This window comes from Streptomyces solitudinis (genome assembly GCF_036323765.1).
Taxonomy (GTDB): Bacteria; Actinomycetota; Actinomycetes; order Streptomycetales; family Streptomycetaceae; genus Streptomyces.
This window is the reverse complement of record NZ_JAZDCW010000006.1, coordinates 167,818-281,618: the sequence shown is the minus strand read 5'-3', so window position 1 is coordinate 281,618 and position 113,801 is coordinate 167,818. Positions and strand designations below refer to the sequence as shown.

Below are 113,801 nucleotides of genomic sequence, written 5' to 3'. Positions count from 1 at the left end.
GACCGGCTCGCCCACCGCATCGTCGCGGAGGGCCTGTCAGTGCGGGCGGTCGAGGAGATCGTGACGCTCATGGGCGACAAGCCCGGGCGTTCGGCCAAGAGCAACGGACCGCGTGCGGGGAAGAGGGTGTCGCCTGCCCTGGACCACCTGGCGAGCCGCCTGTCCGACCGCTTCGAGACGCGGGTGAAGGTCGACCTCGGACAGAAGAAGGGGAAGATCGTCGTCGAGTTCGCTTCGATAGAGGATCTGGAGCGCATCCTCACCCAGTTCGCTCCCGGTGAGGGGCGGGTCCTCGAACAGCGGCTCTCCGAGGAGACCCCCGAGGACGGCCAGCAGGACGCGTAAGGCAGCTCAGCCGCTTGACCGGCACGTCGCTGACGCCCCATGGTTACGATGGCTCCATGGGGCGTCAGCTTGTTCCGCTCACCTTGGACAACTTGCCCGACCTGCCCATGCCGTGCCGCCGCTGCGTGTTCTGGGAGCTGGATCCGGTCAGCGCGGACCGGGCGGAGAAGGACGGGCATGCCGAGCGGGAGAAGGAAGCCTGGATCTCCGCCGTCCTCCTCGAATGGGGGTCCTGCGGACGTGTGGTGTACGTCGATGAGGTGCCGGTGGGCTTCGTGCTCTTCGCCCCGCCGGCCTACGTCCCCGGCTCGCTCACCTTTCCCACCAGCCCGGTGTCCTCCGACGCCGTGCAGCTGATGACGGCCGCTCTGGTGCCCGGGTACCAGGGCCAGGGGCTGGGGCGGGTGATGGTGCAGACGGTCGCCAAGGACGTCCTGCGCCGGGGGTTCAAGGCCGTGGAGGTGTTCGCCGATGCCCGCTGGAAGGAGCCCGGCTGCCTCCTCCCCGCTGAGCATCTGCTCGCCGTCGGCTTCAAGACGGTAAGGCCGCACCATCGCTTTCCCCGGTTGCGGCTGGAGCTGCGGACGACGCTCTCCTGGAAGGCGGACGTCGAGCGGGCGCTGGACCAGTTGCTCGGTGCGGTGCAGAAGGACCCGGTACTCCGGCCGCTGTGAGCGGCCCACCCTCCCGCCTTGGGAGTCGGCTCCTCACCTGCCGGCCTGCCGCCCGGCAGGACAGCGTGCGGAAGACGAGCCTGCGGGAGACAACGAAAACGGTCCGCTCCGTTTCCGGAGCGGACCGTTTCACGTGAAACGAAGGAGCGGTACCTTCAGCCGCCGATGAACTCGGCCAGGTCACGCTCGATGGCCGCCTTCGGCTTGGCACCCACGATGGTCTTCACGACCTCGCCGCCCTTGTAGACGTTCATGGTCGGGATCGACATGATGCCGTACTTGGCCGCAGTCGCGGGGTTCTCGTCGATGTTCAGCTTCACGATGGTGAGCTTGTCGGCCTGCTCCTCCGAGATGGCCTCCAGCGACGGAGCGACCTGGCGGCAGGGGCCGCACCAGGCCGCCCAGAAGTCGACCAGCACGGGCTTGTCGCTCTGGAGCACGACCTTCTCGAAGTCGGCGTCGGTGGCGGTCACGGTGGCCATGGATTCTCCTTGCGGTGTGTGGGAGGGATGGGCGTGCGGAGGCTCAGATGGCCGCGGCGGCTTCCTCGGCCTCTTCGGCCATCTCGGGCTCGGCGGGCTCGGCGTCGCTGAGAGCAGCGAGGTACCGCTCGGCGTCGAGCGCAGCGGTGCAGCCGGTGCCGGCGGCGGTGATGGCCTGGCGGTAGGTGTGGTCGACGACGTCACCAGCGGCGAAGACGCCGAAGACGTTGGTGCGGGTCGAGGGCGCGTCCACGGTGAGGTAGCCCTCCTCGTCCAGATCCAGGACGCCGCGGAACAGCTCGTTGCGCGGGTCGTGGCCGATCGCGACGAACAGGCCCGTCACCGGCAACTCGCTGGTCTCACCGTTCTTCGTCGAGCGCAGCGTCAGCGACGCCAGCTTGCCGTCCTTGCCGTGGATCTCGGAGACCTCGCTGTCCCAGGCGAACCGGATCTTCGGGTCCGCGAAGGCACGCTCCTGCATGGCCTTGGACGCCCGGAGGGTGTCGCGGCGGTGCACGATGGTGACGGACTTGGCGAAGCGGGAGAGGAAGGTGGCCTCCTCCATGGCGGTGTCGCCACCGCCGACCACGGCGATGTCCTGGTCCCGGAAGAAGAAGCCGTCGCAGGTGGCGCAGTAGGACACCCCGCGCCCGGACAGCTCGTCCTCACCGGACAGGCCCAGCTTGCGGTGCTGGGAGCCGGTCGCCACGATCACCGCCTTGGCGCGGTGGACGGTGCCCGCGGAGTCGGTGACCGTCTTGACCTGCCCCGTGAGGTCGACCGCGGCGACGTCGTCCGGGATCAGCTCGGCGCCGAAGCGCTCGGCCTGGGCCCGCATCTGGTCCATCAGCTCCGGCCCCATGATCCCGTCCCGGAAACCGGGGAAGTTCTCCACCTCGGTGGTGTTCATCAGCGCACCACCCGCGGTGACCGAGCCCTCGAACACCAGGGGTCGCAGGGACGCGCGCGCGGTGTAGAGAGCGGCGGTGTAGCCCGCGGGCCCCGAGCCGATGATGATCACGTTGCGGACGTCACTCACGGGTGTCTTCCTTGTCTGCCGATGGCGTACCGGATCTGCTCTGGTGAGGTTCTCACTCCACCCAACGGATACTACGGCGCGGGCATTCCCGCCCGGTGGGCCCACGCCCGGCGGGCGACGTGGGCCCGGCTCCCGGCGCGGCCGGGCCCACGCGCGGCCGATGGCGTCAGCGGCGGTCGAGGGTGCGGACGGCGAGCCGCTCCCCGGGTGCGCCGGAGGGAGAGGTGACGCACGCGGCGTCGACCACGTAGGCATCGACCCGGCTGGAGTCGCCGGGGTGCGGCAGGACCACGAGGTAGGCGGCTGTGCCCTGGTGTTCGTACGCACCGGAGGCCAGCGGAGCCTCCGCCCGGCCGACGGCCTGTCGCACACATCCGGGCACCGCCGGATCACCCTCCCCGGAGAACGGCACGTTCGGCCGGCCCTGGGCGTCCGGCCCGAGTTGCTCCGGCTGCTGTCCCTGGGCGTCCTTGGGAGGGCTGGCGGGCGCTGCGGCGAGGAGCGCGTGGACCCGGTCCGCCAGAGGACCGGAACCGGCGGCTTCTTCCTCCCCCTCCTGCGACGGTCCGGCCTGGACCGTGCTCGGAACGTCCCCGGCATCCGTGGAGAGCACGTCCGGCAGGACGAGGACCGCCAGGGCGAGGGCAGCCAGGGCGCCGACCCCTCCGAGCAGAACCCTGCGCCGGCGGCGGCCACCCGGCCGGCTCCCGGAACCGTCCCGGCCGTCACGTCCGGGACCGCCGCCCAGCGGTGCGCCCGGCGGCCGTCGTGTTTCACGTGAAACAGGGCGGGCCGCACGTGGGGCGGAGGGAGCCGCAGAACCCGGCTTCCCGGCCGGGGCCGCTCCGGCGGCGACCGCGCGGTGGGGCGTCACGTCCGGTTCCGCCTCCCCGCCACCGGACGTGTTCCGGCCCGGCGTGGTGGCGTGCAGCAGGACCTCGGCCGACAGCGCGGCGTCGATGCGTTCGGCGACGTCGTCCGGCATGCGACTGGCCCCGGGCAGTGTGCCCAGCACACTGCGGATCTCCATCAGGGAGGTGCGGACGTCCGCGCAGAGCGGGCAGCCGTCCAGGTGCGTGCGCACCTGCGTGGACCGCGCCGGCGGGAGCAGCCCTTCGGTCAGGGCCGAGATCTCAGTGACCTCCGGATGGCTTTCAGCACCGGACGTCGCAGAAGACGCGGTCATGCGGGTCCACCTCCGCCCTTCACAGCTCCGGTTCCCTCGTTTCCTCGCGCCGGTGGGACGGATGTCCCCTGCGTCCGGTTCCTTCCCCTTGTCTCCGGTGAACTACCCTCCGGCCGCACATGGGTCAGCAGGGGCAGCAGCCGGGCCCGGCCGCGGGCGCAGCGGCTCTTCACCGTGCCCGCCGGCACGCCCAGGAGCCGGGCGGCCTCCGCGACGGGGAAGCCCTGCATGTCGACGAGGACGAGCGCCGCGCGCTGGTCGACGGGAAGGTGGGCCAGCGCGGCGATCAGCTCCCGGTGCAGTTCCGCCCGCTCGGCGGGTGCCGCGGCGGACTCGTGCGGTTCCAGCAGCCGCTCGAACCGCTCGTCGTCGTCGGTCAGGGAGGTGCGCCGGGAGGCCACCTTGCGGGCGCGGTCCAGGCAGGCGTTGACGGTGATGCGGTGCAGCCACGTCGTGACGGCCGACTGGCCCCGGAAGGTGGCCGCCCGCCGGTACGCGGAGACGAGGGCGTCCTGGACGGCGTCGGCGGCCTCCTCGCGGTCGCCCAGGGTGCGCAGCGCCACCGCCCAGAGCCGGTCGCGGTGCCGTCGCACCAGTTCACCGAACGCGTCCGGCTCCCCCCGGACGTGCCGGGCCAGAAGCTCGTGATCGCTGGGCGAGGAGGCGTCGGCGGCGCCCGGGGAGTGCCCTGTGACGTCGTCGCCCACCGTCAAGGCCCTCCCTCACCCGCCGTACGGATCAGCTGGTGACGCTGATCTCCGTGATCCGGCCACGGTATTCTTGCTGCTCGGTCAGCGGAAGCTCGGTGAGCCAGACCAGTACGTACTGAGTCCTGATCGGTTTCTTGGCGGTGAGGACGACCTCGGTCCCGTTGCCGCTGCTGACCTTGCTGAAGTCGCCGAGGGAGTCGGGCCGACCGCTGATCGTCGCCGGGCTGGCGAGGAAATCCACGCCGGTCGGGCCGAGGAAGCTGACCTTGAGCGTGCTCACCTGCTGCGCCTCACCGAGATCCAGGATCAGTCCGACGCCCGGCTTGAGGTTGCCGAACTTGGCGCTGGCGTAGTGCAGGGTGTGCCAGTAGGTGCCGGGGTTGCCGTCGAAGGCCAGCTCCGCGTCGTCGGCGTCCTCCCTCCCGGCGCCCTGCGGGTCGAGGATGCGGGCCGAGGTGATGTTCACCGGCTTGCCGGAGACGGGGTTCCCGACGGCCGAGGGCTCCTCGTTCTCCCGCTCGGACTGCACCTGCCCCCGGGGAGCGGGCTCGCCGCCCTTGTCGCCCTTCAGCAGCGCGTCCGCGATCTGCCAGCTCCCCAGCCCGAGCGCCGCGATGAGCAGGGCCGACACGCCCCACTTGAGCAGCTTGCCGGTGCGCCCCGGCAGCGTCGGCGGCACCGCGGTCAGCGGGGCGGCGGCGCCAGCCGGGACGGAGACGGCGGGGACGGGCTCCGCGACGAAGGCGCCCTGCTGGTAGGTCGTCCGCTCGTACGGTGCCGGCTGCACGAACGCGGGCTCCGGCGGCCGGATGCGGGGCAGCTCCGCGACGGCCCGCACCAGTTCCTCGGGTGTGGTGCAGGGCGGGTTCTCGCTGGAGGCGGTGGCGCCGTCGTTGACGAGTGCGCGCATGGCGAGTTCCGACAGGCCGCGGTGGACGTTGGCCCGCACCTGGTCGGGTGGCATCAGCGTGCCGCCGGAGAGACGCGCGACGCCGGTCAGCCCGTAGGCGTCCTGTTCGTAGGGCCAGCGCTGGGTGAGGGCGGCGTACAGCAGCGCTCCGATCGCCTCGGTGTCGCTGCGCTGCGGGGTGGCCGAGGAGATGCCGCGCAGGGCCGCGTTCACGGCGAGGCCGCGGATGCGGTACTGCCCCGTGCCCGTGCGCAGGACCGCACCGGGCGTGAGCCTAAGGTGGGCCAGTCCCTCCCGGTGGGCCGCGGCCATGGCCTCCGCGAGCTGGCTCACCAGCTCGTAGGCTTCGTGCGGCGGCAGCGGACCGGCGGCGAGCAGCGGTCCGAGCGGGACGGCGTCCGGCAGCCACTCGTGGACGACGTAGACCAGCTCGCCGTCCTCGACGGCGTCCAGCACCTGCACGAACCGCGGATCGCCCAGCAGGGCGGCGGAACGGGCGGCCGCCAGCACGGGGCGGACCTGGCGGTGGTCGGCCGGCAGGATGTGGATGCCCACGGCCCGGCGCAGCTTCTCGTCCACGGCACGCCAGCTGCTGAAGCCGTCCAACCGGGTGACGCACTCCTCCAGGCGGTACCGCTTGGCGAGCTTGTGACCGCTGTGCAGATCGGGCGCGCCGCCTTCCCGGTTCTCCCGGCCGGACCGCTCCGGGCGCTTGCCCCCACCGCTGCCCTGGCCGTCCTGGCCGTCGTTCTGGGGCGCTGTACCGTCGGCCGCGGCGTCGTCCGAGCGGGAAGGCTGCGGCGTGTCCTCGCCACCGCTGTCGCCGCCCGAGTGCGCCACGTCGACGGCAGCTGTGCTCCGTTCCGCCACCGTCGCTCCTGCCTCCCCATCCGTTGCGTCCCGTGAGCCGGGCCAGCCGGCCACTCCGCACGGCCGTCCGGTCCGGCCACAGACAATTGTGCCCGCAGACCGCCGATGTGCACGACACACGAAGGCGGTCCGGGGTTGTATCAGCGGCCGAGCTTGGCGCGAACCATACCGAGCATGGCGGTCAGCTCCTGGACGCGCAGCCGCCGGGCCAGCAGGACGAAGACGGCCCCCATGACCACCGATCCGGCCGCGAACGCCACCGCTCCACCCGTGAAGCCGTTGCCCAGGTACCGGACAGCAGCGTATGCGGCCACGCCGCCCAGCAGCGCGGCGGGGATGCTGGCCAGGCTCAGGCGCGCGTAGGTGCGGGCGATGCGGGGGCCGTCCAGGTCCCCGTCCAGCTTCCGGCTCAGCCGCTTCCAGGCGACGCTGACGCCGATGACGTAGGCGACGCCGTACGTCGCCGCCATGCCCGCGACGGCCCAGCGGCTCGGCAGCACCAGGAAGCAGAGCCCGGCCCCGACGGCGTTGCCCGCCGCGACGATCACGGTGTTGTAGAAGGGCGTGCGGGTGTCCTCGTAGGCGTAGAAGGCGCGCAGCACCACGTACTGCACGGAGTACGGGATCAGCCCGAGTCCGAAGGCCATGAGGATGAAGCCCATGGAAGAGGCGGCGTCCGTGCCGGCGGAGGCGTAGAGCATGAGGCACATCGGTACGCCGAGCGCCAGGAAGGCGAAGGAGATCGGCACGATGGCGACGGCTGAGGTGCGCAGACCGTGCGAGAGGTCGTCGCGTACGGCGCTGGCGTCACCGTCGTGCGCGGAGCGGGACAGCCGGGGCAGCAGCGCCGCCATGACGGAGACGGTGATGATGGCCTGCGGCATCTGCCAGATGAGCAGCGCGTTCTGGTAGCCGAGGATGCCCGCCCCGTCGTTGCCCGCGGCGGCGGACTCGGCGCCGGCGGCGGTGGCGAGCTGGGTGACGACGATGAGCCCGGCCTGGTTCGCCAGCACGAAGAGGAACGTCCACTTCGCCAGCCGGATGGCCTTGCCGAGGCCCTGGCCCCTCCAGTCGAACCTCGGCCGGAAGTGGAAGCCGGCGGCCTTGAGGTAGGGCAGCATCGCCAGCGCCTGCACCACCAGGCCGAGCAGGGTGCCGACGCCGAGCAGCCGGACGCCCTCGGGGGAGATCGTCGTGACGCCGAGGCCGGAGCTGCGGGAGGTGCCGTAGACCCAGATGAACGCGCCGAAGGTGAAGATGATGACGACGTTGTTGAGGACGGGCGTCCACATCATCGCGCCGAACCGGCCCCGGGCGTTGAGGATCTGGCCCATGACGACGTGTACGCCCATGAAGAAGATCGTCGGCAGGCAGTAGCGGGCGAAGGTGACGGCGACGCCGTTCGCCGCCGGGTCGGACGCCGTCTCGACGGACACCATCCGCACGAGCAGGGGGGCGCCGAACACGGCCAGGGCCGTGAGCCCGCCGAGCACGACCATGACGAGGGTCAGCAGCCGGTTCGCGTACGCCTCACCGCCATCGGCGTCGTTCTTCATCGCCCGCACGAGCTGCGGCACGAAGACGGAGTTGAGCCCGCCGCCGATGGACAGCATGTAGATCATCGTCGGCAGGGTGTACGCGACGGTGTAGGTGTCGCCGAGCACGGCGGCGCCGAGGGCGGCGGTGATGACGAGCGTGCGGATGAACCCGGTGATGCGGGAGACGAGCGTACCGGCCGCCATGATCGCGCTGGACTTCAGCAGCCCGCCGCCGCGGCCCGACGGTTTGGCGGCTGCGGGCGGCGCGTCCTGCGGCGGCGGGGTGGGCCCGGTCGGCGCCCCTCCGGCCGGTGGCGGTGGCACGGCCTGCTCCGGCGGCCGGTTCTGCGCACCCGCGTCGTGGTGCTGCGCGGGGCCGTGGTGCTGCGCGGGGCCGTGGTCCGGTGCGGGGCCGTGGTGGGGAGGCGGGCCGGGCCGGTGTCCCGGGTGGGGGGCCTGCTGCCCGGCGTGCCGGACACCGCCCGGGTAGGGCTGGGCGGGTGCCGGGGGTGGCGCTGCGGAGTGCGGAGCGGGCTGGGGAGGCTGTTGGGGGAAGCGCTGCTGGTCGCGGAAGAGGTGCTCGAAGGCGTCCCCCGGCCGGTCGCCGTGGAGCGGGCCCCCCGGCGGCTGCGCGTGACCGTGCAGGGGTTCACCAAGCGGGTCCCGGGCGCTCAGGTCACGGCCCTGGAGCGGTTCGCCCGGGTGGCCGCCCTGCGCGTACGGCTGCTGGCCGTAGGGCTGTTCGACGCGGTACGGCTGCTGCCCGTGCGGCGGGTGGGCCGGATACGGCTGCTGTCCGTAGGCCCCGTGTGCGTACGGCGGCTGCCCGTGGCCGTCCTGGGGGTGCGGTTCCGGGACGTGGCCGTCGTCGGGGCCGTGGTGCCCCTGGTGGGCGCTGCCGGGCCCGGGGGCGTTCGGGCCCGGGGGGCGCCCACCTTCGCCGCGCTCGCGGTCGTACGGCACATTCACTGGGTACCCCACCTCGTCGTCCCGGCCGGTGTCCGGCCCGGCGCCTCGCTCAACGGTCCACTTTCTCACCTGGTCCCGGACGCTCCCGGCTTTCGGCCGGGGTGTCACGGTCACCGTCACCCCGCGCGCTCCTCCGGTCCGCCGCGGACGTCCCGGCCCGGTCGTCCGGACCGGGCCGGGGCTCGGCGTCGGCGGCCTCGTCCGGGGTCAGGGGCGCGTCCGGATCGGCCTGCGGGCCGCGCCGCTTGCGCTGGGTGTACATGCGCACGCCCGCCAGGACGACGAGCAGGACCCCGCCCGCGATCACCAGCAGCACGGTGGAGGTGATCTCGGTGACGTCGACCTGGAAGGTCATCGGATCACCGTAGGGCTTGCCGTCCGACGTGTAGAGCTGCGCGGTGATGAAGGTGCGGCCGTTGGCCTTCGCCGTCGTCTCGAAGGTGATCGACTGGCTGTGGCCGCCGTCCACGGCGACCGGCTTGGTCTCGTCGTCGATGTCCAGGCCGATGCGGCGCCCGGACGTCAGCCGCAGCTCCAGCCCCTCGACCTGCTGCACCAGGTTGTTCTGCACGGTGACCGGGATGGTCGCGCTGCGCCCCGACAGCGTCATCCGCGACTTCTCCACGAGCCGGACGCCCTCGGTCAGACCCACGAGGTAGTCGTGGACGTCGGCCCGGTAGGCGGCGGCCTCGGCGGGCCGGCCGCGCCAGCCCGTGGACATCTCGCGGCGGATGGCGTTGCCGAAGGGCGTCACCACCCGTTCCTCGTCGCTGAGGATGACGGTGAAGTCCTTGAGGGTGCTCTGCGTCTGGCGGATCGTCTCGAACGCCTCGGTGGGCAGTTCCTCCTGGCGCAGCTCCTGCGGGTACGCCTTCTCCCCGGGAACCTGGCGGTTGGCCTCCGGTTCGGGCTCGGCCTCGGCCGCCTCGGTGAGCGGTACGACGTCGGCCCACCCCGCCGCCGTGAGCGCGCGGACGGCGTCGGCCATCGTCCCGGCCTGGCTGGCCGTCGGCATGCGCTGGGGCGCCACCACGATGCTGCGCTGCTTCGCCGGGTTCTGCTCGGTGATCGACTGCGTCTGGGCGAGGAACTGCTGGACGGCAGCGGTGGCGGTGTCCGCCCGCGTCATGTCGCCCTCGAAGAGCGTGGAGAGCTGTGCGTCGGCCGACACGGCCGTGATGCCGCCACCGACCGGCCGTGCCGCCGTCGGCGTGTAGGGCAGTCCCCGCTTCTCCCGCAGGCTGTCACTGCGGGTGATCACCTTGCGGGCACCGGCCGAGGTGGCCACGGCGACGACCGTCGGATCGACCGCCCCGTCCACCGGCCAGGCGAAGTCGGTGCTGGGCGTGGTGTTGAGGATGGTCTTGACCGTGGTGCCAGCCACGTCGGTGGCCGGTTTGAGGTGGCTGAGCGCCCCGGAGACGTTGCGGCCGCGGTGGGCGAGCGACGCGATGTCCGGATCGCCGGAGGGCAGCGCCACGATCTCGTCGCCCCGCGTCGCCTCCTCCAGGTCGGCGAGCCACTTCTTGGCCAGCTCCTGCGCGTGACCGGGCAACGGGCCGTCCGGGGTCTGCACCTGGTACGCCCCGGCCATGGCGGCGACGGAGGCCAGCAGGTCCGGATCGACGACCCAGCTCACCGGCAGGTCACCCCCCCGTGCGACGAGCTGCTGGAGACGGCCGCCCGGGGCGATCTCGTCGGCCAGGTCGTCGTTGCGGAAGATCGGGGACTGCTGTTCGTCGGACTGGGTACGGGCCGTGAGGTGAGGAGTGGAGATCAGCGGCCACAGGACGGTGACCTGGGTCCTGGTGCCGGCGGCGGACGGCTGCCAGGACAGGGGCGTACGGGCGACGCCCAGCGCGGGGCCGGGGTCCGTCCCGTGGATCTCCCCGGTGAGGACGACGCCGAGCTGGTGCACGCCGCTGTCGCCGAGGTCCAGGCTCTCGACCGGGACGCGCATCGTGAAGGAGCGCGTGGCCCCCGGCGCGATGTCGTCCAGGGCCACGGTGGCCGTCCTGGCGTCGACCTGTCCGCCGTCCGACGAGGGGGCGGAGGGGTCGGCGATCCGGGCGATGGAGCTGCGCGTCGTCAGGCGCGGTCCGGAGCGCAGCTCCACGGCCGCGCCGGTGATCGCCGCCCCGGAGCGGTTGGTGACGCTGCCGCTCACCGTGACCGTGCCGTCCTCCTCCGGAACGGCGGGGGTCACCTCGGTGAGGCGGACCTCGGCCGGCGTCGGCCCGGTGTCCCCGGTGGCGGCGGGAGCGGCGGCGCGGGCCGTGTGGGCACCCGCAGCGGCCGCGGCCGGAGCGGCGGCCAGCGCGCCGACGAGCAGCGGCGGCACGGTCAGGGCGGCCGCCGCGCGGTGCAGCCACCGTCTGGCCACAGGCGCGGTACGGGTGCCGTGTTTCTTCGCCGCTTCGGCCACGCTCGTCCGTCCTGTCATCGCTCGCCTGATGAGGTCCTGCCGCTTCCCTGATGCTAACGATTTCTGCAGGCCCCAGGTGCCGCGGTCCCCGTCACGTGGCAGCTCCCGCGCTCGCGTCCCCGGTGCGCGGAACCGCGGAGCGGACGCGCGCGGGCCGGGGCGCGGCACGTACCCTCTTCTGTTGTGCCGAACGCCAAGACTGACAGCCATGCCCAGCCTCCGACCCACGAGCTCAGCACGGCACAGCGCCGCGCGGTGCACGAGTTGCTGCGGGTGTCCCCCGTAGCCGACGACCTCGCCCACCGCTTCCGGGAGGCGGGGTTCTCCCTGGCCCTGGTCGGCGGCTCGGTGCGGGACGCGCTGCTGGGGCGGCTCGGGAACGACCTGGACTTCACCACCGACGCCCGCCCCCAGGACGCCCTGAAGATCGTCCGACCGTGGGCGGACGCGGTGTGGGAGGTGGGCATCGCCTTCGGCACGGTGGGGTGCCGCAAGACCGCGGCTGCCGGGAAGGGCGCCGAAGCCGGGGACGAGGCGGCTGAGGCGCTGGACTACCAGATCGAGATCACCACCTACCGCTCCGAGGTCTACGACCGCACCTCCCGGAAGCCGGAGGTCTCCTACGGGGACTCCATCGAGGAGGACCTCGTCCGCCGTGACTTCTCGGTGAACGCGATGGCCGTCGCCTTGCCGGAGAAGGAGTTCATCGACCCGCACAACGGGCTGGAGGACCTCGCTCTCCGCGTCCTGCGCACTCCGGGGGCGCCCCAGGACTCGTTCACCGACGATCCGCTGCGCATGATGCGGGCGGCCCGGTTCGCCGCCCAGCTCGACTTCGCGGTCGACGGGCCGGTGCTGGAAGCCATGCGGGAGATGGCCGAGCGGATCGACATCGTCTCGGCCGAACGTGTGCGGGACGAGCTGAACAAGCTCCTGCTGTCCCCGCACCCGCGCAAGGGTCTGGAGATCCTGGTGGACACCGGGCTGGCCGAGCAGGTGGTGCCCGAGATCCCGGCCCTCCGGCTGGAGCGGGACGAGCACCACCGGCACAAGGACGTCTACGAGCACTCGCTGACGGTCCTGGAGCAGGCCATGGACCTGGAGGAGGACGGCCCGGACCTCACCCTCCGCCTCGCGGCGCTGCTGCACGACATCGGCAAGCCGCGCACGCGCCGCTTCGAGAAGGACGGCCGGGTCTCGTTCCACCACCACGAAGTGGTCGGTGCCAAGATGACCCGCAAGCGGATGGCCGCGCTGAAGTACTCCAACGAGCTGGTCAAGGACGTCTCCCGGCTGGTGGAGCTGCACCTGCGCTTCCACGGGTACGGACTCGGCGAGTGGACGGACTCGGCGGTGCGCCGCTACGTGCGCGACGCCGGACCGCTGCTGGACCGCCTGCACAAGCTGACCCGCTCGGACTGCACGACGCGGAACAAGCGGAAGGCGAACGCGCTGTCGCGGGCGTACGACGGCTTGGAGGACCGCATCGCACGGTTGCAGGAGCAGGAGGAGCTGGAAGCGATCCGTCCCGAGCTGAACGGCAACGACATCATGCAGATCCTCGGGCTGGCACCGGGCCCGGAGATCGGCCGGGCGTACCGGTACCTGCTGGACCAGCGCCTGGAGCACGGGCCCATGGGCCGGGAAGCCACCGAGGCGACGCTGCGGGAGTGGTGGGCCGGGCAGCAGGGCTGAGGCCGCCGGGACGCGGCCGTGCACGAGGGGAGGGGGCGGGTGTTTCACGTGAAACACCCGCCCCCTCCCCTCGTGCACGGAGCTACGCGGGGTCGCCCAGGCAGAGCACGAGGGACATGACCGCGTCCTCGCTCTCCCGCCACACGAGCACGTCCGCGGCCCCCTCGACGTCCTGGCAGGCCATGCCAGGACTCATCGAGTTCTGCTTCTTGCCGAGGACCTTGTGGGTGGCCTCAGCGGCGCCGCAGTCGACCCTGTGGACGTCGGGCTCGGTGGCGGAGCCCTTGTTCTGCAAGCAGTCGCCCACCTCCAGCTTGGTGGTGTCGTCACTCGACAAGTTGCCGAGGACCACGTTGACGGCGATGCCGAACAGGACGAGCACCGGAACGACGATGGCGATGATCTTCTTCGCTGGATTCTTGGGCGGGGCCGGGAAGGCCCCGGAGTACGGACCGTGGGGCGGCTGCCCCGGGGCCGGATGGCCCGGTGCCGACGGCGCCTGAGCCGACTGCGCCTGGGCTGGGTGGCCCGGTGCCGGGTGGCCGTACGGAGATGCGCCCGGCTGCTGGCCCTGCGGTATGCCGGGCTGAGACGGGTTGGTCATGCGGGGTCCCCCTGGGGTGAGCGGTGAGTCGGTGATGCTTGGAACAACCCCTGTAAGTTAGCGATGAGGGGAGGCGTCCCGGCATCCGGGAGTGCTCATCCGCCCCGACTGTGGCACGCCTGTGACGCCCCCCGCCCGTGACGTCCTGCTTGGCCCGGACGTCCGTGTCCGGTGTCAGTCCCCACCGGTACGCCCACGAGCGTGCATCCGGAACACCCCCACCGCCGTCGCTCCGTAGAGCGCGGTGACGGTCGCCACCAGCACGGCGGAACGGCCGTCCGGTGGGAGCATCAGCGCGGCGGCGGCCGCCGCGCCGACGAAGGCCACGTTGTACTGCATGTCGTAGAGCGCGAAGACCCGGCCCCGGTAGCCGTCGTCCACCGTCGCCTGCACCACCGTGTCCGTGGCGATCTTGGCGCCCTGGGTCACCGCGCCCAGGAGGAAGGCGGCCATGAGCACCGGCACCGGGCGGAAGGTGAGGCCCAGGACGGGTACGAGCAAGGCCGCGCCGGTGGCGCACCAGCCCATCCAGCCGAGCCGTCCGAACCGGCGGGCCGCCCACGGCGTCAGCACGGCTGCGACGAAGAAGCCGAGTCCGGAGGCACCCACCGCGAGGCCCAGCATCGCCAGGCCGTCCGACGTGACGTCGCTCCAGGCGTACCGGCACAGCATGAGCACCATGACGGTGAGGGCGCCGTAGCAGAAGCGCAGGACGCCCATGGCGATCAGCGCCTGGCCTGCGGTACGCCGTTCCACGAGATGGCGGAGTCCGGCGATGAGACCGCGGGCGGTGCCGGCCACGGCGGTCAGGAGGCGGGGCTGTACCAGGGACGGGTCCGGGCCGAGAAGTCCGCGGCCCATCCGCAGGGCTGCCAGGCCGCCGGACAGGTAGAGCCCGGCGGCGAGCAGGACGACCCAGGCGTCCGCGTCCGTGCCCTCCGGGGTGATCACCTGGAGCGCGAGCGCGAGTCCGCCGCCCAGGGTGGCGACGAGGGTGCCGGCCGTCGGGGAGAGCGAGTTGGCCAGCACGAGCCGCTCCTCGTCCACGACGCGCGGCAACGCGGCGGAGAGGCCGGCGAGGACGAAACGGTTCACGGCCGTGACCGAGAGGGCGGAGAGGTAGAACAGCCAGGTCGGGACCGGAGCCAGGACGAGCACCGCCGTCCCCAGGGCGAGTCCGGCGCGCAGGAGGTTGCCGAACAGCAGGACCTGGCGTCGTCGCCAGCGGTCCAGCAGCACTCCGGCAAACGGGCCGAGCAGGGAGTAGGGAAGCAGGAGCACGGCCATGGCGGCGGCGATGGCTCCGGCGGAGGTCTCCTTCTCCGGGGAGAAGACGACATACGTCGCCAGCGCGACCTGATAGACCCCGTCGGCCAGCTGGGAGAGCAGCCGCACGGCCAGCAGCCGGCGGAAGTCCCGGAAACGCAGCAGCACACGCCCGTCGGCCACCAGGCCGGTGCGTGCGGCGGCCCCCGGGTGGCCCCCGGCTTCGAGTCGTACGGAAGGTTTCACGTGAAACGGCCTTCTTCTCAGCCCGGGGTGGGCCGTCCCCAGCGGACGGACGTATGCGCGTGCTCTGCGGGCACCCCCGCGGGTTCCGCAGCCGGGTGCAGCACGAACGCGTCCGGGGCGCCGTCCAGGACACCTCCCGACGGATCGTCCGACCCGTCCTGACGCACCCGGTCCCGGTCCGGACGCAGGGCGTCCCACACCACCAGGGCGCAGAGGTACAGGGTGCCGAGCAGGTGCGCGGCGATGGCGATCTGGTAGCCCTCGGGCGGCAGTCCGTGCTTGTCGTCGCCCGTGGTGTAGGAGAGGTAGAGCCAGATCCCGAGGAAGTAGACGACCTCGCACGCCTGCCAGATCAGGAAGTCCCGCCAGCGCGGGCGGGCCAGGACGGCGAGCGGGATCAGCCACAGCACGTACTGCGGGGAGTAGACCTTGTTGGTGACGATGAACAGCGCCACGATGAGGAAGGCGACCTGGGCGAAGCGGGGGCGGCGCGGCGCGTAGAGGACGAGTGCGGCGATCGCCGCGCAGCCCAGGAGCACGAGGGCGATGGCGTAGGTGTTGGCACCGTCCAGCGCGACGTCCGAGCGCTGGGAGATGATCAGCCAGATCGAACCGAAGTCCACCGGGCGTTCCTGCGAGAACGTGTAGAACTTGGCCCAGCCCTCGGGGGCGGCGAGCATCACCGGAACGTTGACGACGAGCCAGGCACCGGCTGCCCCGGCCAGCGCGGCACCGTAGGCACGCCACCTCCCCGCGCGCCAGCACAGCACCAGCAGGGGACCGAGGAGCAGGGCCGGGTAGAGCTTTGCCGCCGTCGCCAGTCCCAGCAGCACCCCGAAGGCGAGCGGCCGGCTGCGGGACCACATCAGCATGGCCGCCGCGGTCAGCGCGACGGCCAGCAGGTCCCAGTTGATCGTGGCGGTCAGCGCGAAGGCGGGCGCGAGCGCCACCAGGAGGCCGTCCCACGGACGGCGCTGGTGGGTACGGGCCACACAGACCACGATCACCGCGGCGCAGACCATCAGCATTCCGGCGTTGACCAGCCAGTACGCCTGCTGCTCGTGCATGGTCTCGGCGAACCCGGGGGTGAGCCAGGCGGCGACCTGCATGAACAGCCCGGTGAGCACGGGGTACTCCAGGTACTCCATGCCGCCGGACACCTCGGTGATCCGGTCGGCGTACGGGGTGAAGCCGTCGGCGAAACCGCGTCCGGTGTACAGGTGCGGGATGTCGGAGTAGCACGCGTGCACGTACTGGGTGCTCTGCCCGAAGAACCAGCCACCGTCGTAGCAGGGGAACTTCTGCACCATGCCGAGCGCGAAGAGGCCGAGCGCGCACAGCACGACGATGCGCACCGGCGTCCACCAACTGCCGCCGACAGCCGCCCGCTTGCCCACCGGCCCGCCGATCAGCTCGCTGCCCGCTGCCGCGACCTCGTCCTCGACGGTGGGCCGCACGACACGGCCGTCACGCACGCTCGTCATGCCCTCATCCTGCCTTACCCCCGGCACGGGGCCGCCGGGCGCCGCTCGGCGGCCCGGCCACCGATCGGCGGGCGGAGTCCGACAGGAACGGCCACAGGTGGGCCCGCGATGCCCCGGCCCTCCCCGTACAGCGCCGTGCGGGAACCGCGACCTGTGACGTTCCGTGTCGGCCGGTCGTACCGGTGCGGCCACCGCTGTACCCAGAGGCAGGAGAACCGCCGAAGTCGCCAACAGCGTCCACCGGAGACCGCCGTTCTCCATGGTGCTGCGATGCGGAAGCCCCGAACCCGCCCTCGCCGCCTGGATCTGCACGTGGTGATGTGCTGTGCGATGTGCACTGTTACCTGTACGCGGTGCTGAGCTGCACTGTTAAGGGGGGAGTCGAACCCCGCGTTGCTCTTCACGCGCCAGGAGTGGGCTGGAAACCGCCAGCCCTCGGTGTGTGCACGCCTCCGAAGCAGCTACCTACTCCACATCGTCCCCGCCTGCTGGACTCCTTCAGTCCAGCAGGTCGACCTCCCAGTTCGTACGCTGGATCCGCACATCGACCTCGCGGATCTCCCGGGCGATGGCGTCCGCCTGACCGCGCAGTTCCGCGACCGGAAGTGCGGAAAGCATCATCAGCTCGGACCGGAGCTGCCGACCGTAGCCCCGCTCGCCCTTACCCGCCGCCGCGTCCGCCGCCGCAGTGACCACAGCGTGACGCAACCGCAGGACGTCCCGGCGTGCGAGGGCATCGGTGAGCGACCCGTCCGGACCCGTCTCCACGGTGGCGTTGGTCCGGTTGATCCGCCGGATCAGTGTTTCCAGAGCATCCAGCACCTCACCGGCCTCAGCCAATAGCTGAGCTGCGTCCTCGGCGGGTGCCTCCCCCTCCTGGTACCGCGCACTGCTGACGACGCGCGCTCGCAGCTGTTCCACACGCCGCGCCGCCTCCGCACGTTCTGCCAGTGCCTCAGCAAGCTTCACCTTCTCCACCTCCCCCTCCACGAGCTCGGACGAGTATACGAGTGAGAAGCAGCTCATACACACCTGCACGTGATCCACTGGAGCCCTGACCAGCGATGGAGCCAGAGCGGACGCCACGAAGGAGACCGGCTGGGAATCCGACAGCCTCAGCGCATCAGGGCAGCACGAGTCCCTTCCCCTGTCCGATCGGCGACGCGGTGGACGTCGCCCATGGGAAGGACCCGGGATGGGAAAACCCACAACCGGGCGGTCAGGTCTGGGCCATGTCCACGAAGCGGGAGTAGTGGCCCTGGAAGGCGACCGTGATGGTGGCGGTCGGGCCGTTGCGGTGCTTGGCCACGATGAGGTCGGCCTCGCCCGCGCGCGGCGACTCCTTCTCGTACGCGTCCTCGCGGTGCAGCAGGATCACCATGTCGGCGTCCTGTTCGATGGAGCCCGACTCACGCAGGTCCGACACCATCGGCTTCTTGTCGGTGCGCTGCTCGGGGCCACGGTTGAGCTGGGAGAGCGCGATGACGGGGACTTCGAGCTCCTTGGCGAGGAGCTTGAGGTTCCGGGACATCTCCGAGACCTCCTGCTGGCGGGACTCCGGGCGCCGGGAGCCGCCGGACTGCATGAGCTGGAGGTAGTCGATGACGACGAGCTGGAGGTCGTTGCGCTGCTTGAGCCGGCGGCACTTGGCGCGGATCTCCATCATGGTCAGGTTCGGGGAGTCGTCGATGTACAGCGGGGCTTCCGTGACCTGCGGCATCTGCCGGGCGATCTTGTTCCAGTCGTCGTCCGTCATGCTGCCGGAGCGCATGTGGTGCAGCGCGACGCGGGCCTCGGCGGACAGCAGACGCATGGCGATCTCGTTGCGGCCCATCTCCAGGGAGAAGATCACGCTCGGCAACTGGTTCTTGATGGAGCAGGCCCGCGCGAAGTCCAGCGCGAGGGTGCTCTTGCCCATGGCGGGGCGTGCGGCGATGACGATCATCTGGCCGGGGTGGAGGCCGTTGGTGAGCGAATCCAGATCGGTGAAGCCGGTGGGCACGCCGGACATCTGGCCGTCACGGCTGCTGATGGCCTCGATCTCGTCGAGGGCCCCCTCCATGATCCCGCTCAGCGGCAGGTAGTCCTCGGAGGTGCGCTGCTCGGTGACGGCGTAGATCTCGGCCTGCGCGGAGTTGACGATCTCGTCCACGTCCCCGTCGGCCGCGTATCCCATCTGGGTGATGCGGGTCCCCGCCTCCACGAGACGGCGCAGGACGGCGCGCTCGTGGACGATCTCCGCGTAGTACTCGGCGTTGGCGGCGGTGGGCACCGTCTGCACGAGGGAGTGGAGGTAGCCGTTGCCGCCGACCTTGGCCAGCTCCCCGCGCCGCGTCAGCTCGGCGGCGACGGTGATCGGGTCGGCGGGCTCGCCCTTGGCGTAGAGGTCGAGGACGGCCTGGTAGATCGTCTCGTGCGCCGGACGGTAGAAGTCCTGCCCCTGGAGGACCTCCACGACGTCGGCGATGGCGTCCTTGGAGAGCAGCATGCCGCCGAGCACGGACTGCTCGGCGTCCAGGTCCTGCGGGGGGACGCGTTCGAAGGCGTTGCCGGTGACGGCGTCGGGGCCGCGGTCGTGCTGCTCCGGCTCGCCGGCCCGGCGGGGGCGGGACACCGGCAGCCGGTCGCCCGGCCGTGCGACCTCCACCGCCCACGGGTCTTCCAGATGCTCGGGCTGAGCCACCGCGCCACCTCCTCCCGTGCCGGACCGCAGGCACCTTTTCTACGGCACAGCTCTGACAACTGAGGCACCCGACCCCGGTTACGGCACGTCGGGCACACGGCGACGAGGAGGGAAACGGGAGGCAGGCGCCGGACCACGGTAAGACGCGGGCGGGCCTGCGCCAATCCAGTTATCCACAGGGCCCTGTGGGTGACGCGCCACTTCCTGTGGAGAACCCCGCAGAACCTGTGCACGAGGCGGGGGACAGCGCTGTGGAGAAGACCGGAGCCTCCCCGCAGTACCCGCGATGACCTGCGTCTTCTCCGTCCACTGGCTGTGCAGGGAAAAAACATCGCCCCCAACCGCTCCCCCGTCGCCCACCGACCGGCCCCGATGGCCGTATGGGCGCCGATGTAAGAGGCACAACCCACTTGCGATGATTACCTGTGGATGTTTGGATCGAGAGCATGCCAGCGCCCCCCTCCTCCTCCGGCCGCCGCCCGGCCGGCAGACTGTCCGCCGCACCGGAACCCGGCCCGGCACCCGCCCCGAAGCCCGGCCGCGGGCCCTCCGGAGTCCGCCGCCACGACCGCGAGATCATCGCGCTGGCCCTGCCCGCCTTCGGCGCCCTGGTCGCCGAACCGCTCTTCCTCATGGCCGACAGCGCCATCGTCGGCCACCTCGGCACCCCGCAGCTCGCGGGCCTCGGCGTGGCGGCCGCCCTCCTCACCACCGGTGTCAACGTCTTCGTCTTCCTGGCCTACGCCACCACGGCGGCCGTCGCCCGCCGCGTCGGCGCCGGCGACCTGCCCGCCGCCATCCGGCAGGGCATGGACGGCATCTGGCTGGCGCTGCTGCTCGGCGTCCTCGTCGTCGCGGCGGCGTACCCGGCCGCCCCCGCGCTCATCGACGCCTTCGGCGCCTCGCAGACGGCGGCACCCCACGCCGTCACGTACCTGCGCGTCAGCCTCCTGGGCATTCCGGCCATGCTCATCGTGCTGGCCGCCACCGGAGTGCTCCGTGGCCTCCAGGACACGAGGACACCGCTCTACGTGGCGGTCGGCGGCTTCACGGCGAACGCCGGGCTCAACGCGGTCCTGGTCTACGGCGCGGGGCTGGGCATCGCCGGTTCGGCGCTCGGCACCGTGGCCGCCCAGTGTGCGATGGCGGCCGTCTACCTGACCGTCGTCGTGCGCGGGGCCCGCCGCCACGGAGCCTCCCTGCGCCCGGACGCGGCCGGCATCAGGGCCTGTGCACAGGCCGGCGTGCCGCTGCTGGTGCGGACGCTGTCGCTGCGGGCCGTGCTGCTGATCGCCACCGCGGTGGCGGCCCGGCTCGGTGACGTCCCGGTGGCCGCGCACCAGATCACGCTGGCCCTGTGGTCCCTGCTGGCCTTCGCCCTGGACGCCATCGCCATCGCCGGGCAGGCCATCATCGGGCGTTACCTCGGCGCCGGGGACGCGGCCGGCGCGCGGGCCGCGTGCCGCCGCATGGTGCAGTGGGGCATCGCCTCGGGCGTGGTGCTGGGCGTCCTGGTGCTCCTGGCCCGGCCGCTCCTGCTGCCCCTGTTCACCTCCGACACCGCCGTGCACGACGCACTGATGCCCGCCCTCCTGGTGGTGGCGGTCACCCAGCCGGTCGCGGGGGTCGTCTTCGTGCTGGACGGCGTCCTGATGGGGGCGGGGGACGGCCCCTACCTGGCCGGTGCGATGCTCGTCGTGCTGGCCCTCTTCGCCCCGGCGGCCCTGGCGGTGCCCGCGCTGGGTGGCGGGCTGACGGCGCTGTGGTGGACGGTCGCCGGGCTGATGATGACGACCCGCATGGCGACCCTGTGGTGGCGGGCCCGCTCCGGGCGGTGGCTGGTCACCGGCGCGGTGCGGGCCTGACGTGCGGCTGCCGCCCGGGAACGGCGAAGCGGGCCGCACCCTCAAGGGGTGCGGCCCGCTTCCCGTCGTGTCCGTCCCGGTTACGCGGGCTGGACCTCGACGCCGACCTTGGCGACGACCTCGGAGTGCAGCCGGACCGAGACCTCGTGCGCACCGAGGGTCTTGATCGGGGTGCGCAGCTCGATGCGGCGCTTGTCCACGTCCGGACCGCCGGCCGACTTCACCGCGGTGGCGATGTCACCGGGGGTGACGGAGCCGAAGAGGCGGCCGCCGTCGCCGGCCCGGACCTTCAGGCGCACCTTGGTGCCTTCGAGCTGGGCCTTGACGTCGTTGGCCTGCTCGATCGTGCTGATCTCACGGATCTTGCGGGCGCGGCGGATCTGCTCGACGTCCTTCTCGCCACCACGGGTCCAGCGGATCGCGAAACCGCGGGGGAGCAGGTAGTTGCGGGCGTACCCGTCACGGACCTCGACGACGTCCCCGGCGATGCCGAGGCCGGAGACCTCGTTGGTAAGGATGATCTTCATGATGCGGTCACCCTTCCTTATCGAGCGGTCGAGGTGTAGGGCAGCAGCGCCATCTCACGGCTGTTCTTCACGGCCGTGGCGACGTCACGCTGGTGCTGGGTGCAGTTGCCGGTGACCCGGCGGGCACGGATCTTGCCACGGTCGGAAATGAACTTCCGCAGCAGGTTCGTGTCCTTGTAGTCGACGTAGGAGATCTTCTCCTTGCAGAACACGCAAACCTTCTTCTTCGGCTTGCGAGCAGGCGGCTTCGCCATTGTCTCTCTCCAGTAAGTTCAAGAAGTTGCTGGTGAGCCCTGGCCCTAGAAGGGGGGCTCGTCCGAGTAGCCGCCGCCGGAGCCGCCGCCGGAGCCGCCGCCCCAGCCGCCGCCCTGCTGGCCGCCGCCGGCCGGGGCACCGGTCGCCCACGGGTCGCCACCCGCGGCCGGTGCGCCGCCCTGCTGCTGGCCGCCGCCGGGGCCGCCGCCCCAGCCGCCGCCTCCGCCGCCCTGCTGGCCGCCGCGCCCGCTGGTCTTGGTGACCTTGGCGGTCGCGTTGCGCAGGCTGGCGCCGACCTCGTCGACGTCCAGCTCGTAGACCGTGCGCTTGATCCCCTCACGGTCCTCGTACGACCGCTGCTTGAGGCGGCCCTGGACGATGACCCGGGTGCCCCGGGTGAGGGACTCGGCGACGTTCTCCGCCGCCTGCCGCCAGACCGAGCAGGTGAGGAACAGGCTCTCGCCGTCCTTCCACTCGTTGGTCTGCCGGTCGAAGGTGCGGGGGGTGGACGCGACACGGAACTTCGCGACCGCCGCACCGGAGGGGGTGAAGCGCAGCTCGGGGTCGTCGACGAGATTGCCGACGACCGTGATGACGGTCTCGCCTGCCATGGGGTACCTCTCGGCGTGCTGCTGGCTGCTTGGGCTGCGTAGCGCTGCTACTCGGGTCCTTCGATCGCCGGGCCGGGGCTCAGCGGATGGAAGGGCGGAGGACCTTGGTCCTGAGGACCGACTCGTTCAGGTTCATCTGGCGGTCGAGTTCCTTGACGACCGCAGGCTCGGCCTGCAGGTCGATGACCGAGTAGATCCCCTCGGGCTTCTTGCTGATCTCGTAGGAGAGACGACGACGGCCCCAGGTGTCGACCTTCTCGACCTTCCCCTTGCCCTCACGGACAACGGAAAGGAAGTTCTCGATCAGCGGGGAGACAGCGCGCTCCTCGAGATCGGGGTCGAGGATCACCATCACCTCGTAGTGACGCATGTGGAACCCACCTCCTCTGGACTCAGCGGCCACGGTCGTTCCGTGGCAGGAGGGTCATATGCGTGACGCCACGGTCCCTGTCCTGCGGTACAGGTGTACCGGCTGCCTCCGACAGTCACACCGCGTCGTCGGGGACGCCGGTGAGTGCGGGGGAGGCAGGACAGGAGCCGGTGCAGACGGTACAGCGTACCCGCCGTGGTCCTTCCGGTTGAAATCGGGCCCGGATACCCCGCAATCTGGACACATCGGGTGTGAGCGGCGCCACCCGCGCCGCCGTCCCCAGGAGGTGGCTTCATGGCACAGCCCGTACGGCATCAGCAGCGGCACGTCCTGCCCGTCCTCGACAGCGACGGCCGGGCCCACCCGGTCGAGAACGGTTTCGCCGCGGCGACGGTGCTGCTCGGAGCGGTCGCCCTCGTCTCGGCCCTCGTCTTCCCCGGGCTGCACCTCCTGGCGTCCTGGGCCGGGCTGGTGGGCCTCGGCGCGGGGCTGTGGGGGCAGATGATCTCGGCGACCACCGCGGAGCGCTTCCTCCTCGTGGCCGGGCTGGGCGCCTCGGCGCTGGGCTTCTACCTGGGTATGGCCGAAGGAGGCCTCTTCGGCGGCCTCGTCGGCTGACGGGCCGGACAGTCAGGCCATACGGGGAGCACTCCGGGCGCAGTAGGCTTCGCGCCAGACCCTGCGAAGTACGCCGGAGGAGCGCCCCCGAATGAGCCTGACCCTGAGGACCATCAGCCGCGAACAGCACCTGGCGTACATCCGGAGCCTGCCGTCGGCGAGCCACTGCCAGGTCCCGGCGTGGGCGGACGTGAAGACCGAGTGGCGCGCGGAGAACCTGGGCTGGTTCGACGACCGCACCGGTGAGCTGGTCGGGGCGGGTCTCGTCCTGTACCGGCAGCTTCCGAAGGTGAAACGCTATCTGGCGTACCTGCCCGAGGGCCCGGTCATCAACTGGTTCTCACCGCACCTGGAGGACTGGCTCAAGCCGATGCTGGCGCACCTGAAGGGGCAGGGCGCCTTCTCGGTGAAGATGGGCCCGCCGGTCGTCATCCGCCGCTGGGACGCTCCCGCCATCAAGAAGGGCATCCAGGACCCGGACGTGAAGCGGCTGCGGGACGTGGAGGCGACGTTCATCGAGCCGCGGGCCTTCGAGGTGTCCGACAAGCTGCGCCGCATGGGCTGGCAGCAGGGCGAGGACGGCGGGGCCGGTTTCGGTGACGTCCAGCCGCGCTACGTCTTCCAGGTGCCACTGGAGAACCGCAGCCTGGACGAGGTCCACAAGGGCTTCAACCAACTGTGGCGGCGCAACATCAAGAAGGCCGAGAAGGCGGGCGTGGAGGTCCTCCAGGGCGGCTTCGAGGACCTGCCCGAGTGGCAGCGGCTGTACGAGGTGACGGCGGAGCGCGACCACTTCCGGCCCCGCCCGCTCGGCTACTTCCAGCAGATGTGGAAGGCGCTCAACAGCGAGGACCCGAACCGGATGCGCCTCTACTTCGCCCAGCACGAGGGGGAGAACGTCGCCGCCGCGACGATGCTCGTCGTCGGCGGCCACGTCTGGTACTCCTACGGCGCCTCGGCCAACCACAAGCGTGAGGTGCGGCCGTCCAACGCGATGCAGTGGCGCATGCTCCAGGACGCCTACGCGCTGGGCGCCAGCGTCTACGACCTGCGCGGCATCTCGGACTCGCTGGACGAGAACGACCACCTGTTCGGCCTGATCCAGTTCAAGGTGGGCACCGGTGGGGAGGCGGCCGAGTACATCGGCGAATGGGACTTCCCCCTGAACAAGCTGCTGCACAAGGCCCTCGACATGTATATGTCCCGCCGCTGACCGCCCCACCGCGCAGGCCGTCCGACAGCCCCCTCCCGCCGCCCCCGCACTCCAGGCCCCGCGTCCACGAGAAAGGTCCCACACCGGCATGGCGCTCTCCCTGTACGTCAAGACACCCCGCTGGCGAGCGCACCAGCAGTCCGTGCTCCAGCAGTTCCCGGGCATCGTGCCGGTCTGCAAGGGCAACGGTTACGGCTTCGGGCACCAGCGGCTGGCCGAGGAGGTCACCCGGTTCGGCTCTGACATCGTCGCCGTGGGCACCACCTACGAGGCCGCGCGGATGAAGGACTGGTTCAGCGGCGACCTGCTGGTGCTGACCCCGTTCCGCCGCGGCGAGGAGCCGGTGCCGCTGCCGGACCGGGCGATCCGCTCGGTCTCCTCGGTGGACGGCGTCGAGGCGCTCGTCGGAGCCCGCGTCGTGATCGAGGTCATGAGTTCCATGAAGCGGCACGGGGTCTGCGAGGAGGACCTCGGAAAGCTGCGCGCCGCCGTCGAGGACGTGCGGCTGGAAGGCTTCGCCATCCACCTCCCGCTGGACCGTGCCGACGGCTCGGACGCGGTGGAGGAGGTCATCGGCTGGATGGACCGCCTGCGGGCGGCCCGGCTGCCGCTGGACACCATGTTCGTCAGTCACCTGGGGGCCGAGGAGTTCGCCCGCCTCCAGCAGCAGTTCCCGCAGACCCGGTTCCGGGCGCGGATCGGCACCAATCTCTGGCTCGGGGACCACACGGCCACGGAGTACCGCGGCGCGGTCCTGGACGTGACCCGTGTCGTGCGGGGTGACCGCTTCGGCTACCGCCAGCAGAAGGCGCCGGGCGACGGCTGGCTGGCCGTGGTCGCGGGCGGCACCTCGCACGGCGTGGGCCTGGAGGCGCCGAAGGCGCTGCACGGGATGACGTCACGGGCCAAGGGCGTGGCGCGGGCCGGGCTGGCGACGGTGAACCGCAACCTGTCCCCCTTCGTCTGGGGCGGCAAGCAGCGCTGGTTCGCGGAGCCGCCGCACATGCAGGTGTCGATCCTGTTCGTTCCGGCGGACGCGCCGGAGCCGCACGTCGGGGACGAACTGGTGGCGCACCTGCGGCACACGACGACGCAGTTCGACCGGCTCGTCGAGCACTGAGCGCCGCCCGCGCGGGCGGCGGCGAGCCTCCGGCGGGCAGACGGAAAGGGTCCGTGTTTCACGTGAAACACGGACCCTTTTCCATGGGCTAAGCGGCTCGCCCTCAGCAGGGGGCGCCGAACACTCAGCCGTCCACCTCGCCCCGGATGAACTTCTCGACGTTCTCCCGGGCCACGTCGTCGAAGTACTGCACGGGCGGGGACTTCATGAAGTAGGAGGAGGCGGAGAGCACCGGACCGCCGTGCCCCCGGTCCTTGGCGATCTTCGCGGCGCGCAGGGCGTCGATGATCACGCCGGCGGAGTTCGGGGAGTCCCAGACCTCCAGCTTGTACTCCAGGTTCAGCGGAACGTCACCGAACGCGCGGCCCTCCAGCCGGACGTAGGCCCACTTGCGGTCGTCCAGCCAGGCCACGTAGTCGGACGGGCCGATGTGCACGTTGTGCTCGCCCAGGTCGCGGTCGGGGATCTGCGAGGTGACGGCCTGGGTCTTGGAGATTTTCTTGGACTCCAGCCGGTCGCGCTCCAGCATGTTCTTGAAGTCCATGTTGCCGCCGACGTTGAGCTGCATCGTGCGGTCCAGGATGACGCCGCGGTCCTCGAACAGCTTGGCCATCACCCGGTGGGTGATGGTCGCGCCGACCTGGGACTTGATGTCGTCGCCCACGATCGGCACGCCGGCCTCCGTGAACTTGTCCGCCCACTCCTTGGTGCCCGCGATGAAGACGGGCAGCGCGTTGACGAAGGCGACCTTGGCGTCGATGGCGGCCTGGGCGTAGAACTCGACCGCCGTCTGGGAGCCCACCGGCAGGTAGCAGACCAGGACGTCGACCTGGGCGTCCTTGAGGGCCTGGACCATGTCGACCGGCTCGTCGGCCGACTCCTCGATGGTCTCCCGGTAGTACTTGCCCAGACCGTCGTAGGTGTGGCCACGCTGCACCGGCACGCCGGTGCGCGGCACGTCGCAGATCTTGATGGTGTTGTTCTCGCTGGCGCCGATGGCGTCGGCCAGGTCGAGCCCGACCTTCTTGGCGTCCACGTCGAAGGCGGCCACGAACTCGATGTCCGAGACGTGGTACTCGCCGAACTGGACGTGCATCAGACCCGGGACGCGGCTGTCCGGGTCGGCGTCCTTGTAGTACTCGACGCCCTGCACCAGCGAGGCGGCGCAGTTACCCACACCGACGATGGCTACGCGAACCGAACCCATTCCGGTTGCTCCCTGTGTACTCGATGAGACCCCGCACAGTGCGGAACCTCAGGTGGTGTCATCGGACGAATCCGGTCGGGTGCCACCCCGATGCCGGGGCAGATCGCCCGTATCTCCTGACTGGCGGTGCTGTTCGCGGCTGTCGCGAGCAGCGCGGCCCTCCCGCTCGCTCTCGATCAGCTCGTTGAGCCAGCGGACTTCGCGCTCCACGGACTCCATACCGTGACGCTGTAGTTCGAGGGTGTAGTCGTCCAGCCGCTCACGGGTGCGGACCAGCGAGGCACGCATCTTGTCGAGGCGCTCCTCCAGACGGCTGCGGCGGCCTTCCAGCACCCGCATCCGGACGTCCCGCGACGTCTGGCCGAAGAAGGCGAAGCGCACACCGAAGTGCTCGTCCTCCCAGGACTCGGGGCCGGTCTGTGCCAGCAGCTCCTCGAAGTGCTCCTTGCCGTCCGCGGTGAGCCGGTAGACGATCTTCGCCCGGCGGCCGGCGAGCGGCGCCGCGCGAGGATCCTCGGCCGCACCGCCCTCCTCCTCGACGATCCATCCCTGCTGGACGAGCGTCTTGAGGCAGGGGTAGAGCGTTCCGTAGCTGAAGGCACGGAAGACCCCGAGCGAGGTATTGAGCCGCTTGCGCAGCTCGTACCCGTGCATGGGGGCCTCGCGCAGCAGACCGAGGACGGCGAACTCCAGGATGCCGGAACGCCTGCTCATGGGCCGCCGTCACCCTTCCTGCCGGTCGTGGACCGGCCGCTGATTCCGCTGTCTTCCGTCCGTCGTGCACCTTGCCGCCTGCTGTACCGCGCCGATGTATCGACTCGATACATCCAGACGATAGAACGGCCCGAGACGTGCGGCAAGACCGGGGTGCGTGTCCGGGCTCACATCTGGTGTTCACCGCCCGTTGACCGGCCACTTCGAGAGGAATGCCGGACAAGGGGGGGTTTGGCGCTGCGTAGGCTGGCTCCGTGCAGATGACCACTGGGAACCGTGGGGCGCCGGTGTGCGTCCTCGTCCTGGATGCAGTGCGCCCAACCGCAGGAACGGGCTGCACAACGGGGGACCGGAAGTACACTGCCGCCTTCAGGCGCGGGTGCCTGACCGAGGAGTAGCTGTTCCCATGAGCGAGCACCGCCGCAAGCCACCGCAGCCACGCGGTCGGCGCGCCGCGCCGTCGTCCGGGCGCCGCGCTGCCGATCCGCCGAGCGGGCCCACCACCAGTTCCTACGGCGCGCCCGCCGGACCGCCCCCCGCCGGGCGTCCGGCAGGGGGGCGGGCCGAGGCACGACGTGCGGCCCAGCGCTCCGGTGGCCGGCGTCGCGGCCAGGACACCGGGGCGGCGCTGGCGGCCGGCGCGGGAACGGCCGCGGGCCGCTCCGGACGGCGTCCGGAGCCGGTGGCGAGGAAGCGGTTCATCGACTACCCGCGCTCGGGCCGGAACGGTGTCCGCCGCTGGGTGCCGTCCTTCAAGCAGATCGCCGGCGCGTGCATCGGCTTCCTGGCGCTCATCCTGGGCCTGGCGGGCGTCGGCTACGCCATGGTGGAGGTGCCGGACGAGAAGCGCGACGCCGAGGCGCAGAACAACATCTACTACTGGGCCGACGGAACGGTGATGGCCCGCGACGGTAAGACGAACCGTCAGATCATCGACATCTCGAACATCTCCACCTCGATGCAGGGCGCCGTCATCGCGGCTGAGAACGCGACCTTCTACCAGGACCAGGGCATCGATCCGAAGGGCATCGCCCGCGCCGTCGTCAACATGGCGAGCGGGGGTGACACACAGGGCGGTTCCACGATCACGCAGCAGTTCGTGAAGAACACCTACCTCACGCAGGAGCAGACCGTGACCCGCAAGGTCAAGGAACTGTTCATGTCCATCAAGGTGAACTCCGAGATGAAGAAGCCGCAGATTCTCCAGGGTTACCTGAACACCGCCTACTACGGGCGGGGGGCCTACGGCATCCAGGCCGCAGCCCAGGCGTACTACGGCGTCAACGCCGACGAGCTGACCCCCACGCAGAGCGCCCTGCTCGCCACGGTGCTCAAGGGCCCGGCCCTGTACGACCCGCACGCCACCGACGGCGGCGACCCGGTGAAGAACCACGAGCGGGCCGTGAAGCGCTGGCGGTGGGTGCTGGACCGCATGGTCGAGACCGGTGAGCTGTCGCAGGCCGAGCGGGAGAAGTACCAGGAGTTCCCCGAGCCCCTTCGCAGCCGGGACCAGGCCGACAAGACCGGGCAGACCGGTTACCTGATCGCCATCGCCAGCGCCGAGGCCATAAACAAGAGCGGGATCGAGAAGAAGGTCTTCGACAAGGGCGGCTTCCAGATCTACACGACCTTCGAGAAGGACAAGGTCGAGGCGCTGGAGAAGACCGTCACCAAGGTCCGCGAGGACAACCTGGACCCGGAGGAGCGCGAGGTCGACAACTTCGTGCAGTTCGGTGCCGCCTCCGTCGTCCCGGACGACGGCCGCATCGTCGCCCTCTACGGTGGCGAGGGCTTCGACAAGGGCCACTTCCTCAACAACGCCAACACCCTCGGCGTGCCCGTCGGCTCCACCTGGAAGCCGTTCGTCCTCGCCGCCGCGATGGAACACGGCACGTACAAGACCGACGGGCAGGGCATCTCGCCGGACAGTTACTACAACGGCGACAACAAGCTCGCCATCAGGAACCCGGACGGCAGCTACTACCTCGACGGCGACAACAGGCCCTTCCGGCAGGTGAACCTCGCCGACAAGGACTGGGGCGACATCACCCTCCGCCGGGCCATGGAGGTGTCCGCCAACTCGCCGTTCGTCCAGCTCGGCATGGACGTCGGCATGGACAAGGTCCGCGACATGGCGCTGGCGGCGGGCCTGAAGGAAGAGAGCATCAACCCCGACCTCAACCCGTCCTTCGCGCTGGGCACCTCGACGCCGAGCGCGATCCGCATGGCGGACGCCTACGCCACCTTCGCCGCCTCCGGCACGCAGACCGAGCCCTACTCCGTCACCCGGGTCGTGCAGGGCGGCTCGGACCAGCCCGGGTTCGAGAAGCCGAAGCGCGAGCAGGCCATCGACGCGGACGTGGCCGACAACGTGACCGAGGTGCTGCGCCAGGTCGTGGAAGGTCCCGACGGCTCCGGCCGGAAGGCCGCGGAGCTGAACCGGCCGGTGGCGGGCAAGACGGGTACGACGGACAACAACGAGTCGGCCTGGTGGGTCGGTTACACCCCGCAGCTCTCCACGGCGGTGACCATGTTCCGCGCCGACCCGGACAAGCAGGAGCCGCTGTCCATGTACGGCGTGGGCGGCAACGACGCCATCAACGGCGGCGCCCTGCCCACCGAGGTGTGGACGGAGTACATGCGGCTCGCGCTGGACGGCGAGCCCGTCGAGCAGTTCCCGGAGGCGCAGCCCATCGGCGAAGAGATCTACGGGGGCGGCGCCGAGTCCCCGGAACCGTCGCCGACGGAGACCGAGGAGGAGCCGGAGGAGACGCCGGAGCCCGATCCGACGCCGAGCGAGGAGGAGTCGCCGGAGCTGCCGGAGCCGACCCCGTCGACTCCGTCGCCGTCCGACGAGGAGACCTGCAACTTCTGGGAGCCTGACTGCGACGACGGCTCGAACGGGGACAGCGGGCACACCGACGGGGGCCCCGACGGCCAGGACAACGGCGGTGCCGAGGGCGGCGGCCAGGACCCCGAGGGCCAGGACCCCGGCGGCCAGAACGGCAGCCCCGGCGGCGAGAGCGGGGAGACGGAGAGCGGCGGCTACATCGTCCGCGGCCCGCGCGGCGACGGGCAGTGACCACTGGCGTCCGGTGGGCCGGGGCGGTGCACGCCCCGGCCCACCGGACGCCTTCGCGCTGCCCGGCCCGCTGCCCCCGCCGGGCGTGACGGCGCCCGGCTCCTTGCTGACCGACCAGTCACCCTTCCGGCGTCCCGGCCCGTTCCTTCCCCGGGCCCGCCTCTTCCCCGGGCCCGCCTCTTCCCGGGCCTGCTTCTTCCCGGGCCCGTTCCTTCCCCGGGCCCGCCTCTTCCCGGCCCCGCACCCTCCCGGCCCTTGCCCCCGCCGGGACGCCGCCGGTGTTCCCGTGGCCGCCGCGTACGGCGCGCGGGTTACGGACAGTAATTCCCGTCATCCGGGGGCGGAATCGCGGAATTGGTCCGTACCCTGCGGGACTTGTGTATTCATGAGGTAACGGTATGGTCGAGTCCGCATCGCGCCGCAATGCTCGGCCGGACGTCGCCCCTGCCCAGAGAATGTGCGGTGTGCATGACCGCACAAGAAGAGGGAAAGAAGACGCTTCACATTTCGTTCACCGGAAGTGCGCACCGACCGGAAGACATAAAGGACGAGGCACACCATGACCACCATGTCGGCCAACGGGATACCCGGCTCCGACCCCGGCAGCGATGGTGACTGGGGGTGGTTCTCGCCCCGCAGGGCCGCCGGGTCCGGACCGTCCGCCGTGCCGCACGGCACACCGCCCGCCACACCGTCCGCCGCCGCTCCGGCCGCGGCCACACCGCCCGCCGCGGCCCCGGGCCGCGCACCGGCACCGCACGCCGCCGGGGCCGCGCCGCCCACCGCCGACGCCGCGCTCATCCGCCGCACCATGGCGGAGATCGAGCCCGCCGCCGACGCGGTCACCTCCTACTTCTACGCCCTGCTCTTCGTGCGCCACCCCGAGCTGCGCGACCTCTTCCCCACCGCGATGGACGCCCAGCGGGACCGGCTGTTCAAGGCGCTGCTCACCGCGTCCCAGCACGTCGAGGACGTCGACGTGCTGACCGACTACCTCTCCGCGCTCGGCCGCGGCCACCGCAAGTACGGCACCCGGCCCGAGCACTACCCGGCCGTGGGCGAGTGCCTGATCGGCACCCTCAGCCGGTACGCGACCGCGAGCTGGTCCCCGCAGACGGAGGCCGCCTGGGTGCGTGCCTACACCGTGATCTCGCAGATCATGATCGATGCCGCCGCCGAGGACGAGGAGCACGCGCCGGCCTGGTGGGACGCCGAGATCGTCGCGCACGAGGCGCGCACCGACGACATCGCGGTGATCACCGTGCGGCCCGACCAGCCCTACCCCTTCCTGGCGGGCCAGTACACGACCCTGGAGACGCCCTGGTGGCCGCGGGTGTGGCGGCACTACTCCTTCGCCTCGGCGCCGCGCTCGGACGGGCTGCTGTCCTTCCACGTGAAAGCGGTCCCGGCCGGCTGGGTCTCCGGCGCCCTGGTGCGCCGCGCCCGGCCCGGCGACGTGCTGCGGCTCGGGCCGCCCGCCGGGTCGATGACCGTCGACCACCGCACGGACAACGGGCTGCTGTGCCTGGGCGGCGGCACCGGCATCGCACCGATCAAGGCACTGGTCGAGGACGTCGCCGAGCACGGCCGGGCCCGGCCGGTGGAGGTCTTCTACGGGGCCCGCAGCGACCACGACCTCTACGACCTGGAGACCATGCTGCGCCTGGAGTCCCGGCTCCCCTGGCTCTCGGTGCGCCCGGTCGTGGCCGACGGCTGCCCGGTGCGGGCCGCGGGGCTCGCCGGGCGCCTGCCCGACGCGGTGCGCGGCGCGGGGCGGTGGAGCGCGTACGACGGGTTCGTGTCCGGTCCGCCCGGCATGATCCGCAGCGGCGTGGACGCCCTGGTGGGCGTCGGGATACCGACGCACCGCATACGGCACGATTCTCTGCACGAACTGGTGGCACAGGCAGCGGGAGACTGACCCTTGGAAACAGGAGACGTGGGGCGGCGGGACGGTACCCGGCCGGGCGGCCCCGGTGAGCACGCGATCCAGGAGAGGCTCGGCTCCACCGCGCGCGCCGACCGGTTCTACGACGAGCAGATGCTGGACCGGCTGAACGACCGGATGCGCGACTTCGTGGCGCAGCAGGAGATGTTCTTCCTGGCGACCTCGGACGGCTCGGGGGAATGCGACAGCACCTTCCGGGCCGGGCCCCGGGGATTCCTGCGGGTACTCGACGAGCGGACGCTGGCTTTTCCCGAGTACCGGGGCAATGGTGTGCACGCCAGCCTCGGGAATATCCGGGAGAATCCCCACCTGGGCATTCTGCTGGTCGATTTCGTACGGGCGAGGATCGGACTGCACGTCAACGGCTCCGCCGAGATCCTGGAGGACGCGGAGATCCGCGCCGAGCACCCGGACCTGCCCGAGGACGCCGTGCCGGGTCGGCGTCCCGAGCTGTGGGTGCGGGTGACGGTGGAGGAGGCGTACATCCACTGCGCCAAGCACATACCGCATCTCCAGTACGCCCCGAAGCGCACGGCGCGGGAGTGGGGGACGGACGACCACAAGCGCAAGGGCGGTGACTTCTTCGGCGCCGCCAGGGACCGCACCGGACGCGGTGCCGCGCCCGCTCCCCTCCCGAAGCCCGCGAGCCCGGAACCGGCACGTCCGGAACCGGCACGTCTAGAACCGGCACGTCTGGAACCGGCACGTCCGGAACCGGTGCGTCCGGAGCCTGTGAGCCCGGAGCCCGCGTCTCCCGAGCCCGTGAGCCCGGAGCCGGTCGGGACGGCCGAGCCGGGCGTGGCGGCCGAGCCGGCCGCGGAGCGGCCCGGGAGGCCCGGACGGGTGCCGGTGCCCGTGGCGCGGCACGAGCTGCTGCCGGCCCGGGTGCCCTCGGCGACGGCGTGGCGCGAGGAGGCCGAGCGGGTGCTCGCCGAGGCGCAGGCCCGGAGCCGGGACACCGAGTCGGAGTTCCAGGGCTGGTTCGGCTGACGCCCGCCTGCCGCCGCCCGTCAGCCGAAGTCGGGCTCCAGCAGCGCCCGTACGCCCTCGATGTTGCGGCTCAGGTACGTCCGCAGCGTCTCCGGGACAACCTCGACCGAGGCGAGCCCGGCCCGGGTGAAGGGCAGGCGGACGACGTCGTACTCGCCGCAGGGCTCGTCCACCTCGGGGCCGTGGCGCAGGCTGAGGTCCATCGAGGCGAGCCGGCAGGCGAAGAAGTGCTGCACCTTGACCCCCTCCCCCGCGCCGCCGCCACCGTCCGCGCCCTCCGCGGCGTCCTCGGGGACGGTGTCGACGAAGGCGGGTACCACGTCGGTGACCTTCGCGCCCAGCTCCTCGTCCAGCTCGCGGTGGAGCGCGGCGACGACGCTCCCGTCCTCCGGTTCCACACCGCCGCCTGGCGTGATCCAGTAGGGGGCCCGGCCGGGCTTGGTGCGCTTGATGACGATCAGCGCGTCACCGTCGAGCAGGATCGCCCGCGCGGTGCGCTTGACCACGGGGCGTTCCGGGCGGCCGGGGCGGTCGGGAGCCATGCCAGTGGTCTGCCGCGCACCGCCCCGGGCCAAACCTCGCCCTGCCGGGGCGCGCCCTAACCGCGTCCCGCCGCGTCGAGGGCACGGAGCAGGTCGGCCACCAGGTCGTCGGTGTCCTCCACGCCCACCGACAGGCGTACGAAGCCCTCGGGCACCGCGTCGCCGCCCCAGCGCCCGCGCCGCTCGGCGGTGCTCCGCACGCCGCCGAAGCTCGTCGCGTCGTGGACCAGGTCCAGAGCGGCCAGGAACCGTTCGGCGAACGCCCGGTCCGGCAGCGTGAACGACACCACGCAGCCGAAGCGGCGCATCTGGCGGGCGGCCAGGTCGTGCGCCGGGTCCCCGGGCAGCCCGGGGTGGCGCACCCCGCTCACCTCCGGGCGCTCCCGCAGGGCCCCGGCGACCGCGAGCGCGGTGGCCGCCTGCCGGTCGACGCGGAGCTGGAGCGTGGCGAGGCTGCGGTGCGCGAGCCACGCCTCCATCGGGCCGGGAACGGCACCGACGAGCTTGCGCCAGTCGCGCACGGCGTCGGCCACGGCCGCGTCCCGGGTGGTGACGTAGCCGAGCAGCAGGTCGCCGTGGCCGGTGAGCGCCTTGGTGCCGCTGGCCACCGACACGTCGGCGCCCAGCTCCAGCGGCCGCTGCCCGAGCGGGGTGGCGAGGGTGTTGTCGACGGCGACGAGCGCGCCCTCGCGGTGCGCGGCGTCGGCCAGGGCGCGGATGTCGCACACGTCGAGCCCCGGGTTGGACGGTGTCTCCAGCCAGAGCAGCGCCGCGCCCTTCAGCGCGTCGGTCTGCTCGCGGCCCCCGGTGGGGACGGTGCGCACCCGGGCGCCCTGCGTCTCCAGCCGCCCGTGCAGGCGGTTCAGGAGGTTGTAGCCGTCGCCGGGCAGGACGACGACGTCGCCGGGGCGCGTCCGGGACAGCAGGACGGCGGAGATGGCGGCCATGCCGGAGGCGAAGGCGACGGTGCGGGCGTCGCCGTGCGGGTCCTCCAGTTCGGACACGGCCCGCTCCAGCGCCGTCCAGGTCGGGTTGGCGTCCCGGCCGTAGGCGTAGGGCGCGTCGGTCACCTCACCGGGCAGGTGGTAGTGGGCGGCGAAGACGGGGCCCGGCAGCGGTGGCGTGTAGGGCTCCTCGGGCGGCAGTCCGGCCCGTACGGCGCGTGTTCCGTCCCCGGTCACCGGCTCACCGGCTCCTTTCCGGCGTGGGTGAGCGGCCTGGGCGGGCACCCGCGGTACGGGACGGACGGGGACGGGGGCTCGTGCGGTGTGGGCATGCCCCCATCATCGGTGATGGTCCCGGCTCAGTCGCGGTCGGGCAGCACCATCTCGACGGCCCACGAGACGACGGCGATGATGAGTCCGCCGAGCAGGGCCGTGCCGAAGCCCTCCACGTGGAAGGGGATGTCGAGGCCGTCGGCGAGCCAGGAGGTGATCAGCAGCATCAGCGCGTTGATCACCAGCATGAACAGGCCGAGCGTCAGGATCAGCACGGGGAAGGACAGCAGCTTCGCGACCGGCTTGACCACGAGGTTCACCAGGCCGAAGATCAGGGCGACCACGATCAGCGTGATCGTCTTGCTGCCGGTGCTGTCACCGGTCAGGGTGATGTCGCCGAGGAGCCACACGGTGACGGCGAGGGCGACCGCGTTGGCCACGGTTTTGATCAGGATTGACGTCATGCTGGGGATGGTCTCCCAGAAACATCCGGCGAAACGGCGAGGGGTCAGCTCAGATGAAGGCGTTCCGGCTGGAGGACCTGGAAGCGGAGCGTGTCGCCAACGACGGCGCGTACTTGCAGTTCCTGCGCGAGCGGCACATGTCGGTCGGCCTGTACGCGCTCGACCGGGGCGGTCAGGACCCGCAGCAGCCGCACCGCCAGGACGAGGTCTACTTCGTCGTCAGCGGACGCGCGGCCCTCACGGTGGGCGAGGAGACGACACAGGTGGCGCGCGGCAGCGTCGTCTACGTGCCGGCGGGCGTGCCGCACAAGTTCCACCACATCAGCGAGGACCTGCGGGTCATGGTGGTATTCGCGCCGCCGGAGGGCTGACCGCGGGCCGCCCGCCGGGGCCGTCACCGCGCCCCTAGGGGTGCGGTCAGGGACATCCGGGGGCGGCTGGGCTGCCGGTGCCCCGGGCACAGTGCCTAGCATCGGGTGTGACGAGTGCGCCGAGTGACCAGCCGGGTGGCCAAGCCGCGCGGTGCGGCGCCGGGACGAGACGGGAAGCAGGGACGGGCATGAGTACGAAGGAAACCCTCGCGGGACTGCCGACATGGGTGAAGTGGGCCGGGATCATCGTGGTGGCGCTGATCCTGTTCAGGGTGGTCGTCTGGGTGCTGACGGCGGTGGTGAGCGTGCTGTTCAACGTGCTGCTGTTCGCCGCGATCGTCGCGGTGCTCGTCTTCCTCGCCCGGAAGTTCCTGTCCTCCTCGGGCTCCTCCGGCGGCGGTTGGTGATCCCGCCCCCGGGCCCCCGGCCCGGCTCCCCCGGCCCGGTGGAGTGAGCGTTTTCACCAACTCCGTTGTCAATCGGGTGACTTTGAACCGGTCGCGTTGTGGAACATCTCGATCTTGGTGAACGATGCCCCCGGGGACAGGTGTCCCCGCAGTCCACAGCGAGGTTCACCGCAGCCGGCCGACGCCGGACACGAGACGCCGGGGGCACTAGATGAGCGGCAGGGTTCAGGCGCAGGTCATGATGAGCTTCCTGGCCTCGGAGGAGCTGTCCTTCCGGATTCCGGTGGAGCTGGTGTACGAGGCGTCGGACCCCTACGCGGTCCGCTGCGCCTTCGCGCTGCCCGGGGACGAGCCGGTGCACTGGGTCTTCGGCCGCGAACTGCTGGTGGACGGGGTGAGCCGCCCCGCCGGAGAGGGCGACGTGCGGATCACCCCCGTCTCCGCCGAGTCGCTCTCCGACCTGCTCATCCGGCTCCAGGTCGGTGACGCGGGTGCCCTCCTGCGGGTCAGCGCGCCGCCGCTGGTGGCCTTCCTGGACCGCACCGACCGCATCGTCCCGCTCGGTCAGGAACCGGCCTGCGCGGACTTCGACGCCGAACTGGACCGCCTCCTCGCCGGGCGCCTGTGACGCGCGTGCGTGCCCGTGCCGCGCGACGGCGTGACGCCGGGGAGCCCGGCCGTCCGGTGACGCGCGACGGCCGTGACGCCGCGGCCCCGGACGCGCCGTGGCACCACGGGCACCCGGGCCGCCCGCGCGGACGTCAGCGTGCCCGGCGCCTGCGGCCCCGCCCGGTGGGCTCGTCCCGGCCCAGCCCCGCCGAGGCGACGAGCGCCGCCAGCCCCGTCGTCACCGGGACCGACGCCACCAGCCCGATCGAGCCGACCAGCGTGCGCACGATCTCCTCGGCCACCAGATCGCTGGTGGCCACCGTGCCCACGCTCGCCTCGGCGACCGAGAACAGCAGCAGCAGCGGCAGCGCCGCGCCCGCGTACGCCAGCACCAGCGTGTTGACCACCGAGGCGATGTGGTCGCGCCCGATGCGCATCGCCGCCCCGTAGACGCGGCGCCGGCTCGCGGTCGGATCGGCCTGCTTCAGCTCCCAGACGGCGGACGTCTGGGTGACCGTGACGTCGTCGAGCACGCCGAGCGAACCGATCAGCACCCCGGCCAGCAGCAGGCCGCGCACCTCGATGCCCGGGTAGAGGCTGTGCACCAGCGACGTCTGGTCGTCGGTGTTGCCGGACAGGTCGGCCCAGTCGATGAACAGCGAACCCAGCAGCCCGATCAGCATGAGCGACACCAGCGTGCCGAGCACCGCGACCGACGTCCTGGCGGTGAACCCGTGGCACAGGTAGAGCGTCACCAGCATGACGGCGCTTCCGCCGATCACCGCCACGAGCAGGGGGTTGGAGCCCTGGAGTATCGCGGGCAGGATGAACAGCGTCAGCACCCCGAACGTCACCACGAGTCCCACCAGCGCCAGCAGCCCGCGCATCCGGCCCACGGCCACCACCACCAGGGCGAAGAACGCGGCGAGCAGCAGCATGGGCACGTCGCGGTCGATGTCCACGATGCTGTACTGCAGCTCCTCGGGGGCCTGCGGGGCGTAGGCCACCACGACGTCCTGTCCCGCGTCGGGCCGCCGGGTGGCGTCGGGGGTCAGCACCTCGGTGAACCTGCGCCCGCTGTGCGGCCCCGAGGACACCTCGACGGTCAGCAGCCGGCACGCGGTGCCCGCGGCGGCTGCGTCCCCCGGCGGGGTCCCGGTGGCCGGGTCGCCGCCCGACGGGTCGCCGTTCTGCTGGGGCGGCTGCTGTGCCGCGCCGACCTGTTCGCAGTCCACCTCCTCCGACGACACCACCCGGGCCGACTCCATCTGGCGGTCGAAGCCGACCCCGCTCCGGCCGTCCTCGTGCTCGGGCGCGCCGCCGGGCCACAGGAGGACGAGCCCCGCGACCACGGCGGTGGCGAACGGGATCAGCACCGCGGCGATGACCCTGCGCAGGTGACGGGAGACCGGCGCGGCGGGCCCGTGGTGATGGCCGTGGTGTCCGGGGTGCCCGGCGTGGTCGTCGTGACGGGGCTGGGGGCTGGTGGAATCGGTCACGAACCGATCATCGCAAGGGCCCCTGGCGCGGCGGAGCGGCGAACCGCTAGCGTGAGCGTGCTTTTGCACATCGCGGGAGCTCCGAGCACGGGGCTGAGAGGGCGCTGACGTCCGTATCAGGACATACGGGAAAGCTGCGTCGACCGCCGAACCTGTTACCGGGTAATGCCGGCGTAGGGAGTGGGTCTCATGGCCACGCAGGATGCACGCACGCGCGCCGACGAGTCGGACGAAGCGGGTGGGACGGACACGTCCGCCCCGGAGCGCGTCGGCTGGCACAAGGGGTACGTCAGCGGTTCACGCCCGGACGTCCGGGTGGGAGTGCGGCGGGTACACCTCACCAACGGCAAGGACGTGACGCTGTACGACACCTCGGGTCCGTACACCGATCCCGCCATCGACACCGACGTCCGCCGCGGCCTGGCGCCGCTGCGGGAGAACTGGATCATCAGCCGGGGGGACACCGCGGAGTACGCGGGCCGCGCACCGCGCCCCGAGGACGACGGCCTCAAGCACACCGCGCCGCGCGGCGGGCTGCGCAACCTGGACGCCGTCTTCCCCGGACGGCCGCGCCAGCCCCGGCGCGCCCGCGAGGGGGTGGCCGTCACCCAGCTCGCGTACGCGCGGCGCGGCGAGATCACCCCGGAGATGGAGTACGTCGCCGTCCGGGAGAACCGCGCCCCCGCGTTCGTGCGCGACGAGATCGCGGCGGGCCGGGCGGTCCTCCCGGCCAACGTCAACCACCCGGAGACCGAGCCGATGATCATCGGCAAGAACTTCCTGGTGAAGGTCAACGCCAACATCGGCAACTCCGCCGTCACCTCCTCCATCGAGGAGGAGGTGGAGAAGATGACGTGGGCGACCCGCTGGGGCGCCGACACCGTCATGGACCTCTCCACCGGGCGCAACATCCACACCACCCGCGAGTGGGTGCTGCGCAACTCGCCCGTCCCGATCGGCACCGTCCCCCTCTACCAGGCCCTGGAGAAGGTGGACGGCCAGGCCGAGGAGCTGAGCTGGGAGGTCTACCGGGACACCGTCATCGAGCAGGCCGAGCAGGGCGTGGACTACATGACCGTCCACGCCGGAGTGCTGCTGCGCTACGTGCCGCTGACCGCCCGCCGCAAGACCGGCATCGTCTCGCGCGGCGGCTCCATCATGGCCGCGTGGTGCCTGGCCCACCACCGGGAGAGCTTCCTCTACACGCACTTCGAGGAGCTGTGCGAGATCCTGCGGGCCTACGACATCACCTTCTCGCTCGGTGACGGGCTGCGCCCCGGTTCCGTCGCCGACGCCAACGACGAGGCCCAGTTCGCGGAGCTGCGCACGCTCGGCGAGCTGAACGCGCTGGCCAAGTCGCACGACGTGCAGACGATGATCGAAGGCCCTGGCCACGTTCCGATGCACAAGATCAAGGAGAACATCGACCTCCAGCAGGAGATCTGCGAGGAGGCGCCGTTCTACACCCTCGGCCCGCTCACCACGGACGTCGCCCCGGGGTACGACCACATCACCTCCGGCATCGGCGCCGCGATGATCGGCTGGTGGGGCACGGCGATGCTCTGCTACGTCACGCCGAAGGAGCACCTCGGCCTGCCCAACCGGGACGACGTCAAGACGGGCGTGATCACGTACAAGATCGCCGCGCACGCCGCCGACCTGGCGAAGGGCCACCCCGGGGTGCAGGAGTGGGACGACGCGCTGTCCGACGCGCGGTTCGAGTTCCGCTGGGAGGACCAGTTCAACCTGGCGCTCGACCCGGACACGGCCCGCGCGTTCCACGACGAGACGCTGCCGGCCGAACCCGCGAAGACGGCGCACTTCTGCTCGATGTGCGGGCCGAAGTTCTGTTCGATGAAGATCAGCCGGACGATCATGGAGGACTTCGGCGACTCCATGGACTCCGCCAGTGACGAGGAGCGCGCCGCCGTCGCGGGGATGGCGGAGAAGTCCAAGGAGTTCGCCGCCTCCGGCAACCGCGTGTACCTGCCGCTGGCCGACTGACCGGCGGCCGCCGCCGCTGCCCGGCCCGCCGCTGTCGGTGGCGAGCCGGGCCGGACCGGGCCCGGAGCCGCGACGCACCTCGTGGCTCCGGGCCCGGTCGTCCGACGGCGCCGACGGCCGGACACCGTGCGCGGGAACGCCGTGCGCGGGAACGCCGTGCGCGGGAACGCCGCCGCACCCTCCGGTGTGGCCGTCCGTCACTCCGGCGCGTGGCCGGGGCCCGTGAAGTCCGGACTGGAGTAGCGGGGCGGGGTACGGGCCTCTTCGGGCGTGGCGGCCGGGCTGGTGAACCCCGGATGGGAGTAGCCCAGGCGCGGGGTGGGGGAGGCCCGCCCCGGGCGGGGGCCGCCCTGGCCGGCGAGGGCTTCGCGGAGGAAGGGCAGGAAGCCCCGCTCCAGGAGGGCCCGGCGCCAGGCGGCGCGGGCGCGGGCCAGCTCCTCGCCGAGGGCCGCCGTGCCGGGCGGGGTGCCCGGGCGCGGCGGCACCGCCGAGTTGCGCAGCGCGGTGAGCACGAGGCTGACGCTCGCCGCGAGCAGCCCGGCGGCGGCCAGTCCGGCGAAGGCCCAGCCCACGTTGCGCATCGGCCGGCCGATCGCGAGATCGGGGGACAGACCGGTCAGGAGGTAGCCGACGGCCAGGAAGATGACGGCGGCGGCCCCGGCGAGGACCGGGGTGAGGACGGACAGCGTGGCGAGGAGCCCGGCTCCCTTGGACGTGCCCGGGGCCCCGCTGCTCCCGGGCTGCCCAGGGCCGGGGGATTCCCCGCCGTCCGCTTCCCCCGCGGGGCCTGCGGAGGCGGAGGCGCGGCGCAGTTCCTCGCGCACGGCCGTGAGGTGCCGGTACTCGGCGGCGGCGCAGGCCGCGATCGCCGCGGCGGCGGCGAGCGCCATGGCCCGCAGTTCCTCGGCGCTCAGGCGCTGTCCGAGGCCGTCGAAGCCGGGCCTGCCGGGTGCGGTGCGCAGTGCGTCGTCGAGGACCCGCTCGAACTCCGGACGGTCTTCGGGCCGCAGGTGCGGAGCGCTGTTCATGTGCATCCCCCGATGCTCCGAAGGGCCGTGGGCGGCCGACTGCCGGGCGGATGGAAGGGCCTTGATGGTAGAGCGCAACCGGCACGGGCTGACAGGGGGTTTCCGAAAATCGCCCACGGTCCGCTGTGCGTACCGTGCCCGCGCAGGGCCCGGTCAAGCGGGCGGACCCGGAAGCCGTGGTCAGCCGGCCAGTGGAAGGCGGCTCACCAGGAGCTTTCCGGCCATGGTCACGCCGCCGTCCATGGCGATGGCGAGCCGGTCCGCGTAGACGTGCGGACCGGTCACCTGCGGACCGGCGTCGGCGCCGCCCCCGTCCTCCGCCGGGGCGGACTCCCCGAGGAGGTACGGGATCGGGCTGTGGCCGTGGACGACGCGGCTGCCGCCGTAGGTGTCCAGCAGGTCGCGGGCCGTCTGCGGCCCGCCCTCGTCGCGGAAGGCGAAGCGCTTGGTGAACTTGCGGAACAGGTCCCACGTCTCGTCCGCGTCGCGCCGTTCCAGCGCCTGCCGGACCGCGTCGTTGACGGCGGGGATGGTGTCGCCGTAGTCCAGGTACGCGGTGGTGTCGGAGTGCAGCAGCAGGTGGTCGTCGGCCAGGGTCATGGCGTCCAGGCGGGACATCCACTGGAGGTGGTGCTCCTGGAGCCGCTCCATGTCGCCGCGCTGCCCGCCGTTGAGCAGCCAGGCGGCCTGGAAGGAGGCCGTGCCTGCGCCGGAGTCGACGGGGGTGTCCCCGAACCGCCTGGCGCCGATGATCAGCAGCTCGTGGTTGCCCATGAGCGCCTTGCAGTAACCGCCGGCGGCGGCGGCCTCGGCGGAGAGCTGCATGACGAGGTCGATGACGCCGACGCCGTCGGGCCCCCGGTCGGTGAAGTCGCCGAGGAACCACAGGCGGGCGTTCCCGGCCGCCCAGTGGCCCTCGGCGTCCGTCAGACCGGCGGAGTGCAGGGCGCTGCGCAGCTCGTCGAGGTAGCCGTGCACGTCACCGACGACGTACAGCGGTCCGAAGGGCCCCTCGGCCTCGGCACCCGGGGCCGGGATGTCGAGGAGGGTGGGGGTGGGCGTGGCGGCGCCCGCACCGATGACGGGGAGGTCCCGCTGGGTGGGGGTGTAGCCGTCGTCGGGGACGCCCTCGTCGGCGGGCGTCTGCGGTGCCTGCGGCGGCTGCGCGAGGCGGGGAGCGCCCGGCAGGCTCATGCCGGGCGGGCTCGCCGCGCTCGTCGGCTGCCACATGTCGGGTCCCTGACCGGCCCCCTGAGTCATCGACCCCTCCACCGTTGCGCGCAGCTGTGCACCTGCCGGACCGTGGTTCACGGGCTTTCCTGGTCGGAGGCCGGCCCGGTGCCGTGCGCCCCATCATAGGAACGCGGATGGGGGCACGCGACGCACCTGGGGGGTGGCAATCGCCGCCGGATCGCCCGCGCGTGGGCTTACCTCCTGAAATGCCCGCCGTGCGGCACCTCGCCGACCACCTGAAAGAAGGCGGAGGCGGGTGCCGGGAACGGCTGCGGGGGTGGCGCCGGGGCCGCGGCGGGGCTGCGGTCAGCCCGCGGAGCCGCGGCGCGGCGGGTGGACGGTGCCGCGCGGGGTGCGGCGCTGGGAGGAGACGCGCACGATCAGCTCGGTGGGCATCACCTGCTGCACGGGCCGGTCGTGGCCGACGCCCTCGATGGCGTCGATGAGGAGCTGGATGACGGCCGTCCCGATGCGGCCGGGTTTCAGGGAGAGCGTCGTGATGGGCGGCTCGGTGCTGGCGTACACGGTGGACTCGCTGCAGCACACCAGCAGCAGGTCCTCGGGCACCCGCAGCCCGTAGCGGCGGGCGGCGGCGAGCAGGTCGGTGCCGTTGGGGTCGAAGAGGCCGTAGACGGCGTCGGGCCGGTCGGGCCGGGCGAGGAGCCGGTCGGCGGCGACGGCGCCCGCACAGGGGTCGTGGGCCGGGTACGCCTCGTAGACGGGCGTCTGGCCGACGCGCTCGCACCACTGGAGGTAGGCCCTGGTGGAGAGCCGGGTGTACGTGTCGGTGCTGGTGCCGGTGAGGAGGCCGATGCGCCGGGCGCCGGACTCGGCGAGGTGGTCGAGCAGGCCCGTCACGGCGGCCTCGTGGTCGTTGTCGACCCACGCGGTGACGGGCAGGGCGGCGCCGGGCCGCCCGTCGGAGACGACGGGGATGCCCTGCCGGACGAGTTCGTCGACGACCGGGTCGTGGTCGGAGGGATCGATGACGACGGTGCCGTCCAGGGCCACGCTGGACCAGACGTCGTAGGCGTTGTGCCGGGCCGGCGCGGGCAGGATGACGAGGGCGTAGCCGCGCGCCAGCGCGGCGGAGGTGGCGGCGCGGACCATGTCCGCGAAGTAGGCGAACTCGGTGAAGGTGAACGGTTCTTCGCCGTAGGTCGTGACGGTGAGCCCGATGAGCCCGGATTTCCCGGTGCGCAGGGTGCGGGCGGCGGCGGAGGGGCGGTAGCCGAGCCGGTCGGCCACCTCGCGGACGTGGCGTCGGGTGGCGTCGGGCAGACGGCCCTTGCCGTTGAGTGCGTCGGAGACGGTCGTGATGGACACTCCGGCCGCGGCGGCGACGTCCCGGATACCCGCCCGCCCCAGCCGGCGGCCGTTGGTGCGGCTCACCTGGTGCTTCCCTGCTGCTGTCATGGCGAGCCGATAGTAGGGCTGAGAGGGGTCACCCGCGTGGGCGTACCCGGGTGGTGCAGGCGATACGTTTCTGCATGATCCTTTAGCCTCAACTACCTTGGAATGGCCGCTAGTTGAGTGAATGGACGCCCTTTGATGGCCCGAACTGACCTCCCGGGCCCACGGTTCTGCGGAGGTTGCGAAGAGGTCTCAACTCATTCTCACGAGGGACGCGCGCCACGGCGTCCGCCACGGGCGCATGAGGACGGGCCCGCGCCCCTGCCGCCGTACCGCCGCCGCCGGGCGCATCCCGCGGACGCGGTCCGCACGGCCGCTGTGCCCGTCACCCATTCCTCTTATGGTGTGCAGCAATGGCGGGCCGACCGGACCCGGGAGCCCCGCCGAGGCTGTCGAGGAGGACTGCGATGACTGACAAGACGCCCAGGCTGCGCGCGGCACTGGACGGCATCCCGACGTACCGGCCGGGCAGGCCCGGAGCCGCGTCCGCCGCCGGCGCGGTGTCCTACAAGCTGTCCTCCAACGAGAACCCCTACCCGCCGCTGCCCGGCGTGCTGGAGTCGGCCGTCGCCGCGGCCGGTGGGTTCAACCGCTACCCCGACATGGCGTGCGCCGGGCTGACGGCGGCGCTCGCCGAGCGGTTCGGCGTGCCGGTGGCGCACGTGGCGACGGGCACCGGCTCGGTGGGCGTCGCCCAGCAACTGCTCCAGGCGACGGCGGGACCGGGCGACGAGGTCGTGTACGCCTGGCGCTCCTTCGAGGCGTATCCGATCATCACGCAGGTGTCCGGCGCCACCTCGGTGCGGGTGCCCCTGACCGACGCGGAGGAGCACGACCTCGACGCGATGGCCGCGGCGGTCACCGAGCGGACCCGGCTCGTCTTCGTCTGCAACCCGAACAACCCGACCGGCGCCGCGATCCGCCGCGCGGAGCTGGAGCGCTTCCTCGACCGGGTGCCCGCGGACGTCCTGGTGGTGCTGGACGAGGCGTACCGGGAGTTCGTCCGTGACGAGGAGGTCCCGGACGGCATCGAGCTGTACCGCGACCGTCCGAACGTCTGCGTGCTGCGGACGTTCTCCAAGGCGTACGGCCTGGCCGGACTGCGGGTCGGGTTCGCCGTGGCGCACGAGCCGGTGGCGGCGGCGCTGCGCAAGACGGCCGTGCCGTTCGGGGTGAGCCAGATCGCCCAGGACGCGGCGGTGGCGTCGCTGGGCAACGAGCCGGCGCTGCTGGAGCGGGTGGCGGCGCTGGTCGCCGAGCGCGGCCGCGTCGCCGGGGAGCTGGCGGCGCAGGGCTGGACGCTGCCCGACTCGCAGGCCAACTTCGTGTGGCTGCGCCTGGGCGAGCGGACGGCGGACTTCGCGGAGGCGGCCGAGGAGGCTGGCGTGGTGGTGCGGCCCTTCGCCGGTGAGGGTGCGCGGGTCACGATCGGTGAGGTGGAGGCCAACGACCGCTTCCTGCGGGTGGCGGCGGAGTTCCGCAAGGGCAGGTGAGCCGACGGCGCCCGGCCGGCCGCCCCGGGCCGGGCGCCCGCCGTCCAGGGCCGCCGTTCAGGGCGGCTGGCCGTGCCCGCTGCCCCGGGCGGGCGTCCGCCGTGCCCGCTGTGCCGGCGGGCGAGCCGTGCCCGCCGTGCCCGGCGGGAAGGGGCACCCCCCCCGTAATGCACCCGAACCGGTACGACATAATGCTTGTGATTGTGAACGCATTCACGAGCGCGTCCGCTTGGTATGCCTTCGTGCGCTCACGATCCCTCCGAGTAGTACACCCCGCCATGTCCAGGAGAGGCCGGAAAGGGAGATCCGGACGCGACGGGCAGCAGCCGCGCGGACCACCAGGCCCGCGGCGACCCGAAGGAGACAGCGACGTGCACGTGGACCTCGCTCTGGCGCCGGAGACCCTGGCGCGCTGGCAGTTCGGCATCACGACCGTCTACCACTTCCTCTTCGTCCCCCTGACGATCTCGCTGGCCTCGCTCGTCGCGGGCCTCCAGACCGCCTGGGTCAGGACCGCCAAGGACAAGTACCTCAGGGCCACCAAGTTCTGGGGCAAGCTGTTCCTGATCAATATCGCTCTGGGCGTCGTCACGGGCATCCTCCAGGAGTTCCAGTTCGGCATGAACTGGTCGGACTACTCCCGCTTCGTCGGTGACGTCTTCGGCGCCCCGCTCGCCTTCGAAGCGCTCATCGCCTTCTTCTTCGAGTCCACCTTCGTCGGGCTGTGGATCTTCGGCTGGGACAAGCTGCCGAAACGCGTCCACCTGGCCTGCATCTGGATGGTGGCCGCCGGAACGATCCTGTCCGCGTACTTCATCCTGGCCGCCAACTCCTGGATGCAGCACCCCGTCGGCTACCACGTGGACGAGGAGTCGGGACGCGCGCAGCTCACCGACTTCCTGCACGTCCTCACCCAGAACACCGCCGTCGCCCAGTTCTTCCACACCATCACGGCGGCGTTCCTCACCGGCGCCGCGTTCATGGTCGGCATCGCCGCGTACCACCTGGTCCGCCGCCGCCACGTCACGGTCATGCGTACCTCCCTGCGCCTGGGCCTGGTGACGATGGTGGTCTCCGGGCTCCTCGTCGCCGTCAGCGGCGACCGGCTCGCCAAGATCATGTACGAGCAGCAGCCGATGAAGATGGCCGCGGCGGAGGCGCTGTGGGACACCGAGGCCCCGGCCCCCTTCTCCGTCTTCGCCTACGGGGACGTGGACGAGGGCCACAACGTCGTCGCCGTCGAGGTCCCCGGCCTCCTGTCCTTCCTCGCCCACGACGACTTCACCTCACCCGTCCCCGGCATCAACGACACCAACGAGGCCCTGAAGCGGCAGTTCGACGCGGAACTCGGGCTCGGGGACTACCGGCCCAACATCCCCGTCGCCTACTGGGGCTTCCGCTGGATGATCGGCTTCGGCATGACGTCCTTCGCCCTCGGCGCGCTCGGGCTGTACCTGACCCGGCGCAGGCTCTGGCTGGCACCCGCCCTGCGCACCGGCGAGGACGAGGTGCCCCGGCTCGCGCTCACCCCGGACCGGCCACTCGGCCCGGCGGCGACCCGCTGGTACTGGCGGGCGGCCCTGTGGACGATGGCCTTCCCCCTCGTGGCCAACTGCTGGGGCTGGATCTTCACCGAGATGGGGCGGCAGCCCTGGGCCGTCTACGGGGTCCTGCCCACCGCGTCCGCCGTCTCCCCCAGCGTCTCCCAGGGCGAGGTCATCGCGTCCATGACCGTCTTCACCCTGCTGTACGCGGCGCTCGCCGTGATCGAGTTCCGCCTGCTGGCCAAGTACGCCAAGGCCGGGCCGCCCGAACTGACCGACGCCGACCGCCACCCGCCCACCCGGATCGGCGGGCCCCCGGGCGGAGCGGACGGCCGTCGGTCCGCCACCGGGCGCGACGCCGACGACCGGCCCATGGCCTTCTCGTACTGACGCGGGCGCCGACAAGGAGCGTGTCGTGGAACTTCCCACCGTCTGGTTCGTCCTCATCGCCGTCCTGTGGACCGGCTACTTCTTCCTGGAGGGCTTCGACTTCGGCGTCGGCGTCCTCACCAGGGCGCTCGCCCGCGACCGGCGCGAACGCCGGGTGCTCATCAACACCATCGGGCCCGTCTGGGACGGCAACGAGGTGTGGCTGCTGGCCGCCGGCGGCGCCACCTTCGCCGCCTTCCCCGACTGGTACGCGACCCTCTTCTCCGGGTTCTACCTGCCGCTGCTGGCCATCCTGCTCAGCCTGATCGTCCGGGGCGTCGCCTTCGAGTACCGCGCCAAGCGGCCCGAGGAGCGGTGGCAGCGCAACTGGGAGCACGCGATCTTCTGGTGCTCGCTGCTGCCCGCCTTCCTGTGGGGCGTCGCCTTCGCCAACATCGTGCGCGGCGTCCCGATCGGCCCGGACAAGGAGTACGCGGGCACCGTCCTCGACCTGCTCACCCCGTACGCGCTGCTCGGCGGCGCCGTCACGCTCACCCTGTTCACCTTCCACGGGGCCGTGTTCACCGCGCTGAAGACCGTCGGCGACATCCGGACCCGGGCCCGGCGGCTCGCCGCCGCGCTGGGCACGGGGACGGCGGCGCTCGCCGTCGTCTTCCTCGGCTGGACGCAGGCGGACGGCGGCGGCACCGCGTCGCTGGCCGCCCTGGCCCTGGCCGTGGCCGGGCTGCTCGCCGCGCTGGCGGCGAACGGGCGCGGGCGCGAGGGCTGGGCCTTCGCCTTCTCCGGCGTCACCGTCGTCGCCACCGTGGTGATGCTGTTCCTCGTCCTCTTCCCCGACGTCATGCCCTCCTCGCTCGATCCGGCGTGGAGCCTGACCGTCGCGGGTTCCGCCTCCAGCCCCTACACACTGACGATCATGACGTGGTGCGCGGCCGTCGCCACGCCCCTGGTGCTGCTCTACCAGGGCTGGACGTACTGGGTGTTCCGCAAGCGCATCGGGACCCAGCACATCGCCCCGGACCCGCACGCCGCCGGGGCCGGCGCACCGAATGCCGCGTCCGGCGCACCGGACACCGGGTCCGGCGGCGGCGCGGGACCGGACCCGCACGCCGCCGGGGCCGCCGCTCAGGGCTCCGGAGGGTGAGGGCGGCGTGCGACCCGTAGACCCGCGGCTGCTCCGGCACGCCGGCGCCACCCGGCTGTTCCTCGCGGCCACCGTCGCCCTCGGCCTGGCCGGTGCCGGACTCGTCGTCGGACAGGCCGTGCTCATCGCCGAGATCGTCGTCCGCGCCGTCCAGCAGGGTGCGGCGGCCTCCGACCTGCTGCGGCCGCTGCTCCTCCTGGGCGCGGTCGCGGCGGGCCGCTCCCTGGTCGCCTGGCTGACGGAACTGGCCGCCCACCGGTCCAGCGCCGCCGTCAAGTCGGAGCTGCGCATCCGGTTCCTGGCCCACGCGGTCGCGCTGGGACCGGCCTGGCTGGGCGGTCGGCGCACCGGCGAACTGACCGCGCTCGCCACCCGGGGCGTCGACGCGCTGGACGACTACTTCGCCCGCTACCTCCCCGCGCTCGGCCTCGCCGTGGTCGTGCCGGTGGTGATGCTGGCCCGGATCGTGTGGTCGGACTGGATCGCGGCGGCCACGATCGCCGTCACCCTGCCGCTCATCCCCCTGTTCATGGTGCTCATCGGCTGGGCGACGCAGTCGCACACGGACCGTCAGTGGCGGCTGCTCTCCCGGCTGTCCCACCACTTCCTCGACCTCGTCGCCGGACTGCCCACGCTCCGGGTGTTCGGGCGGGCGAAGGCCCAGGCCGAGAACATCCGGACCATCACCGGCGACTACCGGCGCGCCACGCTGCGGACCCTGCGCATCGCGTTCCTCTCCTCGTTCGCGCTGGAGCTGCTGGCGACCATCTCCGTGGCCCTCGTCGCGGTGGGCGTCGGCATGCGGCTCGTCCACGGGGAACTCGACCTCTACACCGGTCTCGTCGTACTGCTCCTGGCGCCCGAGGCATACCTGCCGCTGCGCCAGGTGGGCGCGCAGTACCACGCGGCGGCCGAAGGACTGGCCGCCGCCGACGAGGCGTTCACGGTGCTGGAGACGCCGCTGCCGCCGCGCGGCGACCACCCGGTGCCCGCGGGTGCCCTCACGCTGGAGGGGGTCAGCGTCCGGCATCCGGGCCGGGCCGCTCCCTCGCTTCCCGCCACGTCGCTGACCGTGCGTCCGGGGGAGACGGTCGCGCTGGTCGGGCCGTCGGGGGCGGGGAAGTCCACGCTGCTCGACGTCGTGCTCGGCTTCGTGCGGCCCGACACCGGACGCGTGCGGGTGGGCGGTGCCGACCTGGCCGAGCTGGACCTCGGCCGGTGGCACGAACGGGTCGCTTGGGTGCCGCAGCGCCCGCACCTCTTCGCCGAAACCATCGCGGAGAACGTGCGCCTGGCCCGGCCCGGCGCCGGGGACGACGCCGTCCGGGCCGCCCTGCGCGAAGCCGGTGCCGCCTCCCTCGACCCGGACGCGCGGCTGGGCGAGGGGGGAGCCGGGCTCTCCGCCGGTCAGCGGCAGCGGGTCGCCCTGGCCCGCGCGTTCCTGGCCGACCGGCCGGTGCTGCTGCTCGACGAACCGACGGCCGCCCTGGACGGCGCCACCGAGGCGGAGGTCGTCGCGGCGATCGGGCGGCTGGCCAGGGGCCGTACGGTGCTCCTGGTGGTGCACCGGCCCGCGCTGCTGGCCCTGGCCGACCGGATCGTGCGGCTGGACGGTGCCGCGGCGCAGGCGCCGCTGTTTCACGTGAAACAGCCGGAGTCCGCCTCCCTCGTGGCGCCTGCGCCTGCGCCCGCGTCCGAACCCGTGCCTGCATCCGAACCCGTGCCCGCGCCTGCGTCGGTGCCCGTGCCCGAGTCCGTTCCGGCGCCCGGGAGCGCGCCGCGCCGCACGCTCGCCCGGGTGCGGCGGGCCGGACTCCCCCTGCGCGGCCGGTTCGCCCTGGCCGCCGCCCTCGGCGCCCTGGCCCTGGCCAGTGCCGTCGGGCTCATGGCCGTTTCGGGGTGGCTCATCTCCCGCGCCGCCGAGCAGCCGCCCGTCCTCTACCTGATGGTGGCCGTCACCGCGACGCGTGCCTTCGGCATCGGACGGGCCGTCTTCCGCTACGCCGAACGGCTCGTCTCGCACGACGCCGTCCTGCGCGTCCTGGCCGACCTGCGGGTCGCCGTCTACCGGCGGCTGGAGCCGCTGGCCCCCGCCGCCCTGCGGGAGACCCGCCGGGGCGACATGCTGGCCCGCCTGGTCGGTGACGTGGACGCCCTCCAGGACTACTTCCTGCGCTGGCTGCTGCCCGTGGTCGCCGCCGCGACCGTGGGCGTCGCCGCCACCGGGTTCACCGGCTGGCTGCTCCCCGAGGCCGGTGCCGCTCTCGTGCTGGGCCTGCTGGCCGCCGGGGTCGGCGTTCCGCTGCTCACCGCCGCGGTGGCCCGCCGGGCGGGACGGCGGCTCGCCCCCGCCCGGGGACTCCTCGGCGCCCGCACCGTCGAACTGCTGACCGGCGTCGGGGAACTGACCGTCGCCGGTGCGCTGCCCGGACGCGTGGCCGCCGTCCGCCGCGCCGACGCGGAGCTGACCGGCATCGCCGCCCGCTCCGCCGCCGCCACCGCGCTCGCCGGGGCGCTCACCGCGCTGCTCACCGGACTGACCGTCACCGCTGCCGCCGCCCTCGGGGCGCAGGCCGTGTACGACGGGCGGCTGGGCGGTGTGTGGCTGGCCGTCGTCGTGCTGACCCCGCTGGCCGCCTTCGAATCGGTGCTCGGACTGCCGCTCGCCGTCCAGCACCGGCAGCGGGTACGACGCAGCGCCGAACGGGTGCACGAGGTGCTGGACGCCCCGGAGCCCGTGCGGGAACCCGCCGTGCCGCTGCCCGCCCCCGACGGCCCGTTCCCCCTGCGGCTGCGCGGGCTGACCGTGCGCCACCCGGGCCAGGAGCACCCGGCCCTGGCCGGTCTCGACCTCGAGCTGACGCCGGGCCGCCGGGTCGCCGTCGTCGGCCCGTCCGGCTCGGGCAAGACGACCCTGGCCCACGCGCTGCTGCGGTTCCTCGACCCGGAGAGCGGCACGTACACGTACGGCGGCGCCGACGCGACCGGGTACGCCTCCGACACCGTGCGGCGCGGGGTGGGCCTGTGCGCGCAGGACGCCCACCTCTTCGACAGCAGCCTGCGCGAGAACCTGCGCCTGGCCCGCCCCGGCGCGGACGACGCCGAGCTGCGCCGCGCCCTGGACGCCGCCCGGCTGCTGGCGTGGGCGGACACGCTGCCGGACGGACTGGACACACCCGTCGGGGAGCACGGCGCCCGGCTCTCCGGCGGCCAGCGGCAACGCCTGGCCCTGGCCCGCGCCCTGCTGGCCGGGTTCCCCGTCCTCGTCCTGGACGAGCCCGCCGAGCATCTGGACCTGCCCACCGCCGACGCCCTGACGGCCGACCTGCTCGCGGCGACCGAGGGCCGGACCACGGTGCTGATCACCCACCGGCTGGCCGGTCTGGCGGCCGTGGACGAGGTGATCGTCCTGGACGGCGGCCGGTGCGTGCAGCGCGGGCCGTACGCACGGCTGGCTGGCACCGACGGTCCGCTGCGGGAGCTGCTGGAGCGGGAGGCCGCAGCCGACCACCGCGCCGTGAAACGGGAGGAACCCGACTTTCTGCCCGTGTGATGCCGTGCCAGTCTCGGACGCATGGCCTTCCCTCCGCACCGCGTGCCGCCCTTCCCCGAACGGCACGAGACCGGGGCCCTCGCCGCGCGGCAGGCCGCCGCCTCGCTCCAGGCCCTGGCCCCCGAGCTGGTGCGCCGGCTGCCGCAGCTGCTGGAGGCCATGGTCGCCATCGGCGCCGACACGGACCTGCGTTCCGTGCTGGACCGCAGTGTGGAGACCGCCGCCGCCCTCACCGGCGCCCGCAACGCGGGCATCGGCGTCCTCGGCGCGGACGGCTCGGGCCTGCGGGACTCGTTCCCGTGCGGGGACGCCGAGGCCATCCGCCGCCGCATCCGCGAGGGCCCGGACGCGCACTTCCTCAGCGTGCCCGTCCGGGTCCAGAGCGAGCCGTTCGGCCACCTCTACCTGAGCGACCGCGCCGACGGCCGGCCGTTCACGGAGGCGGACCTTCACCTGGTGCGCGTCGTGGCCACGGAAGCGGGCATCGCCATCGGCCACGCCCGGCTGCTGGAGTCCGCCCGGCAGCGGGCCCGGTGGATCGACGGGAGCGCCGCGCTGGCCACGGCCCTGCTCCGGGGTCCCGCCGCCGACACCCACGGGACCGCGCCCGAGGGCGCGGCGCACGACACCACCGGGCACGACACCACCGCGCACGGCGGCGCGTCGGCGCTGGCGGTCATCGCCGAACAGGCCCGCCGCCTCGCGGACGCCGCCGCGGGGATCGTCCTGACCCCCACCGAGGAGGGCGGCCTGGAGATCGTGGCCGCCGACACCGCCGAGGGGGAGGAGGCCGCGGAACTGCTCGGCGTCCGCGTCCCGCCGCACAGCACCCTCGTCGCGGCCCTCCTCACCGGACGTCCGGTCTTCGTGGACGACGCCGCGACCGATCCCCGCATGACCACGCGGGCCGCGACCCGGTTCGGGCCCGGCATGATGCTGCCGCTCGGCGACGGCGGCCGCATCCTGGGCACCCTGGCCGTCCTGCGCGCACCGGGGGCCGCCCTCTTCACCGCGACGGAGCGCACCCTCGCCCGGCGGTTCGCCGCCCAGGCCGCCCTGGCGCTCCTGCTCACCGAGGCCCAGGAGGACCGGGAACGGCTGGCCGTCTACGAAGACCGCGACCGCATCGCCCGCGACCTGCACGACCTCGTCATCCAGCGGCTGTTCGCCACCGGCATGCTGCTGGAGAGCGCCCACCGCCGCGCCACGGCCCCGGACGCCGACCCTGACACCGCCGTCGCCGCTGCCGCCCCTGACACCGCCGCTGACGACGTGGCCGGGGCCATCAGCCGGGCCGTCACCGAACTGGACACCACGATCCAGGAGATCCGCACCGCGATCTACGCGCTCCAGCAGGACCCGGGTCAGCGGCCCGCTTCCCTGCGGGCCCGGCTGCTGCGCGAGACGGCCGCCGCCGCCGTACCCCTCGGCTTCCGGCCCGCCACCGTCTTCACCGGCCCGGTGGACGCGCGGGTGGACGAGCGGATCGCCGGGCACCTCCTCGCGGCTGCCCGCGAGGCACTCTCCAACGCCGTCCGGCACGCCGGGGCGTCCCGCGTCGACCTGGCCGTGGACGTCACCGGCACGCTGCCGGACGGCCGTCCCGCCGTGCGGCTCACCGTCACCGACGACGGCGTGGGCCTGCCGCCGGACGGACGGCGCAGCGGCCTCGCGAACCTGGCCCGCCGCGCCCGGGAACTGGGTGGCAGGAGCGGTGCGGGACCCGGTCCCGGGGGCCGGGGCACCACGCTGACCTGGGAGGTTCCTGCGTGAACCCGGTCGGCCGCGCCGTCAGGCGAGCAGCGACTCGATCACCCGGGCCACCCCGTCGTCGTTGTTGGACGCCGTGTGGTGGCTGGTCGCGGCGCGGACGGCGGGGTGGGCGTTGGCCATCGCGTAGGAGGTGCCCGCCCAGGTGAGCATCTCCAGGTCGTTGGGCATGTCACCGAACGCGACGACCTCCTGCGCCGCGATGCCGCGCTCGGCGCAGCAGCGGGCCAGGGTGCTCGCCTTGCTCACACCGCGTCCGCTGGCCTCCAGCAGCGCGGTCGGGCTGGACCGGGTGAACTCGGCGAAGTCCCCGGCGGCCTGCCGGGCGAGGCGGAGGAACGCGTCCGGGTCCAGCTCGTCGTGGTGGGCGAGCAGCTTCAGCACGGGCTGTCCGGCCTGCTCGGCGTCCTCACCGAGGAGCTTGCCCACGGGCGCGATCGCCGCGCCGGGGTCGTCGTAGAACGGCGGGTACGCCGGTTCGTAGTGGATGCCGCCGGTCCGCTCCACCGCGAAACTGACCCCGGGCGCCACCTTCCGCAGGGCCGTCACCACGGCGACGGCCGCCTCCCGGGCCAGGTCCCGCACCTCGACGATGCGTCCGCCCCGGTGCAGATCCACCACGGCGGCCCCGTTCGCGCAGATGGCCAGCCCGTGCCCGTGCACGTGGTCGGCGACGATGTCCATCCACCGGGCGGGCCGTCCGGTGACGAAGAAGACGTCGATGCCCGCCTCCTCCGCCGCCGCCAGCGCGGCGACCGTGCGTTCGGAGACGGACTTGTCATCGTGCAGCAACGTTCCGTCAAGATCGGTGGCGATGAGCCGGGGCGGACGCGGCGGCACCGGGTGGCTGCGGAACGTGGCGGCGGGGTCAGTCACGCCTCCATCCTCCCCCATGGCCCCGCACACCCGTGCTCCACCCCGCCCACCTGAGCCCCCACCGCGTCCTCATCCCTCATGACGTCAGCTCAGCTGTCGCGGGGATTCCGTCGCGATCCGCTCGAAGACGGCCTGGTCGGCGGCGAAGCCGGAGCCGGGGATCGGCCAGTGGAGCACGATCTCGGTGAAGCCGATCTCGCGGTGCCGGCCCGCGAAGTCGACGAAGGCGTCCACCGAGCCGAGCATCGCGGAGCGGTCCGGGGTGAACGCGGTGAGCAGGATCTTGTCCAGCTCGGTCACGTCCCGCCCGGCCGTCTCGCACGCCGCGCCGAGCTTCGCGACCTGCCCGCGCAGCGCCTCGTCCGACTGCGCGGGCGTGCCGTCCTCGTAGAGCTTCGGATCGCCGGTGGTCACCCACGCCTGCCCGTACCGCGCTGCGAGCCCGAACCCGCGCGGGCCGGTCGCGGCGACGGCGAAGGGCAGGCGGGGGCGCTGCACGCACCCGGGGACGTTCCGGGCCTCGACCGCCGAGTAGGAGTCGCCGCGGTGCGTGACCGCGTCCTCGGTGAGCAGCCGGTCGAGCAGCGGCAGGAACGCGCCGAACCGGTCCGCCCGTTCCTTCGGCGTCCACGCCTCCTGCCCCAGAGCCGTCGCGTCGAAGCCGTTGCCGCCCGCGCCGATACCCAGCGTGATGCGGCCACCCGAGATGTCGTCCAGGGAGATCAGCTCCTTGGCGAGCGTCACGGGGTGGCGGAAGTTCGGTGACGTGACGAGGGTGCCCAGGCGGAGGCGCTCGGTCGCGGTCGCTGCGGCGGTGAGGGTGGGCAGCGCACCGAACCACGGACCGTCGCGGAACGGCACCCGCCAGGAGAGGTGGTCGTAGGTGTACGCCGTGTGGAAACCGAGCTCCTCCGCGCGCCGCCACTTCGCGCGGCCCCCCTCGTGCCAGCGGTCGACAGGGAGGATCACGGTGCTCAGGCGCAGACTCATGCACCGAGCCTACGTCTCCCCTCCTCGCCCTTTGAGGTCGATCGTCAACGCCGGCGCCGCGCGGAAGCTGACCGCGTTCCCGCCGCTCGCCAGGGGAAAAAGTGGCCGGCGGCCCGGTGGCGGGTGACGTGGTCGCCGTGGGCGCGGGGGGTCAGCTGGCCGGGGGGCGGCCGGTGCGGAGCATGCGCAGGACGGCTTCCTCCACCGGTCCGCGCGTCGCCGGGACACCGAGGGTGCCGCCGCCGCCGAGCTTCTCCAGGGCGCCGGCGACGGTGACGCCCTCCTCGTACAGCTCGATGACCCGGGGGTTGATGTAGGAGGCCCGGCACACGGCGGGCGTGTTGCCCAGGTACGCGGCGACCTCCCGCACCGTCCGGGCCACCGCGCGCCTGCGCGCGCTTGCCCGGCGGTCGGCCAGTGCGGAGACGGCCAGTCCGACGGCGGCCAGCACCGTGGCGTGCCAGGTGCGGAAGTCCTTGGCGGTGACGTCCGTCCCGGCCAGTTCCCGCAGGTGCGCGTTGAGGTCCTCGCCGGTCACCTCCTGCCAGCGCCGTTCCTGCCAGTAGGCGAGCAGCCGGTCGCCGCCGCCCCGGCGGCGCAGCAGGGCCCGGACGGCGGCGTACGCCGCAGGGTCCACGACGGCGTGCACGAGCTGCCTGCCGTGTTTGCCCGGGTAGCGGAACGTGACCTCGCCCCGGCGTGCCTCGACGTGCTCGCGCAGCAGCGTGGTGAGCCCGTACGTCTGGTGCCGGTCGGCGTAGCGCTCGCTGCCCACCCGGAAGAACCCGAGGTCCAGCAGGCGGACGGCGGTGGCCAGCACCCGGTCGCGGCCGAGGCCCCGGCCGCCGAGCTGCGCACCGGCGGCCTCCCGGACGTGGGGCAGCCGCGCGGCGACGTCGAGCACGTGGTCGTGCTTGGCCTGTTCCTGCTCGGCGCGGAACTGCGGGTGGTACAGGTACTGCCGCCGTCCGGCCTGGTCGGTGCCGACCGCCTGGAGGTGCCCGCCCGGGTGCGTGCAGATCCACACGTCCGTCCAGGCCGGCGGGATGACGAGCGCCTTGACGCGGGCCAGCTCCCCGGCGTCCCGCAGCGGCTTCCCGGCGGCGTCCAGGTACCGGAAGCCCCGCCCGTGGCGGCGCCGCCGGTAACCCGGGTCGCCGGGACGCACATGACGCAACCGCATCGCTCACCTCCACCCGGTACGGCCGGATTCCCGCCACGGGGAGCGGCAAACCGTGCGAACGGCGTGCCGCGGGTCTGGCGCGGGCGGTACCGCCCCGGGAGGATGGCCTGATGGCAAAGGTCAACGTGAGTCTCGACGCGGAACTCGTCATCGAGGCCATGCTCCTGTCCGGCACGCGCAGCCCGCAGGACGCCGTCGAGCTGCTCGTGCGCGACTACGTCTCGCGGGGTCACCGCACCGAGGCCCGGACCGGCGACGTGGCCGACGAGCTGCGGCGGCTCGAGGTGGGCCGGACGGAGCCCGAGGCCGCCGGCTGACGCGCCGTCCTCCGGGCGGGCGGTGCGCGCCGCCGGAGCCTACAGTCGGTACGTGGGTTTCTGGGACGCCCTGCTCGGCCGCAGGAAACCGGTCAGGCCCGACCTCGACCGGCTCTTCGCGCTGCCCGCCGCCGCCGTGACGCTGCGGGCGGGCGCCGGGTTCGCGCCGACGGGCCAGGGGTCGGTGTGCTTCGCGGGCGTGGAGGGCGGCGCCTTCGACCGCGTCGAGTCGGACGTGCGCGGGCTGCTGGACAGCGCGGAGTTCAGCCGGGACGGCTACGGCTACACCTGGGTGCGCTCGCGCCACGCGCCGCACGACCTCGCGTCCCTCGTGGCGGACCTGCACGCGGTGAACACGCTGCTCCGCGACGACGGCTTCGGGCCGCAGCTGCTGTGCTCGCTCGTCGGCTTCCGGGACGGCGAGGGCCGCGTGCTGGCCCTCGTCTACCTCTACAAGCGCGGGACGTTCTACCCCTTCGCGCCGCTGCCCGGCGGCGTCGAGCGGCGGGACAACGCGCTGGAGCTCCAGACGCGCGGCCTGCTCGCCCAGGAGCTGCCCGTCGAGGAGGACCTCAGCCGCTGGTTCCCGGTGTGGGGCGCTCCCGGCCTGTGAGCCGGGCCAGCCCCGCGAGATAGGGGGTCAGGGACAGCAGCAGGACGAGTTCGCGGTGCACGGTGCCGTCCGGCAGCGGCACGACGAGCCACTCGCCCGGCGGGAAGCGCCGGCCTCTGAGGCGGGCGGACCCGTCGTGCAGGGCCCGGACGAAGGCGGGGGCCTGTTCGGCGGGGACGTCGCGGAACTCGACGCCGTCCACCGTGATCGCGGCGTCCCCGTCCGGGTACACCGTGATCTCCAGCTCCGGGCTGCCCGCCACCTCCACGTACGCCTCGTGCGGCAGGGAGCCGTCCGGATCGGTGACGGCCGTGAACGGCGCGTCGGTGCGGCGGGACACCCGGTCGGCGCCGATGTCGTGGGTGACGTCGGCCGTACGTCCGAAATGCCGCACGGTGGCGCACACGGCGTCCACCACTGCCTCGGTGCTCGTCATGCGGCGATCATGCTGGGGGCGGGCGAAGGGGACAAGGCGTACAGTCCGAAAGCAGGAGCACCCTCACGGGAGGCGCAGCCATGGCCAGGACGACCCGCTACGCACCGGACCGCGGTCTGACCCGGCGGATGGGCGCGACCCTGTTCCTCATCGGTCTGCTCTACGTCGTCTTCATGGGCGCTTTGATCGCCCTCCTCCAGAACGCGTGGCCGCTGGTGCTGCTGTTCGCCGCGGGCCTGTTCGTCGTGCAGTTCTGGTTCAGCGACCGCATCGCCGCGTACGGCATGGGGGCCCGCGAGGTCACCCCGCGGCAGGCGCCGGAACTGCACGGCGCCGTGGACCGGCTGTGCGCCCTGGCCGACCTGCCCAAGCCCCGCGTCGCCATCGCCGACACGGACGTGCCCAACGCCTTCGCCACCGGGCGCAGCCAGGACAAGGCGCTGGTCTGCGCGACGACGGGCCTGCTGCGGCGGCTCACCCCCGAGGAGCTGGAGGGCGTGCTGGCGCACGAGCTGTCCCACGTCGCCCACCGCGACGTGGCCGTCATGACGTTCGCGTCCTTCCTCGGCGTCCTCGCGGGCACGCTCACCCGGATGGCCCTGTGGAGCGGTATGTTCCGCGGCGCGGGACGCAACCAGAACACGGCGGTGCTGATGCTCGTGATCCCGCTGGTCAGCGCCGTGGTGTACGTCATCAGCTTCCTGCTCACGCGCCTGCTGTCCCGCTACCGGGAGCTGTCCGCCGACCGCGGCGCCGCCCTGCTCACCGGGAAGCCGTCCGCGCTGGCCGCCGCGCTGACCAAGGTCACCGGGCAGATGGCGCACATCCCCACCCGCGACCTGCGCCGTGCCGAGCCGTTCAACGCCTTCTTCTTCGCACCCGCGTTCTCCGGTGCGTCGCTGGCCCGCCTCTTCTCCTCGCACCCGACGCTGGAGCAGCGGCTCGACCAGCTCGGCCGCATCTCCCGCGAGCTGGGGCGCTGAGGGGCCCGGCGGCCGCCGGACGGGCGGGCACAGCTCCGCCCCCGCGCCGTGCGGCGCGGGGGCGGAGCTGCGGGACCCGGGTGCGTCAGGCGGCGCTACGGGTGGTGGCGCGGCGGCGCAGGAACAGCAGCACACCGGCGCCGGCGGCGACCAGGGCGGCGGCCGCGCCCGCGATCACGCCGACGTTGCTGTCGCTGCCGGTGGTGGCCAGCGAGGTGTCGTCGTCCTCGCCGCCCACCTGCGGGGCGGGGGAGGAGGCGGGGGCGGACGGCTCGGTGGTCGGCTCCTCCTCCGGCTGCGTGGGCGCGGGGCTCGCCGGGTCCGTCGGCGTGCCGGTGCCCTCGGACGGCTCCGGCTCCGGGGTCTGCGACTCCTCCGGCTCCTCCGGCAGCTCGGGCTCCTCGGGCACCTCGGGCACCTCCGGCTCGGACGGGCTCGGCGTCGGCTGCGGCTGTTCCGGCTTGCCGATGCAGTTCTCGCCGCCCTGGGCCGGGCCGTTCCAGGCCGCGATGAGCTTGTCGCCGATGACGGGCTTGTCCGGGCCCTCCGGCACCGGACCGTGCCCGGGGCCCTCGCCGCCGTCGTAGCGGGTGCTGCCCTTGTACAGGTCGATCTGGGCGAAGCAGGTGGCGTCGGGCACCTTGACGGTGAGGGTGCCGGTGGCCTCGGCGTCGAGGCTGACGGTGGAGTGGTCGACGAGGACCTGCTTGCCGGAGGTGGCGAACGTCGGCCCGTGGGCCAGGAAGGAGGCGAGGGAGACGGTGCACGCGCCGCCGTCGCCGCGGACGTCCAGGCTGATCGTGCCGTCGTCGGCGGGCTTGATCGACCTGAGCCCGGAAGCGGCGGTCCACCGCTCCCCGTTCACGGAGAACTCGCACTTCGACGCGGAGCGGGTGCCGCCGGGGACCTCCTGCTCCGGGCCGTAGGGCTGGGCGCGGTCGCTGTCCCAGCCCTTGCCGCCGTGACCGCCGGAGTGCGGGCCGGTGGCGTGGGCGGTGGCGGAGACGGACACGGCCAGCAGCGCGGCGAGCGCGCTGGAACCGGCCAGGCGGGAAACGGTGCGTCCGGACACGGACACATACCCCCTCGGGTACGACGTGGGGAGTCCGGTCAGCGCTTCGAGGAGCCCCGTCACGGACGTGTGGACGCCGTCGAGCGGCGGGAGGACGGAGACACCGAGCAGCCCCGGACCCGGGAACTGCACGTATCGTCAAACCACTGGCCTCGGCTGTCAACACAGTCCCAAGCGCCCTAGTCGGACATATGTCCTTGTCAAGTGGCTGGCTGAAGCGGGCATTTCGGCTGCGTCACCCCGATTCGCCCACATGTTCGTAGCCGCATCGTTACGTTTGCCTCCGGCCCGATCGGGCAACCGGGCGGGCCGGACGGCACGTTCGTCTCAGACGGCCCGCCCCGGCCTCAGACGGCCCGCCCGCCCCGGCCAGGTGGGCGGGCGGACCCGCCAGAAGCTTACGAAGCGTCACCCCGGCCGCGCGGAAGGGGGCCGACGGTGCGTCAGAGCCAGCCGTTGCGGCGGAAGGCGCGGTAGAGCAGGCCGCTCATCAGCGCCATCAGGCCGAGCGCGCCCGGGTAGCCGAACGACCAGTGCAGCTCCGGCATGTGATCGAAGTTCATGCCGTAGACGCCCGCGATCATCGTCGGTGCCGCGATGATCGCGGCCCAGGCGGAGATCTTGCGCATGTCCTCGTTCTGCCAGATCCCGGCCTGGGTGCTGTGGGCGTTGAGCATGGAGTCGGTCAGCTCGTCACAGCCGGCCACCTCGGCGGCGACGCGGAGGACGTGGTCGGCCACGTCGCGGAAGTACGGGGCCAGCGCGTCCGGGTACGGGTACGGGCCCGGGGACATCAGCTCCTGGGCCACCGGGACGAGCGGCCGCACCGCGCCCCGGAACTCCAGCACCTCCCGCTTGAGCGAGTAGATCTGCCGCGTGAGGTCCACCCGCTCGGGGGTGAAGACCGTCAGCTCCAGCTCCTCGATGTCCTCCGCGACCTGGCCGACGACCGTCCCGTAGGTGTCCACCACCGCGTCCGCGAGCGCGTACAGCACGCCGTACGCCCCGTGCCGTAGCAGCTCCGGCTCCTCCGTCAGCCGCCGCCGCGCGGTGTGCGGGGCGTCGCTCGGCCCGTGCTGCACGGTGACGATCCAGTGCGGGTGGCTGAACAGCATCAGCTCACCGGTGTCGATCGCGCTCGTCGCCTCGGTGTAGCGCAGCGTGCGCAGCACGAAGAAGACGACGTCCTCGTAGCGCTCCCGCTTCGCCCGCTGGTGGGCGTGCAGCGCGTCCTCCACGGCCAGCGGCGGCAGGCTGAGCGCCTCCGCGACCGGCGTCAGCTCCTCGGACGAGGGCTCGGTGAGGTGGATCCACGTGACGGCGCCGTCCGCCGCGCCGCATGCCTGTGCGACGGCGTCCTCCATGGTCACGGCCTTGAGGCCGGGTTCGCCGGCCAGCGAAACGAACGCTTGCATGCGCACCATCCTGCCCCGGCTCCCCGGCCGGAACCCTGGGCGCGCTCACCCCGGAGCGGCACCGTCCGCGTCCCCGTCGGGCCCGGCGTCCGTCCGGTCCGCCAGCCGGTTCAGGGTGCGGGCCTGGAGTTCCCGCTCCGTGGCGGCCGTGACGAACGCGGCGACGTCACCGGGGCCGACCAGCTCCCGCACCGCCGCCACCGTGGCCGCCGGGAGAGGGACGAGCCGCGGCTGCGTGCGGGGCGGCGGCTCCGCCCCGGCGGCCACCGCGCTCAGCCGGTGCCGCAGGTGTTGCAGGGCCAACGTGCTCATGGCACGGGCCAGCTCCGCGTCCACCGACTGCCGGGCCAGCGGACGCAGCCGCCGTACCAGCGCGGCGGCCCCGGCCGCGTCGGCGTCCGCGTCCGCGTCCGCAGGGCCGTGCCCGAGGTAGCGGGCGAAGACGTGCTCGGTGGTGAAGTCCAGGAAGCGCGTCGCCATGTGCTCCACCTGCGTGCGCAGCTCCCGCAGGTGCCCGGTGAGGGCGAGCAGCGGGACCCCGGCGGTGTGCAGTTCCACGGCGACGGCCAGCTGCTGCGGGCTGGGCACCAGGTAGGCGTCCGGGCGGTCCGGCACGGGCTCCAGCACCCCGAGCCCCACCGCCTCCGCTATCGCCTCGTCGTGCCGCTCCCCGCCGAAGCGCTCCGCCAGCTCGGCCAGCGTGATCCGCTCCGGTGCCTCGTCCGTCCACGGGCCGTCCACCTCGGTGACGAGGCCGAGCACGCCGGCCAGGCCGCGTCCGGAGTCCCACGCCTCCAGCAGCTCCTTGATGCTGGCCAGGGTGAAGCCCCGGTCGAGCAGCGCGGCTATCTGCCCGAGCCGGGCCAGGTGAGTGCCGTCGTAGGCGTTGGCCCGGCCGCGCCGCCGGGGCTTCGGCAGCAGCCCGCGGTCCTGGTAGGCGCGGATCGTGCGCACCGTGGCACCGCTGAGGCGTGCCAGCTCCTCGATGCGGTACTCGGCGGGCTCGGCGGACTCGGTGTGGGACACGTGCGGCTCCTGCGGCGGCTTCCGGGGGTGGCGCGTGGCGGGACCGTCGCGGGCCGGGGCGGCGGCGCGTCGCGGTGCCCGCCCCGGCCCGCCACGGCGGACGCTACAGCGGCGGCTTCACGCGGGCCGAGGCCCGCAGGATGCCGGGGGCGAGGCGGGACAGGAGGTGCGCGCCACGCGCCTCCGGAGTCACCGGCACGACCGCCCGGTCGTGGACGACGGCGTCCAGCACCGCGTCGGCCACCTTTTCCGGCGGGTAGTTGCGCCGCCCGTACCAGCGGGAAACCCGGGCCCGGCGCCGCGCACCCTCCGCCTCGTCCACCCCGGCGAAGTGCGTCGTCGCCGTGATGCCGGTGTTGACGATGCCGGGGCAGATCGCCGAGACGCCGATGCCCTGCCCCGCCAGTTCGGCCCGCAGGCACTCGCTCAGCATGAGCACGGCCGCCTTGGAGGTGCTGTAGGCGGGCAGCGTGCTGGACGGCAGGAAGGCGGCGGCCGAGGCGGTGTTGACGATGTGACCGCCCTGGCCGCGCTCGGCCATCTGGCGGCCGAAGAGACGGCAGCCGTGGATGACGCCCCACAGGTTGACGTCCAGGACCCGCCGCCAGTCCTCCGCCGTGGTGTCGAGGAAGGCGCCGGCCAGGCCGATACCGGCGTTGTTGACGAGGACGTCCACCACGCCGTAGTCGGCGGCGACCTTCGCGGCGAGCTTCTCCATCACCTGCCCGTCCGCGACGTCGGCCGTCTCCGCCCACGCCTCCTGCGCCCCCACCAGGCGCGCCATCTGGGCGGTGCGGGCGGCGCCCTCGGCGTCCCGGTCCACCGCGACGATCCGCGCCCCGGCCTCCGCGAAGGAGAACGCGATCGCCCGGCCGATGCCGCTGGCCGCCCCGGTGACGAGCACGAGCTGCCCGCCGAAGCGGTCCGCGTGCGCGCCGCCCGCGACCACCTGGCGCGGTACCGTCGCGCCCTCGTGGGCGGTGGCGAACGTACCGATCCAGTCGGCCAGCCGGTCGGGCCGGGTGCGTGGCACCCAGTGCTTCCCCGGGAGGGTGCGGCGGGTGAGCTGCGGCGCCCACAGCTCCAGCCCGTCGTACAGGTGCGGGGAGAGGAACGCGTCACCGGTGGGCGTGATCAGCTGCACCGGCACGTGGGCGTAGGCGTCCTCGCGCGGACGCCGCAGCCGCGCGCGGACGTTGTCCCGGTAGAGCCAGGCGCCGTGTGCGGCGTCGCTCGGCAGGGACGGCGTCGGGTAGCCGTCCTCGGGGGTGCGCTCCAGGCGGCGCAGCAGCGCGGGCCAGCGCCTGCCGAGCGGGCCCCTCCAGGCCAGCTCCGGCAGGGCCGGGGTGTGGAGCGCGTACACGTACCAGGATTTGGCGCCCTGGCCGAGGAGCTGGGCCGCCCGGCGCGGTGTCGGACGGGCCACGCGCTGGGCGATCCAGTGCCCGAAGTGGTCGAGGGAGGGCCCGGAGACGGAGGTGAACGTCGCGATGCGGCCCTCGGTGCGGCGGACGGTGGCGAACTCCCAGCCCTGCACCGAGCCCCAGTCGTGGCCCACCAGGTGGACCGGCGCGCCGGGGCTCACCGCGTCCACGACGGCCAGGAAGTCGTCGGTGAGCTTCTCCAGGGTGAAGCCGCCGTGCAGCGGCCTGGGCGCGGTGGAACGGCCGTGCCCGCGCACGTCGTACAGCACCACGTGGAAGCGGTCCCGCAGCCGCTCGGCGACCAGCGACCAGACCTCCTTGGAATCCGGGTAGCCGTGCAGCAGCACGACCGTGGGCTGCCCGGGATCGCCCAGCTCGGCGACGCACAGCCGCACCCCCTCCGGCGTCACCACCCAGCGCTCCCGCGCGTTCGCCGGCAGCCCTTCGGCGCCCTCGTCGTTCATGCGACCCTCTCCTCCCGCCAGCGCCGCACGTGCGGCAGATCGTCGTCCAGCCAGTAGGCGCCCTCGTCCGGGTCCCGGGAGTCGGTGACCACCAGGATCTCCTCGAACTTGGCGCCGGTGCCGCGGAAGCCGAGGTGCGGTTCGACGGCCCACAGCCCCGGGGGCGGCGGGTGGTCGGAGAACCGGTAGGGGCTCCACAGCGGTGACCAGCCCTCCCGGTGGCCGTGCAGCACGTCCCGGGCCAGGCCGCGCAGCGCGCGGGCGCCGAACCCGAGGACGGTCGGCGCGCGGCGGCCCGCCCCGGAGCGCGGGCGGACCCGGCCCACCTTGTGCGCGAGGGAGCCGAAGGGGTGCGCCCGGTGCCGGTTCACGTACCCCTGGCGCACCATCAGGCGCTCCACGCTCTCGTAGACCTCCCGCAGCGGACGGCGCTCGCGCACCTCGCGCAGGATCAGCTCCCGGTGTGCCTCCAGGTCGGCCATGAGGCGGTCGTGCACCGGGTTGAGGCCCAGGCAGCCGGAGTACCCCACGTCGGCCGTGCAGCCGTGCAGCACGGGCGCGAGGTCGAGGATGAAGGGCATGCCCGGTTCCAGGCGGCGCGCGGTGGGGAAGAAGCGCAGCGGCCCCGACCCGCCGCGGAACGTGCCGATCCCGGTGAAGGCGGTGCGGTCCCCGAACCAGGCGAACGGCAGGTGGAACCACTCCCGCACGCCGCGTTCGCGCAGGTAGCGGCGCTGGAGACGGACCGCTTCCAGCTCGCTCATGCCCGGTTCGAGCTGTGCGGCCACCGCCTCGGCGCACGCGTAGGCGAGCCGCTGGACCTCCCGGAAGCCGCGCAGCTCGGCGCTCAGCTCCCGTACGGCTGTGGTCATGGCAGACCCCTCCCCGGCGGCGGCACGGACGCCCCGCCGCCCGCGCCGGAGCACGCGCCGCCGACGGTGACACCGATCAATGTGACAACGGTGTGTGGCTGCGTCAAGAGGAGGAGCGGCCCTGTGGATACCGAGGGTAAGTCGCGGTGGGGGCGCCGCGGTGACCACGGGTGCCGCCGGGCCACCGGGCAGGGTGCCGCCCGCCGGTCCGCCCGTCCGGCACCACCTCGCGGACGGCTTCCCCTACGGGGGCCCTCCGACCTCAGACGGAGACGGTCCAGCCGTACGGACGGACGCCCTCCGCCCGGGGCGCCACTACGGTCGGACCCGTGACTGTGATCGTGACCGAAAGCCTCACCAAGCGGTACCCACGGGTGACCGCGCTCGACCGGCTGACCGTGGACATCACACCGGGCGTGACGGGCCTGGTGGGTGCCAACGGCGCCGGTAAATCGACCCTGATCAAGATCCTGCTGGGCCTGGCACCGGCCACCAGCGGTGATGCCCGCGTGCTCGGCCTGGACGTGCGCACCGAGGGATCGGCCATCAGGGAACGCGTCGGCTACATGCCCGAGCACGACTGCCTGCCCCCCGACGTGTCGGCGACGGAGTTCGTCGTCCACCTGGCGCGGATGTCCGGGCTGCCGCCCACCGCCGCGCGGGAGCGGACCGCCGACACCCTGCGCCACGTGGGCCTCTACGAGGAGCGGTACCGTCCGATGGGCGGCTACTCCACGGGCATGAAGCAGCGCGTCAAACTCGCCCAGGCCCTCGTGCACGATCCGCAGCTCGTGCTGCTGGACGAGCCGACCAACGGCCTCGACCCGGTCGGCCGCGACGAGATGCTGAGCCTCATCCGGCGGGTGCACACCGACTTCGGCATCTCGGTCCTGGTCACCTCCCACCTGCTCGGCGAGCTGGAGCGCACCTGCGACCACGTCGTGGTCATCGACGGCGGCGCGCTGCTGCGCTCGTCGGCCACCTCGGACTTCACGCAGGCCACCGCGGCCCTCGCCGTGGAGGTCACCGACACCGACGCCCACCCCGACGGCACGGCCGCCCTGCGGGAGGCGCTGACCGCCGCCGGGCTCACGGCGGTGCCACCGCACGGCGACACCGGCCTGCCGGGCGCGGGCCACCTCCTCCTGGTGGACGTCACCGGCGACGACACGTACGACACCGTCCGCGACGCCATCGCGGAACTCGGTCTCGGGCTGGTGCGCATGGAGCAGCGCCGGCACCGCATCGCCGAGGTCTTCCAGCAGAACGCGCAGAACCCACAGGGCGCTCAGGGCCAGCAGGACGCACAGGAGCGGAACGGGAAGGGAGGCAGCGGCCATGCAGGCTGACCAGAGCCAGACGCGGCAGCCCGCGAGCGGGGCGGCCGCCAGCATCCACAACATCGGCTACCGCAGTTACGAGGGCGCCCGGCTCGGCCGGGGCTACGCCCGCAGGTCGCTGTTCGTCCAGTCCCTGCGCGGCGGCTACGGACTCGGCCGCTCGGCCAAGTCCAAGATCACCCCGATGCTCCTGGCCGCGCTGATGTGCGTGCCCGCCGTGATCATCGTGGCCATCGCCATCACCACCGAGCTGCGCGACCTCCCGGTGGACTACCGCGAGTACGCCCAGTTCCTCGCCCCGGTCATCGGCCTCTACCTCGCCGCCATGGCGCCGCAGTCCGTCTCCCGGGACCTGCGTTTCCGCACCGTGCCGCTGTACTTCTCGCGGCCCGTCGAACGCGCCGACTACGTGGTGGCCAAGTACGCGGGAATGGCCTGCGCGCTGTTCGTCTTCACCGCCACCCCGCTGGTCCTCCTCTACGTCGGCGCACTGCTCGGCAAGCTCGACTTCGGGGACCAGACCGCCGACTTCGCCCTCGGCCTGGTCTCGGTGGCCGTGCTCTCCGTCGTCTACGCGGGCATCGGGCTCGTCATCGCCGCGCTCACCCCCCGCCGGGGCTTCGGCGTGGCCGCCATCATCGCGGTGCTGACGATCCCCTACTTCGCCGTCACCACCGTGCAGTTCATCGCCACCGAGCAGAACGCCCTCAACGCGGTGGGCTGGCTCGGCCTCGCGTCCCCCGAAACGCTCATGACCGGCTTCCAGGCCAAGTTCCTGGGCGGGCCCACCGACTTCCCCGGCGCCGTGGTGCCCAGCGACGCGGCCGGGATCTGCTACCTCCTCGTCATCCTCGGCCTGGCGGCGGGCTCGTACGCCGTGCTGATGGCCCGCTACCGGAAGGCCGGCCTGTGAGTACGATCCGCATCGACCACGTGTCCCGCTGGTTCGGCAACGTCGTCGCGGTCAACGACGTGACGATGGACGTCGGCCCCGGCGTCACCGGACTCCTCGGCCCCAACGGCGCCGGGAAGTCCACCCTCATCTCCATGATGGGCGGCTTCCTCGCACCCTCGGTCGGCACCGTGACGCTGGACGGCGCCACGGTCTGGCGCAACGAGCAGACGTACCGGGAGATCGGCATCGTGCCCGAGCGGGAGGCGATGTACGACTTCCTCACCGGAGCGGAGTTCGTGCTCGCCAACGCCGAACTGCACGGCCTCCCCGACCCGGGCGCCGCCGCGCGCCGCGCGCTGGCGACCGTGGAGATGGAGTACGCCCAGGACCGCCGCATCGACACGTACAGCAAGGGCATGCGGCAACGGGTCAAGATGGCCTCGGCCCTGGTGCACGAGCCGTCCGTCCTGCTGCTGGACGAGCCCTTCAACGGCATGGACCCCCGCCAGCGCATGCAGCTCATGGCGCTGCTGCGCCGCATGGGCGACGAGGGCCGCACCGTGCTGTTCTCCTCGCACATCCTGGAGGAGGTCGAGCAGCTCGCCGCCCACATCGAGGTCATCGTCGCCGGGCGGCACGCCGCGAGCGGTGACTTCCGGCGCATCCGGCGGCTCATGACGGACCGCCCGCACCGCTACCTCGTGCGCTCCACCGACGACCGGGCGCTGGCCGCGGCGCTGATCGCCGACGACTCCACGGCGGGGATCGAACTCGACTGGAGCGAGCGCGCCCTGCGCATCCAGGCCATCGACTTCGAGCGCTTCACCCGGGAACTGCCGCGCATCGCCCGTGCCCACAACATCCGGCTCCTGACCGTCTCGCCCTCGGACGAGTCGCTGGAGTCCGTGTTCTCCTACCTCGTCACGGCCTAGCAAGGAGCCCGCGATATGTACGATCCCACGGTCGCCCGGCTCACCTACCGGGCCCTGCTCGGCCGCCACCGCGCCCTGATGCTGTCCGCCCTGCCCGCGCTGCTGCTGGTCATCGCCATCGCCGTACGGGCCCTGGACGTCGCCGACGACCAGACGGCGATCCAGCTGCTCGGCGGTTTCGGGCTCGCCACGATGGTCCCGCTGATCGGTGTCATCGCCGGAACGGGCGCCATCGGCCCGGAGATCGACGACGGCTCGATCGTCTACCTGCTGTCCAAGCCGGTGAAGCGCCCGACGATCATCGTGACCAAGCTGATCGTCGCCATCGGCGTCACCATCGTCTTCTCCGCCGTCCCGCTGCTCGTCGCCGGGTACATCCTGGTCGGCGGCAGCCAGCAGATCGCGGTGGCCTACGCCATCGCGGCCGTCATCGGGTCCATCGCCTACAGCGCGGTGTTCCTGCTGCTGGGCACCGTCACCCGGCACGCGGTGGTCTTCGGCCTGGTGTACGCCCTGCTCTGGGAGACGCTGTTCGGCTCCCTGGTGGAGGGCGCCCGCATGCTGAGCGTGCAGCAGTGGGCGCTCGCCGTCGCCGAGAAGGTGGCGGGCAGCGGTGCGGACATCACCTCGGAGGTGGGCCTGACCACCGCCGCCGTGCTGCTCACCGTGGTCACCGTGGCGGGCACCTGGTACGCCGGGCAGCGGCTGAAGGTGCTGACGCTCACCGGGGACGAGTGACCCCGTCGCTCACCGGGAGGCGTGCTCCCGTGGCGCGGTGCTGTTTCACGTGAAACCGCCCCAAGGGGAAGGTTTCACGTGAAACGGCGCTCGGGGCCCGCACGCCGCCGCCATGGGGATGACGTCCCGTGACGCGGGCGGCCGGACGCCGTTATACGCGGCGCACGTGCTCGTCCAGCGATGGGATGTATGCCGATGACTCAGCCTTCCCTGCCCCCGCAGCCGTCGGCCGCACGCCGCCTGGCCGCCTCCGCGCCCGCCCGCGCGGCTGCCCGTGCCGTGTCCGGTGCCGTTCTGGCCACCGCCCTCGGGCTCCTCTCCGCGCCCGGAGCCGCCGCCGGCGCCCCCGGCGAACCGGCCCACTCCGCCTCCGTCTTCGCTCCGGCCCCCGGCGCGGCGCCGGGCGCCGCCCCGGCCACGGAGCCGCGCACCGAGCGGTCCGCGGCGCGCCGGTCCGGTGCCGGGAAGCCATGGCCGGTCGGCCCTGCGACGACCCTTCCGGCCGACGCTCCGCCGGCCGGAGAGGCCTCCGGCGGGACGAGCGTGGAGGCGGCCGGGGACGGCGGCTGGCGGCAGGGCGACCTCGCCCTCAACGCCTCCGACAACGCCGCCGTGGACGCGTTCATGGCGCGCGCCCGCACGGCGGAGAAGGACATCAGCCCGCAGATCCGCACGGTGGCCTCCTGGAGCGGCGCCGAACTCGTCGGCTTCGACCAGCGGCTGAAGTCCGAGGACTCGCTCAAGCGCAAGATCGCCACCTGGCTCACCGCCGACCCGGACCAGACCGTCCACGAGGCGCTGGACGGGCTCAACGACTCCGTCCGCTACACCCTCCAGTGGGAGGACGGCGCCTACACCGACGGCGTGCGCACCGCCGCCGGCATGCTCGGCGCCTGGGGCCACGAGAGCGTCCGGTGGAGCAACACGTGGAAGAACCGCACCGGGTACAAGGGCATCAACGCGGCCTGGCGCGACCCGATGCACGGGCACACGTTCGAAGTGCAGTTCCACACGCCCGCCAGCCATGAGGCGGCCGTCGCCACGCACCCGCTCTACGAGGAGCAGCGGCTGCCCGGCACGTCACCGGAGCGCAAGGCCGAACTCCAGAGGCAGCAGGGCCGCATCTTCGCCGCGGTGCCGGTGCCCGCGGGAGCGCCGTCGCTCACCGAGCCCGCCCCCGCCCGCCCGGCCCGCGTGCCGCAGCACGCCTGACCGGGCGGCCCCGGCCCCGCGGCTCCCCGCCGCCGGGCCGTGCGCCGCTGGCCGCGTGGTTCCCCCTCCCCGGACGGGCGGGGAGGCCATGATGGCGCCATGGACTCCTTTGATGTGATCGTGCTCGGCGCGGGACCGGTCGGCGAGGTGCTCGCCGACCGGGTCCGCGCCGCCGGGCTCTCCGTCGCGCTCGTGGAGAGCGAACTGGCCGGTGGTGAGTGCTCGTACTGGGCCTGCATGCCGAGCAAGGCCCTGCTGCGCCCGCCCGTCGCCCTGTCCGGGGCCCGCGCCGTGGCCGGGGCGCGGGAGGCCGCCGGCGGACGACTGGACCCGGCCGCCGTACTGGACCGCCGCGACTCCTTCGCCTCGCACTGGGACGACGAGGGCCAGGTGCGGTGGATCGACTCCACCGGCGCCGAGTTCCTCCGCGGTCACGGCCGCGTCGACGGACCGCGCCAGGTCACCGTCGAGACGCCCGAGGGCGGGCGGCGGGTGCTCACCGCCCGGCACGCGGTGGCCGTGTGCACCGGCACCCGGGCCAAGGTGCCGGGCATTCCCGGCACCGACACGGCCTCGCCGTGGACGAACCGCGAGGGCACCGCCGCGAGGGAGGTGCCGGGGCGGCTCGCGGTCGTCGGCGGCGGCCCGGTCGGGGTGGAACTGGCCTATGCCTGGCAGTCGCTCGGTTCGGCCGTCACCCTGCTGGTGCGCGACGAGGGGCTGCTGTCCCGCATGGAACCGTTCGTCGGCGCGTACGTCGCCGACGGGCTGCGGGAGGCCGGGGTGGACCTGCGGCTGTCCACCGGCGTCACCTCGGTGCACCGGCCCGCCCCGGGCGAGCCCGTCGTCCTGCGGCTGGACGACGGATCGGAACTGAGCGCCGACGAGCTGCTGTTCGCCACCGGACGCGAGCCGCGCACCGACGACCTCGGCCTGGACACCGTCGGCCTCACGCCCGGCGACTGGCTCGACGTGGACGACTCCTGCCGGGTCCCCGGCGTCACCGGCGGGTGGCTCTACGCCGTCGGCGACGTCAACCACCGCAGCCTCCTCACGCACCAGGGCAAGTACCAGGCCCGCATCGCCGGGGCGGCGATCGCCGCCCGCGCGCGGGGCGGGTCGCCGCTGGAGACCGGCCGCTGGGGCGCGCACGCCGCCACCGCCGACTCGGCCGCCGTGCCGCAGGTCGTCTTCAGCCATCCCGAGGCCGCCGCCGTCGGGCTCACCGCCGCGCAGGCCGAGGAGCGCGGGCTGCGGGTACGCGCCGTGGACCACGCGATCGGCCAGGTGGCCGGGGCCGCCCTGTACGCCGACGGCTACCGGGGGCAGGCCCGCATGGTCGTGGACGAGGACCGCCAGGTGCTCGTCGGCGTCACCTTCGTCGGGCCGGGCGTCAGCGAGCTGCTGCACGCGGCGACCGTCGCCGTCGCCGGGGAGGTGCCCGTCGAGCGGCTCTGGCACGCCGTTCCCGCCTTCCCCACGATGAGCGAGGTCTGGCTGCGCCTGCTGGAGGAGTACCGGGGCTGAGCGGCCCCCGCGACGCGGGGTTCAGCGGCCGAGCTGCGCCCCGCCGTTCACCTGGACCACCTGACCGGTGACGTGGCCGGCGGCGTGGGACGCGAGCCAGTGCAGCGTCTCGGCCACGTCACCGGGGGTGCCGGGGCGGCCGTTCAGCGTCTCGGCCACCAGGTGCTCGCGGCGCTCGGCGGGGAGCCCGGCGCCGAAGAACCCGGTGTCCTCGACGTAGCCGGGTGCCACGACGTTGACGGTGACGCCGCGCGGGCCCAGCGCGCGGGCCAGCTCGAAGGCGTACGGGTGCAGGGCCGCCTTGCTCGCCGCGTAAGCACCCGAACCGGAGCCCCGGTACGCGGCGATCGAGCTGACGAACAGCACCCGGCCGCCGGGCGAGGCGAGCCGGTCGCGCAGGGCCTCCGTGAGCAGCACGGCGGTCAGGGCGTTGAGCCGGAAGTTCAGCGTCCAGCGGTGCTCCGCGACCCGCAGCGGGTCGGAGGCGTCCAGTGCGCCGGGCGCCGGTTCCAGGCCGCCGTTGCCGCCCGCGCCGTGCACCAGCACGTCCACCGCGCCGAACGTGCCGGCCACGGTCTCCGCGACGGTGCGGGCGCCGTCGGGCGTGGTCAGGTCGGCGGGAACGGGCAGCGCGCCGGGCAGCTCGGCCGCGGCCCGCTCCAGCACCCCGGACCGCCGCCCGACCAGGACGAGCCGGTCCCCTCCGGCCGCGAAGCACCGCGCCGCCGCGAGGCCGATGCCGCTGCCGCCACCGCTGATCACCACTGTGCGCGTCATGGCACCGAGCGTAGCGGCGCGGACGTCGCGGGCGGGGCGTCAGGCCAGGAGGCGCTCCAGGACGACCGCGATGCCGTCCTCCTCGTTCGACGTGGTGATCTCGTCCGCCACCGCGAGGAGTTCCGGGTGCGCGTTGGCGACGGCGACACCGTGGCCCGCCCAGGCGAACATCGGGACGTCGTTGGGCATGTCGCCGAACGCGATCGTCTCGGCGGCCGTGACGCCGAGCCGCCGGGCGGCCAGCGAGAGCCCGGTCGCCTTCGTCAGACCGAGCGGCAGCAGCTCGACGATGCCCGGCCCCGCCATGGTGATGCCCACCATCGCGCCCGCCGTCTCCCGCGCCACCTTGGCCAGCTCGTCGTCGGAGAGCCGGGGGTGCTGGAGGTAGAGCTTGCTCAGCGGCGCCGACCACAGCTCGGCCCGGTCCTCGTACGGCGTGGCCGGAAGCGGCCCTTCCTGCACCCGGTACCCAGGCCCGACGATCACGGCGCCGTCCAGCCCGTCCCGGGAGGCGGCCACGGCCAGCGGGCCGGTCTCGGCCTCGATCCTGGCCAGGGCCAGCCCGGCGAGTTCCCGGTCCAGCGTGACGGACGTGAGCAGCCGGTGCTCGCCCGCGTGGTAGAGCTGCCCGCCCTGGCCGCACACCGCGAGGCCCCGGTAGTCCAGCGCGTCGAGGATGTGCCGCGTCCACGGCACCGCACGCCCGGTGACGACCAGGTGTGCGGCACCGGCCTGCGTGGCGGCGGCGAGGGCGTCGCGGGTGCGCGGCGAGACGGTGTCGTCGCCGCGCAGCAGCGTGCCGTCGAGGTCCGTGGCGACCAGCCGGTACGGGAGGCTCATGACGCGACCGGTTCCAGCAGCTCGCGCCCGCCCAGGTAGGGCCGCAGCACCTCCGGGACGCGCACGGCGCCGTCCGCCGTCTGGTGGTTCTCCAGCAGGGCCACGATGGTGCGCGGGACGGCGCACAGCGTGCCGTTCAGCGTGGCGAGCGGACGCACCCGCTTCCCCTCACGCATCCGCACGGCCAGCCGGCGGGCCTGGAACTCGTCGCAGTTCGACGTCGAGGTCAGCTCCCGGTACTTGCCCTGGGTGGGGATCCACGCCTCGCAGTCGTACTTGCGGGAGGCCGAGGAGCCGAGGTCGCCGGTGGCCACGTCGATGACGCGGAAGGGCAGTCCGAGGGAGGTCAGCCACTGCTTCTCCCACTCCAGGAGCCGGGCGTGCTCGGCCTCGGCCTCCTCCGGCGCGACGAAGCAGAACATCTCGACCTTGTCGAACTGGTGGACGCGGAAGATGCCCTTGGTGTCCTTGCCGTACGACCCGGCCTCGCGGCGGAAGCAGGGGGAGAAGCCCGCGTAGCGCAGCGGGAGCGTGTCCGCCTCGACGATCTCGTCCATGTGGTAGGCGGCGAGCGGAACCTCGGAGGTGCCGACGAGGTAGTAGTCGTCCTTCTCCAGGTGGTAGACGTCCTGGGCGGCCTGGCCGAGGAAGCCTGTGCCCTCCATGGCGCGCGGCTTGACGAGCGCGGGGGTGAGCATGGGTGTGAACCCGGCTGCCGTCGCCTGGGCGATGGCGGCGTTCACGAGGGCCAGCTCCAGCAGCGCGCCGACGCCGGTGAGGTAGTAGAACCGCGAGCCCGAGACCTTGGCGCCGCGTTCGACGTCGATGGCGCCGAGCTTCTGGCCCAGTTCCAGGTGGTCGCGGGGGGTGAAGCCCTCGGCGGCGAAGTCGCGGTGGGCGCCGGACGTCTCCAGGACGGTGAAGTCGTCCTCGCCGCCGACGGGCACGTCCGGGTGGACGAGGTTGCCGAGGCGGCCCAGCAGGCGCTGCGTCTCGGCCGCCGCCTCGTCCTGCTCGGCGTCGGCGGCCTTCACGGCGGCGGACAGCTCGCCGGCCTTCTTCAGCAGCGCGGCCTTCTCGTCGCCGGTGGCCTTGGGGATGAGCTTGCCGAGCTGCTTCTGCTCGGAACGCAGCTCGTCGAAGCGGACGCTGGACGACCTGCGCCGCTCGTCGGCGGCCAGGAGGGCGTCGACGAGGTCGACGTCCTCTCCTCGGGCGCGCTGGGACGCGCGCACACGGTCGGGGTCCTCACGGAGCAGGCGAAGGTCAATCACGGGCCCAGGCTACCGGTGCCGGAAGGGCCTCTCCGAACCGATATCCCGTTTACGCATGTTCTGTACCTTTTAGGGGTTTTTCCGAAGGGGAAAGCGCGTCGTTCGCGGGGGTGTGGCGCTCAGGCTTATCCACAGGTCACGCGCGGTTTCGTGGAATATCCACAGGGTGTCGAGGAAGGCTGTGGACATTGCACCGCACCGTGCCGGGCGGCGATTCGGGCGGGGCACTCCGGACAATTCGCCGGACAAACCCGTGGGGTCAACTCGTATGAAGGGTTTGACTGTGATACGCCTCACTCGGCCGGGTGATGAGCGGTCGTGGCATTGACGGTCACCCCGGGTGACAGAGCACCTTTGTCGACGGAGGCCGGGGCAAGTGTCGACTTATGCACAGGCCGCAGAGCGCGCCTGTGGATAACTTCCCGTCAGGTGTGGGAAACGCCCGCCGGAGCGCCCCGGGGCCGCCCGGGAGGGACCGGGAGGCGCGCCAGCATGGACGGCCGCGCCAGCCGGGACGGCCGGGCAGCCCGCCGCGCGGCCGGACGGGCACGGCCTCAGCCGCGGCCGTCCAGGCAGCGCGTCACCCAGTCCGCAGCCGCGGTGAACTCGGCGTCCGTCGTCCCCGCCCGCAGCGTCGGCCGCACCTCGTCCGCCCGGGGGTAGGAGCCGAGGAACCGCACCTGCTGGCAGGCGCGCTTGAGCCCCGACAGCACGTCGGCCACCCGGCGGTCCTGGAGGTGCCCCTCGCAGTCCGCCGAGAAGCAGTAGCGCCCGATGCCCTCACCCGTCGGCCGCGACTCGATGCGCATCATGTTGACGCCGCGCGACGCGTACTCCTGGAGCACTTCGAGCAGCGCGCCCGGGTGGTCCTCGCGCAGCCAGAAGACCACCGACGTCTTGTCCGCCCCCGTGGGCGCCGCCGGACGGGCCGGACGGCCGACCAGGACGAAGCGCGTCACCGCGTTCTCCGCGTCGTGGATGCCCGTGACGCGCGCCTCCAGACCGTACGTCGCCGCGGCGAACTCGCCCGCGAACGCCGCGTCGTAGCGGCCCTCCTGCACCAGGCGCGCGCCGTCCGCGTTGGAGGCGGCCGACTCCCAGTGCGCCCCCGGCAGGTTGCGGGCCAGCCACCGGCGCACCTGCGGCTGCGCGACCGGGTGCCCGGTCACCGTCTTCACGCTCTCCAGCTCCGTGCCGGGCCGCACCAGCAGGGCGAACGCGATCGGCAGCAGCACCTCGCGGTAGATCATCAGCGGCTGCCCGGACGCCAGCTCGTCCAGGGTGGCCGTCACCCCGCCCTCCACCGAGTTCTCGATGGGCACCAGCGCACCCGCCGCCTCCCCGGCCCGCACGGCGTCCAGCGCGGCGGCCACCGACACCATGGGCACCAGCTCCCGGGTGGCGGCCTCCGGCAGCGTGCGCAGCGCGGCCTCGGTGAACGTGCCCTCCGGGCCCAGATACGTGTAACGGCTGGCAGGTGACATGCCGCCACACTAGGCGCTCCGCGGCGGACGCGGGGCCGCTGCCCCGCTTCGTCCCGGGCGGCGCCCCCGGCACGTCCCCGACCGCTCAGCCCTCCAGCAGCGCCTGGCCGACGTAGCCGCCCTCGGCGGCCCCGCCGGGCACGGCGAACAGGGCGCTCGCCTCGTGGCGGACGAACGCCGACAGGGCGTCGCCCCGGTCCAGCTTCCGCTGCACCGGGACGAACCCCGTCAGCGGGTCCGCCTGCCAGGCCACGAACAGCAGCCCGGCGTCCGGGGAGCCGTCCGGGCCGTGGCCGTCGTGGTACGAGTACGAGCGGCGGAGCATCGCGGCGCCCCCGTTCGTCTCCGGCGCCGACACCCGGACGTGCGCGTTCGCCGGGACGGCGAGCCGGCCGTCCGCGCCGCGCCGCTCCAGGTCCACCGGCGTCGTCTCCGTGCCCCCGGACAGCGGGGCGCCGTCCGCCTTGCGCCGCCCGATCACCCGTTCCTGCTCGGCGAGCGGGCGGCGCTCCCAGTCGTCCAGCAGCATCCGGATGCGGCGCACGACGGCGTACGAGCCGCCGCCCATCCACTCCGGGTGCCGGGCGTCACCGCCGGACGGCACGAAGACGCGCCGCGCGAAGTCCGGGTCGTCCTCCTTCGGGTTGTTGGTGCCGTCCACCTGTCCCATGAGGTTGCGCTGCGTGTGCGGCCCGGCGGCGGCGCCGGGCGTGCGGTTGAAGCCGGACATGTGCCACCGCACGCGCGCCACCCCGTCGCCGTCGCGCTGGAGGGCGCGCAGGGCGTCGAAGGCCACCAGCGCGTCGTCCGCGCCGATCTGCACCCACAGCTCGCCACCGGAGCGCCGCCGGTCCAGGGCGTCGGCGGAGAAGTCCGGGAGCGGCGCCAGCGCGTCCGGCCGCCGGCTGGTGAGGCCGAGGCGGTCGAAGAGGGCGGCGCCGAACCCGAACGTGACGGTGAGGGCGGCGGGCCCGGCGTCCAGCGCGCTGCCGGTGCCCGCCCCGTCCGCGGTGCCGCCCGCCATGAGGGCGGCGGCCGTCCGCGACCAGCGGCGCAGCAGACCGGCCGTGGCACGGCGGTCCGTACCCGGTGCGAGGTCGAGGGCGAGGAGGTGCCCGTGCGCCTGCACCGGCTGGACGATGCCGGGCTGGTGGCGCCCGTGGAACGGGTAGGCCGCCGCCCCGACGCTGCTGAGCGCGGTGGGCGGCGCGGGCTGCGCGGCGGCGTGCCCGAGCACGCCGCCGGTGGCGCCGAGCGCGAGCCCGGCCGCGCCGGTCGCGCCCGCCGTCCCGAGCAGCCTGCGCCGGGAGACGGGCGGACGGCCGCCGTCGGTGCCGGGGGCGCCCGCCGCGTCCGCGGGGCCGGTGGCGCCGGCGGGGCGGACGGGCCGGGCTGAGCCGGTGGAGCTGGTCATGCGGTGTTCAGCCGATCGTGACGTTCTTCTTCTCGGTCACCTGGTCGATGTCCGAGGTGCGGACGGTGACGGCGATCTCCCACTCGCCGGGCATGGGGAGCCGCACGTCGGGCGCGGACCAGTGCTGTCCCGTGCCGTCCGCCGGGTCCGGGACGACCGACAGCGGGCCGATGCCGCGGGCCGGGAGCGTGAAGGCCACGCGGACCTCCTCGGCCGCGACGTCGGTGCGCACGTGCAGGGTGTTGACGCCGGTGCCGCCCGGGTCCAGGTCGAGCCGGGCGGTGCCCCGGCCGCCGGGGGCGCCCGTGTCGAAGGGTACGTCCAGGGAGACCGGACCGCTCGGTGCCTGCCGGGCCGCGGCGGCCGTCTCGGTGCGCGCGGGCTCGGTGCCGGTGAGCACCGTGGTGACGGCCAGCAGCACGGCGGCCACGCCCGCCTCGGCCAGTACCGTGCGGCGCAGGCCCGCCCGCGGGGTGTCCGCGTCCCGGTCCCGCTTGCGGCGGGCGGCGGCCACGGCGGCGCGCTGCCGGGCGAGCTGGGCGGCGCGCTCGGGCGCGACGGACGCGTCCCCGGCGTCCTCCGCCGCGTCCCCGGCGTCCCCGGCAGCCGGAGCGGGAGCCGCAGCCGGAGCCGCAGCGGGAGCCCCGGCCCCGGCGGAAGCCCCGGCCCCCGCGGCGACCGCAGCCGCCGCCGGAGCCGCGGCCGGGGCGGGTGCCTGGGCCAGCCGGGCCGTCCAGCGCCGGGACAGCGCGGCGACGCCCACGAGGACCGCCACCAGCACCACCTTGGCGATGAGCCACCGCCCGTACTCCGTACCGGTCAGCGCCGGCCACGAACCCACCTGCCGCCACGACTGGTAGAGCCCCGTCGCGACGAGCACCAGCACGCTGCCGAACGCCAGCCGGGAGAACCGGGCCACGGCGGCGCCGGGCAGCGGCAGCCCCGCCGACAGGACGGCCACCAGCACGGCGAGACCGCCCAGCCAGGCGGCCACGGCGAGCAGGTGGGCCACGTCCACCGGCATGGCGACCCCGGTCTGGATGCCGGTCGAGGCGTGCTCGGACATCGCCCACGTCGTGGCGAGCCCGGCCGCCAGCACGGCGCCGCCGACGGCGAGCCCGTAGCGCAGGTCCCGCCGTTCGCGCTCCTCGCGGGAGCGGGCGAAGGCGCCGAACAGGACGGCGGCGAACAGCGCGGACGTCGCCAGGAGCAGCAGCCGCGAGACGAGGGCCGTGCCCGTCCTCGTCGTCAGGACCGTGCGCAGTCCGCCGAGGTCGAAGGCGTCCGCGAGGCCGCCGCCGGTGGTGTAGGGGTGCCGCAGGAGCAGCAGCACGAGGGTGGCGGCCGTCATGGTCACCCAGCCCGCGGTGACCACCCGGCGCACCGGGCGGACCCCGGCGCCCTCCCGCCAGCAGGCCAGGACGAAGGCGGCGCCGCCCGCCAGCAGGACGAAGCCGCCGTACGCGGCGTAGCGGGCGACGTCGTAGACCAGGCCCACCGCGCCGCCGCCCGCCCGCTGCCCGGGCACGCTCACGCTCGTCTGCGACGGCGCGCCGACGGAGAACGTGAACGCTCCCGAGACGGGATGGCTGTCGGCGGACACCGCCTGCCACGCCACGGTGTACGTGCCGTTCGGCACGCCGGGCCGCAGCCCGACGGCGTAGGTGACGGCGCCGGTCCCGCCCACCTCGGCGGGCCCGCCGGCGTCCACCCGTTCGCCGTCCGGATCGAGCACCCGGACGGCGTCGCCGGACATGGCGACCCGTTCGGAGAACGTCAGCGTCACCGCCTGTGGCGCCTCGGCCACGACCGAGCCCTCCGCGGGGCTGGTGTCCGTGAGCGCGGCGTGCGCGGCGGCGGGCCGGGCGTCGGCGAGCACGGCCAGCAGCGCCGTCGCCAGCAGCGCGACGGCCAGCAGCAGCCGCGCGGCGGCGCGGGGCGCGGTGCCGCGCGCGGCACCGAAGGAGAAGGCGGGTGACGCGGGGAACGCGGTGCGGGGCGTGGTCACGGCGGCGCGCCTACCGCTGGCCCGCGGCGGCGGACGGCTGGTGGTTCGTGGCCTCCACCGGCACCTCCAGCGTGAGCGGTTCCGACTTCTCGAAGTGCAGCTCCAGCCTCACCGTGTCCCCCTTGCTCGGCTTCCGCTCCAGACCCATGAACATCAGGTGGTTGCCGCCCCGGCTGAGCGCCAGCTCACCGTGCGCGGGGATGCCGAAGGATTCCACGCGCTCCATCCGGTTGTCGACGGTGCGGTGGAACTGGACGTCGTCGGACACGTCGCTGGTGACGGCGGTGAGCGTGTCGGGCTCGTCGCCGTCGTTGGTGAGGGTGAAGTATCCGGCGGCCATCTTCCCGGTGACGGGTTCCGGCATGTACGCGCTGCCCTCGACCGCGCCGGGTGCGGGCGGGGCGTCGGCCGTGCCGCAGGCGCCGGCCGCGAGCGGTGCGGCGAGCGCGAGGGTGAGGGCGGTGGCCCGTGCCGCGCGGCGCCGGATCACGGCAGCTCCCCCTCGACCAGCTTGGGGAGGTCCCGCGCGTAGGTCGCCTCGGGCACGTCCTCGGTGTAGAGGACGTGGGCCTTGTCGTCCTCCGGTGAGAAGAACAGCACCTGGGAGCCGTGCGTGGAGACGATCTCGCCGTCCGCCGTCTTCTCGGGCGGGTCGATGCTGATGCCGAGCGTGCGGGCCCCGGCCTGGATGGTGGCGAAGTCGCCGGTGAGTCCGACGGCGCCGGGGGCGACGCCCTTCAGCCAGGCGCCCAGTTCCTCCGGCGTGTCCCGCTCCGGGTCGGTGGTGACGAAGACGACCTGGAGCTCCTCGCGCTCCTCGGGCGTCAGCTTGGACTCGGCGACGGCGATGTTGCCCATCGTGAGCGGGCAGATGTCGGGGCAGTGGGTGTAGCCGAAGTACAGGAGGGTCGGCTTGCCCCGGGTCTCGGTGACGAAGTCGTACTCCTGGCCGTCGGTACCGGTGAGGACGAGGTCCGGCTTCTCGAACGGGCGGTCGAGCACGGTGCCCTGTTCGCGGTCGGTGGCGCCGGAGACCTCGGCGACGGGCTGGTCGCCGCTCGCGGGGCCGGCGGAGCCGCCGCAGGCGGTGGCGCCGAGCGCGAGCACGGCGGCGAGGGCCAGGACGGAGGTGGCGCGGCGCCGCGTGCGGGCGTGCGGGGAGTGGTGCATGGCGGTGTTCCTTGACGGAGTGAGGGTGGCCGCGGCGGGCCCGGACGGTGCCGGGCCCGCCGCGGTGCGGATCGCCGTACGGGCGGTACGGACGGTACGGGCGCTACGTGCGGTACGGGCGGGGGTCAGGCGGAGCGGCGGCGTCCGGCGAGCACGCCGAACGCGATGCCGCCGAGGCCCGCGGCGATGCCGACGGCGCCCAGGACCCGGGCCGTGGTGTCGGTGGAGCCGTCGCCCTCACCGGCCGCCGCCGCCTCACCCGCGGGCTCGGCGTCGCCGGAGTCCGCGGAGTCGCCGGAACCCTCGGAGTCATCGTCCGCCCCGGCGTGGTCGTGGCCGCCGTGCCCGGCGTCACCGGCGTCGGTCAGCTCCAGCACGGGCGCGGGGAAGCCCGGCTCCTCGCCGCCCTCCTCCGGGATCTCGATCCAGCGGACGACGTCGTCGTTGTCGTACGTCTGGACCGCCTTGAAGACGAGCCGGTCCGCGTCGTCCGGGAGCTGCCCGACGGAGACGGGGAACCGCTGGAAGGTGCCCGGCTCGATCGTGCCGCCGGACCAGGTGATCTTGGCCGGGGCCTCGTCGATCTGCTCGCCGTGCATCTCGACCGGCTCGTCCAGCGGGCCCTGCTCGACCTTCACGTCCCAGCCGGGCACCGGCTCGGGCATGACGGAGGCCAGCGGGTGGTCGGTCGGCAGGGAGACCTCCAGCCGGATGGTGGAGGCGTTGTCCCGCTCGTTGGGGACCTTGAAGTTGATCGTCGAGTAGCCGCCGCCCGGGGCGGTCTTGGGGTCGACGGTGACGTGCGCGAGGGCGGGGCCGCCCATGGCGAGCACGGCCGCGGCGGCGAGGCCGGAGACCGCCGCGGTCCGGCGGGCCGGACGGGCGGCACGGGCGGAGGGGGACGAACCGGGAGAAGAAGGGTAAGCGGTCATGATGGCGGAACGCTCCTGAAGAAGAGACGCGGGCAGGGGCGGACGGCCCGGGGCCGTCCGGCGCGACGCCCGCGTCCCGCCCGAGTGCGGGGCGGCGCGTGCGTCAGGCCGTGAGCACGAGATCCCGCGTCCGCGGCGGCCCGCGCCGCACGACGCTGTGCCGCAGCGCCCCCGGCGCGGGCGGCACGGCCTCGTCGCGCGTGCCCGGCCGCACGCCCGGCGCGTGCGGCACCGCGGCGCCGCACAGCAGCCGCAGGCAGGCGAGCGCGGAGCGCAGCGCCCGCAGCAGCAGCCCGTCCGCGGCCGTCGCCGACAGCCGCACCAGGAGCCACAGAGCGGCGTCCCCGCGGCGCAGCAGCCATCCGGCGGCGAGGGCGGCGGTCAGGTGGGCCAGCAGCATCGGCCAGGACGCCAGGCCGAGCGCGGCCTCCGTGACGCCGGAATCCGGGCCCGGATGGCCCGCGTGCCCGGCGGCGAGGCCGCCGAGCCCGGCGTCGTCCAGCACCTGCCGGGCCTGCTCCGCCGTCAGGGGCCGGGCGGCGTCGTTGCACAGGAGGCTGCGGGCGAAGGCGACCACGCCCGCGTCGTCCTGCCCCCGTCCGCCGGCGCCGGAGGCCCACTGCGCGGAGCCGTACAGGGCGTGCAGGGCGGACTGGCCGACGGCCAGTCCGGCGGCGACGCCGGGCAGTGAGCGCTCCCGGCCCGCGAGGGGCACGGCGAGCGCGAACACCAGCGCGGCGGCCGCACCGACCGCCCACCACGGCACGCCGGCCCCGGCCGCCAGCACGTGACCGGCGGCGGACAGCGCGACGCAGGCCGCGGTGAAGACCGCGGCCCGCAGCAGTCGCAGATCGGCGCTCGCGCGCGCGACGGGCACGTCCATGGCGGCCCCATCATCTCACCGGGGGCCCGGTTCGCACCGCGGAGGGTCCGAAAGGGGCGCCTCGCACCGGATGGGCCAGATGAGCGTTCTGCCGCGGGACCGATGCTTACTGTCCGCTTAGAGGGGCAATACGTATCCGTATGTCAAGCCTCGGTTAGTCGAGCCGCAGCCAGGAGGCTGGAGCATGAGCATCTGGTGGTCTCTGCATTTGCGGCGTGAGGCTGCGAGCGTCCCGCTCGCCCGGCGGCTTCTCCTCGGAGCGATGGAAACCGCCGGGGTGGAACCGGACATCGCCTACGAACTGTCCCTGGCCCTCTCCGAGGCGTGCGCCAACGCCGTCGAGCACGGCGGCGGCCCCCAGCACGCCGGGGACTACCGCGTCACGGCGTACCTGAACGGGGACATGTGCCGGATCGAGGTCACCGACCACGGTCCCGGTTTCGTCCCCCCCGCCCTGCCGCCGGGCACCGCCGATCTGGTCGAGACCGAGAACGGCCGGGGGCTGTTCCTGATCAACGCACTCGCAGACCGCGTACGCTTCCGCAACCGCCCCGGCGACGGAGCGGTCGTGACGTTCGACAAGGTCCTCAAGTGGCGCGACGACGCCCCGCTGCTGGCGGTGTAGCGCCGGTGGGGCGGGAGCGCGGCGGGCGGTCCAGACGCGGCGGGGCCGCCCGCTGACGGCGGGCCCCGGCTGTCAGTGGGCGGCCGTACGGTGCTCGTATGGTCTCTTCGGCACGTCCCCGCGCCCCGGAGTGTCCGGCACGGGGTGAGGTGAACGACCGCATCCGGCGGCTCATGGAGGGCCCCGCCGACGAGCGGCGGTCCGCGGAGTACGTGCGCTTGCTCGGGCTGTGGGCGGACGCCCCGGCCCTGCCCCCGGCGCCGGCCTTGTCCCCGGCGCCGGAGCCGTCCGGTTCCCAGGCGGCGTGCGCGGGCGCCGGTGTGTGAAGCGTATTCACTGACCATCCATCCCCCGGATGGCGGGGTATCGCCTGTTTGCCCGTCGCGTTAAGCCGTCTGTGGCTTCACCTATCCGGACCGGGGCTCGTATGGGCGCCTGGGTCCTCACCGAAACGGCCAGTGGCCCGTCGCTGACGCACACCGAGGACGCGCGAAGGCGTGTGGCCCTCGAACACAGCGGAACGCTCCTGGTGGATCTCCTGTGCGCCCTGGAACCCCTTGAGGAGGAGCTGCGGCGGTTCTTCGACGCACGCGATCGTGCCGAAACGTTTCCCACGTGACTCCGCCGTCCGCATCGCCGAAAGACACCCCATGGACCACGGTCATCCGCTCAGCACTCCGCAGGACCTGTACGCAGCGCCCGGCGGCGGCCCCTTCGTGGGGGCGGCCTGGGACTACCTGTTCGTCGACGTGCCCGGCCCGCGCGGGTCGCTGGACGACGCGTACGGGACGGGCCGTGCGGACGGCAGGCAGGACGTGTACGACGCGTACGGCGGACCGGACTCCTGGCCCGCCTCGCAGGTCGTCGCGGGGCTGGACGCGGAGCTGACCCGGCTCCTGGAGTCCGCCGCGGAGCACTCCGCGGCCACCCGCGAGACGCTCTCCGCCGCGCCCCCTGCGTCCGCCGCGCCTCCGGCGCCCCCGGCGTCCGCCGCGACCCCGGCATCCCCCGCGCCCGCCCCGCCCCCCGCGTACCTCCCGCACGGAGGCCCGGACGGCCGGGCCGCCGGGAAGACGGGACACCCGGCGTTCCCCGGGTTCGGCCCCCCGCCCGCCCTCACGTCCGGCAGCGCCCGCCACCGCAGGCGGCGGCTGCGCGGCGGGGCGGCGGACGGGCTGCTGCCCTGGCGGCGCACGGTCAGCTGGGTCACCGCCGTCCTCACGGCCCTGCTCGTCCTCACGATGAGCGCGCTCGGCGCGCTGCTCTCCTACGAACCGCTGGAGCACCTCGCCGCCACAGCCGCGCCCGCGGGCACGGCCCGGCTGTGGCCCCTGCTGGTGTACGGGCCGTGGCTGGTGGCGTCGCTGTCCATCCTGCGGGCAGCCGTGCACCGCCGCCGGGCCACGCACTCGTGGTGCGTCGTCGTGCTGTTCTCCGCCATCGCCGTGACGCTGTGCGTGGCGCACGGCCCGCTGACCCTGCCCGCCATCAGCGTGGCCGGGCTGCCCCCGGTGGCGGCGCTGCTCTCGTTCCACCAGCTCGACCGGCAGATCCGGCTCGTCCTGCCGCTCGCCCCGGCGCGGCACGCGGCGCCCGCGCGCCGCTGAGCCGCGCCGGACGGTTTCCCGGAGACCGCGGAATCCGTTACAGCACGCGGTCCTTGAGGACGGGGAACTGCTCGCGGACCTCGGCGACGCGGGCGGGGTCGAGGTCCGCGGTGACGATCTGCTCGGTGGCGTCCAACGCCTCCGCGAGCGTCTCACCCCAGGGGTCGAGGACCGCGCTGCGGCCCGCCTGGGGGACGCCCGCGTGGCTGCCCGCCGTGCCGCAGGCCAGCACGTAGCACTGGTTCTCCACGGCGCGGGCGCGGGCCAGGAGCGTCCAGTGGCCGGTGCGGGCCGCGGGCCACCCGGCGGGGACGACGAGGAGCTGGGCGCCCGCGTCCGTCAGCGCGCGGAACAACTCGGGGAAGCGCAGGTCGTAGCAGGTGGCCAGGCCGAGCGTGGTGCCGGCCGCCGGTGCCGTCACCGGGCTCGTCCCGGCGGACAGCAGGGTGGCCTCGCCCCGGTCGAAGCCGAAGCGGTGGATCTTGCGGTAGGTGGCGGCCAGGGTGCCGTCGGGTGCGAAGAGCAGCGAGGTGTTGTAGAGGGCGCCGTCCGGGGCGCGTTCGATCACGGACCCGGCGTGCAGCCACACCCCCGCGTCCCGCGCCGCCTCCGACATGACCTCGGCGGTGGGACCGCCGGGTACGGGTTCGGCTTCGGCGGCGAAGCGCTCGAAGGCGAAGGCGCCGACCGGCCACAGTTCCGGCAGGACGACGAGGTCGGAACCGCTGAGGGAGCGGACGAGCGAAGCCGCCCGGGAGCGGCGGGCGTTGACCGGCTCGTCCGGGTCGACGCCGAGCTGGATGAGCGAAGTGCGCACTGGGACACCTTCCGTGCGGCGGGGGTCGGCTCCGGGCGCCAGGCCACGCGACGAAGCGCCTACGATCGTCACCCGAAAGCGGTGCCCGGGTGCCCTGACGCAGACTAACTTGAGGGGCACCCGCATTGCGAAAGATCCGTACCGTTGCCACGAGGGGTCCCGTGACCGAGCACCCGAGCATTCAACCCTATGTTGACGCCTGGACTCACTCCATCGACGCGATATCCGAGCTGGTGCAGCCGCTGGTGGAGGGCGAGTGGAACCGCGCCACGGCGTGCCCGGGGTGGTCGGTGCGCGATGTCGTCTCGCACATCATCGGCATCGAGTGCGAGCTGCTGGGCGATCCGCGTCCCATCCACACCCTCCCGCGCGACCTGTTCCACGTCACGGACGAGACCAGCCGCCGCATGGAGGTGCAGGTGGACGTGCGGCGTCACCACACCGGTCCGGAGATGACCAGCGAGCTGGAGTACACCGTCATCCGCCGCTCGCGGCAGCTCCGCAACGACAAGCGCGGCCCGGAGGCGAAGCTGCGCCACCCGCTCGGGCACGAGGTCACGGTGGAGGAGCTGCTGCGGGAGCGGGCGTTCGACGTGTGGGTGCACGAGCAGGACATCCGGCGCGCGCTCGGCCGTCCCGGGAACCTGGACTCGGCCGGCGCGTACGTCGCCCGGGACATGCTGGTCGACGCGCTGCCCGAGGTCGTCGCGCGCCGGGCCTCGGCGCCGGCGAACTCGGCCGTCGTCTTCGACGTGGGCGGCCCCCTGGAGTTCATGCGCACGGTGCGGGTGGACAAGGAGGGCAACGGCACGGTCAACGGCAGCCCCTCGCTGGGCCCCGCCGTCACCTTCACGCTGGACTGGGAGACGTACGTGCGCCTCGCGTGCGGCCGGGTGCGGTCCGCCGCCGTCGCCGACCGGGTCAAGGTGGAGGGGGACCAGCCGCTGGCCGAGGCGATCCTGGGCCGGTTCGCCGTGACGCGCTGAGGCGGCGCCCGCCGCACGCCGGAACGCGGTGGCTCACGCCGGAACGTGGACCGCCTCGACGCGGCTGGCGACGATCCGCTCGCGCTCGCGGCGGTCGGCCCGCTTCCGCAGCCGCAGGATCTGGCTGAGCCCGAGGGCCTGGAGGACGAACACCGCGGCGAAGGCGACACGGAAGTCGTCGCCGGTCAGGTCCAGCAGGACGCCGACGGCCAGCAGCGTCGTCATGGAGGCCGTGAAGCCGCCCATGTTGACGATGCCCGAGGCGGTGCCCTGGCGCTCGGGCGGGTTGGCGGGGCGGGCGAAGTCGAAGCCGATCATGGACGCGGGGCCGCAGGCGCCCAGCACGACGCACAGCACGACCAGCACCCACAGCGGTGCCTGCCCGGGCCACAGCAGCACGGCGGCCCACAGCAGCGCGGTGGCGGCGATGGTGCCCAGCGCGATGGGCGCGCGGGCGTGGTGGTGCCGGGCGATGGTCTGTCCGTAGACCAGGCCGATGACCATGTTGGACAGCACGACGACGGTGAGCAGCGTGCCCGCGCCCGCCACGTCGAGGCCCTGGGCCCGGACGAGGAACGGCAGCCCCCACAGCAGGAGGAAGACCATCGCGGGGAACTGGGTGGTGAAGTGCACCCACATGCCGAGCCGGGTGCCCGGCTCGGCCCAGGCCGCGGCGATCTGCCGCCGCACGTAGCCGCGGCCGCCGGGCCGTTCGGCGCCCGCCGCGTGGCCCGCGGGCTGGTCCTTGAGGAAGCACAGCACCAGCAGCAGCGCGAGGACGCCCGCCGCCGCGCTGCCCGCGAAGGTGGGCGTCCAGCCGTAGGCGGCCAGGACGCGGGCGAGGACGAGGGTGGTGACGAGGTTGCCCGCCATGCCGATGAGCCCGGCGAGCTGGGCGACGAGCGGCCCGCGCCGCGCGGGGAACCAGCGGGTGCCCAGCCGCAGCACGCTGATGAACGTCATCGCGTCGCCGCAGCCGAGCAGGGCCCGGCAGGCGAGGGCGACGGGGTAGGAATCGGCCAGCGCGAAGCCGAACTGGCCGGTGGTGAACAGCACGATGCCCAGCGCCAGCACCTTGCGGGTGCCCCAGCGGTCCACCAGCAGGCCCACGGGGATCTGCAGGCCCGCGTACACCAGGAGCTGGAGGAGGGAGAAGGTGGAGAGCGCGGAGGCGCCCACGTCGAAGCGGTCGGCGGCCTCGATCCCGGCCACGCCCAGGCTCGTCCGGTAGGTGACGGCGACGAAGTAGACGCTGACGCCGAGGCCCCACATGGCCATGGCGCGTCCGCCCCCGGGGGGTTCCGGGGACGGCCGCGGCGCGCGTATGTGCCCCGGCGTCGTCATCGGTCGCCCCGCAGCAGCCCGTGCACGGAGCTGACGTGGCGGTGGACGGCGCGGGCGGCGGCGTCGGCGTCGCCCGCGCGCACGGCGGCGAGGATCTCGGCGTGCTCGGCGATGTTCTTGGCCACCCGCTCGGGGTGCGCGTGCATCACGGCGACGCCCATGCGGAGCTGGCGGTCGCGGAGCTGGTCGTAGAGCCGGGTGAGGATCTCGTTGCCGGTGCTGCGCACGAGCGCCGCGTGGAAGGCCCGGTCGACGGCGGCGACCTCGGCCAGGTCACCGGCCTCCGCGAGGACCCGCTGCCGCTCCAGCAGCCCGGCCAGCTCCTCGACGAGCCCCGGCGGCGGCGGCGCGGCCCTGCGGGCGGCGTGCTCCTCCACGAGCAGCCGCGTCTCGACGACGTCGCCGATCTCCTGGGCGGAGACGGGCAGCACCAGCGCGCCCTTCTTCGGGTAGAGCCGCAGCAGCCCCTCGGCCTCCAGGCGCAGCAGGGCCTCCCGGACGGGGGTGCGGGAGACGCCGACCGCCTCGGCCAGTTCCCCCTCGGTGAGCAGCATCCCGCCCTCGTACCGCCGCTCCAGTACGGCCTGCTTGACGTGCGTGTACACCCGTTCGGCGGCGGGCTGCCGCCGTGCGGGGACGGCGTCGGCCGCCGCTTTGGCGGGCGGCGGCTCGGCGGAGGGCGTGAGCCGGGAGGCGACGGAGGAGGGCACGCGCACATCTTAGATACATCAGGTATCCGTGCGCCCGTCCGTTCCGCGATGCGGACGCTCCCCGGATGGGGCGGTTTCCGCCCTCCCGCAACTTGTTCCCCAGCTGTCACACTGCACGGGTTCCGAACGGCACTGGACCGACCCCCGCCTGGCACACCCCCCGTCAACGCCAGAGAGGATCAGTGGTGACCATGGTTTCGCGTGCTCCAGCCGCCGCCGAGGAGGGCACCGGGCCTCCGGACGGCACCGGCCGCGCCCGCAGGGCGCTCAGGGCCGATCTGCGCGCCGCCGTCCCCGACGCGCTCGCCGCCCTGCTCGTGACCGCCTCCGTGTTCGTCTTCCTGTACGTGCGCGTGGACGCCGGGACGTCGGACACCCTCGTCGTGATGCCGTTCCTCGCGGACGCCGGGACGTACTGGATGTACTGGCTCAGCCAGGCGTTCGGCTGGGCCGGACTGCTGTGGGCGTACCTCACCGTCGTGCTCGGCCTGCTGGTCTCCGGCACCCGGCCCGGCTGGCTGCGCCGCGTGTCCCCGGCCCGGCTGGAGCGGCTGCACCGCACGACGAGCCTCAGCACGATCGCGCTGATGTTCGCCCACGCCCTCGCCTTCGCCGCCGAGCTGGTGCGGTACGAGGCGGAGCTGGCCTGGGGCAGCCGGGTGTGGACCGCCTTCGTGGACAGCTTCGTGCCCGGCGGCTACGACTCGGGGACCGGCCAGATCGCCATACCCATCGGCCAGGGCGCGCTGTACCTGGCCGTACCGCTGGGCCTGCTGTTCTACGTGCGGCAGCGCATCGGTCCGAAGCTGTGGCGGGTGCTGCACCGCTTCGTCATCGTCACCTACGTGCTGAGCGTGTGGCACACCCTGCTGTACGGCACCAACGTCTGGTACGACGGCTGGCCGCGCACGGCCCTGTGGCTGCTCCAGATCCCCCTGGCGCTGCTCCTGCTGGACCGGCTGATGCGCCCGGCCCGGCGTGCGGAGCGGCTGGGCGCGCCGGGCGCCGGTCCCCGGCGCGCGGCGGGCTGGGGCGTGCGGCTGCTGGGCCGGGTCGCGGTGGCGGCGGTGGTCGTCGCGCTGGTCGCCGTCGTGGTCTCCGGGCGCGACGGCGGCCGGGAACGGCCCGCGCCCGAGCCGGCCGCGCCCGCCGCCCAGACGGACGGCTGAGGCGGGCGGCCCGGAGCGGCGGGCGGTTCCCCGGGGCGGCGGCGCCCCGGGGAACCGCCCGCGCTCAGCGTTCCCGGACGGCGCGCAGGAGGAGCCGGTCGGCGTGCTCGTCGTAGGGCCGCCCGTCGAAGCCGCCGAAGACCTCCACCGCGTCGAAACCGGCCTGGACCGCCATCGCCCGCAGCTCGGCGGCGCTGTAGACGAACCACTCCAGCCGCTCGCGCCTGACCCGGTCCCCGCGCACCAGCACCCAGTCGCTGCGCAGCCGCGTCCACGCGTCCAGCGCGGTGTCCGTCTGCACCAGCAGCTCGTCCTCGCCGCGTTCGATCACCTTGGGCGTGAGCACCTTGCGGGCCAGGATCTCCTTGCCCGCGACGTCCAGCACCAGCTGCCCGCCGGGCACCAGGCTGTCGTGCAGCGTGCGCAGGACGCGCAGGTTGTCGGCCGGTTCGGGGAAGTAGCCGAACGACGTGAAGAGGCTGAGGGCGACGTCGAAGGAGTCCGGCTCGGCGTACTCCAGCACGTCCGCCTCCACGAGGCGGGCCTTCGTCCCCGCCTCCGCGCAGGCCCGCGCCGCCCGCTCCAGCAGGACGGCGCTGCGGTCCACGCCGGTCACCCGGTGTCCCAGGCGGGCCAGCGGCGCGGTGAACACCCCGGCGCCGCAGCACAGGTCCAGCACCCGGCTGCCCGGCGCGAAGCGGAGCAGCGGCGACTCCGCCAGCAGTTCCCGGGCCTGGGTGAAGCGCGCGGGTGAGAACAGGATGTCGTAGAAGTCCGTCCAGAACGCGTCGTCCTCGTACCAGTCCTTCGTCGGGGTCATCTCGTGGCCACCGTCCCTTCCGCGTGATCGCTTCCGCCCTTGCCGGACCCGCGCGCCACCAGGAGCAGCAGCGGCGGGAGCAGTACGCACTGGGCCGCCGCCGCCAGCCAGAACAGCCCGGTGTTCCCCGCGTCGTCGGCCAGCCGGTAGAGCTGGCCGCCCAGGACGCCGCTGGTGAAGGCGCCGATCCCGGCGGCCAGGCGCTGCTGCCCGAAGACGACGGCGTCCGAGCGCGGGGAGCGGGCCAGGGCCTCCAGGTCGTTCCTGAGGAACAGCACGATGTCCCCCGCCGTGATCAGCACGGCACCGGCCAGGACCGCGGCGTGGCTGCCTGCGGAGAGCACGGCCAGCCCGGCGGCGAGCAGGGCGAAGCCGAGCACCAGGGCGCGCGCGTAGGGCAGCCGCCCGATCCAGCCCGCCGCGGGCGGCTGGCCCACGATGACCAGGGCGAAGCAGGTCAGCAGCACCAGGCTGTAGAAGGTGGTGGAGGCGCGGGCCACGGCGAAGACGGCCAGGTAGTGCTGGAAGAAGAAGTACAGGTGGAAGGCGAGGGCGGTCGCGGCGAACGGCAGCGGGCGCACGCCGCGCAGCACCCCGCCCAGGCCCCCGCCGCCCGCCCGGCCCGGCGCCGCGGCCGGGGGCACCGCGGCCGCGGCGCCCGGGACCTCGGACGTCCCGCCGCCCGCCCGGTCCGCGCCGCCCGGTTCCCGCTGGCCGCTCCCGGGCTCCGGCGGCAGCCGCAGGTGCCCCGCCGTGACGGCGAGGAAGACGGCGACGACGGCGCAGAACAGGGCGCCGGGCGCGGAGAGCACGAACGGTCCGGCGATCAGGGGGCCGAGCGCCATGCCCGCGTTGAGCGCGGCGTTGCCCACGGAGAGGAACAGCGGGCGCCGCGCCTCGTCCACGCCGTGCACCAGGTACGCCTTGTTCGCGGGCAGGTACAGCGCCGCGCCGCAGCAGGTGAGGACGAGCGCGGGCACCGCGAGCGGCGGCCAGCGCAGCGCGGCCAGGAAGCCCAGGAAGCCCGCGCAGCGGATCACCAGCGCCCAGATCATCGTGCGGCGCAGTCCGGCGCGCTCGGCGAGCGCGCCGCCCAGGACGCTGCCGGAGAACTGCACGAGGGAGGCGACGGCCAGCACCCAGCCCACCGTCCCCAGGCCCATGCCGAGGCGCTCGTGCAGGAAGACGGACATGAACGGCAGCACCATGAAGCTGCCCAGCGGGATGAGGAACGAGCTGAGCAGCAGGAACCGCACGGGCCCCGGCAGGCGGGGGAGTTCGTGCCGCAGCGTGCCGGCGGCGCCCGTCCGGCCCTCAGCCACCGGCGGTCGGCGCGGTGCGCACCCGGACGGCGTTCGCGGCGGCGACCGCCCGGTGCGTGGCCAGCTCGGCCGTCTCCCCCTCGGCGTAGACGATCCCGGCGTAGCCCCGGCTGTCGGTCAGGTGCTCGACGAGGTCGCCCGGCGCCTTCGTGGGGTACCAGGCGGGCTCCCCGGGCAGGTCGGCGAACCGGTCGAGTCCGTCGACGCCGGTCAGGGTCCCGGGACGCTCCGGGTAGGCGAGCACGAAGGCGACCGCGGGCCCGCCGGGCAGCGTGGCGTCCATCAGGTCGGGACGGCGGCCCAGCGCCGTCTCCAGGACGGCGCGCTGCACGTTGTAGCCGAGCGCGCGGCACATGCCCTCGGCGACGAGCGCGCCGCCGATGCGCGGGTTGACCTCGACGATCTCGGGGCCGCGGCGGGTGAGGACGAACTCGACGTGCGCGAAGCGGTCGGTGTAGCCGAGCGCGGCGAGCACGTCGCCCAGCCAGGTGGCCAGCCCGGTCAGGACGGGCTCGGGGAAGGCGACGGGGAAGGCGGTGATCTCCTCGCGGAACAGCGGCTCGGCGGACATCAGGCGGCTGGAGACGCCCAGCAGCCGCGTCTCGCCGCGCCAGCTCAGCGTCTCGGCGCTGTAGACGGGGCCGGGGGAGAACGGTTCGGCGAACAGCTGTCCGGCCACCCGCCGCCCGGCGGCCTCGCGCAGGGCGGCCCGCGCCTCCTGCGCGTCGCGGACCAGCCAGACGTTCTGGCTGCCGGTGCCCGCGGAGTCCTTGACGACGGCGGGGAAGCCGGTCTCCTCGGCCAGCAGGCGCAGCAGACCGGCGGCCTCCGCGTCGTCCGGCGCGGCGGGCAGCGGCAGGGACCGGCCGCGGCTGAGCCCGGCCGCCCACAGCCGGTCGCGCACCCGGGCCTTGTCCTTCATGAGTTCCAGCACGGGCCTCTCCAGGCCCGGCAGGCCCAGGCGCGCGGTGAGTTCGGCGCCCGCCAGCAGCCAGGTGTCGGTGGAGCCGATGAGGCCGCGCAGGCCGGGGAGGTGTTCCAGTTCCCGCGCAGCGGCGTCCACGTCGAAGGTGTCGACCCGCACGACGTCCAGGGCGCCGTCCGGCAGCCGGTCCAGCTCGTGCCGGTAGTACCCGGGGTCACGGGTGAGCAGCGCGATCCGCTCGCCGAGCCCGTCGGCGGCCCGGACGAGGCTGCCCAGGCCGAAGGTGAGGGATTCCAGACAGGCGACGGTCACGGGGCGGCCTCCTCGCGGGGTACCGGGTAGGGACTGCGGCGCCACGCCATCACGGACCAGGGCATCGACAGGTCCGTCAGCGTGCTGATCTCCTTGGGGTGCAGCGTGTGCGGGTCCGGCGCCTCGGCGTGCCGGACGAAGACGCGCTCGGCGTAGCGGTGCCCGGTGTCCGCGCCGATGACGACGTGGGTGCGCTCCGGGGCGCGGGCGGCCTCCCAGGCGGCGGCCAGGTGGGCGGCGCCGGTGGATAGCCCGGCGAAGACGGCGTGCTCGCGCAGCAGGCCGACCGCCCCGGCCATGGCGTGCCGGAAGTCCATCCAGTGGATGGTGTCGTACAGGTGGTGCCGGACGTTGTCGAACACGATGGACGAGCCGATCCCGGCGATGATGGCGTCCGGGTCGTGGTGGTGCTCGCTGCCGAACGTGACGCTGCCGAAGGGCTGGACGCCCAGCAGCCGCACCCCCGGCTCCCGGCGGCGGAGCTGCTGCACCAGCCCGCCGGTGGACGCCCCGGAGCCGACGCCGCCGACCACGGTCAGCGGCCAGCCCGCCAGTTCCCTGGCGATCGTGTCGGCGATGTCGCGGTAGCCGAGGTAGTGGATGTCGTCGTGGTACTGGCGCATCCAGTGCACGTCCGGCCGTTCGGCGACGATCTCCTTGACGCGCCGCACCCGCAGCTCCTGGTCGAGCTTCAGGTCGGAGGACGGGGCGACCTGCTCGACGTGCGCGCCCAGCACTTCGAGCTGGGCGCGCGTCGCGGGGTCCACGGTGGTGGAGGCGACGATGTGGCAGCGCATGCCGTAGCGGTGGCAGGCCAGCGCCAGGGCGTAGGCGTAGATGCCGCTGGAGCTGTCCACCAGGGTCTGCCCGGGGCGCACGGCGCCGGAATCCCGTAATCGGCGTACGGCCGCCAGCGCGGAGGCGATCTTCATCGACTCGAATCGGAGCAGTACGACGTTGCGGGCCAGCCGGATCAGGTGCGGTGTCTTGAGGGCGTCGGCGACGTGGTCGTGGATCACGGGCAGCCTCCTCGGGCGAACGAGCACTGGTGGCCGAGCGAGCGGAAGAACGCGGACAGCTCGCCCTTGAGCGCGGGCGGGGGCGGGGCGCTGAACAGGTAGCCGAGCAGTGAGCCGGTGTGGGCGACGAAGACGCCGTCCGCGCCGAACCCCTCGCGGTGGGCGAGCACCTCGTCGAACGCCGCCTTGGGCAGCACCTCCTGGGACAGCGCGGCGCTGGCCGTGGCGGCCCGTGCGACGGCGCGCGCGTCCCCGGCGGTGAAGCCCTTGACCAGGTCGGTCAGCGTGCGGTCGTACTCGGCGTGCCGGCGCTCGTAGTGCGGCAGCAGCAGCGGCGTGACGGCGCCGGTGTCCACCGTGCCCGGTTCGGTGACGAAGGCGGCGTGGAGGGCGGGGCCGGGCCCGAGCCCGCGCACGACGCGGTGCCGGGCGCTCAGGTAGACGGCGAACTCGTCCAGGAAGACGCTGTCCGCCCGTTCGATTCCGGCCAGGATCTCCTGCACGGCGCGGCGGTCCAGCGGCAGCCCGAGAACCCGGCTCGCGCAGCGCAGGCTGGCGACGATGTCGGCCGTGGAACTGGCCATCCCCACGCCGACGTCCAGCTCGGAGTGGGCGTGCCAGCGGCCCGGCGGCAGGGCGCGGCCGTGGCGTTCCAGGAGCAGCCGCACCGCGCGCGCCGACTTCTCCCCTGCGGGCAGCGCGCCCAGGGCGGCGTCACCGTCGGGGACGAAGTACGCCCAGGCGTGCCGGGCCACGGGGAAGGACACGAGCGCGATGTGCCGGACGCCCTCGTACCGCAGCGGGCCCTGGAACAGCTCACCGAGGGTGCCGTGGCAGACGCCGGCGTACGCGCGCGCCGCGCCGCGTCCCGGCGGGGCGCGGCCGGGGCCGCCGTCCGGACTGCCGTCGTGCACCCGCGCCACCGCCGATCGTCGTGTGTCCGAAAGCCGACGGTGAGTATCACAAGGCGCGGAGGGAGAGACCAGACCAGAATTGAGACATTTGTGCCCAGGGTGACCGCAGTGCCGGAGGACACGGGCGCGGGACGCGGGACGCGGACGTGCCGGGGAGCCGCCGGAGCGCACCGGGACGCCCGGCGGCGCGGGGCACACCGGAGCGCGGTGCGGCGGCGGGAGCGGTGCCGGGTGAGGCGGCGGGTGCGGCGGGCGGGGCGGGGGTCAGCCCTGGCGTCCGGTGGAGACGACCAGCGTGATCTTGTCCTCCTCCGGGTCCAGCGGCTCGTACGCCTTGGGCGACTGGCGCAGGACGGTGTTCTTGCCGTAGATGTTCTCGTCCTCGTAGGAGAGGTCGGTGTCCAGCTTCCAGCCCGCCTCGCGGATGCAGTCCTTCACCGAGCCGAGGTGCTTGAAGGTCAGGTCCGGCATCGAGACCTGCTCCTTGTCGTCGTCCTCGTCGAAGAGGTAGTCCCGCGCCTCGGTGCACTTCTCGACGTCGATGGTCTTCGTCTTGTCCTCGTCCTTGAACCCGGCGTTCGCGTCGGTGACCTCGGGCGTCGGCTCCGGCTGCGGACGCGGGTCCTGCCCCTCGCCGCCGGGCTCGGTGGAGGCCACGGCGGACTCGCGCGCCTCCGGCGCGTCCTCGCCGCCGCTGCCCCTGGTCATCGAGACGACGACCACCGCCACGACCACCACCAGCGCGGTGACGGCGGCCACGGCGATCACCGTCGCGTTGCGGCTGCCGCCCCCGCCCCCGCCGGGGCCGTGCCCGGCGGCTCCGGGGCCGTGCGGGCCCTGGCCGGCCAGCGAGTAGGCGGGCGTGGCGTAGCCCTGCTGGCCCGCCGGGTGGCCGGGCGGCGGCGTGGAGGGACCGAAACCGGCCTGCGAGCCCCCGTACGGGCCGGGCTGCGGGAGCGGGTAGCCGGCGTGCGGCTGCCCCAGGGGCACCGTGCCCGGGGGAGGCGGCGTGCCGGTGGCGCTGACCGGCGGGAAGACGGACTGCGAGACGGCGGCCCCGCTGTGCGGCGCGGGCCCGCCGCTGACGATCACCGGTGACCCGCCCGGCACGGCGCCGGACCCGCCGATGCGCAGGCACTCCTCGCGCATCGACTCGGCCGTCGGGAACCGCTCGTTCGGGTTCTTCCGCAGTGCGCGCGCCACGAGCGCGTCCACGGCCGGGGGCACGGCCGCGTTCACCGAGGACGGCGCGACGGGCTCCTCCTGGACGTGCGCGTAGGCGATGGCCAGGGGCGAGTCGGCGTCGAAGGGGAGCCGCCCGGTGAGCAGCTCGAAGAGCATGATGCCGACGGTGTAGAGGTCGGAGCGGGCGTCCACGCCCCGGCCGAGCGCCTGCTCGGGGGAGAGGTACTGCGGCGTGCCGACGACCATGCCCGTCTGCGTCATGGACGTCACGCCGGACTGCATGGCCCGCGCGATGCCGAAGTCCATGACCTTCACCACACCGCGGCGCGTCATCATGACGTTGCCCGGCTTGATGTCGCGGTGCACCAGGCCCAGTTCGTGGCTGGCGTCGAGCGCGGCGAGCACGTCGGCGGTGATCTTCAGCGCCTTCTCGGTGGGCATCGCGCCGAAGGCGCGGACGTCCTCGTCGAGCACGCCCCGCAGCGGCTGCCCGTCCACGTACTCCATGACGATGTAGGGGACCAGCGTGCCGTCGATCGTGTCCTCGCCGGAGTCGAAGACGGAGACGATGTTGGTGTGCGTGAGCTTGGCGACGGACTGCGCCTCGCGCCGGAACCGCTCGCGGAAGGCGGCCTCGCGGCCCAGCTCCGAGTGCAGCGTCTTCACCGCGACCTGACGGTCGAGCACGCTGTCGTAGGCGAGGTGGACGGAGGCCATGCCTCCGGCGCCGAGCAGCTCGCGCAGCTGGTAACGGCCGTTACCGACGGTCCTGCCCTCGAACCCGCCCGGTTGTGCGCCGCCGACGTCGCTCATCTGCCTGCTTCCCCCTTGGCGCCGCAGTCCACCGAAGAACCGGGCTCTGCGCGTGTACGGTTGCTACTGACTGCTCGGGATGTCCCGGATACCGGCCAAGTCTGCCTCAGGGGTGTGACGAGTCAAGCCGCGTGCCCGTTCCGTGACCCGTTGCACGGGATGGTACGTCGGCGCGCGCTGCGCCGGGCCGCAACTTGCCAGCCCGCACCCGAAGCGGATTGGATGGCACTCCATCCCCCCACACGCGCGCCCGCGCCCGGCGGGTTCCAACCATGGCGAGGACTGATGGGACAGACGCACTCCCCGGGAGGCCCAGGTGGCCCCGACGAGCCGGGCGGCGGCGCGTCCGGAGGGGCCCCGGGCCCGTCCGGCCCATCCGGCTCCTCGCGCCCGGGTTCGTCGGACCGGTCCGAAATGTGGGGGAAAAACGGGCTTGTCGGTGACGGCCGGTACCGGCTCACCGGGCGCCTGGGCCGCGGCGGCATGGCGGAGGTCTTCGCCGCCGAGGACGTCCGGCTCGGCCGCACGGTCGCGGTGAAGCTGCTGCGCGCCGACCTCGCCGAGGACCCGACGTCCAAGGCCCGTTTCACCCGCGAGGCGCAGTCCGTCGCGGGCCTCAACCACCACGCCGTCGTCGCCGTCTACGACTCCGGCGAGGACACGATGGACGGCAACACGGTGCCGTACATCGTCATGGAGCTGGTCGAGGGCCACACCATCCGCGAGCTGCTGCACAACGCGGAGCCCCCGCCGCCGGACCAGGCGCTGATCATCGTCTCCGGCGTGCTGGAGGCCCTGGCCTACAGCCACCAGCACGGCATCGTCCACCGGGACATCAAGCCCGCGAACGTCATCATCACGCACGCCGGCGCGGTCAAGGTGATGGACTTCGGCATCGCCCGCGCGCTGCACGGCGTCTCCACGACGATGACCCAGACGGGCATGGTCATGGGCACCCCCCAGTACCTCTCGCCGGAGCAGGCGCTGGGCAAGACCGTGGACGCCCGCTCTGACCTGTACGCCACCGGCTGCCTGCTGTACGAACTGCTGACCCGGCGCCCGCCGTTCACCGGCGAGACGCCCCTGTCGGTGGTGTACCAGCACGTGCAGGACGACCCGGTGCTGCCCTCCCGCGTCGCCGACGTGCCCCCCGAGCTGGACGGGCTCGTCATGCGGTCCCTGGCCAAGGACCCGGACGACCGGTTCCAGTCGGCCGAGGAGATGCGCGGGCTCACCCAGTACGCGCTGCGCCAGCTCCAGGAACAGGGCAGCCACACCGGCGGCCTGTGGAACACCGGGCCCGTCCACACCACCGGGGCCACCGCGGTCGTCGGTGCGGCGGCCGGCGGCCTGGGCACGGGCGACGGCTACGGCGACACGGCCGCCCAGCCCGCGCCGCCGATGCTGCTCGGCCGCCCGGACCGGGACGACGGCGGCTTCGAGGGCGGCGTCCGGGAGACGCGCCGGGGTGGTGGCCTGAAGTACGCGGTCATCTCCTTCTTCGCCGTGCTCGCCGTCGCGGCCGGTGTGCTGTTCGCCCTCCAGAACGCCGGGGGCGGCGAGGACAACAAGAACCCGGTGCCCGCCGAGACGAGCAGTTCGCCCAGCGACGAGGCGGAGTCCAGCCCGGAGTCGTCCCCGGAGGAGTCGCCCGAGGAGACGCCGGAGGAGAGCGGTGACGGCGGCGGTGGCTGGACACCGCCCGACACGTACGACCCGCCGCCCGCCTCGCCCGAGGAGAGCACCGAGGGCTCCTCCAGCCCGACCGGCGAGCCGAGCGACCCGGGCACGACCGGTGGCTCCGCGGGCGTGGACGGCGGCGCCGACGCGGGCGCCGACGGTGGCACGGACGCGGGCGTGGACGGTGGCACGGACGCGGGCGTGGACGGTGGCACGGACGCGGGCGTGGACGGCGGCGCCGACGGCGGCGCGGACGGCGGCACCGGAGAGGCGTCCGGGGGCGCGGGCGGGGAGCCCGGTGGCAACGCGGGAGGCCCCCCTCCGGGTGACAGCACCGGCGCCACCGGCTGACCCTCGTGCCGCACACCGCCGCGCCCCCGGCTCCGTCGGCGCGGACCCTCAGCACACTGTTGCGCCGGTACGGCGCCGGGGAGCCGGTGGCCTGCGAGCCGCTGGCCCACGGACTGCTCAACCGGGGGTACCGCGTCACCACGCCCAAAGGCGTCTTCTTCCTCAAGCACCACCTGGACGGCGACCCCGTCGCCCTGGACCGCAGGCACCGGGCGACCGCGCTGCTCGGCGCGCTGGGCATCCCGGCCGTGCCCCCGGTGTGCGACGCGGACGGGCGCAGCGTCGCCGTCCTGCGCGGACGCTGCTACGCGCTGCACCCCTGGGTGACCGGCCGCCACCGCGAGGGCGCCGAGCTGACCCCCGCCGACTGCCGCCGCCTCGGCGCGCTGCTGGGCCGCGTCCACGAGGCGCTGCGCGCGGTGTTACCGCTGGCCGAGGCCGAACGGGACGCCGGGCACCCCAGCGCGGACCCGGCCGCGACGGAGGCGCTCATCGAGGAGCTGCTCACCCGCATCCGCGCCCGGCACCGGGCCAGGGACACCTTCGACCTGCTGGCCGAACACCGGCTGCGGGAGCGGCGCGCCCTGCTGCGCGAGCACGCCCAGTGCCGTCCGGCGGCGGGCAGCGAACCGGCCGTCGGCTGGGTGCACGGCGACTTCCACCCGCTGAACGTCCTCTACGGGCAGCAGGCCGCCGTGGAGCCGATCGCCATCGTGGACTGGGACCGCCTCGGGGTGCAGCCGCGCGCCGAGGAGGTCGTCAGGGCCGGGGTGATCTTCTTCGTCCGCCCGGACGGAACGCTGGAGCTGTCCAAGGTCAACGCGTACGCCCGCGGCTACCGGCGGGCGGCGGGGGCGGGGGCCGCGGAGCTGGCGGCGGCGGTGTACCGGGTGTGGTGGGAGCGGCTGAACGACTTCTGGATGCTGCGCTGGCACTACCAGCTCCGCGACCGCCGCACCGACCAGCAGTTCCCGGCCGCCGCCGCGCTCGTGCGGTGGTGGACGAACGGCTACGACCGGGTCCGCGACGCGTTCTGCGGCTGACGTCCGCCCGGTCGCCCCGTGGTCGCCGCCGGGTCGCCGTCCGGTCCGCCGGCGGCCTCGTGCGGTCGCCGTGCGGTCGCCGTGCGGTCAGACCTGGGACGCTCACCGCCCCGCCGGGCCCGGCCCCGCCGCCGGACCCTGCCCCTGGCCCTGCTCCGCGCCCGGCCCCGTGCGCAGCCGCGTCACGTAGGCGGCGGCCTGGGTGCGGCGCTCCATGCCGAGCTTGCCGAGCAGGCTGGAGACGTAGTTCTTGACCGTCTTCTCCGCCAGGTGCAGGCGGGCGCCGATCTCCCGGTTGGTCAGCCCCTCACCGACCAGGTCGAGGATGCGGCGCTCCTGCCCGGTGAGCGCGGCCAGCCGCGGATCACCGCCGCCCGGCCCGCGTCCCGCCGGGCCGGCGGGCGCCCCGCGCAGCCGGTCCAGCACCCGCTGGGTGGCCACCGGGTCCAGCAGGGAGCGTCCCGAGGCCACGTCCCGCACGGCGGTCAGCAGGTCCGTGCCGCGGATGTCCTTCAGTACGTAACCGGAGGCCCCGGCCATGATCGCCTCGAAGAGGGCCTCGTCATCGGCGTAGGACGTCAGCATGAGGCAGCGCACGTCCGGGTGACGCGAACGGATCTCCCGGCAGACCTCCACGCCGCTGCCGTCGGGCAGCCGCACGTCCAGCACGGCGACGTCCGGCCGGGTGGCGGCCACGCGCGTCAGCGCCTCGGCGGCCGTCCCGGCCTCACCGGCCACCTCCACGTCCCCGGCCGTCTCCAGCAGCTCGCGCACGCCCCGCCGCACGACCTCGTGGTCGTCCAACAGGAATACGGTGGTTTTCCCGTCGATGCCCACATTCGTCAGTCTCACATACTGATCCGCCGCTTGCTCTTCCCGAGGCCGTACCCCCCGGGATAACGTGCGCTTGTCCCGGGGGCCTGCAAGGCTGTGACCAGTGACGTTCCCGGCTGTATCGAGCCACCCCGCGATTTACTTGGAAATCCAAGGAAAATTGCAGGTCAGGGGTGTTTCGCACCCGTGTGGAGTTACTGGGTAACGTGCCTCCAGCGGGCCGTTCGAACGGGACACCTGTCACCGCTCGGTCCGACCGCGCCGCACCCCACCCCGTGCGCCGTAGCCGCACCGGGCGTGCCGCACTGGCTCATCCGGAGACCCCGGGGGCCGGACAGACGGAGGAGCACACGTGACCGTGGAAAGCACTGCCGCGCGCGGGACGACGCGCCGCGGCAGCGGAGAGGGCGCTCCGGCCGGAGCGCCGGCGGCCGAGTCCGCCGCCCCCGCGAAGAAGGCCCCTGCCCGCAAGGCCCCCGCGAGGAAGGCCCCCGCCCGGAAGGCGGCCGCGAAGAAGACCGCGGAAGCGAACGGCGGACCGGAGCTGGTGCAGCTGCTCACCCCCGAGGGCGAGCGCGTCGAGCACCCCGACTACGCCGTCGACCTGAGCGCCGAGGAGCTGCGCGGCCTGTACCGCGACATGGTCCTCACCCGGCGGTTCGACGCGGAGGCCACCTCGCTCCAGCGCCAGGGCGAGCTGGGCCTGTGGGCGTCGCTGCTCGGTCAGGAGGCCGCGCAGATCGGCTCCGGCCGGGCGCTGCGCGACGACGACTACGTCTTCCCCACCTACCGCGAGCACGGCGTCGCCTGGTGCCGCGGCGTGGACCCGGCCAACCTGCTCGGCATGTTCCGGGGGGTGAACAACGGCGGCTGGGACCCGAACAGCAACAACTTCCACCTCTACACCATCGTGATCGGCTCCCAGACGCTGCACGCCACCGGCTACGCCATGGGCATCGCCAAGGACGGCGCCGACTCGGCCGTCATCGCCTACTTCGGCGACGGGGCCTCCAGCCAGGGCGACGTCGCCGAGGCGTTCACCTTCGCGGCCGTCTACAACTCGCCCGTGGTGTTCTTCTGCCAGAACAACCAGTGGGCGATCTCCGAGCCCACCGAGCGGCAGTCGCGGGTGCCGATCTACCAGCGCGCCCAGGGCTTCGGCTTCCCCGGCGTGCGGGTGGACGGCAACGACGTGCTGGCCGTGCTCGCCGTCACCCGGGCCGCGCTGGAGCACGCCCGTTCCGGGCAGGGCCCGATGCTGGTGGAGGCGTTCACCTACCGGATGGGCGCCCACACCACCTCCGACGACCCCACCCGCTACCGCGCCGACGAGGAGCGGGCCGCCTGGGAGGCGAGGGACCCGATCCTGCGGCTGCGCACCTACCTGGAGAAGCAGGGGCTGGCGGACGAGGAGTTCTTCGCCGCGCTGGAGCGTGAGAGCGAGGAGCTGGGCAGCAGCGTCCGCGAGAAGATCCGCACGATGCCGGACCCCGACACCATGGCGATGTTCGAGCACGCCTACGCCGACGGGCACGCGCTCGTCGACGAGGAGCGCGCCCAGTTCTCCGAGTACCTGGCGTCCTTCACCGACACCGACGCCGCCGAGCAGAAGGGCGCCTGACCATGGCCGACACGAAGACCGCGACGGTCACCAGGATGCCGATCGCCAAGGCCATCAACGAGGCGCTGCGCTCGTCCCTGGACAGCGACCCGAAGGTCCTCGTCATGGGCGAGGACGTCGGCAAGCTCGGTGGCGTCTTCCGCGTCACCGACGGACTCCAGAAGGACTTCGGCGAGGAGCGGGTCATCGACACCCCGCTGGCCGAGTCCGGCATCGTCGGCACCGCGATCGGCATGGCCCTGCGCGGCTACCGGCCGGTCGTGGAGATCCAGTTCGACGGGTTCGTCTTCCCCGCCTACGACCAGATCGTCACGCAGCTCGCCAAGATGCACGCCCGCGCGCTGGGCAAGGTCCGGATGCCTGTCGTCATCCGCATCCCCTACGGCGGCGGCATCGGCGCCGTCGAGCACCACAGCGAGTCGCCCGAGGCGCTGTTCGCCCACGTCGCCGGGCTCAAGTGCGTGTCGCCCTCCAACGCGGCCGACGCGTACTGGATGATGCGGCAGGCCATCGAGTCCGACGACCCGGTGATCTTCTTCGAGCCCAAGCGGCGCTACTGGGACAAGGGCGAGGTGGACACCTCCGCCATCCCCGGGCCGCTGCACCAGGCCCGCGTCGCCCGCGAGGGCTCGGACCTCACGCTGGTGGCCTACGGCCCCATGGTGAAGACGTGCCTGGAGGCGGCCGCGGCGGCCGAGGAGGAGGGCCGCTCCCTGGAGGTCGTGGACCTGCGCTCCATCTCGCCGCTCGACTTCGACACCGTCCAGCGCTCGGTCGAGAGGACCGGCCGGCTGGTCGTCGTGCACGAGGCGCCGGTGTTCCTCGGCGCGGGTGCCGAGATCGCCGCCCGCGTCACCGAGCGCAGCTTCTACCACCTGGAGGCCCCGGTGCTGCGCGTCGGCGGCTTCCACGCGCCGTACCCGCCCGCCCGCCTGGAGGACGAGTACCTGCCGGGGCTGGACCGGGTGCTCGACGCCGTCGACCGCGCCCTGGCGTACTGAGAGGGCTGAGGAGAGTCGTGACGATGACTGCTACTGCGAACGCCCAGCGGTTCCGCGAGTTCCGGATGCCGGACGTCGGTGAGGGGCTCACCGAGGCGGAGATCCTCTCCTGGCACGTGGCGCCCGGCGACGCCGTGACGGACGGCCAGGTGGTGTGCGAGGTGGAGACGGCGAAGGCGGCCGTCGAGCTGCCGATCCCGTTCACCGGGACGGTCAGCGAGCTGCACTTCGGCGAGGGCACGACGGTGGACGTCGGCACCGCCATCATCACCGTGGACACCGACCCGGGTGCGGGGGACCCCGCCCCCGCCGGAGAGGCCGCTCCCGCCGCCGAGTCCGCTGCGACCGCCGCCGAGCCCGCGGAGGCCCGGCCGGAGCCGGAGGAGCCCGAGGACGGCAAGCGGCAGCCCGTGCTCGTCGGCTACGGGGTCTCCACCAGCTCCACCCGGCGCCGCCCGCGCAGGGCCGCCGGGGTGCCCGAGCAGGGCGCGAAGGACGCGCTCCAGGCCGAGCTGAACGGCACCACCCCCGGGGCGCCCGCCCCGGCCGCGCCCACGGCGCCCGCCGCGACGCGGCCGCTGGCCAAGCCGCCGGTGCGCAAGCTGGCGAAGGACCTGGGCATCGACCTGGCCGCCGTCACCCCGACGGGCCCGGACGGGACCGTCACCCGCGAGGACGTCCACGCGGCGGCGGCCCCGGCCGGACCGGCTCCGGCCGCGCCCCGCCCGGCGGAGCCCGCGGCGGCGCCGCGGCCCGCCGCGGCCCCGGCGGGCCAGCGGCCCGCGGCCCCGGCCGTCGAGCCGCAGTCGCTGGCCGCCATCCGGGAGCGCCGGGTGCCGGTCAAGGGCGTCCGCAAGGCCACGGCCGCCGCGATGGTGTCCAGCGCCTTCACCGCGCCGCACGTCACCGAGTTCGTCACCGTCGACGTCACCCGCACCATGCGGCTCGTCGACGAGCTGAAGAAGGACCCGGACATGGCCGGGCTGCGGGTCAACCCGCTGCTGCTGGTCGCCAAGGCGCTGCTCGTCGCCATCCGCCGCAACCCGGACGTCAGCGCGGCCTGGGACGAGGAGAACCAGGAGATCGTCTACAAGGACTACGTCAACCTGGGCATCGCCGCGGCCACTCCGCGCGGGCTGATCGTGCCGAACATCAAGGACGCGCACGCGAAGACGCTGCCGGAGCTGTCCCGCGCCCTGGGCGAACTGGTCACCACGGCGCGCGAGGGCCGGACGGCTCCCGGCGACATGCAGGGCGGGACGGTGACGATCACCAACGTCGGCGTCTTCGGCGTGGACACCGGCACGCCGATCCTCAACCCGGGCGAGTCCGCGATCCTCGCGTTCGGCGCGGTCAGGGAGCAGCCGTGGGTGCACAAGGGGAAGGTCAAGCCCCGGCACGTGACGACGCTGGCGCTCTCCTTCGACCACCGCCTGGTCGACGGTGAACTGGGCTCGCGGGTGCTGGCGGACACCGCCGCCGTCCTGGAGCGCCCGAAGCGCCTGATCACCTGGAGCTGAACAGCCCCGTCCGGCGGGGCGGGGCCTGGCCCCGCCCCGCCGGACGCACGCGGCGTTACAGGTAGGGGCCCGAGCGGCCGGGGCCCTCGGTGGCCGGGTCGTCCGGGAGCGCGCCGGGCGGCAGCGCGCGGCGCATCTGCTCAAGCTGCGCCCGCGCGGCCATCTGCTGCGCGAACAGCGCCGTCTGGATGCCGTGGAACAGGCCCTCCAGCCAGCCGACGAGCTGCGCCTGGGCGATGCGCAGCTCCGCGTCCGTCGGTACGGCGTCGTCCGTGAACGGCAGCGAGATGCGTTCCAGTTCCTCGATCAGCTCGGGCGCGAGACCGTCCTCCAGCTCCTTGAGGGAGCTGCGGTGGATCTCCTTGAGCCGGGCCCGGCTCGCCTCGTCCAGCGGCGCGGACTTCACCTCTTCGAGCAGCTGCTTGATCATACTGCCGATGCGCATGACCTTCGCGGGCTGCTCGACCATCTCCGTCACCGGTACCTCGCGGCCCCCGTCGTCGCCCTCCCCGCCGCCGGGCGTGCTGCTGCCCAGCGCCATGCCGTCCGGGCCGACCACCAGGACGTGCGAGCTCTCCTGCGACCGTTCGTTCATCGGCTGTGTCATACCCCCATTCTGCACACCTGTCCGGCCGCGGACGCGGTCAGTGCCGACGCAGCCGCAGACCCAGGAACGCGAGCCCGAGCCCGAGGGAGGCCAGCCCCGCGCCGAGCGGCAGGACGGGCAGCAGCGGGCCGCCCACGGGGGCCGCCATCGGCGCGGGCGAGGCGTCGTCCGTCCGCTCGGTGTAGTCGGCGTACAGGTCGTAGCTGCCGAACGTCTCCACGGGCTGCTCCGGCAGCGGGACCCAGGAGTGCTCCGGCTCCGGTTCGGGCTGGGGCCGCGCGGTGGTGCGCTGCTCGGCCGCCGCGTTCCGCAGCTCCGTCCGGGTGGGTTCCGGCTCCGGCTCGCCCGTCGGCGGGGTGGAGCCGGGCGCGGGGGAGCCGGAGCCGGTTTCGGTGCCGTCGCCGGACGACGGGGTGGGGTGCGGCGTGGCGCTCGGGGAGGGGCGTCCGGTCGGGAGCGGCGGGCCGTCGGGCCCGGCTCCCGGCTCGGGGGAGAACCGCATGCCGTCCCCGGGGAACGGCCAGGAGGACGAGTGACCCGGTTGCAGGGACCGGCTCGGATCGGGATCGGCGGTGGCCACCGGGGTGGCGGCGACTGAGAGGAGGACCGTGCCGCTGACCAGCACACTGACCGCGTGCGTCTTCACCGTTTCACATCCCTTCGCCCCTCACGGCCCGGCGCGCCCCGGGGGCGTCACACCAGCCGGTGACCAGCGTCACATGTATGTACGTTCCAGGCATCTTGGACGTCAGCTTCCGCGCTGCGTTGCGGGTACCCGGTCATCGCGCGAGTACCACCTTTCCGACGTGTCCGCTTTCCTCCAGCACCCGGTGGCCCTCGGCCGCCTCGGGCAGCGGCAGCGTCCGGTCCACCACCGGGCGCACGCGCCCGGCCGCGACCAGCGGCCACACGTGCTCCCGCACGGCCGCGACGATGGCCGCCTTCTCCTCGGCGGGACGCCCGCGCAGCGAGGTCGCCGTGACGGACCCGCGCTTGGTGAGCAGCGCCCCGAGGTTCAGTTCGCCCTTCACCCCGCCCTGGAGGCCGATCACCACGATCCGGCCACCCACGGCCAGCGCCTGCACGTTCCGCTCCAGGTACTTCGCGCCGATGATGTCGAGGACGACGTCCGCGCCGCGTCCGCCGGTCGCGTCCCGCACCTCGGCGACGAAGTCCTGCTCGCGGTAGTTGACGAGCACGTCGGCGCCCAGTTCGGCGCAGCGCGCCAGCTTCTCCGGGCTCCCGGCCGTCACCGCGACGCGCGCCCCGACGGCCTTGCCGAGCTGGACCGCCATCGTGCCGATGCCGCTGGAGCCGCCGTGCACGAGCAGCGTCTCACCGGGCCGGAGGTGCGCGGCCATGAACACGTTGGACCACACCGTCGCGGTGACCTCCGGCAGCGCCGCCGCCGTGACGAGGTCCACCCCGTCCGGCACCGGCAGCACCTGACCCGCCGGGACGGCCACCCGTTCGGCGTAACCTCCGCCGCTGAGCAGGGCGCACACCTCGTCCCCGGCCGCGAACCCGGAGACGCCGGTGCCGACGGCCGCGATCCGCCCCGAGCACTCCAGGCCGGGGTAGGGCGGCGCGCCCTCGGGCGGCGGGTAGTGGCCCTGGCGCTGGAGCAGGTCCGCACGGTTGACGGCCGTCGCCGCGACGTCGATGAGGACCTCGCCCTCGCCGGCCTCCGGATCGGGTACCTCGCTCCACACGAGCGCTTCGGGGCCGCCGGGCTCGGGAATCGTGATCGCAAACATGGACCGACGCTACCGTCCGTCCGTAGTCCGGCGGTGACCGGCGGGTGCCCGCGTCCTGTCGGGTGTGTGGACCGCGTTCCGCTCGCGCACGTGACCGCCTCCGCCTCTGACTCGCTTCGGGCTGCCGGGAACCCTTCGCCTGCCCCAACGATCGACGGGCATGCGGGGTAGCGGGCCGCGGCGGAAAAAGACGGATCATCACAACGCCCCCCGTCCGCCCGCCACCCCGGCGCGGGCCACGAGGGGACTCAGGCGCCACGTCATCCCTTCGTAGGGGCGGGTATTTGCTGTGACGTGGGAGGCAGTTCGCGGTCACGACTGCGCGAACCCGTCACCCGTTTGACGTGACGCGTGTGGCGGTGTGCTCCCTGCCGGGCGGTAGCTTGAGTGGGCTCACCGAGTGACAGAGGGGACACGAGGGTGACATTGCTGCCTGCTGAGAGCGCGCCCTCTCCGGTCCGGGCGAAGAGCGGCTACAGCGCTGGGGATGGTCAGTGCGTCGAGTGGGCACCGCAGTACGCGGCGGCCACGGGTGAATTCCTGGTGCGGGACAACAAGGACCCGGGCGGGCCGCATCTGCCCCTGACCGCCGAGGGGTTCGCCGGGCTGGTGGCCTTCGCCAGGTCCCACGGCTGACCGGCCGCCCGCCCGGGTCCGGCCCGAGTCCCCCGCGGGCCGGGATCACTGGCCGAGGTCGTCGCGGGGGGTGTGCCAGCTCCGCTTGGCGGGCTGCATCCTGGGCGGCGTGCGCAGTTCGCCCGTGTCGTCCTCGTCGCTCTTGCGCAGTTTCGGCGTCGGCTGCTCCTCGTGCCGGCGCCGGATGACGACGATGCGGTCCAGCGGCTGGAGCTCGGCGGCTTCCGGGTGGTCGTAGGTGAGCAGCCGGTGCCCCCTTATGACCGCGACGACGAGGTCCGGGCAGTCGCGCGGGGAACGGCCCGCCTCCGCCTTGGTGACCGGCCGTTCAGCCAGGGTCAGCCCCTCGCCCTGCTGGATGAGGTCCTCCATGACCTGGCCCGCGCTGGGGCTGATCAGTGACAGGCCCAGCAGGCGGCCCGCGGCCCCCGAGCTGGTCACCACGGAGTCGGCGCCGGACTGCCGCAGCAGCGGCGCGTTCTCCTCCTCCCGCACGGCCACGACGATGTTGAGCGCCTTGTTGATCTGCCGGGCCGTCAGCGTGACCAGCACCGCCGTGTCGTCCCGCTGCGGTGCGATGACGATCTGCCGGGCCCGGTCCAGGCGGGCCCGCTCCAGGACGCTGGAGCGGGTCGCGTCGCCGACGACTCCGGCGAACCCGTCGGCGTTGGCCGCGTCGATCACCTTGGCGCTCGGGTCCACGACCACGATCTGGTCCTTGGTGGCACCGGCCGACAGCAGGGTCTCCGCCGCCGAGCGGCCCTTCGTGCCGAAGCCGACGATGACGATATGGTCGCGCACGGTGGACCTCCAGTGGGACAGCCGCCACTGCTGACGGGTGCGCTCGGTCAGCACCTCCAGGGAGGTGCCGACCAGGATGATCAGGAACAGGACGCGCAGCGGGGTGATGGCGAACGTCGTCAGCAGCCGGGCCGTCTCCGAGGACGGGTAGATGTCGCCGTAGCCGGTCGTGGAGAGCGAGACCGTGACGTAGTACAGCGACTCCAGCAGGGTGACCCCGCCGCCTGCGTTGTCCGTGTAGCCGTCGCGGTCGAAGTAGACGATCACGACGGCCGTGAACAACACGACGTGGGCCATCAGCAGCCGCTTGGCGACTTGGATGAGCGGTCCGGTGAGCTGACGGGGAAGCTGCACCCGGAACGTGTACTCGTCCGCGTAGGCGATGCGCTTCCGACGCGCCGTCAGGGGGTTGCGTAGCTTCATGGTTACGGGGTCACCGGTCAGTTCCGGGGCAGGCCGAGCAGGTGGACATCGGACCCCACGCCGGCGCCGCCGGGTGGGATGACCGCCAGCGCCGTGGCGGAGGCGATCCCCCGGAGCATAGCCGGGCCGTGGAAGCGCAGCGGACGCGCGCTCCCCGCCGCGTGCGCGACGGGGACGAGCCGGGTGTCCCGGGGGTGGCCGTGGACGCGTTCGGTGAGCCGCGCCGTTCCCGGGCCCTCGTGCGGGTCCCGGTCGGCCAGAGTCCGCAGCAGCGGTTCGGCGAGCGTCAGCAGCGCGGAGACGGCGGCGAGCGGGTTGCCGGGCAGGCCCACCAGGTGCCGCCCGTCCGGCAGGGCGGCCAGCAGCATCGGGTGCCCCGGGCGCACGGCGACCTCGTCGACGAGCAGGGTGGCGCCGATCCGCTCCAGCGCGGGCCGCAGGTGGTCGACGGGCCCGGCCGCGGTGGACCCGGTGGTGACAACCACGTCGGTGCCGCCGTCCGCGAGCGCCGCGCGCAGCGCCTCCGCGTCGTCGCTGACGTGCCGGGTGGCGGTGACGTCGGCGCCCAGCGCCGTGAGCCAGGGCGCCACCAGCGGGCCGAGCGCGTCGCGGATCCGGCCGCCGTCCGGCACCCCGGAGGTGAGCAGTTCGCCGCCGGTCACCAGCACCTCGACGCGGGGCCTGCGGGTGACGGCCAGCACGTCGTAGCCGGCGGCGGCGGCCAGCCCCAGCACGGCCGGGGTGACGGCGGTGCCCGCGGGCAGCAGCAGGTCTCCGGAGCGGCACTCCTGGCCGCGGGGACGGATGTCGGTGCCCTGCGCGGGCGTGGCGGCGGCGCTGAGCCGCCCCTCGCCCGCGAAGCCCCGCTCGCTGCGGAGCACCGCGCTGGTGCCCGCCGGGACGCGGGCCCCGGTGGCGATGGGGACGGCGTGCCCGTCTGGCAGCCGTCCCGGCGCGTCGCCCGCGCGGACGCCGTGCCCCGCCTCGTCGAGCGTCCACGGGCCCGGGCCGGAGACCGCCCAGCCGTCCATGGCGGCGGTGTCGAAGGCGGGCAGGTCGGTGAGGGCGGGCAGCGGCTCGGCGAGCGTGTGGCCGAGCGCGCGGGCCAGCGGCAGTTCCACCGGTTCGCCGGGGCGGGCGGCGCTGCGCGCGAGGACGCGCGCCTCGGCCCACGGCGTGCCCGGGGGACGCGTGTCGTGGTGCCCGTGCGTGCCGCTGCCGTGCGGGGCCCGGCCGCCTGTGCCGTGGCCGCCGCGCGGATCACCGGGGGCGTAGGCGGGGGGCGGCGGCACGGGGTGGGTCACGGCGGAGAGCCCGGCCTGGCCGTTGGCGAGGGCGAGGGCGTCGTCGAAGTCGTCGCTCATGGCCGTCAGCCCGCGTCGTCCGGTCGGCTGCCCGTGCCCGTGCCTGTGCCGCCGGGCGGGGAGCCCGGCGCCTCCGAGGCCCAGCGTGCGGCGAGGGCGGCGGCCTTGCGGGCCGCGACGGCGATGTCCCCGGGGGAGCCGCCCGCGCGGGCGGCGGCGTAGCCCACGAGGAACGTGGTCAGCGGCGCGGCCGGGCGGGCGACGCCGTGGGCGGCGTCCCGGGCGAGGTCGAGTACGGCGGCGGTGTCGACGTCGAGTTCGAGGCCGAGTTCCGCCTTGACTGCGGTGGTCCATTCTTCCAGCACACGCCCATGCTCCCTGATGCGGGCGCGGGCGGCGGCGACGTCCTCCCAGGTGTCGCAGTCCAGCGGGGTGCCGCCGCCGTCCTCGTGGGCCGCCGGGACGCGGCGCAGGGCCAGCGCCGTGGTGAGCAGCCGCAGCGGCAGGTGGTCCAGCCGTCCGTGCTCGGCGGCCAGCAGGGCCAGCTCGCGGCGCAGCGGTTCGGCCCGGTAGGCGGCCAGCAGCGGCTGGTCGCGGCCGTCGTGGACGGCCAGCGCGCACTCGGCGTCCGGCGCGGCGGCCAGGTCCGCGCACAGCCGGTGCGCGGACCGCTCGGTGAGGAACGGCAGGTCGGCGGAGAGCACGAGCACGGTGGGACCGGTGACGTGGCGCAGACCGGCGGCCAGCGCGGGGAGCGGGCCGCCGCCCGGCCGCTCTTCCCGGGTCCAGGTGACCGGGCGTCCGGTGGGGCGGCGCGGGCCCACGACGACCGTGCGTCCGGCGCCCGCGCAGGCCGCGAGCGTCCGGTCGAGCAGGGTGCGTCCGCCCACGGTGACGGACGGTTTGTCCGCGCCGCCCAGCCGGCGGGCGGCGCCGCCGGCCAGGACGATCACGTCGTACGGTTCGCGGGTCACGCCCTAGAGGGTACGGAGGAGCACCGCGGGCTGTTCCACGCAGTCGGCGACGTAGCGCAGGAAGCCGCCCGCCGTGCCGCCGTCGCACACCCGGTGGTCGAAGGTGAGGGAGAGCTGCACGACGTGCCGCACGGCCAGCTCGCCCTGGTGCACCCAGGGCTTGGGGACGATGCGGCCGACGCCCAGCATGGCCGCCTCCGGGTGGTTGACGATCGGGGTGGAGCCGTCCACACCGAAGACGCCGTAGTTGTTGAGCGTGAAGGTGCCGCCGGTCAGGCCGGCCGGGGAGAGCCGGCCCAGCCGGGCGGCCTCGGTGAGCCGCGCCATCTCCGCGCTCAGTTCCCCGGCGCCGAGCCGGTGGGCGTCGCGGACGACGGGCACGACCAGGCCGCGGTCGGTCTGCGCCGCGAACCCCAGGTGGACGCCGGGCAGCCGGACCACCTCGCGGGCGGCGGTGTCCACGGTGGCGTTCAGCTCGGGGAAGCGGGCCAGTGCGGCGGTGCAGATCCGGCCGAGCAGGGCGAGCAGGGAGACGGGCGGCCCGGCGGCGTTCATGGCGTGGCGGGCGTCGCGCAGGCCGGTGGCGTCGGCGTCCACCCAGCACGTCGCGTCGGGGATCTCCCGGCGGCTGCGGGTCATCTTGTCGGCGACGGCGCCGCGTACGCCCCGGAGCGGGACGCGCTCGCCCTCGGACGCGGCGGCCCGGGACGCGGGTGCCCCGGGCGCGGCGGCCCCGGCTGCGGGTGCCCCGGGCGCGGCGGCCCCGGCTGCGGGGGCCTCGGGCGCGGCGGGTGCCGCGCCGTCGCCCGGCGCCCGTGCGGTCCGGGCGGCCTGCTCGACGTCGGCGCGCAGGATCAGGCCGCGCGGTCCCGAGCCGGTGACGTCGTGCAGGTCGATGCCGCGTTCGCGGGCCAGGCGCCGGACGAGGGGGGAGATGACGGCGAGCGGCGCGCCGCCGGGGGCCGCGCCGTCCCGGGCCACGGGGGCCGCCGGTGCGGCCGGTGCCGGACGGGACGCGGGGGCCGCGTCGGCGGGGGCGGAAGCGGTGGCGGCGGGTACGACCGCGCGGCGGCGACGGCGCGGGGCGCCGCTGGTGCCGTACCCGACGAGCACGTTCCCCGAGCCGGAGTCCCCCGGCGCGGGTTCCGGCTCCCGCCCGGCGGGCGCGTCCGGCTCCCCCCGCCCGGTCTCCGCCGAGGGCGCCGAGGCCACCGTCACCAGCGGGCTGCCGACCGGCACCTCCTGCCCCACCTCGCC

At 73.6% G+C, this 113,801-nt stretch carries 100 protein-coding genes (2 of these 100 only partly in view); 39 read left to right on the top strand and 61 right to left on the bottom strand.

The genetic code is table 11. The features are described from left to right. Together V1J52_RS17790 and V1J52_RS17785 are read left to right on the top strand one after the other, a co-directional pair. Window positions 1-345, top strand: the end of a protein-coding gene (locus V1J52_RS17790) for a ParB/RepB/Spo0J family partition protein (RefSeq protein ID WP_330140833.1). 780 nt of this gene lie to the left of the window's left edge; only the last 345 of its 1,125 coding nucleotides appear in the window; its start codon lies beyond the left edge, outside the window; it ends in the stop codon at window positions 343-345. 56 nt (window positions 346-401) lie between these two features. Continuing rightward, complete coding sequence (locus tag V1J52_RS17785; RefSeq protein WP_330140832.1) at window positions 402-1,019, top strand: GNAT family N-acetyltransferase; 618 nt, start codon at window positions 402-404, stop codon at window positions 1,017-1,019. A 155-nt stretch (window positions 1,020-1,174) separates the two neighbouring features. On the opposite strand, the gene trxA is transcribed toward V1J52_RS17785, so the two are convergent. The 7 genes from trxA to V1J52_RS17750 all read right to left on the bottom strand — a co-directional run bounded on the left by trxA (window position 1,175) and on the right by V1J52_RS17750 (window position 11,166). Next, window positions 1,175-1,501, bottom strand: coding sequence for a thioredoxin (gene trxA, locus V1J52_RS17780; protein ID WP_330140831.1), 327 nt, complete (start codon window positions 1,499-1,501; stop codon window positions 1,175-1,177). 43 nt (window positions 1,502-1,544) lie between these two features. Continuing rightward, the gene (trxB, locus tag V1J52_RS17775) at window positions 1,545-2,540 is read right to left on the bottom strand and encodes a thioredoxin-disulfide reductase (RefSeq protein WP_330140830.1); all 996 of its coding nucleotides are present in this window, start codon (window positions 2,538-2,540) and stop codon (window positions 1,545-1,547) included. Window positions 2,541-2,706: 166 nt separating this feature from the next. Continuing rightward, window positions 2,707-3,726, bottom strand: a complete 1,020-nt coding sequence (locus V1J52_RS17770; RefSeq protein ID WP_330140829.1) for an RsmA family anti-sigma factor — start codon at window positions 3,724-3,726, stop codon at window positions 2,707-2,709. Beyond that, the gene (gene sigM / locus V1J52_RS17765; protein ID WP_330140827.1) at window positions 3,723-4,433 is read right to left on the bottom strand and encodes an RNA polymerase sigma factor SigM; all 711 of its coding nucleotides are present in this window, start codon (window positions 4,431-4,433) and stop codon (window positions 3,723-3,725) included. Before sigM ends, V1J52_RS17770 begins: the two co-directional genes overlap by 4 nt. Window positions 4,434-4,464: 31 nt before the next feature. Continuing rightward, window positions 4,465-6,216 carry a serine/threonine protein kinase gene (locus V1J52_RS17760; protein WP_330140826.1) on the bottom strand — a complete coding sequence of 584 codons (1,752 nt, stop codon included), beginning with the start codon at window positions 6,214-6,216 and terminating at the stop codon, window positions 4,465-4,467. Window positions 6,217-6,356: 140 nt separating this feature from the next. Further along, window positions 6,357-8,723: a murein biosynthesis integral membrane protein MurJ gene (gene murJ, locus V1J52_RS17755; RefSeq protein ID WP_330140825.1), complete on the bottom strand. Its 2,367-nt coding sequence runs from the start codon at window positions 8,721-8,723 to the stop codon at window positions 6,357-6,359. Window positions 8,724-8,772: 49 nt separating this feature from the next. Further along, window positions 8,773-11,166 carry a DUF6049 family protein gene (locus V1J52_RS17750; RefSeq protein WP_330140824.1) on the bottom strand — a complete coding sequence of 798 codons (2,394 nt, stop codon included), beginning with the start codon at window positions 11,164-11,166 and terminating at the stop codon, window positions 8,773-8,775. Window positions 11,167-11,331: 165 nt separating this feature from the next. Between V1J52_RS17750 and V1J52_RS17745 the strand changes: the two genes are divergently transcribed. Continuing rightward, the gene (locus V1J52_RS17745) at window positions 11,332-12,843 is read left to right on the top strand and encodes a CCA tRNA nucleotidyltransferase (protein WP_330140823.1); all 1,512 of its coding nucleotides are present in this window, start codon (window positions 11,332-11,334) and stop codon (window positions 12,841-12,843) included. 82 nt (window positions 12,844-12,925) lie between these two features. On the opposite strand, the gene V1J52_RS17740 is transcribed toward V1J52_RS17745, so the two are convergent. From V1J52_RS17740 to dnaB, 5 genes are all read right to left on the bottom strand, one after another. Continuing rightward, window positions 12,926-13,447 (bottom strand): LppU/SCO3897 family protein, encoded by a 522-nt coding sequence (locus V1J52_RS17740; protein ID WP_330140822.1) that lies wholly within the window; start codon window positions 13,445-13,447, stop codon window positions 12,926-12,928. Window positions 13,448-13,621: 174 nt separating this feature from the next. Then, window positions 13,622-14,899: an MFS transporter gene (locus V1J52_RS17735; protein ID WP_330141006.1), complete on the bottom strand. Its 1,278-nt coding sequence runs from the start codon at window positions 14,897-14,899 to the stop codon at window positions 13,622-13,624. Between the two features lie 77 nt (window positions 14,900-14,976). Then, entirely contained in the window at window positions 14,977-16,443 is a 1,467-nt protein-coding gene (locus tag V1J52_RS17730; RefSeq protein WP_330140821.1) for a glycosyltransferase family 87 protein, read from the bottom strand. 498 nt (window positions 16,444-16,941) lie between these two features. Next, a complete protein-coding gene (locus tag V1J52_RS17725) occupies window positions 16,942-17,412 on the bottom strand; it encodes a DIP1984 family protein (protein WP_330141005.1) in 471 nt (156 codons plus the stop codon). Between the two features lie 250 nt (window positions 17,413-17,662). Continuing rightward, window positions 17,663-19,126 carry a replicative DNA helicase gene (gene dnaB, locus V1J52_RS17720; protein ID WP_330140820.1) on the bottom strand — a complete coding sequence of 488 codons (1,464 nt, stop codon included), beginning with the start codon at window positions 19,124-19,126 and terminating at the stop codon, window positions 17,663-17,665. Window positions 19,127-19,572: 446 nt separating this feature from the next. On the opposite strand from dnaB, the gene V1J52_RS17715 reads away from it, so the two are divergent. Next, a complete protein-coding gene (locus V1J52_RS17715; RefSeq protein ID WP_330140819.1) occupies window positions 19,573-20,991 on the top strand; it encodes an MATE family efflux transporter in 1,419 nt (472 codons plus the stop codon). Window positions 20,992-21,071: 80 nt separating this feature from the next. Here the strand turns inward: V1J52_RS17715 and rplI are convergent, their stop codons facing one another. The 4 genes from rplI to rpsF form a co-directional block, all read right to left on the bottom strand. Beyond that, window positions 21,072-21,518: a 50S ribosomal protein L9 gene (gene rplI / locus V1J52_RS17710; RefSeq protein ID WP_330140818.1), complete on the bottom strand. Its 447-nt coding sequence runs from the start codon at window positions 21,516-21,518 to the stop codon at window positions 21,072-21,074. A 17-nt stretch (window positions 21,519-21,535) separates the two neighbouring features. Further along, the gene (gene rpsR / locus V1J52_RS17705) at window positions 21,536-21,772 is read right to left on the bottom strand and encodes a 30S ribosomal protein S18 (RefSeq protein WP_003978893.1); all 237 of its coding nucleotides are present in this window, start codon (window positions 21,770-21,772) and stop codon (window positions 21,536-21,538) included. Between the two features lie 45 nt (window positions 21,773-21,817). Then, window positions 21,818-22,384, bottom strand: coding sequence for a single-stranded DNA-binding protein (locus tag V1J52_RS17700; protein ID WP_330140817.1), 567 nt, complete (start codon window positions 22,382-22,384; stop codon window positions 21,818-21,820). Window positions 22,385-22,463: 79 nt separating this feature from the next. After that, window positions 22,464-22,754, bottom strand: a complete 291-nt coding sequence (gene rpsF, locus V1J52_RS17695; RefSeq protein WP_330140816.1) for a 30S ribosomal protein S6 — start codon at window positions 22,752-22,754, stop codon at window positions 22,464-22,466. 294 nt (window positions 22,755-23,048) lie between these two features. On the opposite strand from rpsF, the gene V1J52_RS17690 reads away from it, so the two are divergent. The 3 genes from V1J52_RS17690 (at window position 23,049) to V1J52_RS17680 (ending at window position 25,705) form a co-directional block, all read left to right on the top strand. Beyond that, a complete protein-coding gene (locus tag V1J52_RS17690; protein ID WP_330140815.1) occupies window positions 23,049-23,372 on the top strand; it encodes a hypothetical protein in 324 nt (107 codons plus the stop codon). A gap of 91 nt (window positions 23,373-23,463) precedes the next feature. Continuing rightward, entirely contained in the window at window positions 23,464-24,585 is a 1,122-nt protein-coding gene (locus tag V1J52_RS17685; RefSeq protein WP_330140814.1) for a lipid II:glycine glycyltransferase FemX, read from the top strand. Window positions 24,586-24,673: 88 nt separating this feature from the next. Beyond that, complete coding sequence (locus V1J52_RS17680; RefSeq protein ID WP_330140813.1) at window positions 24,674-25,705, top strand: alanine racemase; 1,032 nt, start codon at window positions 24,674-24,676, stop codon at window positions 25,703-25,705. A 124-nt stretch (window positions 25,706-25,829) separates the two neighbouring features. On the opposite strand, the gene V1J52_RS17675 is transcribed toward V1J52_RS17680, so the two are convergent. After that, complete coding sequence (locus V1J52_RS17675; RefSeq protein ID WP_330140812.1) at window positions 25,830-26,912, bottom strand: inositol-3-phosphate synthase; 1,083 nt, start codon at window positions 26,910-26,912, stop codon at window positions 25,830-25,832. A 48-nt stretch (window positions 26,913-26,960) separates the two neighbouring features. Continuing rightward, on the bottom strand, window positions 26,961-27,626 hold the full coding sequence (locus V1J52_RS17670) for a PadR family transcriptional regulator (protein ID WP_330140811.1): 666 nt from the start codon (window positions 27,624-27,626) through the stop codon (window positions 26,961-26,963). Between the two features lie 406 nt (window positions 27,627-28,032). On the opposite strand from V1J52_RS17670, the gene V1J52_RS17665 reads away from it, so the two are divergent. From V1J52_RS17665 to V1J52_RS17655, 3 genes are all read left to right on the top strand, one after another. Continuing rightward, window positions 28,033-30,708 (top strand): transglycosylase domain-containing protein, encoded by a 2,676-nt coding sequence (locus V1J52_RS17665; protein WP_443075855.1) that lies wholly within the window; start codon window positions 28,033-28,035, stop codon window positions 30,706-30,708. 559 nt (window positions 30,709-31,267) lie between these two features. Next, window positions 31,268-32,629: a globin domain-containing protein gene (locus V1J52_RS17660; protein WP_330140809.1), complete on the top strand. Its 1,362-nt coding sequence runs from the start codon at window positions 31,268-31,270 to the stop codon at window positions 32,627-32,629. A 3-nt stretch (window positions 32,630-32,632) separates the two neighbouring features. After that, complete coding sequence (locus V1J52_RS17655; protein WP_330140808.1) at window positions 32,633-33,646, top strand: pyridoxamine 5'-phosphate oxidase family protein; 1,014 nt, start codon at window positions 32,633-32,635, stop codon at window positions 33,644-33,646. Window positions 33,647-33,666: 20 nt separating this feature from the next. On the opposite strand, the gene V1J52_RS17650 is transcribed toward V1J52_RS17655, so the two are convergent. From V1J52_RS17650 to V1J52_RS17640, 3 genes are all read right to left on the bottom strand, one after another. Continuing rightward, the gene (locus tag V1J52_RS17650; protein WP_330140807.1) at window positions 33,667-34,188 is read right to left on the bottom strand and encodes an NUDIX domain-containing protein; all 522 of its coding nucleotides are present in this window, start codon (window positions 34,186-34,188) and stop codon (window positions 33,667-33,669) included. A 56-nt stretch (window positions 34,189-34,244) separates the two neighbouring features. After that, on the bottom strand, window positions 34,245-35,369 hold the full coding sequence (locus V1J52_RS17645) for a cystathionine gamma-lyase (RefSeq protein WP_330140806.1): 1,125 nt from the start codon (window positions 35,367-35,369) through the stop codon (window positions 34,245-34,247). Window positions 35,370-35,491: 122 nt separating this feature from the next. Next, complete coding sequence (locus V1J52_RS17640; protein ID WP_330140805.1) at window positions 35,492-35,869, bottom strand: phage holin family protein; 378 nt, start codon at window positions 35,867-35,869, stop codon at window positions 35,492-35,494. A 53-nt stretch (window positions 35,870-35,922) separates the two neighbouring features. On the opposite strand from V1J52_RS17640, the gene V1J52_RS17635 reads away from it, so the two are divergent. The 3 genes from V1J52_RS17635 (at window position 35,923) to V1J52_RS17625 (ending at window position 37,275) form a co-directional block, all read left to right on the top strand. Beyond that, entirely contained in the window at window positions 35,923-36,240 is a 318-nt protein-coding gene (locus tag V1J52_RS17635; RefSeq protein WP_330140804.1) for a cupin domain-containing protein, read from the top strand. Window positions 36,241-36,428: 188 nt separating this feature from the next. After that, window positions 36,429-36,647, top strand: a complete 219-nt coding sequence (locus tag V1J52_RS17630; protein ID WP_330140803.1) for a DUF5326 family protein — start codon at window positions 36,429-36,431, stop codon at window positions 36,645-36,647. A 211-nt stretch (window positions 36,648-36,858) separates the two neighbouring features. Beyond that, window positions 36,859-37,275, top strand: a complete 417-nt coding sequence (locus V1J52_RS17625) for an SsgA family sporulation/cell division regulator (protein ID WP_330140802.1) — start codon at window positions 36,859-36,861, stop codon at window positions 37,273-37,275. Between the two features lie 133 nt (window positions 37,276-37,408). On the opposite strand, the gene V1J52_RS17620 is transcribed toward V1J52_RS17625, so the two are convergent. Beyond that, window positions 37,409-38,755 (bottom strand): YibE/F family protein, encoded by a 1,347-nt coding sequence (locus V1J52_RS17620; RefSeq protein WP_330140801.1) that lies wholly within the window; start codon window positions 38,753-38,755, stop codon window positions 37,409-37,411. A 189-nt stretch (window positions 38,756-38,944) separates the two neighbouring features. Between V1J52_RS17620 and thiC the strand changes: the two genes are divergently transcribed. After that, window positions 38,945-40,759 carry a phosphomethylpyrimidine synthase ThiC gene (gene thiC, locus V1J52_RS17615; RefSeq protein WP_330140800.1) on the top strand — a complete coding sequence of 605 codons (1,815 nt, stop codon included), beginning with the start codon at window positions 38,945-38,947 and terminating at the stop codon, window positions 40,757-40,759. A gap of 197 nt (window positions 40,760-40,956) precedes the next feature. On the opposite strand, the gene V1J52_RS17610 is transcribed toward thiC, so the two are convergent. The 3 genes from V1J52_RS17610 to V1J52_RS17600 form a co-directional block, all read right to left on the bottom strand. Continuing rightward, window positions 40,957-41,793 carry a hypothetical protein gene (locus tag V1J52_RS17610; RefSeq protein ID WP_330140799.1) on the bottom strand — a complete coding sequence of 279 codons (837 nt, stop codon included), beginning with the start codon at window positions 41,791-41,793 and terminating at the stop codon, window positions 40,957-40,959. Window positions 41,794-41,967: 174 nt separating this feature from the next. Then, entirely contained in the window at window positions 41,968-43,047 is a 1,080-nt protein-coding gene (locus V1J52_RS17605) for a metallophosphoesterase (protein WP_330140798.1), read from the bottom strand. A 279-nt stretch (window positions 43,048-43,326) separates the two neighbouring features. Continuing rightward, window positions 43,327-44,436 carry a LacI family DNA-binding transcriptional regulator gene (locus tag V1J52_RS17600; RefSeq protein WP_330140797.1) on the bottom strand — a complete coding sequence of 370 codons (1,110 nt, stop codon included), beginning with the start codon at window positions 44,434-44,436 and terminating at the stop codon, window positions 43,327-43,329. Window positions 44,437-44,840: 404 nt separating this feature from the next. Between V1J52_RS17600 and hisC the strand changes: the two genes are divergently transcribed. The 5 genes from hisC (at window position 44,841) to V1J52_RS17575 (ending at window position 54,330) form a co-directional block, all read left to right on the top strand. Further along, window positions 44,841-45,926, top strand: coding sequence for a histidinol-phosphate transaminase (gene hisC, locus V1J52_RS17595; RefSeq protein ID WP_330140796.1), 1,086 nt, complete (start codon window positions 44,841-44,843; stop codon window positions 45,924-45,926). Between the two features lie 377 nt (window positions 45,927-46,303). Next, window positions 46,304-47,860, top strand: a complete 1,557-nt coding sequence (locus V1J52_RS17590; protein ID WP_330141004.1) for a cytochrome ubiquinol oxidase subunit I — start codon at window positions 46,304-46,306, stop codon at window positions 47,858-47,860. Between the two features lie 25 nt (window positions 47,861-47,885). Beyond that, a complete protein-coding gene (cydB, locus tag V1J52_RS17585; protein WP_330140795.1) occupies window positions 47,886-49,004 on the top strand; it encodes a cytochrome d ubiquinol oxidase subunit II in 1,119 nt (372 codons plus the stop codon). A 7-nt stretch (window positions 49,005-49,011) separates the two neighbouring features. Beyond that, a complete protein-coding gene (gene cydD, locus V1J52_RS17580; protein WP_330140794.1) occupies window positions 49,012-52,557 on the top strand; it encodes a thiol reductant ABC exporter subunit CydD in 3,546 nt (1,181 codons plus the stop codon). Between the two features lie 21 nt (window positions 52,558-52,578). Then, complete coding sequence (locus V1J52_RS17575) at window positions 52,579-54,330, top strand: sensor histidine kinase (RefSeq protein WP_330140792.1); 1,752 nt, start codon at window positions 52,579-52,581, stop codon at window positions 54,328-54,330. Window positions 54,331-54,348: 18 nt separating this feature from the next. Here the strand turns inward: V1J52_RS17575 and V1J52_RS17570 are convergent, their stop codons facing one another. The 3 genes from V1J52_RS17570 to V1J52_RS17560 all read right to left on the bottom strand — a co-directional run bounded on the left by V1J52_RS17570 (window position 54,349) and on the right by V1J52_RS17560 (window position 57,376). Continuing rightward, entirely contained in the window at window positions 54,349-55,221 is an 873-nt protein-coding gene (locus V1J52_RS17570) for a Cof-type HAD-IIB family hydrolase (RefSeq protein ID WP_443075854.1), read from the bottom strand. A gap of 66 nt (window positions 55,222-55,287) precedes the next feature. Continuing rightward, window positions 55,288-56,193 carry an LLM class flavin-dependent oxidoreductase gene (locus V1J52_RS17565; RefSeq protein WP_330140790.1) on the bottom strand — a complete coding sequence of 302 codons (906 nt, stop codon included), beginning with the start codon at window positions 56,191-56,193 and terminating at the stop codon, window positions 55,288-55,290. A 151-nt stretch (window positions 56,194-56,344) separates the two neighbouring features. Beyond that, window positions 56,345-57,376 carry a DNA topoisomerase IB gene (locus V1J52_RS17560; protein ID WP_330140789.1) on the bottom strand — a complete coding sequence of 344 codons (1,032 nt, stop codon included), beginning with the start codon at window positions 57,374-57,376 and terminating at the stop codon, window positions 56,345-56,347. Window positions 57,377-57,486: 110 nt separating this feature from the next. On the opposite strand from V1J52_RS17560, the gene V1J52_RS17555 reads away from it, so the two are divergent. Then, window positions 57,487-57,693 (top strand): hypothetical protein, encoded by a 207-nt coding sequence (locus tag V1J52_RS17555; protein ID WP_330140788.1) that lies wholly within the window; start codon window positions 57,487-57,489, stop codon window positions 57,691-57,693. Between the two features lie 52 nt (window positions 57,694-57,745). Continuing rightward, the gene (pspAB, locus tag V1J52_RS17550) at window positions 57,746-58,306 is read left to right on the top strand and encodes a PspA-associated protein PspAB (RefSeq protein WP_330140787.1); all 561 of its coding nucleotides are present in this window, start codon (window positions 57,746-57,748) and stop codon (window positions 58,304-58,306) included. Here pspAB and V1J52_RS17545 read toward each other — a convergent pair. Next, a complete protein-coding gene (locus tag V1J52_RS17545; RefSeq protein WP_330140786.1) occupies window positions 58,266-58,742 on the bottom strand; it encodes a hypothetical protein in 477 nt (158 codons plus the stop codon). The two genes, pspAB and V1J52_RS17545, sit on opposite strands and share 41 nt — an antisense overlap. An 80-nt stretch (window positions 58,743-58,822) precedes the next feature. On the opposite strand from V1J52_RS17545, the gene htpX reads away from it, so the two are divergent. Next, window positions 58,823-59,725, top strand: coding sequence for a zinc metalloprotease HtpX (gene htpX / locus V1J52_RS17540; RefSeq protein ID WP_330140785.1), 903 nt, complete (start codon window positions 58,823-58,825; stop codon window positions 59,723-59,725). An 85-nt stretch (window positions 59,726-59,810) separates the two neighbouring features. Here the strand turns inward: htpX and V1J52_RS17535 are convergent, their stop codons facing one another. The 5 genes from V1J52_RS17535 to V1J52_RS17515 all read right to left on the bottom strand — a co-directional run bounded on the left by V1J52_RS17535 (window position 59,811) and on the right by V1J52_RS17515 (window position 65,998). Then, window positions 59,811-60,797 carry an LAETG motif-containing sortase-dependent surface protein gene (locus tag V1J52_RS17535; RefSeq protein WP_330140784.1) on the bottom strand — a complete coding sequence of 329 codons (987 nt, stop codon included), beginning with the start codon at window positions 60,795-60,797 and terminating at the stop codon, window positions 59,811-59,813. Window positions 60,798-61,240: 443 nt separating this feature from the next. Further along, a complete protein-coding gene (locus V1J52_RS17530) occupies window positions 61,241-62,212 on the bottom strand; it encodes a magnesium and cobalt transport protein CorA (protein ID WP_330140783.1) in 972 nt (323 codons plus the stop codon). Window positions 62,213-62,257: 45 nt separating this feature from the next. Continuing rightward, on the bottom strand, window positions 62,258-63,238 hold the full coding sequence (locus V1J52_RS17525) for a MerR family transcriptional regulator (protein ID WP_330140782.1): 981 nt from the start codon (window positions 63,236-63,238) through the stop codon (window positions 62,258-62,260). A gap of 103 nt (window positions 63,239-63,341) precedes the next feature. Continuing rightward, on the bottom strand, window positions 63,342-65,126 hold the full coding sequence (locus V1J52_RS17520; protein ID WP_330140781.1) for an SDR family oxidoreductase: 1,785 nt from the start codon (window positions 65,124-65,126) through the stop codon (window positions 63,342-63,344). Beyond that, window positions 65,123-65,998 (bottom strand): M24 family metallopeptidase, encoded by an 876-nt coding sequence (locus V1J52_RS17515; protein ID WP_330140780.1) that lies wholly within the window; start codon window positions 65,996-65,998, stop codon window positions 65,123-65,125. The genes V1J52_RS17520 and V1J52_RS17515 overlap by 4 nt, the downstream gene beginning before the upstream one ends. Before the next feature lie 329 nt (window positions 65,999-66,327). Here V1J52_RS17515 and V1J52_RS17510 point away from each other — a divergent pair, with 329 nt between their 5' ends. The 6 genes from V1J52_RS17510 (at window position 66,328) to V1J52_RS17485 (ending at window position 72,642) form a co-directional block, all read left to right on the top strand. Then, window positions 66,328-67,347 (top strand): ABC transporter ATP-binding protein, encoded by a 1,020-nt coding sequence (locus V1J52_RS17510; protein WP_330140779.1) that lies wholly within the window; start codon window positions 66,328-66,330, stop codon window positions 67,345-67,347. Next, window positions 67,337-68,251, top strand: coding sequence for an ABC transporter permease (locus V1J52_RS17505; protein ID WP_330140778.1), 915 nt, complete (start codon window positions 67,337-67,339; stop codon window positions 68,249-68,251). Before V1J52_RS17510 ends, V1J52_RS17505 begins: the two co-directional genes overlap by 11 nt. Beyond that, the gene (locus V1J52_RS17500) at window positions 68,248-69,165 is read left to right on the top strand and encodes an ABC transporter ATP-binding protein (RefSeq protein ID WP_330140777.1); all 918 of its coding nucleotides are present in this window, start codon (window positions 68,248-68,250) and stop codon (window positions 69,163-69,165) included. Before V1J52_RS17505 ends, V1J52_RS17500 begins: the two co-directional genes overlap by 4 nt. Before the next feature lie 15 nt (window positions 69,166-69,180). Further along, window positions 69,181-69,903 carry an ABC transporter permease subunit gene (locus V1J52_RS17495; protein ID WP_330140776.1) on the top strand — a complete coding sequence of 241 codons (723 nt, stop codon included), beginning with the start codon at window positions 69,181-69,183 and terminating at the stop codon, window positions 69,901-69,903. Window positions 69,904-70,098: 195 nt separating this feature from the next. Next, window positions 70,099-71,115 carry an ATP nucleotide 3'-pyrophosphokinase gene (locus V1J52_RS17490; RefSeq protein WP_330140775.1) on the top strand — a complete coding sequence of 339 codons (1,017 nt, stop codon included), beginning with the start codon at window positions 70,099-70,101 and terminating at the stop codon, window positions 71,113-71,115. A 99-nt stretch (window positions 71,116-71,214) separates the two neighbouring features. Then, a complete protein-coding gene (locus V1J52_RS17485; protein WP_330140774.1) occupies window positions 71,215-72,642 on the top strand; it encodes a dihydrolipoyl dehydrogenase family protein in 1,428 nt (475 codons plus the stop codon). Between the two features lie 21 nt (window positions 72,643-72,663). Here the strand turns inward: V1J52_RS17485 and V1J52_RS17480 are convergent, their stop codons facing one another. From V1J52_RS17480 to V1J52_RS17435, 10 genes are all read right to left on the bottom strand, one after another. Further along, window positions 72,664-73,419, bottom strand: coding sequence for an SDR family NAD(P)-dependent oxidoreductase (locus V1J52_RS17480; protein ID WP_330140773.1), 756 nt, complete (start codon window positions 73,417-73,419; stop codon window positions 72,664-72,666). Between the two features lie 39 nt (window positions 73,420-73,458). Beyond that, entirely contained in the window at window positions 73,459-74,259 is an 801-nt protein-coding gene (locus tag V1J52_RS17475) for an HAD family hydrolase (protein ID WP_330140772.1), read from the bottom strand. Further along, on the bottom strand, window positions 74,256-75,533 hold the full coding sequence (gene serS, locus V1J52_RS17470; RefSeq protein ID WP_330140771.1) for a serine--tRNA ligase: 1,278 nt from the start codon (window positions 75,531-75,533) through the stop codon (window positions 74,256-74,258). The genes V1J52_RS17475 and serS overlap by 4 nt, the downstream gene beginning before the upstream one ends. A 554-nt stretch (window positions 75,534-76,087) precedes the next feature. Then, a complete protein-coding gene (pheA, locus tag V1J52_RS17465) occupies window positions 76,088-77,017 on the bottom strand; it encodes a prephenate dehydratase (protein WP_330140770.1) in 930 nt (309 codons plus the stop codon). Between the two features lie 85 nt (window positions 77,018-77,102). Further along, window positions 77,103-78,431, bottom strand: coding sequence for an iron uptake transporter deferrochelatase/peroxidase subunit (gene efeB / locus V1J52_RS17460; RefSeq protein ID WP_330140769.1), 1,329 nt, complete (start codon window positions 78,429-78,431; stop codon window positions 77,103-77,105). Between the two features lie 7 nt (window positions 78,432-78,438). Further along, window positions 78,439-80,439 carry a copper resistance CopC/CopD family protein gene (locus tag V1J52_RS17455; RefSeq protein WP_443075853.1) on the bottom strand — a complete coding sequence of 667 codons (2,001 nt, stop codon included), beginning with the start codon at window positions 80,437-80,439 and terminating at the stop codon, window positions 78,439-78,441. A gap of 10 nt (window positions 80,440-80,449) precedes the next feature. Further along, window positions 80,450-80,929, bottom strand: coding sequence for a copper chaperone PCu(A)C (locus V1J52_RS17450; protein WP_330140768.1), 480 nt, complete (start codon window positions 80,927-80,929; stop codon window positions 80,450-80,452). Then, window positions 80,926-81,609 (bottom strand): SCO family protein, encoded by a 684-nt coding sequence (locus V1J52_RS17445; RefSeq protein ID WP_330140767.1) that lies wholly within the window; start codon window positions 81,607-81,609, stop codon window positions 80,926-80,928. The genes V1J52_RS17450 and V1J52_RS17445 overlap by 4 nt, the downstream gene beginning before the upstream one ends. Window positions 81,610-81,734: 125 nt before the next feature. Next, the gene (locus V1J52_RS17440) at window positions 81,735-82,541 is read right to left on the bottom strand and encodes a YcnI family copper-binding membrane protein (protein WP_330140766.1); all 807 of its coding nucleotides are present in this window, start codon (window positions 82,539-82,541) and stop codon (window positions 81,735-81,737) included. Between the two features lie 103 nt (window positions 82,542-82,644). Continuing rightward, the gene (locus V1J52_RS17435; RefSeq protein WP_330140765.1) at window positions 82,645-83,424 is read right to left on the bottom strand and encodes a hypothetical protein; all 780 of its coding nucleotides are present in this window, start codon (window positions 83,422-83,424) and stop codon (window positions 82,645-82,647) included. Between the two features lie 184 nt (window positions 83,425-83,608). On the opposite strand from V1J52_RS17435, the gene V1J52_RS17430 reads away from it, so the two are divergent. From V1J52_RS17430 to V1J52_RS17420, 3 genes are all read left to right on the top strand, one after another. Further along, window positions 83,609-84,049 (top strand): ATP-binding protein, encoded by a 441-nt coding sequence (locus V1J52_RS17430; RefSeq protein WP_330140764.1) that lies wholly within the window; start codon window positions 83,609-83,611, stop codon window positions 84,047-84,049. A 149-nt stretch (window positions 84,050-84,198) separates the two neighbouring features. Further along, window positions 84,199-84,375 carry a hypothetical protein gene (locus V1J52_RS17425; protein WP_330140763.1) on the top strand — a complete coding sequence of 59 codons (177 nt, stop codon included), beginning with the start codon at window positions 84,199-84,201 and terminating at the stop codon, window positions 84,373-84,375. Window positions 84,376-84,699: 324 nt separating this feature from the next. Continuing rightward, window positions 84,700-85,656 (top strand): DUF2637 domain-containing protein, encoded by a 957-nt coding sequence (locus tag V1J52_RS17420; protein WP_330140762.1) that lies wholly within the window; start codon window positions 84,700-84,702, stop codon window positions 85,654-85,656. Window positions 85,657-85,693: 37 nt separating this feature from the next. Here the strand turns inward: V1J52_RS17420 and V1J52_RS17415 are convergent, their stop codons facing one another. Further along, window positions 85,694-86,473, bottom strand: coding sequence for a carbon-nitrogen family hydrolase (locus V1J52_RS17415; protein ID WP_330140761.1), 780 nt, complete (start codon window positions 86,471-86,473; stop codon window positions 85,694-85,696). A gap of 161 nt (window positions 86,474-86,634) precedes the next feature. Here V1J52_RS17415 and V1J52_RS17410 point away from each other — a divergent pair, with 161 nt between their 5' ends. After that, window positions 86,635-87,459 carry a maleylpyruvate isomerase family mycothiol-dependent enzyme gene (locus V1J52_RS17410; RefSeq protein ID WP_330140760.1) on the top strand — a complete coding sequence of 275 codons (825 nt, stop codon included), beginning with the start codon at window positions 86,635-86,637 and terminating at the stop codon, window positions 87,457-87,459. A 33-nt stretch (window positions 87,460-87,492) separates the two neighbouring features. Here V1J52_RS17410 and V1J52_RS17405 read toward each other — a convergent pair whose 3' ends face one another. Next, on the bottom strand, window positions 87,493-88,803 hold the full coding sequence (locus tag V1J52_RS17405; protein ID WP_330140759.1) for an MFS transporter: 1,311 nt from the start codon (window positions 88,801-88,803) through the stop codon (window positions 87,493-87,495). Beyond that, complete coding sequence (locus V1J52_RS17400; protein ID WP_443075852.1) at window positions 88,800-89,519, bottom strand: GntR family transcriptional regulator; 720 nt, start codon at window positions 89,517-89,519, stop codon at window positions 88,800-88,802. The genes V1J52_RS17405 and V1J52_RS17400 overlap by 4 nt, the downstream gene beginning before the upstream one ends. 185 nt (window positions 89,520-89,704) lie before the next feature. Here V1J52_RS17400 and V1J52_RS17395 point away from each other — a divergent pair, with 185 nt between their 5' ends. Then, window positions 89,705-90,682: a ferric reductase-like transmembrane domain-containing protein gene (locus tag V1J52_RS17395; protein WP_330141001.1), complete on the top strand. Its 978-nt coding sequence runs from the start codon at window positions 89,705-89,707 to the stop codon at window positions 90,680-90,682. A gap of 64 nt (window positions 90,683-90,746) precedes the next feature. Here the strand turns inward: V1J52_RS17395 and V1J52_RS17390 are convergent, their stop codons facing one another. The 6 genes from V1J52_RS17390 to V1J52_RS17365 all read right to left on the bottom strand — a co-directional run bounded on the left by V1J52_RS17390 (window position 90,747) and on the right by V1J52_RS17365 (window position 97,992). Then, complete coding sequence (locus V1J52_RS17390; RefSeq protein ID WP_330140758.1) at window positions 90,747-91,502, bottom strand: class I SAM-dependent methyltransferase; 756 nt, start codon at window positions 91,500-91,502, stop codon at window positions 90,747-90,749. Further along, window positions 91,499-92,824 carry an MFS transporter gene (locus V1J52_RS17385; RefSeq protein WP_330140757.1) on the bottom strand — a complete coding sequence of 442 codons (1,326 nt, stop codon included), beginning with the start codon at window positions 92,822-92,824 and terminating at the stop codon, window positions 91,499-91,501. Before V1J52_RS17385 ends, V1J52_RS17390 begins: the two co-directional genes overlap by 4 nt. Continuing rightward, entirely contained in the window at window positions 92,817-94,061 is a 1,245-nt protein-coding gene (locus V1J52_RS17380) for an ATP-grasp domain-containing protein (protein ID WP_330140756.1), read from the bottom strand. The genes V1J52_RS17385 and V1J52_RS17380 overlap by 8 nt, the downstream gene beginning before the upstream one ends. Next, complete coding sequence (locus tag V1J52_RS17375; protein WP_330140755.1) at window positions 94,058-95,080, bottom strand: pyridoxal-phosphate dependent enzyme; 1,023 nt, start codon at window positions 95,078-95,080, stop codon at window positions 94,058-94,060. The genes V1J52_RS17380 and V1J52_RS17375 overlap by 4 nt, the downstream gene beginning before the upstream one ends. After that, a complete protein-coding gene (locus V1J52_RS17370) occupies window positions 95,077-95,994 on the bottom strand; it encodes a GHMP family kinase ATP-binding protein (RefSeq protein ID WP_330140754.1) in 918 nt (305 codons plus the stop codon). The genes V1J52_RS17375 and V1J52_RS17370 overlap by 4 nt, the downstream gene beginning before the upstream one ends. Window positions 95,995-96,258: 264 nt before the next feature. Beyond that, a complete protein-coding gene (locus V1J52_RS17365) occupies window positions 96,259-97,992 on the bottom strand; it encodes a Stk1 family PASTA domain-containing Ser/Thr kinase (protein ID WP_330140753.1) in 1,734 nt (577 codons plus the stop codon). 414 nt (window positions 97,993-98,406) lie between these two features. On the opposite strand from V1J52_RS17365, the gene V1J52_RS17360 reads away from it, so the two are divergent. Together V1J52_RS17360 and V1J52_RS17355 are read left to right on the top strand one after the other, a co-directional pair. After that, entirely contained in the window at window positions 98,407-100,023 is a 1,617-nt protein-coding gene (locus tag V1J52_RS17360; protein WP_330140752.1) for a protein kinase domain-containing protein, read from the top strand. Window positions 100,024-100,082: 59 nt separating this feature from the next. Beyond that, the gene (locus V1J52_RS17355; protein ID WP_443075851.1) at window positions 100,083-101,066 is read left to right on the top strand and encodes a phosphotransferase; all 984 of its coding nucleotides are present in this window, start codon (window positions 100,083-100,085) and stop codon (window positions 101,064-101,066) included. Window positions 101,067-101,168: 102 nt separating this feature from the next. Here the strand turns inward: V1J52_RS17355 and V1J52_RS17350 are convergent, their stop codons facing one another. Then, window positions 101,169-101,903: a response regulator transcription factor gene (locus V1J52_RS17350; RefSeq protein ID WP_330140999.1), complete on the bottom strand. Its 735-nt coding sequence runs from the start codon at window positions 101,901-101,903 to the stop codon at window positions 101,169-101,171. 349 nt (window positions 101,904-102,252) lie between these two features. Here V1J52_RS17350 and pdhA point away from each other — a divergent pair, with 349 nt between their 5' ends. Genes pdhA through V1J52_RS17335 form a run of 3 tightly spaced genes read left to right on the top strand, consistent with a single transcriptional unit; the run spans window position 102,253 to window position 106,042 of the window. Further along, window positions 102,253-103,521, top strand: coding sequence for a pyruvate dehydrogenase (acetyl-transferring) E1 component subunit alpha (gene pdhA, locus V1J52_RS17345; RefSeq protein ID WP_330140751.1), 1,269 nt, complete (start codon window positions 102,253-102,255; stop codon window positions 103,519-103,521). A 2-nt stretch (window positions 103,522-103,523) separates the two neighbouring features. Next, window positions 103,524-104,522, top strand: a complete 999-nt coding sequence (locus V1J52_RS17340; RefSeq protein ID WP_330140750.1) for an alpha-ketoacid dehydrogenase subunit beta — start codon at window positions 103,524-103,526, stop codon at window positions 104,520-104,522. A 23-nt stretch (window positions 104,523-104,545) separates the two neighbouring features. Further along, window positions 104,546-106,042 carry a dihydrolipoamide acetyltransferase family protein gene (locus V1J52_RS17335; protein WP_330140749.1) on the top strand — a complete coding sequence of 499 codons (1,497 nt, stop codon included), beginning with the start codon at window positions 104,546-104,548 and terminating at the stop codon, window positions 106,040-106,042. A 55-nt stretch (window positions 106,043-106,097) separates the two neighbouring features. Here the strand turns inward: V1J52_RS17335 and V1J52_RS17330 are convergent, their stop codons facing one another. The 3 genes from V1J52_RS17330 to V1J52_RS17320 form a co-directional block, all read right to left on the bottom strand. After that, window positions 106,098-106,649, bottom strand: a complete 552-nt coding sequence (locus V1J52_RS17330) for a bacterial proteasome activator family protein (RefSeq protein ID WP_330140748.1) — start codon at window positions 106,647-106,649, stop codon at window positions 106,098-106,100. 37 nt (window positions 106,650-106,686) lie between these two features. Beyond that, complete coding sequence (locus V1J52_RS17325) at window positions 106,687-107,295, bottom strand: hypothetical protein (protein ID WP_330140747.1); 609 nt, start codon at window positions 107,293-107,295, stop codon at window positions 106,687-106,689. 133 nt (window positions 107,296-107,428) lie between these two features. Beyond that, window positions 107,429-108,406, bottom strand: a complete 978-nt coding sequence (locus tag V1J52_RS17320) for an NAD(P)H-quinone oxidoreductase (protein ID WP_330140746.1) — start codon at window positions 108,404-108,406, stop codon at window positions 107,429-107,431. A 426-nt stretch (window positions 108,407-108,832) separates the two neighbouring features. On the opposite strand from V1J52_RS17320, the gene V1J52_RS17315 reads away from it, so the two are divergent. Further along, window positions 108,833-109,042: a DUF397 domain-containing protein gene (locus tag V1J52_RS17315; protein WP_330140998.1), complete on the top strand. Its 210-nt coding sequence runs from the start codon at window positions 108,833-108,835 to the stop codon at window positions 109,040-109,042. Between the two features lie 45 nt (window positions 109,043-109,087). Here V1J52_RS17315 and V1J52_RS17310 read toward each other — a convergent pair whose 3' ends face one another. The 4 genes in view from V1J52_RS17310 to V1J52_RS17295 are tightly spaced (at most 17 nt apart) and all read right to left on the bottom strand, a layout consistent with a single transcriptional unit that may run on beyond the window. Next, window positions 109,088-110,266 carry a potassium channel family protein gene (locus V1J52_RS17310; protein WP_330140745.1) on the bottom strand — a complete coding sequence of 393 codons (1,179 nt, stop codon included), beginning with the start codon at window positions 110,264-110,266 and terminating at the stop codon, window positions 109,088-109,090. 17 nt (window positions 110,267-110,283) lie between these two features. Continuing rightward, entirely contained in the window at window positions 110,284-111,630 is a 1,347-nt protein-coding gene (locus V1J52_RS17305) for a molybdopterin molybdotransferase MoeA (protein WP_330140744.1), read from the bottom strand. 5 nt (window positions 111,631-111,635) lie between these two features. After that, on the bottom strand, window positions 111,636-112,544 hold the full coding sequence (locus V1J52_RS17300; RefSeq protein WP_330140743.1) for an NTP transferase domain-containing protein: 909 nt from the start codon (window positions 112,542-112,544) through the stop codon (window positions 111,636-111,638). Between the two features lie 3 nt (window positions 112,545-112,547). Continuing rightward, window positions 112,548-113,801, bottom strand: the 3' portion of a protein-coding gene (locus V1J52_RS17295; RefSeq protein ID WP_330140742.1) for a dihydrolipoamide acetyltransferase family protein. 186 nt of this gene lie beyond the right edge of the window; 1,254 of the gene's 1,440 nt are visible here — the last part of the coding sequence; its start codon lies beyond the right edge, outside the window; its stop codon occupies window positions 112,548-112,550.

What these genes read in the sequence shown, in the direction of transcription:
- V1J52_RS17785 (WP_330140832.1), top strand. Translation starts at nt 402, where the DNA reads ATGGGGCGTCAGCTTGTTCCGCTCACCTTGGACAACTTGCCCGACCTG.
- trxA (WP_330140831.1), bottom strand. Translation starts at nt 1,501, where the DNA reads ATGGCCACCGTGACCGCCACCGACGCCGACTTCGAGAAGGTCGTGCTC.
- V1J52_RS17770 (WP_330140829.1), bottom strand. Translation starts at nt 3,726, where the DNA reads ATGACCGCGTCTTCTGCGACGTCCGGTGCTGAAAGCCATCCGGAGGTC.
- V1J52_RS17750 (WP_330140824.1), bottom strand. Translation starts at nt 11,166, where the DNA reads ATGACAGGACGGACGAGCGTGGCCGAAGCGGCGAAGAAACACGGCACC.
- V1J52_RS17740 (WP_330140822.1), bottom strand. Translation starts at nt 13,447, where the DNA reads ATGACCAACCCGTCTCAGCCCGGCATACCGCAGGGCCAGCAGCCGGGC.
- V1J52_RS17730 (WP_330140821.1), bottom strand. Translation starts at nt 16,443, where the DNA reads ATGACGAGCGTGCGTGACGGCCGTGTCGTGCGGCCCACCGTCGAGGAC.
- V1J52_RS17715 (WP_330140819.1), top strand. Translation starts at nt 19,573, where the DNA reads ATGCCAGCGCCCCCCTCCTCCTCCGGCCGCCGCCCGGCCGGCAGACTG.
- rplI (WP_330140818.1), bottom strand. Translation starts at nt 21,518, where the DNA reads ATGAAGATCATCCTTACCAACGAGGTCTCCGGCCTCGGCATCGCCGGG.
- rpsR (WP_003978893.1), bottom strand. Translation starts at nt 21,772, where the DNA reads ATGGCGAAGCCGCCTGCTCGCAAGCCGAAGAAGAAGGTTTGCGTGTTC.
- V1J52_RS17700 (WP_330140817.1), bottom strand. Translation starts at nt 22,384, where the DNA reads ATGGCAGGCGAGACCGTCATCACGGTCGTCGGCAATCTCGTCGACGAC.
- rpsF (WP_330140816.1), bottom strand. Translation starts at nt 22,754, where the DNA reads ATGCGTCACTACGAGGTGATGGTGATCCTCGACCCCGATCTCGAGGAG.
- V1J52_RS17690 (WP_330140815.1), top strand. Translation starts at nt 23,049, where the DNA reads ATGGCACAGCCCGTACGGCATCAGCAGCGGCACGTCCTGCCCGTCCTC.
- V1J52_RS17685 (WP_330140814.1), top strand. Translation starts at nt 23,464, where the DNA reads ATGAGCCTGACCCTGAGGACCATCAGCCGCGAACAGCACCTGGCGTAC.
- V1J52_RS17680 (WP_330140813.1), top strand. Translation starts at nt 24,674, where the DNA reads ATGGCGCTCTCCCTGTACGTCAAGACACCCCGCTGGCGAGCGCACCAG.
- V1J52_RS17675 (WP_330140812.1), bottom strand. Translation starts at nt 26,912, where the DNA reads ATGGGTTCGGTTCGCGTAGCCATCGTCGGTGTGGGTAACTGCGCCGCC.
- V1J52_RS17670 (WP_330140811.1), bottom strand. Translation starts at nt 27,626, where the DNA reads ATGAGCAGGCGTTCCGGCATCCTGGAGTTCGCCGTCCTCGGTCTGCTG.
- V1J52_RS17665 (WP_443075855.1), top strand. Translation starts at nt 28,033, where the DNA reads ATGAGCGAGCACCGCCGCAAGCCACCGCAGCCACGCGGTCGGCGCGCC.
- V1J52_RS17660 (WP_330140809.1), top strand. Translation starts at nt 31,268, where the DNA reads ATGACCACCATGTCGGCCAACGGGATACCCGGCTCCGACCCCGGCAGC.
- V1J52_RS17650 (WP_330140807.1), bottom strand. Translation starts at nt 34,188, where the DNA reads ATGGCTCCCGACCGCCCCGGCCGCCCGGAACGCCCCGTGGTCAAGCGC.
- V1J52_RS17640 (WP_330140805.1), bottom strand. Translation starts at nt 35,869, where the DNA reads ATGACGTCAATCCTGATCAAAACCGTGGCCAACGCGGTCGCCCTCGCC.
- V1J52_RS17635 (WP_330140804.1), top strand. Translation starts at nt 35,923, where the DNA reads ATGAAGGCGTTCCGGCTGGAGGACCTGGAAGCGGAGCGTGTCGCCAAC.
- V1J52_RS17630 (WP_330140803.1), top strand. Translation starts at nt 36,429, where the DNA reads ATGAGTACGAAGGAAACCCTCGCGGGACTGCCGACATGGGTGAAGTGG.
- V1J52_RS17625 (WP_330140802.1), top strand. Translation starts at nt 36,859, where the DNA reads ATGAGCGGCAGGGTTCAGGCGCAGGTCATGATGAGCTTCCTGGCCTCG.
- thiC (WP_330140800.1), top strand. Translation starts at nt 38,945, where the DNA reads ATGGCCACGCAGGATGCACGCACGCGCGCCGACGAGTCGGACGAAGCG.
- V1J52_RS17610 (WP_330140799.1), bottom strand. Translation starts at nt 41,793, where the DNA reads ATGCACATGAACAGCGCTCCGCACCTGCGGCCCGAAGACCGTCCGGAG.
- V1J52_RS17605 (WP_330140798.1), bottom strand. Translation starts at nt 43,047, where the DNA reads ATGACTCAGGGGGCCGGTCAGGGACCCGACATGTGGCAGCCGACGAGC.
- V1J52_RS17600 (WP_330140797.1), bottom strand. Translation starts at nt 44,436, where the DNA reads ATGACAGCAGCAGGGAAGCACCAGGTGAGCCGCACCAACGGCCGCCGG.
- hisC (WP_330140796.1), top strand. Translation starts at nt 44,841, where the DNA reads ATGACTGACAAGACGCCCAGGCTGCGCGCGGCACTGGACGGCATCCCG.
- V1J52_RS17575 (WP_330140792.1), top strand. Translation starts at nt 52,579, where the DNA reads ATGGCCTTCCCTCCGCACCGCGTGCCGCCCTTCCCCGAACGGCACGAG.
- V1J52_RS17570 (WP_443075854.1), bottom strand. Translation starts at nt 55,221, where the DNA reads ATGGGGGAGGATGGAGGCGTGACTGACCCCGCCGCCACGTTCCGCAGC.
- V1J52_RS17565 (WP_330140790.1), bottom strand. Translation starts at nt 56,193, where the DNA reads ATGAGTCTGCGCCTGAGCACCGTGATCCTCCCTGTCGACCGCTGGCAC.
- V1J52_RS17560 (WP_330140789.1), bottom strand. Translation starts at nt 57,376, where the DNA reads ATGCGGTTGCGTCATGTGCGTCCCGGCGACCCGGGTTACCGGCGGCGC.
- V1J52_RS17555 (WP_330140788.1), top strand. Translation starts at nt 57,487, where the DNA reads ATGGCAAAGGTCAACGTGAGTCTCGACGCGGAACTCGTCATCGAGGCC.
- V1J52_RS17545 (WP_330140786.1), bottom strand. Translation starts at nt 58,742, where the DNA reads ATGACGAGCACCGAGGCAGTGGTGGACGCCGTGTGCGCCACCGTGCGG.
- htpX (WP_330140785.1), top strand. Translation starts at nt 58,823, where the DNA reads ATGGCCAGGACGACCCGCTACGCACCGGACCGCGGTCTGACCCGGCGG.
- V1J52_RS17530 (WP_330140783.1), bottom strand. Translation starts at nt 62,212, where the DNA reads ATGCAAGCGTTCGTTTCGCTGGCCGGCGAACCCGGCCTCAAGGCCGTG.
- V1J52_RS17520 (WP_330140781.1), bottom strand. Translation starts at nt 65,126, where the DNA reads ATGAACGACGAGGGCGCCGAAGGGCTGCCGGCGAACGCGCGGGAGCGC.
- V1J52_RS17515 (WP_330140780.1), bottom strand. Translation starts at nt 65,998, where the DNA reads ATGACCACAGCCGTACGGGAGCTGAGCGCCGAGCTGCGCGGCTTCCGG.
- V1J52_RS17505 (WP_330140778.1), top strand. Translation starts at nt 67,337, where the DNA reads ATGCAGGCTGACCAGAGCCAGACGCGGCAGCCCGCGAGCGGGGCGGCC.
- V1J52_RS17495 (WP_330140776.1), top strand. Translation starts at nt 69,181, where the DNA reads ATGTACGATCCCACGGTCGCCCGGCTCACCTACCGGGCCCTGCTCGGC.
- V1J52_RS17490 (WP_330140775.1), top strand. Translation starts at nt 70,099, where the DNA reads ATGACTCAGCCTTCCCTGCCCCCGCAGCCGTCGGCCGCACGCCGCCTG.
- V1J52_RS17485 (WP_330140774.1), top strand. Translation starts at nt 71,215, where the DNA reads ATGGACTCCTTTGATGTGATCGTGCTCGGCGCGGGACCGGTCGGCGAG.
- V1J52_RS17480 (WP_330140773.1), bottom strand. Translation starts at nt 73,419, where the DNA reads ATGACGCGCACAGTGGTGATCAGCGGTGGCGGCAGCGGCATCGGCCTC.
- V1J52_RS17475 (WP_330140772.1), bottom strand. Translation starts at nt 74,259, where the DNA reads ATGAGCCTCCCGTACCGGCTGGTCGCCACGGACCTCGACGGCACGCTG.
- pheA (WP_330140770.1), bottom strand. Translation starts at nt 77,017, where the DNA reads ATGTCACCTGCCAGCCGTTACACGTATCTGGGCCCGGAGGGCACGTTC.
- efeB (WP_330140769.1), bottom strand. Translation starts at nt 78,431, where the DNA reads ATGACCAGCTCCACCGGCTCAGCCCGGCCCGTCCGCCCCGCCGGCGCC.
- V1J52_RS17445 (WP_330140767.1), bottom strand. Translation starts at nt 81,609, where the DNA reads ATGCACCACTCCCCGCACGCCCGCACGCGGCGCCGCGCCACCTCCGTC.
- V1J52_RS17440 (WP_330140766.1), bottom strand. Translation starts at nt 82,541, where the DNA reads ATGACCGCTTACCCTTCTTCTCCCGGTTCGTCCCCCTCCGCCCGTGCC.
- V1J52_RS17435 (WP_330140765.1), bottom strand. Translation starts at nt 83,424, where the DNA reads ATGGACGTGCCCGTCGCGCGCGCGAGCGCCGATCTGCGACTGCTGCGG.
- V1J52_RS17430 (WP_330140764.1), top strand. Translation starts at nt 83,609, where the DNA reads ATGAGCATCTGGTGGTCTCTGCATTTGCGGCGTGAGGCTGCGAGCGTC.
- V1J52_RS17420 (WP_330140762.1), top strand. Translation starts at nt 84,700, where the DNA reads ATGGACCACGGTCATCCGCTCAGCACTCCGCAGGACCTGTACGCAGCG.
- V1J52_RS17405 (WP_330140759.1), bottom strand. Translation starts at nt 88,803, where the DNA reads ATGACGACGCCGGGGCACATACGCGCGCCGCGGCCGTCCCCGGAACCC.
- V1J52_RS17395 (WP_330141001.1), top strand. Translation starts at nt 89,705, where the DNA reads ATGGTTTCGCGTGCTCCAGCCGCCGCCGAGGAGGGCACCGGGCCTCCG.
- V1J52_RS17390 (WP_330140758.1), bottom strand. Translation starts at nt 91,502, where the DNA reads ATGACCCCGACGAAGGACTGGTACGAGGACGACGCGTTCTGGACGGAC.
- V1J52_RS17365 (WP_330140753.1), bottom strand. Translation starts at nt 97,992, where the DNA reads ATGAGCGACGTCGGCGGCGCACAACCGGGCGGGTTCGAGGGCAGGACC.
- V1J52_RS17360 (WP_330140752.1), top strand. Translation starts at nt 98,407, where the DNA reads ATGTGGGGGAAAAACGGGCTTGTCGGTGACGGCCGGTACCGGCTCACC.
- V1J52_RS17340 (WP_330140750.1), top strand. Translation starts at nt 103,524, where the DNA reads ATGGCCGACACGAAGACCGCGACGGTCACCAGGATGCCGATCGCCAAG.
- V1J52_RS17335 (WP_330140749.1), top strand. Translation starts at nt 104,546, where the DNA reads ATGACTGCTACTGCGAACGCCCAGCGGTTCCGCGAGTTCCGGATGCCG.
- V1J52_RS17330 (WP_330140748.1), bottom strand. Translation starts at nt 106,649, where the DNA reads ATGACACAGCCGATGAACGAACGGTCGCAGGAGAGCTCGCACGTCCTG.
- V1J52_RS17320 (WP_330140746.1), bottom strand. Translation starts at nt 108,406, where the DNA reads ATGTTTGCGATCACGATTCCCGAGCCCGGCGGCCCCGAAGCGCTCGTG.
- V1J52_RS17310 (WP_330140745.1), bottom strand. Translation starts at nt 110,266, where the DNA reads ATGAAGCTACGCAACCCCCTGACGGCGCGTCGGAAGCGCATCGCCTAC.
- V1J52_RS17305 (WP_330140744.1), bottom strand. Translation starts at nt 111,630, where the DNA reads ATGAGCGACGACTTCGACGACGCCCTCGCCCTCGCCAACGGCCAGGCC.